This is a genomic window from Nonomuraea sp. NPDC004186, assembly GCF_053603495.1.
In genome coordinates, this window is the sequence record NZ_JBSGFQ010000001.1 from 283,484 (window position 1) to 365,450 (window position 81,967).

At 71.3% G+C, this 81,967-nt stretch carries 75 protein-coding genes and 1 pseudogene (1 of these 76 only partly in view); 32 read left to right on the forward strand and 44 right to left on the reverse strand.

Annotation, left to right across the window (positions count from 1 at the left end):
• A protein-coding gene (locus tag ACWEPL_RS01240) for a CaiB/BaiF CoA transferase family protein (protein WP_452434601.1) crosses the window boundary here: on the reverse strand, positions 1–707 show its 5' portion. It extends 451 nt beyond the left edge of the window; the window shows 707 of its 1,158 coding nt (coding positions 1–707); the start codon lies at positions 705–707; its stop codon lies beyond the left edge, outside the window.
• 77 nt (positions 708–784) lie between these two features.
• On the opposite strand from ACWEPL_RS01240, the gene ACWEPL_RS01245 reads away from it, so the two are divergent.
• On the forward strand, positions 785–1,357 hold the full coding sequence (locus tag ACWEPL_RS01245) for a uridine kinase family protein (protein ID WP_363965656.1): 573 nt from the start codon (positions 785–787) through the stop codon (positions 1,355–1,357).
• A gap of 40 nt (positions 1,358–1,397) precedes the next feature.
• On the opposite strand, the gene ACWEPL_RS01250 is transcribed toward ACWEPL_RS01245, so the two are convergent.
• Positions 1,398–2,057 carry a histidine phosphatase family protein gene (locus tag ACWEPL_RS01250; protein WP_452434604.1) on the reverse strand — a complete coding sequence of 220 codons (660 nt, stop codon included), beginning with the start codon at positions 2,055–2,057 and terminating at the stop codon, positions 1,398–1,400.
• Positions 2,058–2,236: 179 nt separating this feature from the next.
• Between ACWEPL_RS01250 and ACWEPL_RS01255 the strand changes: the two genes are divergently transcribed.
• Positions 2,237–4,087: a hypothetical protein gene (locus ACWEPL_RS01255; protein WP_452434606.1), complete on the forward strand. Its 1,851-nt coding sequence runs from the start codon at positions 2,237–2,239 to the stop codon at positions 4,085–4,087.
• Here the strand turns inward: ACWEPL_RS01255 and ACWEPL_RS01260 are convergent.
• Genes ACWEPL_RS01260 through ACWEPL_RS01280 form a run of 5 tightly spaced genes read right to left on the reverse strand, consistent with a single transcriptional unit; the run spans position 4,072 to position 10,774 of the window.
• Positions 4,072–6,090, reverse strand: a complete 2,019-nt coding sequence (locus ACWEPL_RS01260; RefSeq protein WP_452434608.1) for a hypothetical protein — start codon at positions 6,088–6,090, stop codon at positions 4,072–4,074. The genes ACWEPL_RS01255 and ACWEPL_RS01260 overlap by 16 nt on opposite strands.
• A 57-nt stretch (positions 6,091–6,147) precedes the next feature.
• Positions 6,148–7,323, reverse strand: a complete 1,176-nt coding sequence (locus tag ACWEPL_RS01265; RefSeq protein WP_452434609.1) for a DegT/DnrJ/EryC1/StrS family aminotransferase — start codon at positions 7,321–7,323, stop codon at positions 6,148–6,150.
• 52 nt (positions 7,324–7,375) lie between these two features.
• On the reverse strand, positions 7,376–8,089 hold the full coding sequence (locus ACWEPL_RS01270; protein ID WP_452434611.1) for an amidohydrolase family protein: 714 nt from the start codon (positions 8,087–8,089) through the stop codon (positions 7,376–7,378).
• On the reverse strand, positions 8,086–8,775 hold the full coding sequence (locus ACWEPL_RS01275) for an amidohydrolase family protein (protein WP_452434612.1): 690 nt from the start codon (positions 8,773–8,775) through the stop codon (positions 8,086–8,088). The genes ACWEPL_RS01270 and ACWEPL_RS01275 overlap by 4 nt, the downstream gene beginning before the upstream one ends.
• Before the next feature lie 19 nt (positions 8,776–8,794).
• The gene (locus ACWEPL_RS01280; RefSeq protein ID WP_452434613.1) at positions 8,795–10,774 is read right to left on the reverse strand and encodes a PQQ-binding-like beta-propeller repeat protein; all 1,980 of its coding nucleotides are present in this window, start codon (positions 10,772–10,774) and stop codon (positions 8,795–8,797) included.
• An 85-nt stretch (positions 10,775–10,859) separates the two neighbouring features.
• Between ACWEPL_RS01280 and ACWEPL_RS01285 the strand changes: the two genes are divergently transcribed.
• Genes ACWEPL_RS01285 through ACWEPL_RS01295 form a run of 3 tightly spaced genes read left to right on the forward strand, consistent with a single transcriptional unit; the run spans position 10,860 to position 14,382 of the window.
• Complete coding sequence (locus ACWEPL_RS01285) at positions 10,860–11,663, forward strand: amidohydrolase family protein (RefSeq protein WP_452434614.1); 804 nt, start codon at positions 10,860–10,862, stop codon at positions 11,661–11,663.
• The gene (locus tag ACWEPL_RS01290; protein WP_452434615.1) at positions 11,660–12,388 is read left to right on the forward strand and encodes an amidohydrolase family protein; all 729 of its coding nucleotides are present in this window, start codon (positions 11,660–11,662) and stop codon (positions 12,386–12,388) included. Before ACWEPL_RS01285 ends, ACWEPL_RS01290 begins: the two co-directional genes overlap by 4 nt.
• A gap of 44 nt (positions 12,389–12,432) precedes the next feature.
• Positions 12,433–14,382, forward strand: a complete 1,950-nt coding sequence (locus ACWEPL_RS01295) for a PQQ-binding-like beta-propeller repeat protein (RefSeq protein WP_452434617.1) — start codon at positions 12,433–12,435, stop codon at positions 14,380–14,382.
• On the opposite strand, the gene ACWEPL_RS01300 is transcribed toward ACWEPL_RS01295, so the two are convergent.
• The gene (locus ACWEPL_RS01300; protein WP_452434619.1) at positions 14,379–15,275 is read right to left on the reverse strand and encodes a dihydrodipicolinate synthase family protein; all 897 of its coding nucleotides are present in this window, start codon (positions 15,273–15,275) and stop codon (positions 14,379–14,381) included. The two genes, ACWEPL_RS01295 and ACWEPL_RS01300, sit on opposite strands and share 4 nt — an antisense overlap.
• 10 nt (positions 15,276–15,285) lie before the next feature.
• Entirely contained in the window at positions 15,286–16,152 is an 867-nt protein-coding gene (locus ACWEPL_RS01305; RefSeq protein WP_350722559.1) for a carbohydrate ABC transporter permease, read from the reverse strand.
• Between the two features lie 119 nt (positions 16,153–16,271).
• On the opposite strand from ACWEPL_RS01305, the pseudogene ACWEPL_RS01310 reads away from it, so the two are divergent.
• Positions 16,272–17,465, forward strand: a pseudogene (locus tag ACWEPL_RS01310) (RNA-guided endonuclease InsQ/TnpB family protein); the annotation flags it as partial.
• Positions 17,466–17,499: 34 nt separating this feature from the next.
• On the opposite strand, the gene ACWEPL_RS01315 reads toward ACWEPL_RS01310, so the two are convergent.
• The 3 genes from ACWEPL_RS01315 to ACWEPL_RS01325 all read right to left on the reverse strand — a co-directional run bounded on the left by ACWEPL_RS01315 (position 17,500) and on the right by ACWEPL_RS01325 (position 20,862).
• The gene (locus ACWEPL_RS01315) at positions 17,500–18,366 is read right to left on the reverse strand and encodes a carbohydrate ABC transporter permease (RefSeq protein ID WP_350722561.1); all 867 of its coding nucleotides are present in this window, start codon (positions 18,364–18,366) and stop codon (positions 17,500–17,502) included.
• A 31-nt stretch (positions 18,367–18,397) separates the two neighbouring features.
• On the reverse strand, positions 18,398–19,639 hold the full coding sequence (locus ACWEPL_RS01320) for an extracellular solute-binding protein (protein ID WP_350722563.1): 1,242 nt from the start codon (positions 19,637–19,639) through the stop codon (positions 18,398–18,400).
• A gap of 86 nt (positions 19,640–19,725) precedes the next feature.
• A complete protein-coding gene (locus tag ACWEPL_RS01325; RefSeq protein ID WP_363965681.1) occupies positions 19,726–20,862 on the reverse strand; it encodes a DegT/DnrJ/EryC1/StrS family aminotransferase in 1,137 nt (378 codons plus the stop codon).
• 74 nt (positions 20,863–20,936) lie between these two features.
• Between ACWEPL_RS01325 and ACWEPL_RS01330 the strand changes: the two genes are divergently transcribed.
• Positions 20,937–22,142: a helix-turn-helix domain-containing protein gene (locus ACWEPL_RS01330; RefSeq protein ID WP_350722567.1), complete on the forward strand. Its 1,206-nt coding sequence runs from the start codon at positions 20,937–20,939 to the stop codon at positions 22,140–22,142.
• A 61-nt stretch (positions 22,143–22,203) separates the two neighbouring features.
• On the opposite strand, the gene ACWEPL_RS01335 is transcribed toward ACWEPL_RS01330, so the two are convergent.
• The 5 genes from ACWEPL_RS01335 to ACWEPL_RS01355 all read right to left on the reverse strand — a co-directional run bounded on the left by ACWEPL_RS01335 (position 22,204) and on the right by ACWEPL_RS01355 (position 29,126).
• A complete protein-coding gene (locus ACWEPL_RS01335) occupies positions 22,204–23,259 on the reverse strand; it encodes a dihydrodipicolinate synthase family protein (protein ID WP_350722569.1) in 1,056 nt (351 codons plus the stop codon).
• A 77-nt stretch (positions 23,260–23,336) separates the two neighbouring features.
• Positions 23,337–24,344, reverse strand: a complete 1,008-nt coding sequence (locus tag ACWEPL_RS01340; RefSeq protein ID WP_452434622.1) for an NAD-dependent epimerase/dehydratase family protein — start codon at positions 24,342–24,344, stop codon at positions 23,337–23,339.
• Between the two features lie 83 nt (positions 24,345–24,427).
• Positions 24,428–25,312 (reverse strand): Gfo/Idh/MocA family protein, encoded by an 885-nt coding sequence (locus ACWEPL_RS01345; protein ID WP_452434625.1) that lies wholly within the window; start codon positions 25,310–25,312, stop codon positions 24,428–24,430.
• A 12-nt stretch (positions 25,313–25,324) separates the two neighbouring features.
• Entirely contained in the window at positions 25,325–27,133 is a 1,809-nt protein-coding gene (locus ACWEPL_RS01350; protein ID WP_363965687.1) for a hydantoinase B/oxoprolinase family protein, read from the reverse strand.
• The gene (locus tag ACWEPL_RS01355) at positions 27,126–29,126 is read right to left on the reverse strand and encodes a hydantoinase/oxoprolinase family protein (RefSeq protein WP_452434627.1); all 2,001 of its coding nucleotides are present in this window, start codon (positions 29,124–29,126) and stop codon (positions 27,126–27,128) included. Before ACWEPL_RS01355 ends, ACWEPL_RS01350 begins: the two co-directional genes overlap by 8 nt.
• A gap of 65 nt (positions 29,127–29,191) precedes the next feature.
• On the opposite strand from ACWEPL_RS01355, the gene ACWEPL_RS01360 reads away from it, so the two are divergent.
• Complete coding sequence (locus ACWEPL_RS01360) at positions 29,192–29,914, forward strand: thymidine kinase (RefSeq protein ID WP_363966592.1); 723 nt, start codon at positions 29,192–29,194, stop codon at positions 29,912–29,914.
• Here the strand turns inward: ACWEPL_RS01360 and ACWEPL_RS01365 are convergent.
• Genes ACWEPL_RS01365 through ACWEPL_RS01375 form a run of 3 tightly spaced genes read right to left on the reverse strand, consistent with a single transcriptional unit; the run spans position 29,886 to position 31,881 of the window.
• Positions 29,886–30,290 (reverse strand): MarR family winged helix-turn-helix transcriptional regulator, encoded by a 405-nt coding sequence (locus ACWEPL_RS01365; RefSeq protein ID WP_363965691.1) that lies wholly within the window; start codon positions 30,288–30,290, stop codon positions 29,886–29,888. The genes ACWEPL_RS01360 and ACWEPL_RS01365 overlap by 29 nt on opposite strands.
• A 34-nt stretch (positions 30,291–30,324) precedes the next feature.
• Positions 30,325–31,221: a hypothetical protein gene (locus tag ACWEPL_RS01370; protein WP_363965693.1), complete on the reverse strand. Its 897-nt coding sequence runs from the start codon at positions 31,219–31,221 to the stop codon at positions 30,325–30,327.
• A gap of 42 nt (positions 31,222–31,263) precedes the next feature.
• Positions 31,264–31,881 carry an SRPBCC family protein gene (locus ACWEPL_RS01375; RefSeq protein ID WP_355194632.1) on the reverse strand — a complete coding sequence of 206 codons (618 nt, stop codon included), beginning with the start codon at positions 31,879–31,881 and terminating at the stop codon, positions 31,264–31,266.
• Between the two features lie 116 nt (positions 31,882–31,997).
• On the opposite strand from ACWEPL_RS01375, the gene ACWEPL_RS01380 reads away from it, so the two are divergent.
• The 3 genes from ACWEPL_RS01380 to cydB all read left to right on the forward strand — a co-directional run bounded on the left by ACWEPL_RS01380 (position 31,998) and on the right by cydB (position 35,296).
• Positions 31,998–32,861, forward strand: a complete 864-nt coding sequence (locus ACWEPL_RS01380) for a polysaccharide deacetylase family protein (RefSeq protein ID WP_452434628.1) — start codon at positions 31,998–32,000, stop codon at positions 32,859–32,861.
• A gap of 180 nt (positions 32,862–33,041) precedes the next feature.
• Positions 33,042–34,388, forward strand: coding sequence for a cytochrome ubiquinol oxidase subunit I (locus tag ACWEPL_RS01385; RefSeq protein ID WP_452434630.1), 1,347 nt, complete (start codon positions 33,042–33,044; stop codon positions 34,386–34,388).
• Positions 34,389–34,399: 11 nt separating this feature from the next.
• Positions 34,400–35,296, forward strand: coding sequence for a cytochrome d ubiquinol oxidase subunit II (gene cydB, locus ACWEPL_RS01390; RefSeq protein WP_363965697.1), 897 nt, complete (start codon positions 34,400–34,402; stop codon positions 35,294–35,296).
• Here cydB and ACWEPL_RS01395 read toward each other — a convergent pair.
• From ACWEPL_RS01395 to ACWEPL_RS01415, 5 genes are read right to left on the reverse strand one after another with little or no spacing between them, the layout of a single operon-like run.
• The gene (locus ACWEPL_RS01395) at positions 35,293–36,024 is read right to left on the reverse strand and encodes an ABC transporter ATP-binding protein (protein ID WP_350722590.1); all 732 of its coding nucleotides are present in this window, start codon (positions 36,022–36,024) and stop codon (positions 35,293–35,295) included. The two genes, cydB and ACWEPL_RS01395, sit on opposite strands and share 4 nt — an antisense overlap.
• Positions 36,017–36,748 carry an ABC transporter ATP-binding protein gene (locus ACWEPL_RS01400; protein ID WP_363965698.1) on the reverse strand — a complete coding sequence of 244 codons (732 nt, stop codon included), beginning with the start codon at positions 36,746–36,748 and terminating at the stop codon, positions 36,017–36,019. The genes ACWEPL_RS01395 and ACWEPL_RS01400 overlap by 8 nt, the downstream gene beginning before the upstream one ends.
• Positions 36,745–37,734 carry a branched-chain amino acid ABC transporter permease gene (locus ACWEPL_RS01405; protein WP_355194625.1) on the reverse strand — a complete coding sequence of 330 codons (990 nt, stop codon included), beginning with the start codon at positions 37,732–37,734 and terminating at the stop codon, positions 36,745–36,747. The genes ACWEPL_RS01400 and ACWEPL_RS01405 overlap by 4 nt, the downstream gene beginning before the upstream one ends.
• A complete protein-coding gene (locus tag ACWEPL_RS01410) occupies positions 37,718–38,599 on the reverse strand; it encodes a branched-chain amino acid ABC transporter permease (RefSeq protein WP_350722596.1) in 882 nt (293 codons plus the stop codon). Before ACWEPL_RS01410 ends, ACWEPL_RS01405 begins: the two co-directional genes overlap by 17 nt.
• A complete protein-coding gene (locus ACWEPL_RS01415; RefSeq protein ID WP_452434631.1) occupies positions 38,593–39,786 on the reverse strand; it encodes an amino acid ABC transporter substrate-binding protein in 1,194 nt (397 codons plus the stop codon). The genes ACWEPL_RS01410 and ACWEPL_RS01415 overlap by 7 nt, the downstream gene beginning before the upstream one ends.
• Before the next feature lie 139 nt (positions 39,787–39,925).
• On the opposite strand from ACWEPL_RS01415, the gene ACWEPL_RS01420 reads away from it, so the two are divergent.
• The 3 genes from ACWEPL_RS01420 to ACWEPL_RS01430 all read left to right on the forward strand — a co-directional run bounded on the left by ACWEPL_RS01420 (position 39,926) and on the right by ACWEPL_RS01430 (position 44,122).
• On the forward strand, positions 39,926–40,957 hold the full coding sequence (locus tag ACWEPL_RS01420; protein ID WP_350722600.1) for a LacI family DNA-binding transcriptional regulator: 1,032 nt from the start codon (positions 39,926–39,928) through the stop codon (positions 40,955–40,957).
• Positions 40,958–41,073: 116 nt separating this feature from the next.
• Positions 41,074–41,784: a hypothetical protein gene (locus ACWEPL_RS01425; protein ID WP_452434632.1), complete on the forward strand. Its 711-nt coding sequence runs from the start codon at positions 41,074–41,076 to the stop codon at positions 41,782–41,784.
• A gap of 28 nt (positions 41,785–41,812) precedes the next feature.
• The gene (locus ACWEPL_RS01430; protein WP_452434634.1) at positions 41,813–44,122 is read left to right on the forward strand and encodes a PQQ-dependent sugar dehydrogenase; all 2,310 of its coding nucleotides are present in this window, start codon (positions 41,813–41,815) and stop codon (positions 44,120–44,122) included.
• On the opposite strand, the gene ACWEPL_RS01435 is transcribed toward ACWEPL_RS01430, so the two are convergent.
• The 10 genes from ACWEPL_RS01435 to ACWEPL_RS01480 all read right to left on the reverse strand — a co-directional run bounded on the left by ACWEPL_RS01435 (position 44,119) and on the right by ACWEPL_RS01480 (position 53,990).
• A complete protein-coding gene (locus tag ACWEPL_RS01435; protein ID WP_350722604.1) occupies positions 44,119–44,538 on the reverse strand; it encodes a hypothetical protein in 420 nt (139 codons plus the stop codon). The genes ACWEPL_RS01430 and ACWEPL_RS01435 overlap by 4 nt on opposite strands.
• 50 nt (positions 44,539–44,588) lie before the next feature.
• A complete protein-coding gene (locus ACWEPL_RS01440) occupies positions 44,589–45,011 on the reverse strand; it encodes a hypothetical protein (RefSeq protein WP_350722606.1) in 423 nt (140 codons plus the stop codon).
• 66 nt (positions 45,012–45,077) lie between these two features.
• Positions 45,078–46,085, reverse strand: coding sequence for a leucine-rich repeat domain-containing protein (locus tag ACWEPL_RS01445; protein WP_452434635.1), 1,008 nt, complete (start codon positions 46,083–46,085; stop codon positions 45,078–45,080).
• A gap of 88 nt (positions 46,086–46,173) precedes the next feature.
• Positions 46,174–48,531, reverse strand: a complete 2,358-nt coding sequence (gene cutA, locus ACWEPL_RS01450; RefSeq protein ID WP_452434636.1) for an aerobic carbon-monoxide dehydrogenase large subunit — start codon at positions 48,529–48,531, stop codon at positions 46,174–46,176.
• Complete coding sequence (locus ACWEPL_RS01455; protein WP_452434637.1) at positions 48,528–49,004, reverse strand: (2Fe-2S)-binding protein; 477 nt, start codon at positions 49,002–49,004, stop codon at positions 48,528–48,530. Before ACWEPL_RS01455 ends, cutA begins: the two co-directional genes overlap by 4 nt.
• A complete protein-coding gene (locus ACWEPL_RS01460; RefSeq protein ID WP_452434638.1) occupies positions 48,994–49,821 on the reverse strand; it encodes an FAD binding domain-containing protein in 828 nt (275 codons plus the stop codon). The genes ACWEPL_RS01455 and ACWEPL_RS01460 overlap by 11 nt, the downstream gene beginning before the upstream one ends.
• The gene (locus ACWEPL_RS01465; RefSeq protein ID WP_397365205.1) at positions 49,818–51,230 is read right to left on the reverse strand and encodes a uracil-xanthine permease family protein; all 1,413 of its coding nucleotides are present in this window, start codon (positions 51,228–51,230) and stop codon (positions 49,818–49,820) included. Before ACWEPL_RS01465 ends, ACWEPL_RS01460 begins: the two co-directional genes overlap by 4 nt.
• A 148-nt stretch (positions 51,231–51,378) precedes the next feature.
• Positions 51,379–52,023, reverse strand: coding sequence for an NYN domain-containing protein (locus tag ACWEPL_RS01470; protein WP_452434639.1), 645 nt, complete (start codon positions 52,021–52,023; stop codon positions 51,379–51,381).
• 150 nt (positions 52,024–52,173) lie between these two features.
• Positions 52,174–52,377: an RNA-binding S4 domain-containing protein gene (locus ACWEPL_RS01475; RefSeq protein WP_452434641.1), complete on the reverse strand. Its 204-nt coding sequence runs from the start codon at positions 52,375–52,377 to the stop codon at positions 52,174–52,176.
• Positions 52,378–52,388: 11 nt separating this feature from the next.
• Positions 52,389–53,990, reverse strand: a complete 1,602-nt coding sequence (locus tag ACWEPL_RS01480; RefSeq protein WP_350722621.1) for a PucR family transcriptional regulator ligand-binding domain-containing protein — start codon at positions 53,988–53,990, stop codon at positions 52,389–52,391.
• Positions 53,991–54,120: 130 nt separating this feature from the next.
• Between ACWEPL_RS01480 and ACWEPL_RS01485 the strand changes: the two genes are divergently transcribed.
• From ACWEPL_RS01485 to ACWEPL_RS01510, 6 genes are all read left to right on the forward strand, one after another.
• On the forward strand, positions 54,121–54,975 hold the full coding sequence (locus ACWEPL_RS01485) for a DUF2877 domain-containing protein (protein ID WP_452434642.1): 855 nt from the start codon (positions 54,121–54,123) through the stop codon (positions 54,973–54,975).
• A complete protein-coding gene (locus tag ACWEPL_RS01490) occupies positions 54,972–56,312 on the forward strand; it encodes an FdrA family protein (RefSeq protein ID WP_363965724.1) in 1,341 nt (446 codons plus the stop codon). Before ACWEPL_RS01485 ends, ACWEPL_RS01490 begins: the two co-directional genes overlap by 4 nt.
• Positions 56,309–57,685, forward strand: a complete 1,377-nt coding sequence (locus tag ACWEPL_RS01495) for a YlbE family protein (protein ID WP_350722627.1) — start codon at positions 56,309–56,311, stop codon at positions 57,683–57,685. Before ACWEPL_RS01490 ends, ACWEPL_RS01495 begins: the two co-directional genes overlap by 4 nt.
• Before the next feature lie 121 nt (positions 57,686–57,806).
• Complete coding sequence (locus ACWEPL_RS01500; RefSeq protein WP_452434644.1) at positions 57,807–59,843, forward strand: protein kinase domain-containing protein; 2,037 nt, start codon at positions 57,807–57,809, stop codon at positions 59,841–59,843.
• A gap of 41 nt (positions 59,844–59,884) precedes the next feature.
• Entirely contained in the window at positions 59,885–60,457 is a 573-nt protein-coding gene (locus tag ACWEPL_RS01505; RefSeq protein ID WP_363965729.1) for a TetR/AcrR family transcriptional regulator, read from the forward strand.
• Between the two features lie 51 nt (positions 60,458–60,508).
• The gene (locus ACWEPL_RS01510) at positions 60,509–61,708 is read left to right on the forward strand and encodes a Cmx/CmrA family chloramphenicol efflux MFS transporter (protein WP_452434646.1); all 1,200 of its coding nucleotides are present in this window, start codon (positions 60,509–60,511) and stop codon (positions 61,706–61,708) included.
• On the opposite strand, the gene ACWEPL_RS01515 is transcribed toward ACWEPL_RS01510, so the two are convergent.
• Positions 61,691–62,920: an RNA-guided endonuclease TnpB family protein gene (locus tag ACWEPL_RS01515; RefSeq protein WP_452434648.1), complete on the reverse strand. Its 1,230-nt coding sequence runs from the start codon at positions 62,918–62,920 to the stop codon at positions 61,691–61,693. The two genes, ACWEPL_RS01510 and ACWEPL_RS01515, sit on opposite strands and share 18 nt — an antisense overlap.
• Before the next feature lie 138 nt (positions 62,921–63,058).
• Here ACWEPL_RS01515 and ACWEPL_RS01520 point away from each other — a divergent pair, with 138 nt between their 5' ends.
• Together ACWEPL_RS01520 and ACWEPL_RS01525 are read left to right on the forward strand one after the other, a co-directional pair.
• Complete coding sequence (locus tag ACWEPL_RS01520; protein ID WP_452434650.1) at positions 63,059–63,874, forward strand: MOSC domain-containing protein; 816 nt, start codon at positions 63,059–63,061, stop codon at positions 63,872–63,874.
• A 116-nt stretch (positions 63,875–63,990) separates the two neighbouring features.
• Positions 63,991–65,190, forward strand: coding sequence for an MFS transporter (locus ACWEPL_RS01525; protein WP_363965736.1), 1,200 nt, complete (start codon positions 63,991–63,993; stop codon positions 65,188–65,190).
• 16 nt (positions 65,191–65,206) lie between these two features.
• On the opposite strand, the gene ACWEPL_RS01530 is transcribed toward ACWEPL_RS01525, so the two are convergent.
• Both ACWEPL_RS01530 and ACWEPL_RS01535 read right to left on the reverse strand, forming a co-directional pair.
• A complete protein-coding gene (locus tag ACWEPL_RS01530) occupies positions 65,207–66,775 on the reverse strand; it encodes a bifunctional 3'-5' exonuclease/DNA polymerase (protein ID WP_452434652.1) in 1,569 nt (522 codons plus the stop codon).
• Between the two features lie 21 nt (positions 66,776–66,796).
• Entirely contained in the window at positions 66,797–68,044 is a 1,248-nt protein-coding gene (locus ACWEPL_RS01535) for a metallophosphoesterase family protein (protein WP_363966594.1), read from the reverse strand.
• Between the two features lie 370 nt (positions 68,045–68,414).
• Between ACWEPL_RS01535 and ACWEPL_RS01540 the strand changes: the two genes are divergently transcribed.
• Positions 68,415–68,834: a hypothetical protein gene (locus tag ACWEPL_RS01540; RefSeq protein WP_350722641.1), complete on the forward strand. Its 420-nt coding sequence runs from the start codon at positions 68,415–68,417 to the stop codon at positions 68,832–68,834.
• 43 nt (positions 68,835–68,877) lie between these two features.
• Here ACWEPL_RS01540 and ACWEPL_RS01545 read toward each other — a convergent pair whose 3' ends face one another.
• The gene (locus ACWEPL_RS01545) at positions 68,878–70,470 is read right to left on the reverse strand and encodes an FAD-binding oxidoreductase (protein WP_452434672.1); all 1,593 of its coding nucleotides are present in this window, start codon (positions 70,468–70,470) and stop codon (positions 68,878–68,880) included.
• Positions 70,471–70,501: 31 nt separating this feature from the next.
• Here ACWEPL_RS01545 and ACWEPL_RS01550 point away from each other — a divergent pair, with 31 nt between their 5' ends.
• The 4 genes from ACWEPL_RS01550 (at position 70,502) to ACWEPL_RS01565 (ending at position 73,924) form a co-directional block, all read left to right on the forward strand.
• The gene (locus tag ACWEPL_RS01550) at positions 70,502–71,011 is read left to right on the forward strand and encodes a TetR/AcrR family transcriptional regulator (protein ID WP_192786458.1); all 510 of its coding nucleotides are present in this window, start codon (positions 70,502–70,504) and stop codon (positions 71,009–71,011) included.
• Between the two features lie 16 nt (positions 71,012–71,027).
• Complete coding sequence (locus ACWEPL_RS01555; protein WP_452434655.1) at positions 71,028–72,539, forward strand: glycerol-3-phosphate dehydrogenase/oxidase; 1,512 nt, start codon at positions 71,028–71,030, stop codon at positions 72,537–72,539.
• A gap of 112 nt (positions 72,540–72,651) precedes the next feature.
• On the forward strand, positions 72,652–73,512 hold the full coding sequence (locus ACWEPL_RS01560; protein ID WP_355194584.1) for a sucrase ferredoxin: 861 nt from the start codon (positions 72,652–72,654) through the stop codon (positions 73,510–73,512).
• Positions 73,513–73,612: 100 nt separating this feature from the next.
• Positions 73,613–73,924, forward strand: a complete 312-nt coding sequence (locus ACWEPL_RS01565) for a WhiB family transcriptional regulator (protein ID WP_080036407.1) — start codon at positions 73,613–73,615, stop codon at positions 73,922–73,924.
• A 110-nt stretch (positions 73,925–74,034) separates the two neighbouring features.
• Here ACWEPL_RS01565 and ACWEPL_RS01570 read toward each other — a convergent pair whose 3' ends face one another.
• Positions 74,035–74,442, reverse strand: a complete 408-nt coding sequence (locus ACWEPL_RS01570) for an NUDIX hydrolase (RefSeq protein WP_350722646.1) — start codon at positions 74,440–74,442, stop codon at positions 74,035–74,037.
• A 77-nt stretch (positions 74,443–74,519) separates the two neighbouring features.
• Here ACWEPL_RS01570 and ACWEPL_RS01575 point away from each other — a divergent pair, with 77 nt between their 5' ends.
• Positions 74,520–75,161: a DinB family protein gene (locus ACWEPL_RS01575; RefSeq protein WP_452434657.1), complete on the forward strand. Its 642-nt coding sequence runs from the start codon at positions 74,520–74,522 to the stop codon at positions 75,159–75,161.
• A 29-nt stretch (positions 75,162–75,190) separates the two neighbouring features.
• Here ACWEPL_RS01575 and ACWEPL_RS01580 read toward each other — a convergent pair whose 3' ends face one another.
• Together ACWEPL_RS01580 and ACWEPL_RS01585 are read right to left on the reverse strand one after the other, a co-directional pair.
• On the reverse strand, positions 75,191–75,424 hold the full coding sequence (locus tag ACWEPL_RS01580) for a DUF397 domain-containing protein (protein WP_138698722.1): 234 nt from the start codon (positions 75,422–75,424) through the stop codon (positions 75,191–75,193).
• Between the two features lie 135 nt (positions 75,425–75,559).
• Positions 75,560–76,441, reverse strand: coding sequence for a helix-turn-helix domain-containing protein (locus tag ACWEPL_RS01585; protein WP_363965747.1), 882 nt, complete (start codon positions 76,439–76,441; stop codon positions 75,560–75,562).
• A gap of 231 nt (positions 76,442–76,672) precedes the next feature.
• Between ACWEPL_RS01585 and ACWEPL_RS01590 the strand changes: the two genes are divergently transcribed.
• Entirely contained in the window at positions 76,673–77,044 is a 372-nt protein-coding gene (locus ACWEPL_RS01590) for an ATP-binding protein (RefSeq protein WP_452434659.1), read from the forward strand.
• Positions 77,045–77,058: 14 nt separating this feature from the next.
• Here the strand turns inward: ACWEPL_RS01590 and ACWEPL_RS01595 are convergent, their stop codons facing one another.
• Together ACWEPL_RS01595 and rsgA are read right to left on the reverse strand one after the other, a co-directional pair.
• Positions 77,059–77,691: a phosphoribosyltransferase gene (locus ACWEPL_RS01595; protein WP_355194576.1), complete on the reverse strand. Its 633-nt coding sequence runs from the start codon at positions 77,689–77,691 to the stop codon at positions 77,059–77,061.
• Positions 77,692–77,748: 57 nt separating this feature from the next.
• Positions 77,749–78,846, reverse strand: coding sequence for a ribosome small subunit-dependent GTPase A (rsgA, locus tag ACWEPL_RS01600; RefSeq protein WP_363965751.1), 1,098 nt, complete (start codon positions 78,844–78,846; stop codon positions 77,749–77,751).
• 282 nt (positions 78,847–79,128) lie between these two features.
• Here rsgA and ACWEPL_RS01605 point away from each other — a divergent pair, with 282 nt between their 5' ends.
• From ACWEPL_RS01605 to ACWEPL_RS01615, 3 genes are all read left to right on the forward strand, one after another.
• Positions 79,129–79,707 carry a sigma-70 family RNA polymerase sigma factor gene (locus ACWEPL_RS01605; RefSeq protein ID WP_350722658.1) on the forward strand — a complete coding sequence of 193 codons (579 nt, stop codon included), beginning with the start codon at positions 79,129–79,131 and terminating at the stop codon, positions 79,705–79,707.
• Positions 79,704–80,417 (forward strand): anti-sigma factor family protein, encoded by a 714-nt coding sequence (locus ACWEPL_RS01610; RefSeq protein ID WP_363965753.1) that lies wholly within the window; start codon positions 79,704–79,706, stop codon positions 80,415–80,417. The genes ACWEPL_RS01605 and ACWEPL_RS01610 overlap by 4 nt, the downstream gene beginning before the upstream one ends.
• Positions 80,418–80,579: 162 nt before the next feature.
• On the forward strand, positions 80,580–81,866 hold the full coding sequence (locus tag ACWEPL_RS01615; RefSeq protein WP_452434662.1) for a CHRD domain-containing protein: 1,287 nt from the start codon (positions 80,580–80,582) through the stop codon (positions 81,864–81,866).
• Positions 81,867–81,967 lie beyond the last annotated feature (101 nt).

Below are 81,967 nucleotides of genomic sequence, written 5' to 3' on the forward strand. Positions count from 1 at the left end.
GCGATGGAGGCGTGGTGGTTGCCGCCGGCCGCCGGCACCTTGCCGCCGACCGTCCAGGCGGTGCCGTGGTAGGCGTGGACGCCGGTGATGGCGGCCAGCAGCGAGGTGCGCACGACGCGGCCCCTGCCGGTGCGCTCGCGCTCGTAGAGGGCGCCGGTGACGCCGTACGCGCCGTGGATGCCGGCGAGCAGGTCGGCGATGGAGGCGCCGACGCGGTAGGGCTCGTCGGGCGACGGCCCGGTCAGCGACATCAGGCCGGCCTCGCCCTGGGCGATCTGGTCGTAGCCGGGCCGTCCGCCCTCCGGGCCGTCGTGGCCGAAGCCGGTGATCGACAGGATGACCAGGCGGGGGTTGAGCTCGTGGAGGCGCTCGACGGAGAAGCCCAGGCGGTCGAGCACGCCTGTGCGGAAGTTCTCGATCAGGACGTCGCTCTGGCGGACGAGGCGCTCGATGAGCCGCTTGCCGTCGGCGGACTTGAGGTCGACGGCGATGGACTGCTTGTTGCGGTTGGCCGCCAGGAAATAAGTCGAAATTTCGTTATCCGGTCCGACGAACGGCGGTCCCCACCCGCGCGACTCGTCACCCCCGTCCGGATGCTCCACCTTGATCACCCGAGCGCCCAGGTCACCCAGCATCTGCGCCGCGTGCGGCCCGGCCAGGGCCCTGGACAGATCGAGCACGACGATGTCACCGAGGGGTCCGAGCAAGATCAACCTCCTGCTTGCATTCGGGGCGAAAGAACATTCTCTCAGTAGCCCACACCACGTCTTCTACCCTGGGTCCGGTGAACCACCTGGCCGATCGCATCATGACCCTGCGCCCCTCGTGCGGCCCCGTCCGGCTGGTGGCCGTGGACGGGCCGGCGGGGGCGGGCAAGACGACGTTCGCGGGGCGGCTGGGGGCTGCGCTCGGCTGCCAGGTGATCCACAGCGACGACTTCCCCGTGCCGTGGGAGGAGGGGCCCGGCGGCTGGTTCCACGCGCTGGAGTCGCAGGTGCTGGTCAGGCTCCGGGACGGCGAGCCCGGGGGTTTCCGCAGGTACGACTGGGTGCGCGGCGAGTACGCCGAGCACGTGGCGGTCCCGGTCGCGCCGGTCCTGGTCATCGAGGGCGTCGGCACGGCCCGCGCCTCGATCGCCCGCCTGCTGGCCTTCACCGTCTGGATGGACGCGCCGCGGGCGCTGCGCTTCGCGCGGGTTATGGAGCGGGACGGGGCCGAGCTGGAGCCGCGGTGGCTGGAGTGGTTCGCGGCCGAGGAGAAGTGGTTCGCCGAGGACCGGACGCGCGACCGGGCCGACCTGATCGTCGAGACCGGGCCGGACCGGCCAGGGACGGGCGACGCCGCCGAGACCGGCTGATCGGAGACCGGCTAGAGGTGGCGGGAGCCGTCGAGACCGGCTAGAGGTGGCCGACGTCGTTGAACCGGACGAGCCCGGAGCCGTCCCACACGGAGACGGAGGCGTTCAGCACCGGCGCGAACTCCAGGACCGCGGCCAGGTCCTCGTCCGGGCCGCCCGCCAGGACGTGGCGCAGGCCCAGCACCACCGAGTCGTGGGCGACGATCAGCACCCGCCGCCCGGCCGCGTGCTCGCGCAGGTCGGCGAGGAGGTCACGGAGCCGCACCACGACGTCGGCCAGCGACTCGCCGCCGGGCGGCCGGAAGGCGTAGGCGCCCTCGGCCTCCCGCCGCGCCATCTCCTCGGGGAAGCGCTCTTTGATCGCGGCCAGGTTGTAGCGCGCGAACGCGCCCGCCTCCTGGTCCCTGAGCCGCCCGTCCACGGTGAGCGGGAGCGGGCCGGCGCCCCACGCCCGCAGGGCCACCCGCCACGTGTCGAGCGCCCGCAGGTACGGCGAGCACCACACCACCTCGGGGGCCTCGGCGGTGGGCAGGCCCGCCAGTGACCGCCCGAACGCGGCGGCCTGCGCCCGGCCCAGGTCCGTCAGCGTGACCTCGTCGTCCCCGCGCTCGTAGACCAGGGGCGCCGACCCGGCCTCCCGGTGCGCGAGGTTGGCCTCGCTCTCCCCGTGCCGCACCGCCATGATCCGCGTCGGTCCCATCCCGACATCTTGTCACGGCACCCTCCGGCCAATTACGGTCAAGCCCGTTATATCGCTCTGGGAGGTCGTACGTGCGCACCATCCTCGCAACGCTCCTCGTTGCCTTATCCCTCTCGGCTCCGGCCCAGGCCGAATCCACCGCAGCCCCACCCACCGGGTGCGGCTTCCAGAACCTCGGCATGCTCCCGCTGACCGGCGCCACCACCGCCGGCACCGCGCTGGACGCCCGCCACCCGCAGGGCCCGCGCGTCTACTCGGTCACCTCCAGCGCCTCCGGCCCGGCGCTGCTCGGGATCAGGGACGCCCGCGACGGCCGCCTGATCGCCGAACGCCCGCTCCCGCTCGCGCTCGGCTCCTGGGCCGTCACCGTCGCCCCCGACCACTCCGTCTACGTCGGCAGCTACAACGCCACCGCCGGGGCGATGGGCCGCCTCTTCCGCTACAACCCGTCCGCCGACCAGGTGAGCGAGCTCGGCATCCCCATCGCGACCGAGACGTTCGTCTGGACCGTCGCCGCCAGTCCCGACGGCTCGGCCGTCTACGGCGGCACCTCGCCCACGGGCAAGCTCTTCCGCTACGACACCGCGACCGGCGCCTTCGCCGACCTCGGCAGCCCGGTCCCCGGCGACCAGTACGTCCGGGACCTGGCCGTCGGCGAGGACGGCACCGTGTACGCCGGCGTCGGCGCGCGCAGCATGAAGGTCGCGGTGCTCACCCCCGCCGGTACGGTCGAGCGGGTGATCGACCCGCCCGTCGAGGGCAGCGGCTACGCCTACGACGTGGACGTGGCCGGCCGCTACCTGCTGGTCCGCTTCGTCACCTCCACCGGCGCCAACCCCATGGGCGTGTACGACCTGCGCAAGCGCGCGTGGAAGGACGTCGTGGAGGACGTCGACAACCTCACCGTCGGCGGCGGCAGGCGCGGCCACGACCTCTACCTGTTCCAGCACGACGAGCTCGTGAAGTACGACCTCAGGACCCGGAAGATCACCAGGCTGGGCTTCACCGGGTACGGCGAGGGCGCCGCCCGCCCGCTCGGCTGGCTCGGCCACACCCTCGTCGGCACCAGCTCCACCGGCCGCATCTGGCAGTTCGACCGCAGGACGGGGCAGGGCCGGCTGCTCGACGGCGCGCTGACCGGCCAGCCCGTCAGCATCCGCTCGCTCGGCACGGGCCCCGACGGCCGCGTCTACGCGGGCGGGTTCTTCACCGGCGGCCTGGCCGCCTACGACCCCGCCACGGGCCAGGCCCAGAACTGGCCGGACGTCGGCCAGAGCGAGGGCATCGTCACCCACAAGGGCAAGCTCTACCTCGGCGTCTACCCCGGCGCCCGGATCTACGAGTTCGACGGGACCGCGCCCACATTGCTGCTGGACCTCGGCGGCCAGGAGCAGGACCGGCCCTTCGCGATGATCTCGGCGGGCGACCGGCTGGCGTTCGGCACGGTGCCCAAGGCCGGCACCCACGGTGGCGCGCTCGGCCTGCTCGACCCCGCCACCGGCCGCACCGTGATCAGGCGGGACATCGTCCCGGGCCACAGCATCATCGGCCTGGCCTACCGCGACGGGGTCGTGTACGGCGCCACCTCGGCCTTCGGCGGCACCAGCACGCCGCAGGGCGACGCCGTGGCGTTCGCGTACGACATCGCCACGGACTCGCTCAAGTGGCAGTCCACCCCCGTGCCCGGCGACCTGGCGCTCGGCTCGATCGCCTTCGACGGCGACGGGCGGCTGTGGGGGCTGACCCCGGACACCCTGTTCGAGCTGGACCCGGCCACCGGGCGGACCGTCAGGAGCGTGAAGCACCAGACCTACGCCTGGTCCAGCGCCACGCAGGTCTGGCTGGACACCAACCTCGTCTTCCACAAGGGCTACCTGTGGGGCAAGGTGCAGGGCAAGGCGTACCGGATCGATCCGGGGACGATGGCGCTCGCGCTCATCGCCCGCCCGATCTCGAACCTGATCCTCGGCCCCGACGGCCACCTCTACCTCTCACGCTTCGAGAACTTCTCCACCTACCGCGTCTGCTGACGGGTCAGCCGGAACAGGCGCGGCCCCTCGGCGAAGTAGACGTCCCCGGACCCGTGCACCGCGAGCTGGTGCACGGGTCCCTGCCGCAGCACCGCGTGCCGTCCGGTCCGCGGGTCGAGGGAGAAGACGTCCTGGCCGGCGTGCGCGCCGTACAGGGTGCGGTCGCGCCGGTTGTACGCGAGCTGCCCGCTCGCGCTCTTGCTGTCCGACAGCGTGACGCGCGAGACCACCTTGCGGGCGGTCGTGTCGACCGCGAACACCTCGCCGCCCGCGATCCCCCACAGCCTTCCCCGGTCGTCGAACGTCAGCGCCGGGACGGCCGGCTTGCCCGCGGCGGGCACGATCTCCCACAGCAGCCGGTTCGCCTTCACCGACCACGCGAACAGCTTGGCCTCCGGCTGCGTCGGCGGCGTGGCCGACTGGCCGCTGTAGATGGACGTGCCGCCGTAGAGCACGCCGTCGCGGTAGGCGAGCGAGACGATGCTCTGGTCCTGGACGACGTTGCGCTGAGCGTGCTTGAGCGTCCCGGTCCGCGGGTCCCACACGGCGAGCACGCCGCCGAGCTGGCCGAGGTCGGGCATGGTGCCCGCGGCGAGGTAGCGGCCGGCCGACACCAGCGCCCGCGGCCTGATCTGCTTGTCGGCGGCGAAGTCGAACAGCCGGGCCGGGTTCGGCGCGGGGCCGGGCTCGGGGCTGGGCGAGTACTCGGTGCTGTTCCACGGCAGCGCCGGGTCGTAGGCGTAGACCCTGGCCTCGGGATAGGCGCCGACGTAGAGCTTGCCGTCGTGCGCGATCATGTCCTCGCTCTGCGAGAACGTGTGAAATTCCGTCCTTTCGCCGGTCTTCGGGTCCAGGGCGGCGAAGCCGCCGTTGAGGAAGCCGCCGGCGTACATGCGGTGGTCGGGGCCCTCCGCGAGCGCGGTCACGTCGATGGGCTCGCCCCTGACCGCCGTCTGTACGAACGACTTCGCGCCGGTCTGCGGGTTGTAGCGGAACATCAGCCCGCGCCAGAGCAGGCCGACGACGCTCTTCCCCGGATAGTCCGGCAGGCCCAGCTCGGCCCAGCCGATGCCGCGCGTGTTGGCCACCCGGCCGGTGAAGGGCAGGCCGGTCGGCGTCGTGGCCTGCGTACGGGGGTCGTAGCGGACCAGCTCGCCGCTCTTGACCAGGTAGACCGCGCCGTCGGCGGCCGGGGGCGAGACGTCGAGGCCGTGTACGGCGTCGAGCGCGCCGGTCCACTGGCCGGCGGCGATGTCCCAGACGTGCATCGGGCCCGGGCTCGCGCCGCCGTAGCGGACGTAGAGGAAGCCGCCCGCGACGTTGACGTCGTACGCCCACTTGCCCGCCGGGTCGAGGCCGTCGGGAGTCGGGAGCTGCCTGGTCGCGCCCGAGGCGGCGTCGATCTCGAAGACGGCGGCCGGGGCCTCGGTGCCCGCGTAGATCTTCCCGTCGGCGTAGGAGACGCTGCGCACGTAGGCGTGGGCGGGCGAGAGCTTGCCGTAGTCGCGCACGCCGGTCGCGGGGTCGTAGGCGAACAGGCGGCCGCCCGGGGAGGTGCCGCCGTAGACGGTGGCGCCCTCTCCCGCGGCCACGGACCAGATGAAGTTCTCCGAGGGCAGGGGGCGGCCGAGGTCCTGGACGCCGCCCTGGTCCGTCCAGCGGTAGAGGCGGCCGTCGCCGTACGTGCCCGCGTACACGCTGCCGTCCGGGGTCGCCTCCACGGCCCAGGAGCCGCCGGCGCCCGGCAGGTCGTACCTGGCCACTTCGGCGCCGGTGGCGGGATCGACGGCGTTGAGGTGGGCGGGGGTGCCCGACGAGGCGCCCCACAGCACGGTCCGGCCGCCGGGGCCCGGCGCCACCACGCCGCCGATCAGCAGCACGTCCTCCAGGGGGACGCCGAGATCCTCCACACGGGGCGCCGCCGCGACCGCGGGGGCGCCGGCGCCGAGCACGGCGAGGGTGGCCGCCATGCCGCATGCCAGCATGCGCTTAATTAAGGTCATGACCGAAACCTAAAATGAGGCTGGTTTCTCCGTCAATGACGAATTACGGCCAAGGAACTAATTGGCGAGCAGCTTCGCGAGGGCCTCGGCGACATCGCCGGCCGCCTCGGGGGCGTCCATGAGCATGGCCTGGCGTACCCACACCACGGTCCTGGCGGCCTCCTCGGCACCCGGGCACGGCTCGACGCGGGTGCCCTCGGCGGTGAGGGCCTCCATCGTGCCGAGCGGCGGGTAGCCGGCGTCGAGCGGCACCCCCTCCGCGGCCATGGCGGCCAGCACGAACTCCCGGTCCACCCCGGCGTCGAGGCGCAGCATGAGCAGGTGGCGCGAGTCGCGGGTCGTGCCCTCCGGCGGCGGCACCACGGTCACCTCGGGAACGTGGGCCAGCTCGCGCTCCAGGGCGGCGCAGAAGGCGTTCCTGCGGTCGATCTCCTCGTCGAGGCGGTCCAGCCAGGGCAGCAGGAGCGCCGCCTGGATCTCGGTGAGGCGCAGGTTCCAGCCGACGGACGGGTGGCCGTACCAGCGGCCGCCGGGCGCGCGGCCGACGTTGCAGGCCGACCAGACGCGGTCGTGCACGGCCTGGTCGCGGCAGACGATCAGGCCGCCCTCGCCGGCGGTCATCGCCTTGCTCGCCTGGAAGCTGTAGACCCCCGCGTCGCCCAGACCGCCCACGGGACGGTCCCGGTACGTGGCGCCGTGCGCCTGGGCGGCGTCCTCGACGACCGCGAGGCCGTGCCGGGCGGCCAGGTCGTTGAGCGGGTCCATGTCGGCGGGGCTGCCCGCCAGGTGCACGGGCATGATCGCCGCGGTCCTGCCGGTCACGGCGTCCTGCGCGGCTCGCGGGGACAGGTGCAGGTCCACCGGGTCCACGTCGGCGACGACGGGGACGGCGCCGGCCAGCAGCACGGCGGTGGCCGAGGCCACGAACGTGTACGCCGGGACGATCACCTCGTCCCCCCTGCCCACGCCGAGGCCGCGCAGCGCGGCGAACAGGCCCAGCGTGGCGTTGCCCACGGCGACGCCGTACGGGACGCCGGAGCGGCGGGCGAACGCGCCGGTCAGGTCCGCCACCACGGAACCGCCCTGCGTGGCTCCCCACAGGCCGCTCTCGAGCACCTTGGTGACGAGCTCGCGCTGCGCGGGGTCGAGGGGCGGCGGCCAGGCGGGCCAGGGGGCCGAGCGGACAGGAGTGCCGCCGTGGATGGCGAGCGTCACGGGGAGACGTCCCTTCACGAGTGGACCTTCACGAGTGGACCTCACGGGCGAGCCCTTCACGGGCGGGCCTTCACGAGTGGCCGAGCAGGCGGGCCAGGTTGGCGCCCTGGATGAGGGCGCGGTCGGTGTCGGTGAGCGGGGCCAGGGCGACGCGGCCGTAGCCGGTGCGCAGGTCGAGGAAGCAGGCGTCCGAGCCGAACAGCACCCATTCGGCCCCCGCCAGGGCGGCCAGCCGGGCGATCCACCGGCCGGTCATCTTCGATCCGCACGTCTCCAGGTAGACGTTCGGCAGGTCGGCCACGAGACGGGCCGCGCGGCCGAACCCGTACGCCCAGAGCCCGGTGTGCCCCATGATCAGCGGAACGTGCGGGTGCCGGGCCGCGACGGCGGCGAACTGGGCGGGGTCGCTCCAGGGCGAGTCCGTCTGGCCGTGCGCCAGGACCGGCAGGCCGAGCCGCCAGACCGGCTCGTACAGGGGGTCGTCCAGGCGGCACTGGTGCACGTCGGGGTGGAGCTTGACCCCCCACACGCCGTCGCGGGCGAGCGGGGTGCGGTGGTGCGGGTTGTAGACCTGCCACACCCCGAACCGGCCGGGGAAACGCCCGGCGATCTCCATGGCCAGCTCGTTGCCGCGCACGGCGTCGGGACCGACGGCGAGCAGGTGGCTGATGCCCATCGCGGTGACGCCGATCCGGTCCATCGCGGCCACGAGGTGTTCGGCGGTGGGATGGGGGATGAGGAAGTCGGGCCAGGTGCCGACGTGGCCGTGGGCGTCGAGGATCACAGCAGCTCCTCCAGCGTCCCGGCGGCGATCCGCTCGATGTCCTTCTGGGGCAGGTCGAGGTGGTCGAGCAGGAAGCGGGGACCGCAGTCGTCGGACACCGGCGCGCCCGTGCCGAACACCAGCCGCCCCGCCCCGAACAGCGCCGCCAGCCACTCGACGCCGCCCTGGGTGTTGACGGTGCCGATCTCGGCCCGCACGTTCGGCGCCTCGGACATCAGCTCCGCCAGCGCGCGCAACCGGCGGTAGCCGGGATTGAGGACGAGCACGGGCAGCTTGGGCAGGCGCTCGGCGAGGTGGCGGAGCTGGGCGGGCGAGGTCTCGTCGAGGTCGATCGCGACGGGCAGGCCGATCTCGGCCAGCCACCGCAGGGCCCACGGTCCCGTGAGGTCGAAGCGGTGGCGTTCGGGGCAGAGCCTGATCATCCGTACGCCCCATGCCGCCACCTCGTCCGGCCCGTCCGGCTCCCCGGCCCCCGGCACCACGACGGGGACGGGGATGAGCCGGGGGTCGTCGAGCGCGAGCAGCGCCTCGTTGCCCGCCTTCGGGTCGGAGTAGAGGCTGAGCGTGTGGGTGACGCAGGCCAGGCCGATGCCCAGCCGGTCCATCTCGTCCCGAGGGTCCGTCGGCAGGTCGTCGAACGGCACGGGACCGATGAGCCGGTGGGCATCGATCACATATTTCGGCACAGACCGAAACTAGCAGAGATTACGGAGTGACGGTCAAGGACGGGCAGCGCGGATCGAGCCGGATCCTGGCCAGGTCGCGGCCCACGAGCCCCCAGGCCCGCCAGGAGCCGGGCTCGAAGTGCAGCTGCGGGTTGGTGTACCACTCGTCGCCGAGCCCGGTGGCCAGCAGCTTGGCCTCGACGCCCAGCTCGTACGCGTTCCCGCCGCCGAAGAACGTGGACGCGAACACCCTGCCCCGGTGCACGGTCAGCTCGCCGTACCCGGAGAGCTTGCCCTGCCGCACCACTGCCTTGGTGGCCAGGTCCATGGCGATCCAGGTGCCCGAGTCGCGCTTGTAGACGCCGTACAGCAGCCCGTCGTGCACCTTGATGTCCTGGAACGTGCGGTGCCCCGGGATCGGGTCCACCTGCCAGAGCACCTTGCGGGCGCGCAGGTCGAAGGCGGCCACGGACGCGGACGTCTTCACCGGCGGGGTACCGCCCCCGCCGAGCACGTCGCCGCCCAGGTAGACGACGCCGCCCCGGGGATCGACCGACAGGCTCATGAGGCTCTGGTCGGGGATGACGCCCTCGTAGACGTCGATGCGGCCGGTGCGGGGGTCGATCACGGACAGGGCGCCGTTCAGCTTGGCGCCGAGCGGGGCGCTGGCGACCACGAGCTTGTCGGTGGCGGGGTCGTACTCGATGTCCCAGGGGCGCTGCTGGCCGTGTCCCAGGTAGCCGAGGCTGCGCACCCGGTCCGTACGCAGGTCGACGGAGACGATCTGCCCGCTCGGGTAGATGGCGGCGTAGATCTTGTTGCCCTTCCGCACGAGGTCCTTCGGCTCGCCGGGCATCCGGAACCTGCGCTTCTCGCCCGTGCGCAGGTCGCGTACCTCCATGGAGAAGTGGCCGCCGATGTAGACGGCGCGGTTGGGTACGACGAGCATGCTCTGCGGCCGCTCCGGGCCGCTGGGCAGGCCGGCGTCGATGAGGTCGACGAACTCGGACTTGCCGGTGCGCAGGTCCAGCCACCACATGCCGCCGCTGCCCGAGAAGCCGAGCAGGGTGTTGTCGTCGAGCTGCTGGATCCGCCTGGTCTCGTCGCCCGGCGACGGCGCTTCGGCGACCTTGGTGAAGGCGGTGTCGCCCGCGCGGTAGCGGTGGACGGCGCCGTCGGGCCGGGACGTGGCGTAGACGGTGTCGTCGCCGGACGTGGAGCCCGCCACGGTCAGCATGTCGATCGTGCCGCCGGGCAGGGTGGCCCGGCGCTCGTCCGTGCCGTCCGAGCGGATGTCGATCAGCGTGTCTCCGGCGGCGGCCAGCACCCGGTCGCCGTGCACGGCGACGGCGCCGATGCCGGTCGGGGCGGCGGCCAGCTCCTTCACCGTGCCGTCCGCCCGGGTGATCCGGACGAGCCGGCCCTTGTCGAGCAGCCCCGCGTACACGTAGGTGGCGTCGGCGGCGACCGCGCGCACGTACCGCTCTCCCTGGACCAGCACGCCGAAGTCGCGCACCGCGCCCGTGCCCGGCACGTACTCGCGGACCCGGCCGTCCGGGTAGGTGCCCACGTAGAGGGTGCCGTCGGGCGCGGCGGCGAGGCTCCAGACGAAGCCGCCGTTCTTCCCGAACGACGCCAGCCGCTCCACGGCGCCCGTGGCCGGGTCGAAGCTGTAGAGGTCGGGCACCGGGTAGGTGCCGACGTAGATCTTGCCACCGGACACGGCCGTGGCCCAGGCGCCCTCGGGCTCACCGACGGCCGGGCCGTCGGGCAGGGTGACGCTCCTGACGACCTTGCGGGTGGCGAGGTCGATGTCGGCCAGCACGGGGGGCTTCAGGCCGCGGGTCACCACGTAGGCGTGCCCGTCGAGCACGGAGGCGCCCACGATGGCGCCGGTGACCGACGCCGGGCCGAATCGCTCCACGGCCGGGGTGTCACAGGCCGTCGCCGCCCGCGCGACCGGGCCGGTGAGGAGCGCGGGTAAGAGCGCCGACAGAATTACCAGGAGTGATCGGAGCATGGGCGCACCTCGCGTTCATTGCTGAGCAATTATGGGCCAGACCGTAACTTTATAAGCACAGTTCGTCAATGGCATGATGTGCGGCATGGCGATTGAGGATGGGCCCGGTATTCCGTTCGACGCGTGGCGCCTGGTCGGCGGGCTGGAGGTGGCGCTGGACGTGGACGTGCTGTTCGGGGCCTACCCCGACCGCGACGGCCCGCCCGGCGCCCCGGACCAGGTGCTGCGGCTGCTGGGCGAGCACCGGATCAGGGCCGCGGCGGTGGCGAGCCTGCGGGCCGCGCTGTTCGACGTGCGCTCGGGCAACGACGAGCTGATCGGCGTGCGGTCCGGCAAGGACGAACTGATCGCGCGGGCGGTCCCGGAGGTCGTCCCCGTCGGAGCCGTGGACCTGCGCGACCCGATCGGCGCCGCGCGCGAGCTGGATCGGCTGGCCGCCGGAGGCGTCCGGGCCGTCCGGCTGTTCCCCGACGAGCAGAGCGTCGAGGCGGGCTTCCCGTCCGTCAGGCACGTCGCGCGCCGGGCCGCGCGGCTCGGTCTGGTGGTGCTCACCGGCGGCGACGTGCGCAGGTTCTGGCAGCCCTTCGCGGGGCTCGGGGCCACCGTGGTCTTCCTCGACACGCACTTCTACCACCTGGGCGACTTCCTGGTGGCCGCCGCGGACGAGCCCGGCTTCCACACCTCCACCCGCCTGCTCAACTCCCCCGACGCGCTGGAGCTCGCCGCCGCCGAACTCGGCGCCGACCGCCTCCTGTACGGCTCGCGCGCCCCCCACTACGAGCCGCTCGTGCCCCTCCTGCGCCTGGCCACCAGCGGGCTGAAGCCGGAGGAGATCGCCGCCGTGGCGGGCGGCAACGCGGAACGGCTCCTGAGGAGGCCACAGTCATGATCATCGACGTGCACGCCCACTGGGGCCCGTGGTTCTTCACCATGGACGTGGCCGAGGCCAACCTCGCCACCATGGACCGCTACGGCATCGACCGCGCGATCGTCTCCGCCACCGAGGCCGTCATCTACGACGCCGCCGCCGGCAACCGAGCCCTCGCCTCCTACCTGGAGACGCAGGACCGCCTGCTCGGCTACGTCACGGTCAACCCGCGCCGGCTGCGCGAGGCGGAGGCGGACCTGGCGGCGTACCTGCCGGGCGGCCGGTTCGTCGGCGTCAAGATCCACACCGACTACACGGGCTCCCCGGTCGGCTCCGCGCAGCTCCGCGAGGCGCTCACGCTGGTGGCCGCGACCGGGCGGCCCGCGCTCGTGCACACCTGGGGCACGTCCGTGCTGGCCCTGGCGGAGGTCTGCGCGGACATCCCGGACCTGCGGGTGATCGCCGGGCACATGGGAGCCGACGGGTTCCGGTACGCCGTCGAGGCCGCGAACGCCTGCGACCGCCTCTACCTGGAGCCCTGCTGGTCGCACTTCCCCGCCGGCCGCATCGCGGAGGTGGTGGCGGCCGTGGACCCGGCGCAGCTGCTGTTCGGCACCGACGCGACGCTGATCGACCCCTCGTCGGCGTTCGGAGCGGTCGCGGCGGCGGGGCTCGCCGGTGGGACCGCCGAGCGGATCGCCTGGCGCAACGCCGCGGAGCTCTTCGCTCTGGACATTACGGCCTAGCCCGTTATAGCGTGCGGCCCAAACTTCACCTAGGGAGCCCGCGCATGATCCCCCGCCGTCGTTTCCTCCAGGCGGCCGCCGCGACCACGGCGGCCGCCACGTTCACGACCACGCCGGCCCGCGCCGCGACCCACCAGAAAGCCCAGCCCGAGGGCACCCTCACCGACCTGGGGCCGGCGAGCGTCGCCAGCCCGCTGGGCAACGGCGAGTTCGTCGGCGGCGTGCTCTACGCCGGCTCGCGCGGCCTGTCGCCCAACGTGGTCGGCGCGTTCGACCTCGGCCAGGATTCGGTCACGACCCATTTCGACATCCCGACCGGCGTGGGCATCTGGGCGATGTGCAAGGTCGGCACCGACGTCTACGTCGGCACCCACGCGAGATCCGACCTGTACAAGATCGACACGATCGCCGGCCAGGTCACCAAGGTCGCCGAATACCCCGACCACTACATCTGGACCATGGCCTCCTCCCCCGACGGCAAGGTCTACCTGGGCACGTCGGAGCCCGGCCGCGTCTGGGAGTACGACCCGGCCACCCGCACCAGCCGCGACCTGGGCCAGCCCGCCCCCGGCGAGGCGTACGTCCGCAGCATCCAGGCCGACGACACGTACGTGTACGCCGGGATCGGCGCCAACGCCCACCTGATCGCGATCGACCGCAGGACCGGCGAGAAGCGCGAGCTCCTGCCGTCCGCTGTGGCCGACCGCGACTGGGTCTCCAGCATGGGCATGTCGGAGACCCACCTGGCCGGCGGCATGAACTCGCTGGGCGAGCTGCTCGTCCTGGAGAAGGCCGCGCCGCAGAACTACAAGGTCGTCAAGGCTACCGCGGCCGGCGAGAAGTACATCGTCGCGGTCCTGATCCACGACGGGTACGTCTACTTCGCCGGCCGCCCCTCCGGCACGTTCTACCGCTACCACCTGGCCACGGAGAAGCTGGAGGTGCTCGGCGTCCCCTACTTCGAGGCCCTGACCCACCGCATCCTGGCCCACGAGGGCCGGATCTACGGCATCCAGGACAGCGCGGTCTTCGTCTACGACCCGGCGACCGGCTCGCTCGACTACGTCAACCTCGTCCAGCGCGGCTTCAAGGCGGCACCCGAGGAGCCGATGTCCGTGCACTCCGACGGCCGGCGCGTCTACGTCGGCGGCAAGGGCGGCGCCGACGTCCACGACCTGGCGACCGGCAAGGTGACCCGGCTGGGCATCTCGGGCGAGCCGAAGACGCTGCTCACCGTCGGCGACACCACGTACCTGGGCATCTACACCCAGGCGGCCCTCTATGCGCACCGCCCCGGGAAGACCGAGGCCGACCTGATCGCCCGCACCGGCAACCAGCAGGACCGCCCGCGCGACCTCGCCTACGACGCCACGACGGGCCTGATCGTGATGCCCACCCAGCCGGAGCCCGGCCACATGAACGGCGCGCTCTCCCTCTACTCGCCCCGGAAGGGCACGTACGAGACCTACCGGCCGGTGGTCGAGCGCCAGACCGTCTACTCGGTCGTCGCCCGGCACGGCGTCGCCTACCTGGGCACCCTCATCCAGGAGGGCCTCGGCCTGCCGCCGGTCACGACGACCGCCCGCCTGGCCGCGTTCGACCTGCGCACGCGCAAGCTGCTCTGGCAGCTGGAGCCGATCCCCGGGGCCCGCATGATCTCCTCGCTCGCCCTCGGCAGGAACGGCACCCTGTACGGGATGGCGAGCACGGGCGAGGTGTTCGAGTTCGACCTGCGGAGCAGGAAGGTCACCAGGACGATCAAGGTCGGGACGAAGGGCGGCGAGCTGTTCGTCACCGGCCGGGTGGCGTACTGCACGGACGGCGGCTCGATCTACAAGATCGACCTGGTCGCGTTCACGTCGAAGGCCATCGTGGACGGGCTGGCCGGGCAGTGGTTCGGCGGCGAGCCCAAGCTGGCCCTCGACCCCTCCCGCCGGGCCCTGTACGCGGTGCGCGCCCGCAACCTCGTCCGGGTGGCCATCGCCGGCCGCTAATGAGCCGCCTGGCTCATCGCCACGATCACGGCCCGCTCCTCCGCCGGGAGGGGCGGGCCGTACGGGTCGTGGGAATGCGTCTCGGGCACCCGGCCCTCGGCGGCGGCCAGCCAGAGCATGCGCTGCACGTAGCCCTCCATGGGCTCGGTGAACGTGACCTGCGCCAGCCGGTCCAGCCGCCCGGACGCCTCCTCGAACGCGCGCAGGTCCTTGCCCGCGAACGCCTCCAGGACCGCGGCGGTCACCCCGACGCTCGCCGCGGCGATGCCGACCAGGGCCGCCTCGGCCCCCCACAGCAGGGACGGGCCGAACATGCGGTCCTCCCCCGTGATCGCCAGCCGGTCCGCCTCCCTGGCCAGCGCGATCGCGCGCTGGCAGCCCATCGCGTCCGACAGCAGCGCCGTCTTCAGCCCCGCCACGCCGGGATGCGTCAGCAGCTCGCGCAGCGTTCCGGCCGGGCACGGGCGCGTGTAGAGGTCGAACGCGATCATCGGCAGCCGGGCCGCCCGCCACACCTCCTCGTGCAGCGCCACCCGGTCACCGTCCGACGGGAAGACGAGCACGCCGTCCGCGCCCAGCTCGGCCGCCACCCGCGCCTGCGCCGCCGGGTCCTCCTCCCCGCCGCCCACGCCGGCCAGCACCGGGACGCCCCCTTTACCGGCGCAGGCGACCGCGCGCTCGATCACGGCGGCGCGGACGTCGGGGGCGAGGTACGGGCCGCGGCCCGTGTGGGCGAGCACGGCCAGGCCGGTGGCGCCGTCGGCCACCAGACCGGCGAGGTAGCGGGAGACCAGGTCGAGGTCCACCTCGCCGGATGGGGTCATGGGGGTGGCCGCGGCGGGGATCAGCGCGCCGCGGAGCCGGTCACGAAGGTTTCGTACAGCGATGTCCACCCGCCCGACCCTATTTCAGGCCGGTCATCGCGATGCTGTTGACCAGGTACCTCTGCAGCAGGAAGAACACCAGCAGGCACGGCACCACCGACACGGCCGCCGAGGACATGAGCACCGACAGCTGCAGCTCCTCGGTCCGCAGCGTGGTCAGCCCGACGGTCAGCGTACGGGTGGCGTCGCTCTGGCCGACGACCAGCGGCCACAGGAAGTCGTTCCAGTGCCACAGGAACACGAACACGCCGAGCGTCGCCAGGATCGGCCTGGTCAGCGGCACCACGATCGTCCAGTAGACCCGCCACTCGGAGGCCCCGTCGACCTTGGCCGCGTCGAACAGCTCGTCCGGCAGCCCCAGGATGAACTGCCGCATCAGGAAGACGGCCTGCGAGTTCGCCAGCGTAGGCACGATCAGGCCCCAGAACGTGTCCACCCCGTCCAGGCTGTTGACCAGCACGAACGTCGGGATGAGCGTGGCCTGGAACGGCACCATCATGGTGGCGAGGAACGTCCAGAACATGGCCTCGCGGCCGGGGAAGCGCTTCTTGGCGAACGCGTACCCGGCCATGGACGAGGTGAGCAGGATGATCACCACGGAGACCACGGCGTAGATCAGCGAGTTGATCGTCCACGTGACGAACCCCGACGACTCCAGCACCCGCGCGATGTTGTCGAGCGTGAGCGAGTCCGGCCACCGGGCCGGCACGGTCGGCCGGCCCGCCGGCGAGAGTGCCACGATGAACATCGCCACGAACGGGCTCACGGTCAGCACGGACAGCACCGCGAGCAGGGCGGCCAGCGGCCACTTGCCCCGCCACCACCGGCGGCGGGCCGCGCGGGCCGTCCGCACCTCGGTGACGGGCCGGGACGCGGTGATCGTCATCGAAGCTCCTTGAGCGTGGAATTCCCCGCCTTCGTACGGGGGAGGAAACGCGGTACGACGCCGCCCTGGATGGGAACAAGTAAGCGAATCATGGCCATGGTTACGCTAAGATGAACGTCGTGGCACACAGCGTGAAGCGGGCCTACAAGTACCGCTTCTACCCGACTCCCGAACAAGCCGCAGAGCTGTCCCGGACCTTCGGCTGTGTCCGCCTGGTCTACAACAAGGCCTTGGAGGAGCGCACTCGCGCTTATACCCGCGAGGGGCGGCGAGTCGGCTACACCGAGTCCTCGGCGATGCTCACAGCATGGAAACGCAGCGCCGAGTTCGGCTTCCTGAGGGAGGTGTCGTCGGTGCCGTTGCAGCAAGCGCTTCGGCATCTGCAGGCGGCGTTCGCAAACTTCTTCGCCAAGCGCGCGAAATACCCGGCGTTCAAGTCGCGAAAGAAGTCGCGGGCGTCCGCGGAGTACACCCGGTCGGCCTTCCGCTGGCGTGAGGGCCGCCTCACACTGGCGAAGATCGATAAGCCGCTGGACATCGTGTGGTCGCGTCCGCTGCCGCTGGGTGCACAGCCGTCGACGGTGACGGTGAGCAGGGACACGGCGGGTCGTTGGTTCGTGTCCCTGCTGGTCGAGGAGGAGATCGCGCCGCTGGAACCAGTGCAGGGCATGGTGGGGGTGGATGCGGGACTCAAAGCGCTGGTCACCCTGTCCACCGGGGAGAAGATCGCGAATCCGAGGTACGAGCGGGCCGATCGGCGCAGGCTGGCCCGGGCGCAACGGGCGCTGAGTCGCAAGGAGAAGGGCAGTGCCAACCGGGCCAAGGCGAGGCTCGAGGTCGCCAAGGTGTATGCCCGGATCGCCGATCGGCGGCGCGATCATCTGCACAAGGTCAGCACACGGCTTGTTCGCGAAAACCAAGTGATCGCCGTGGAAGATCTGACCGTCCGCACCATGGTGAAGAACCACCGCTTGGCGCGCGCTATCTCTGAGGCGGCCTGGCGTGAGCTCCGCCGCATGCTGGAATACAAGGCGGCTTGGTACGGGCGGCGCCTGCTGGTTGTCGACCGCTGGTTTCCTTCTTCCAAGCTGTGTTCGGGGTGCGGGATGATCCAACCGTCCATGCCACTGAACGTGCGGGCTTGGCAGTGCACGTGCGGCGCGTCCCATGATCGGGACGTGAATGCGGCGAAAAATATCTTGGCCGCCGGGCTGGTGGACAATTAAAACGCCTGCGGAGCTGGTGTAAGACCTCAACGGAAGTCCCTTCCAGACGGGCAACCGGCGGTGAAACAGGAACTCTCACGGGCGACCGTGGGACTCTCCCACGTGTACGAGGGAGAGGATGTCAAGTGTTCCCCCGATCCAGGAAGCGGCGCTGGACCAGCGACACGATCAGCACGATCGCGAACAGCACCATGCCCCACGTGGCGGCGTAGCCGAAGTCGAACGATCGGAAGCCGTGGTCGTAGATGCCGAAGATGAGCGTGTAGGTGGCCCGGGCCGGGCCGCCGCCCGTCATCACGTACACGGTGTCGAACGTCTGGAAGGCGCTGATCGTCTCGATCACCACGACGAAGAAGATCGTGGGCTTGAGCAGCGGCAGCGTGATCCTGCGGAACCGCTGCCACGCGCTCGCCCCGTCCACCGTGGCCGCCTCCAGGTAGGAGGACGGGATCGACTTCAACCCGGCCAGCAGGATCAGCATCGAGTAGCCGAACCCCTTCCACACCGACACGACGGCCAGCGCGGGCAGGATCACGGCCGACTGCTCCAGGAACGCCACCGGGCCGAGGTCCGCCTTGGCCAGCAGGCCGTTGATCAGCCCGTCGAACTCGTAGATCCAGCGCCAGATGATGCCCGCCAGTACGAAGCTGGTCACGTACGGCAGGAACAGCATGCCGCGGAACAGCCCGCGCATGAAGACCACCTGGTTGAGCAGCAGCGCCGTGCCGAGCGCCACGAGCAGCGTGAGCGGCACGTAGATCGCCACGTACACGAGCGTGACCCGCAGGCTCAACCAGAAGTTCACGTCGTCGAGCAGCCGGGCGTAGTTGTCCGTGCCGATGAATTCCCAGTCGCCGCCGATGTTCCAGTTCGTCAGGCTCATCCCCGCCGCGCCGAGCGACGGGAAGATCCGGAAGATCAGGAACAGCACGAGCACGGGCAGCACGAACAGCAGGCCGGTGACCGGGTCACGCAGGCGTTGACGCACCGGGTGTTTCCTTTCTGGCGGTGTGCGGGGGTCAGCCGGTGCCGAGCAGCTGGTTGGCCTCCTTGGCGGCCGCGTCGAGCGCGGTCTTGGCGTCCTCCTTGCCGAGCAGCGCCGCCTGGATGTGCGGCGCGAGCACGCCCATGACCTGGCGGGCCTTGGGGTGGGTGTCGCCGGGGAAGGCGTACTGCAGGGACTTGGCGAACTCCTTGGAGGCCGCCGACTGGTCGGGCACGGTCACGTCCGTGCGGGCGGGGAAGAAGCCCGACTCCTTGGCCAGCCCGCCGGACACCTCGGGCGAGGCCAGGTAGGTGGCGAACTTCTTGGCGGCGTCCTTGCTCTCGGAGTGCTTGGCCAGCACCAGGGCGCCGGGGATGCCGAACGCGACCCGCTTGGTCCCTTCGAGCGGCAGGCCGATGCCGACGTTGTCGGCGCCGATGGCGGCGCCGAGCTGGTCGGCCATGCCCGCGGTGGCCGCGTGGTACATGGCGGTCTTGCCGGCGGCCAGCGGGCCGCCCTCGATGTCGTTGGCCTTGCTCGCGGTGTTCTCCGGCAGCCCGCCCACGGCCTTCAGGTCGAGCAGGAACTGCAGGCTGGCCACGCCCTCCTGGCCGTTGAAGGCGACGCTCTTGCCGTCGGCGGAGAAGACCGTGCCGCCGTTGGCCCACAGGATCGGGTAGAAGCTCTGGTTGAGGCTGACGTCGGGCTTGCCCGGGTAGTCCAGTACGGCGACCTTCTTGGCGGCCAGCTTGGGCGCGGCCTCCTTCAGCTCCGCCAGCGTCTCCGGCACCTTCTCGACGCCCGCGTCGGCGAACAGCTTCTTGTTGTAGATGGGCGCGGTGATCGTCTGGTAGATCGGCACGCCGTACAGCTTGCCGTTGACGGTGAGGGCGGCCAGGGAGTTGGGCAGGTAGGAGGACTTGGCCGGGGCGACGATGTCGTCCACCGCCTCGACCGTGCCCTGCTGGGCGTACTGGGGGATCTGGTCGGGACCGAGCACCACCAGGTCGAAGCCCTTCTTCGAGACCAGTGCGGTGGTGACCTTCTCCTGGCGGCCCTCCCAGGGCTGCTGGTCGATCTTGATGTCGATCGTGGGGTTGGCGGTCTCGAAGTCCTTCTCCACCTTGCCCCAGAACGCCTGGGCCTTGGCCTGGTCTCCGATGACGGGATACATCCACAGGGTCACGGTGCTCTTGTCCGAGCCGCTGCTGGATCCGCACCCGGCGGCCGCGAGGCTCAGGGCGGCCGCGAGGCCGACTGCCGCTGCCTTCTTCATCGGCGGCTTCCTTTCAACTAATACCGGTCCTGACCGAAACCTAATGAGCGCGTCTGACCGGGTCAATCCCTGATACATGAACGTAACTACGGTCGAGCCCGAAATTTCGTGATTTCCTGGGCGATCAGCTCGACGTGCTCGGGGGTGTAGGCCTCGTTCCAGTCGATGACCAGCAGCGTACGGTCCACCATGAGCTCCGCCTGCGGGCAGGGGTTGGGCCGGTAGTCCTCGAGCGGATAGCGGGAGGAGCCGTAGATGGCAGCGTCCCACACGGGCGCCCTGTTCAGCGGCTCGGCGAGGTAGCCGGCCCGCGCCGGGATCCCGGCCGCGGCCAGGTGGGCGGCCAGCTCGGGCGCGTCGCCGTCCGGGCACACGATCGGGAACAACCACCAGGCGTGGCCGTCCGGACGCGGCAGGCGTACCCCCGGGAGGCCCTTCAGCGCGTCCAGGAGCTGTCCGGCCGTGCTGCGGCGGGCCGCGAGAACGCCGGGGAGTTTCGCGAGCTGAGCGCGCGCCACGGCGGCCTGGAGCTCGGTCATGCGGTAGTTGATCCCGAAGCCGGCGTGCGACCGGCCGGCCGCGCGGTCCCACCCCTTGTCCGAGAACAGCCGCATCCGCCTGGCCAGCTCGTCGTCGTCGGTGATCGCCACCCCGCCGTCGCCGCAGGTGATGTGCTTCCACTGCTGCAGGCTGAGGCAGCCGACCTGGCCCGCCGTGCCCGCGAGCCCGCCGCCGGGCAGCTCGGTCAGCCAGGCCTGCGCGCAGTCCTCGATCAGCGTCAGGCCGTGCTCGTCGGCGAGCGCGCGCAGCTCGCCGACCCTGGCCGGCGCACCGAACAGGTGGACCGCCATGATCGCCCTCGTACGGGGGCCGATGAGCGCGGCCACCGCGTCCGGATCGAGATTGCCGTCGGAGGGATCCACATCGGCGAAGACAGGGACGGCGTTCTGCGCCAAGATGGGGGCCACGGTCCCGAAATCCGTGATCGGGGTCGTGATGATCTCGTCTCCGGGGTCCGGCGCGGCCGCGACGACCGACAGGTGGAGGGCCGCGGTGCCGGAGCTGCAGGTGATCGCGTGACGGGAGCCGTAGACTCGGGCGATCTCACGCTCCAGCGCCCGCGCCTCGGTCCCCCAGACGGAGTTGAGCATGCCCGAGCGGATCACCCGCTCGGCGGCGGCCACCTCCTCGTCGCCGAGCGTACGGCCGTCCGCTTCTGCCATGGACGGGAACTTCACCGGGCACCTCACAAGATATGATTGCGGTCTTGACCGAAAATAGCGAGAGGGAGGCGTGGGTGGGAATCGTCATCGGGGTCGTCGGCCCGCACGACCTGGTCGACGACGTCGCGGCCGTCTGCGAGGAGCAGCCGGGCGTCAGCACGCTGCGCCTCGACTACGACCACGAGTCTCAGGCGCCCGCGATCGTCGAGGCGCACGCCTCCTCCGTGGAGGGGTGGCTGTTCACCGGCATAGTGCCCTACATGCTCTCGCGTGACGCCGACGCGCTCACCCGCCCGGCGGCGTTCGTCGACTATTCGGGCGCGACGCTGCTCAGCGCCCTCGTACGCCTCCAGCACGAGGGCCAGGACATCACCCGGCTGTCGATCGACACGCTGTCGGCCGCCGACGTCCAGACCACGTTCGCCGAGGCCGGGCTGCCCACCGGCGATCTGCGCACGCTGCCGTACCGGCCGGAGATGACCTCCAAGAAGGCCGTCACCTTCCACCGGAAGGGGCCCGCGCACGCGGTGATCACCTGCCTGAGCTCCGTGCACGAGGCCCTGCGCGACGAGCGCCACGTGCTGCGCCTGGTGCCCTCCGTCCATTCGGTACGGGTGGCGCTGCGCCAGCTCATGCTGACCGCCGAGGGCCAGGCCCAGGAGGACGCCCAGATCGCGATCGGGCTCGTCGAGGTGGCCAACGAGGAGGGCCTGCTGCGCGAGGCCACGGCGCTCGGCGGCACCCTGGCGGCCTTCCGCGGCGGCACGCACCTGCTGGTGACGACCCGCGGCCCGCTCCACGACGCCACGGGCGGCTTCACCGGGCTGCCCATGCTGGCGCGGCTGGCCGGCCAGAACGACGTCGTACGCGTCGGCTTCGGCCTGGGCCGCAGCGCGGCGGAGGCCGAGAGCCTGGCCCGCCGTGCCCTGGCCAGGGCACGCCGGATCGGCGAGGTGGCCGCGGTCCTGTCGCTGCGGGCGGACACGGACATCGTCCTGGAGTCGGTCACCCCGGCGCCCACGGGGGCGCAGAACCTGTCGGTCATCGCCCGCCGCGTCGGCCTGTCGGTGCCCACGCTGGAGAAGCTCCTGGAGGCGCGGGCGGCGGCGGGGGACGAGCCGCTGACGACCCGGGAGATCGCCGAACGGCTGGCCGTCCAGCAACGCACGGCCCGGCGCATGCTTCATCGGCTGGAGCTCGCGGGCCTGGCGGAGCGCACCGGCAACCTCACCAGCGGCACCAGCGGCCGTCCCCTGACCCTCTACCGCCTGACCCTCTGACCCCCGCACCCCGGGCACAGGGGTGGTGGGTGTGGGGGTGGTGGGGAGGAGGGGCATGGGGTCAGGAGAGCCAGCGGTCGAGCCCGGCCGAGACGAAGTCGTCGTCCCGGAGCCACGGGTACGCGCCCCAGATCCGGTCGATCTCCGCGAGCTGCCCCGGCGAAAGCTCCTCCGCCGGGTCCAGGCACCACCGCCCCGCCAAGAGCCCCTGCCGCCGCAGCACCTCGTGGATGCCCGGAATGCACCCATGGAACCCGTTGGCCGAGTCGAAGATGGCCGCGTTGGCATCCGTCAGGTGCCCGTCCAGCGTGAGCAGCCGCCGTACCACCGCGTCGTCCCCGCCCCGGGCGAGCTTGGCCTCCTCCAGCAGTTCGACGGCCCGCCGCACCCACACGGCCCACTGCCCGAGCAGCCCGCCGACGAACTCGACCTCCACCTCGCGCCCGTCCACGACCACCCGGTGCGAGGTGATGAGGTCGGCCAGGATGTGGTCGTCGTTGCCCGTGTAGAGCGCCACCTCCCCGGCCCGCCCCGCCCGTACGACGCCGTGCAGCACGTCCAGCGTGCGATAGCGGTCGAAGGGCGCGACCTTGATGCCGACGACGGACTCCACGGCGGCCAGCCGCGTCCAGAAGTCACGGGACAGGGTGCGCCCGCCCACCGCGGGCTGCAGGTAGAAGCCGATCACCGGCAGCACCTCGCCCACGGCCCTGGCCCGCTCGATGAGCGCGTTCTCGTCGAGCTCCCGGTAGGGGCTCAGCAGCACCATGTGGTAGCCGAGCGACCTGGCCAGCTCCGCCTCGGCCACCGCCTGGGCGGTGGGCCCGGTCGCCCCGGCCACCAGCACCACCTCGCGCTCGACCTCCTTGGCGGTGCGGGCCGCCAGTTCGAGCACGGGCGGCAGCAGGCCGGTGCCGTGGATGGCGAACTGCGTCGTGTGCACGCCCACCGCCAGCCCGCCCGCGCCCGCCTCGACGTAGTAGCGGGTCAGCGCCCGCTGGCGGCGCTCGTCCAGCTTCCTGTCCTCGGTGAGCGCGAGCGGGTGCGCCGGGATCACCAGGCCGCGCCTGAACAGGTCACGAACGGACGTCTGCGCCTGTGGAGCCGTGCTGAGCACGTGAGGTCCCCCTTGGTGTTGGTCGGTGTGGGCGGGCAGAGTGGCGGGCAGGGTGGCGGGCAGGGTGCCGGAGCCGGTCAGAAACGGCCGTCACGGCGTTCGAACTTGGTGGGTTTGCCGAGCAGCGGCCCGCCGTCGGCCACCCATCGCGCCGTGTGCTCGATGAGCTCGGCGGGCGTGAGCTCCGGGTAGCCGAACAGGCGGTGGCAGCGCCCCGCGTTCGACAGCAGCGCGGTCGGCGCCTCCTCCCCGGTGAACACGGGCTCCTTGCCCAGCGCCGCGCCGAGGTCCAGGGCGATCCGCCGCACGGAGAGCAGCTCGGGCCCGGTCACGTTGAGGAGGTACGGCGGCGCGGAGGCCAGGGCCAGCGACCGGAGCGTGACCTCGTTCGCGTAGCCCTGCCAGACCACGTTCACCTGGCCCGTCGACAGGTCGACGGGCTCCCCGGCGAGGATCTTCTGCGCCAGGTCGATGAGCACGCCGTAGCGCAGCTCGACCGCGTAGTTGAGGCGGACGAGCGACAGCGGCGTGCCGTACGTCTCGGAGAAGTGCGTCAGCACCCGCTCGCGCCCCAGGCAGCTCATGGCGTAGTCGCCCACGGGCCCCGTCGGGGAGTCCTCCGTGCTGCCGCCGCCGGTGACGGGGACGAGCGGGTAGACGTTCCCGGTGGACAGGGCGGCGATCCGGCTGTGCCGGAAGCGGTCGGCGACCCTCCCGGGCAGGTACGCGTTGGTGAACCAGGTGGCGTGCTCGTGCCCCTGCGTGCCGAACTTGGCGCCGACCAGGAAGACCACGTTCGGCGCGTCGGGCAGGTCGCGCAGCGCCTGCTCGTCGGCCACGTCGGCGGACACCACCGTCGCGCCGTCCTCGGCCAGCGACTCGGCGAGCCCCGGCTCGGAGAAGCGCGAGACCGCGATGATCCGCCGGTCCCCGTTCGTGGCGTTGAGGGCCAGCCGTACCAGGCTCGGCCCCAGCTTGCCGCCGGCGCCCAGGATCAGGATGTCGCCGTCGAGCCCGCTGAGATCGTCCACCAGCCCGGCGCTGGGCCGGGCCAGTCGCTCCTCGAGTTCCGCTGTCGTGCGCACGCGGGTATCTCCTCCGTCTGTTATTTACGGTCCAGACCGTAACTGTCGCAGACTTCGGCTGTCAACGGGTACGCACAACTGGGTCAGGCGACCTCACGGGCTGTGACCAGCACATCGAGGATCGCCCTGGTCTGCTCCCACGGCACCGGGCTGGGCGCGCCGCGCACCATGGAGAGGAACGCGTCGATCGTCCCCTCGTACCCGAGCCCCTTGACCGGGTCGTCGCCGCTCTCGATCACGATCGACTCGGAGCCGTCGCGCCTGTGCACGGTGACGGTGTAGGCCTCACCCTCGGAGACGCCGAGGATCTCCACCGTCCCCGTGACGCCGCTCCCCCACCGCAGCGCCATCACGCCGGTGTCCTCGGAACGCAGGCCCTGGTAGTGCCGCTTGGCCCCGGCGGCGCCCACCAGCCGCACGTCCGGCCCCAGCAGGGCGACCAGCAGCTCGACGCCGTGGATGCCCATGGTCACCATGGTCCCGCCGCCCTCGCCGGGCGTGTCCTGCCAGGCGTTGTAGCCGTCGGCCCACAACCCCACGTCGTGCCGTACGGTGGCCCGCACGGCCAGCACCTCGCCGGGATCGACCCGGACCCCGGCGAACGCGGGGGCGAACCTCAGCACCGAGCTCGACAGCACCCGGTCGCCGATCGCCAGCCGGTCGAGCGCGTCGAGCTGGACCCGGCTGGCGGCGGCCGGCTTGTTCACGAAACAGGGGGCGCCGGTCTCCAGGACCCGGGCCAGCGCCTCGGGCACCTGCGGGTTGGGGACGGTCAGCACCACGCCGTCGGGCCCGGTGGCCAGCGCCTCGCCGAGGCTGCCGGCCACCTTCGCCGTCGGGTGCTGGTCGGTGAAGCGCCGCAGCCGCTCGGGGTCCTGCTCCCACACCACCAGCTCCGCGTGGCGGGCCAGGGTGTGGGCGTCGGTGTACGGATGGCTGGTGGCCAGCCCGGCCAGGACAATGCGCACGGCGGTATCTCCCTAAAGCTCGTCCACCTCGGCGTACGCGCGTCCGCCCGAGAGCTTCGCGTACCCGGGCCCACGGTCGAAGAAGCGGTCGCCCGGAGGGCGCAGGCGGGCGCGCAGCTCGGCGGTGCCCTGCTCGTCGATGCGGTCGCCGTCGAGCACCACGCCGTAGTCGCCCAGCGCGCCCGCGATCGACACCTTCCCGTCCCGCACGTCGGCGGCCACCGCCCGGGGGTCGCGGTCGTACGGGGAGCCCCAGCCGCCGCCCCCGGTCGTACGGATGCGGATCAGCTCACCGGCCTGCACCGGATGGTCGTCGACCAGGCCCTCCATCTCCTTGCCCGCGATCTCCACCCGGAACGGCCGCCCCGCGAGGCCGCCGTTGACGCCCCAGCAGGACAGGATCGAGCGGTCGGCGATCGACATGTAGGAGGCGTCCCTGAGCATCCTGATGTGCTTGTCGTAGCCGAGCCCGCCCCTGAACATGCCGGGCCCGCCGGAGTCGCAGGCCAGCGCCAGCCGCTCCACCCGGAACGGCCAGCGCGCCTCGGCGAACTCCACCGGGATGTTGCGCGAGTCGGGCACCACGTGGATGGTGTCCTCGCCGTCGGCGTACCAGCGGCCGCCCGAGCCGCCGCCCAGGACCTCGCGCATCAGGTACGGCTGGTCGTCGGCGTCCGTGCCGTACACGCCGGTGTAGCGGATGGTCTCCTGGTCGGCGGGCATGCGGCCGTTCGTGGCCTTGGCCAGCACGCCGGCGAGCACGCCGAGCAGGCGCAGGATGACGAACGTGCGGGCGTTCGTGGGGGCCGGGAAGACCGGGGTGAGCAGGGTGCCCTTCTCCGGGAAGATCATCTTGATGAGGGGCACGACGCCCTCGTTGACGTCCAGCTCGGCCATCCGCTCGGGCGTGTCGGCCAGGTTGCGCAGCACCGGGGCCAGCCACTTCTTCAGGAAGACGCCGTCGGCGTAGTCGCCCGCGTGGTTGATCGGGCCCTTGGCCTGCGGCGACGTGCCGGTGAAGTCGATGGTCAGCGGCGCGTCGGCGGCGTGGTCGACGGTGAGCGTGATCCGCTGGGCGTGCAGGCGGGGCTCGTCCACGCCGTCGTGCTCGGCGTAGTCCTCCCACACGTACGTCCCCTCGGGGATCTTGGCCAGCAGCTCCCTGCGGAACGTCTCGGTGGTCTTGGAGATGATCGCGTCGAAGCACTCCTCGACGGCCTGCCTGCCGTACCGGTCGAACAGCTCGCCCAGCCGCCGCGCCCCCATCAGGCAGGCGGAGCACTCGGCGTCGAGGTCGCCGGCCAGCGAGTCGGGCATGCGGGAGTTGCGGGTCATGATGCGCAGCGCGGCCTCGTTCGGCACGCCCTGGTCCCACAACTTGATCGGCGGCACCATCAGGCCCTCTTCGAACACCGACCGGGCGTGCGAGGGCATGGAGCCGGGCACGGACCCGCCGATGTCGTCGTGGTGGCCGAACGCCTGCACGAACGCCACGACGGCGCCCTCGTGGAAGACGGGCACGGTCACGCACAGGTCGGGCAGGTGGCCGATGCCGCCCTCGGAGAGGTAGACGTCGTTGTGGAAGTACACGTCGCCGGGCTTCATCGTCTCGACCGGGAAGTCGCGCACCACCGGCTGGACGAGCGCGCTGTAGGAGCGGCCGGTGAGCTTGCGCAGCCGTACGTCGTGGATGCCCGCGCGGAAGTCGTGCGCGTCGCGGATCATCGGCGAGCGGGCCGTACGGGCGATGGCCGTCTCGACCTCCTTCTCGACGGACGCCAGCGTGCCCTCGACGATCTCCACCAAGATCGGATCAGTCACGGCGGACCTCCACATTTCCGTACTCGTCCACCTTCGCGGTGAAGCCTGGGTGGATCGGGATCGTCGAGCCGTACTCCTCGATCACGGCCGGCCCGGCGACCGTGGCGCCGGGGCCGAGGGCGGAGCGCTGGTGGATCGCGGTGTCGCGGGTCTCGTCGAAATGCACGGGACGCACCGAGGTGGCGCCCTCGCCGGCCTTGTCCAGGCGGCGGATGGCCGGGCGGGTGATGGGGCCGATGCCGGAGACGCGCAGGTTCACCCATTCGACGCCGTGGCGGGGGTCGTCGCGGTACGCGTACCCGTACAGCTTCTCGTGGGCCGCGTGGAAGCGGTCGACCACCTCGGCCTGCCAGTCCTCGTCGATCTCGCCCGCCGGGGCCGGCACCCGCACCTCGTACGCCTGGCCGTAGTAGCGCAGGTCGGCGCTGCGCAGGTAGACCGGGTCGTCGAAGCCCTCGCGGTCGAGCGCCTCGCCCGCCTGATGCTCCAGGTCGTGGAAGATCTCGACGGCCTTGCCGAGCGAGAGGTCGCGGGTGACGTACGTACGGACGTAGTCGTTCTTGACGTCCACCGTCAGCAACCCGAACGCTGAAACGTTCCCGGGGTCGCGCGGGACGATCACGGCCGGCAGGCCGAGGATGTCGATCAGCCGGCACGCCAGCAGCGGCCCGGACCCGCCGAACGTCACCAGCGGGAAGTCCCGCACGTCCAGCCCGCGCTTGACGGTGAGCTGCCTGATCGCGTTGCTCTGGTTGAACGCGCTGATCTCCAGGATGCCCGTCGCCGTCCGCTCGGGGGTGAGGCCGAGCTTGTCGGCCAGCGCCTCGATGCCGCCGCGCGCGGCGTCGGCGTCCAGCGGGATCTCGCCGCCGAGCAGGTGGGGCGGGATCCGGCCGAGGAACACGTGCGCGTCGGTGACCGTCACCTCCGTCCCGCCCCTGCCGTAGCAGATGGGGCCGGGGTCGGCGCCCGCGGACCTGGGGCCGACCTTGAGCGTGCCCTCGGGCGAGATCCACGCGATCGAGCCGCCGCCCGCGCCGACGGTGATGATGTCGATCATCGGGATCTTGCACGGGTAGCGGCCCACGGAGCCCTCGGTGGTGATCGAGGGCTCGCCGTCGATCACCACGGCCACGTCGGTCGAGGTGCCACCGCCGTCCAGCGTGATCACCGACGGGTGCCCCGCCGTGGAGGCGATGAGCGCCGCGCCGAGCGCGCCCGCCGCCGGGCCCGACAGGACGGTGGTGATCGGCTGGTTGACGACCTCGCGGGCCGACAGGATGCCGCCGTTGGACTTCATGACGGAGAACGGCTTGCCGAGGCGGTTGGACAGGCTCGCGATGTAGCCGCGCATGGCGGGCTTGACGGCGGCGTCCACCAGCGTGGTGACCGAGCGCTCGTACTCGCGGTACTCGCGCAGCACGTCGCTCGACAGCGAGATCACCGCCTCCGGGTGCTCGCGCCACAGCACCTCGCGCATGCGGCGCTCGTGCCCGGGGTTGGCGTAGGAGTGCAGGAAGCAGACGCCGATCGCGTTGATCCCCTTGGCCCGGAACCAGCGGGCCACCTCCACGGCCTGCTCCTCCGAGAACGGCCACACCTCCTGCCCCAGGTGGTCGAGCCGCCCCCCGACGGTCTTCACCAGGTGCACGGGAACGATCCTGGGCGGTTTGACCCAGAAGTAGGAGTTGCCGTAGCCGTCGGGCACGCTCTGCCTGGCGATCTCCAGGACGTACTCGAAGCCCTCGGTCGTGATGAACCCGAGGTTGGAGATCCGGTCCTCGAGCAGCTGGTTCGTGGCCACCGTGGTGCCGTGGACGATCGATCCGATGTCGAGCTCACCGAGCTTCTCGATGCCCGCGACGAACCCGTCCGCCGGGTTGGCGGGCGTCGAGGGGGTCTTGGTCGTGAGGATCTCACCGGTCGCCTCGTCCACCGCGACCACGTCGGTGAACGTTCCTCCGGTGTCCACTCCGATACGCACGCTACGCATGGCTCCTCAGCTCGGTGACCACTGTTCCTCCTGCGAACTCCAGAGGAGAAATGTCCCACGAGGTCATGGAACAAGCCAAGCCACTAAGCTGGCCCCCCGTGACTGAACTGTCTGCCTTGTCTGCCGTGCCGTCTGGCGCCCGGGATGCCGTGCTCAAGTTTTACTTCGGCCCCATGGACTGCGGGAAGTCCACCTTGGCACTCCAGATGAATTACAACCACGGACGCCAGGGTAGGCGTGGTCTGGTGCTGACCAAGCACGACCGCTCCGGCGGCCCCAAGATCACCAGCCGGATCGGCCTCGGCCTGGAGGCCATCGAGGTGGAGGACTCCCTCGACATCGTGGAATTGGTCACCTCCCACGACCGCATCGACTTCCTCATCTGCGACGAGGCCTGCTTCTACACCGTCCCGCAGATCGAGCAGCTCGCGGACCTGGTGGACGAGCACTGCGTGGACGTCTACGCGTTCGGGCTGGCCTCGGACTTCCGCTCGGTGATGTTCCCGGCGGCGCAGCGGCTGTTCGAGCTGGCGGACGAGGTGTGCCGGCTGCAGGTCGAGGTGCTGTGCTGGTGCGGCCGTCCCGGGCAGCTCAACGCCAGGGTGGTGGGCGGGGTCATGGCGCGTACGGGCGAGCAGGTCGTGATCGGCGACACCGACGCCTCGCCGGTGCGCTATCAGGTGCTCTGCCGCCGCCACCACCGCTCCGGCCGGCTCGGCGAGGGCGAGGGCCAGGGTCAGGGTCAGGGCCGGAGCGTCCTCACACCAGGCGGTCCAGCAGGTCTCTGAACAGCCGCCGATCCTCCTCCGGCAGACCGGCCAGGAACTCCTCCTCCGCCACGCCCACGGCGCGGGTGGCCGCCTCCAGGACCTCGCGCCCGTGGCCGGTCAGCTCCACCATGTTCTTGCGCCGGTCGGCGGGATGCGGCCGGCGCCCGACAAGCTTCTTGCGCTCCAGGCCGTCCAGCAGCGCGACCATCGTCGTCCGGTCGATGCCCAGCCGCTGGGCGGCCTCCAGCTGGGAGAGCGGCTCCGGCGTGCGGAGCACCGACATGACCCCGAACTCCCGCCCGTCGATCTCGTACGGCTCCAGCGCCGGCCCCGTCAGCTCCCCCAGGCGCAGGTTGGCGTGCTTGAGCAGGTAACCGAGGCGACGTCGCGACACGCCTCGATTGTCACACAACCCTTTCGCCGGACGGCTATCCGGCGGCCAGCTCCTCCAGGCGGTAGGGAAGGTACGCCGAGTCGTCCACGAGCGCCGAGGCGCCCCGCCACCACCCGAACCACTCCCCGCTCCGCCACATCCAGTCCACGCGTTCGATGGCGGCCACCACGTCGCCGACCGTCTCCCAGCGCTCGCCGAGCTGCTCCCGGGTGGCGCCGTGCCGCACCGCCCAGGCCCGCAGGACTCCCCCGGCGGCGGCCGGGACCTCGCGGGCGTACGGGTCGGGGTCCTCACCGGGCAGCCGGTGCGGCCCCAGCCCGGCCGCCACCCCCCAGCTCCACTGCGCCTCGGCGGGCCGGGAGTAACGCAGCGAGTGGAAGTCGAGGTTGGACCCGAGATCCTCGTCGGGCCTGCGGGTGACGACCGCGTCGAGCCGCCCGCCGGCGTCGAAGTGAACGACCAGCCGCTGCCCCGGCTTCACCCCGGGCGGCAGCCGGAAGCGGTCCTCGGCATGCCACGAGTTGAGATCGACCTCGGCGACGGGCCGGCCCCACAGCTGGTCGGCGGCGTCGTCGGAGATCCAGGCGGCCAGCATCTCCAGCGCGGTCAGATCGGTCCAGGGCTCGATCGCGACCGCCGTGCGCACCACCTCGTCGGGGGCGGGCAGCTTGCCGCCCCTGGGCCGGATCCACCACTCCTCGCCCAGCTCGCGGGTGCCCACGAGCAGCGCGGCGATGGCGGCCAGCTCGGCCGAGCGCCGGGTGAGCGAGGCTCCGAGCGCGAGCTCCAGCGTCCGCTCGGTCCGCTCGTCCCCGAGCACCGGGCGCACGTCGACGATCAAGGTCTCGGCTGTGGGACGCTCGTCGCCCAGCAGGTTGCGAACGACTCTCCTGGCTTCGGTTCGTGCGTCTTCCGCGTGTGCCTGCCGCATACCAGCCACGCTACGCCTGGAGATCCTTTTCCGCGAGAGCCCTCATGGGCGCCGGGAGGCTCGTCCGATGAGCCAGCCCACCGCGACGCCCGTGAGCGCGATGCCCGCCCCCATCCCGAACGACGCCAGCATCACCCACGGCCGCGTCTGCGTGTGCGGTCTGGGGACCCGCCCGTACACGGCGCCGCCCGCCGGGCTCACCGCTTCCGCCTCGGCGGGCGCCTGTACCCCGGCGGGGACGGCCGCCGCACACAGGTGATCCTCCACGGCCGCGAAGAACTCCCCCGCCGTCCGCTTGGCCACCGACCCCAGCATGCGCTGCCCGACCCCGCCGATCATCCCGCCGATCACCGCGTCGGCGTCGTAGTCGACCCGGGTCCCGTCGTCGACCTCGCTCAACCGCACCACGACGGTGGCGTCCACCGTCCCGGGCGCCCCCTGCCCGCGCGCCTTGAGCGTGAAGCTCTCGGGCGCCAGCGGGTCGGTGAGCGACACCTCCCCCTGGTAGACGCCCTTGATGGACGCGACGCCCGCGTTCACGGTCATCCGGTACGTGTCCGGCCCGGTCTCCTCAAGGCACTCGCATCCCGGAATGGTGCTCGCCAGCACCGCCGGATCCTGGAGCGCAGCCCACACCCGATCCCTCTGAACGCCGATCACGGCAGTACCCGCCACCTTCATGTCGCCACTCTAAGCAGCCGGGCCCAGGTGGATAAGGGCAACACCTGCCAGAGGACGGCAAGACTTGAGGATCATGCCTGGCAAGATGGGGCCCCATGCGCGCGTTGAAGATCATGCCCCGTCCGGCCGCCGTCGCCTGCGTGCTGGCCCTCCTCGCCGCGTGCACCCCCGCCGAGACCGCGAGCGTCCGCCGGCCCGACGCCACCACCTCCGCCCCGAGTTCGCCGAGCGCAAGGCCCAAGGCCACCCGGCACGGCCCGCCGGGCGAGCAGCCGCGCACGGGCGAGGTGCGCCCGGTCGAACGCGCCGGCGGCCTGCCGCCCGTGATCAGCTCGATCCCCACCAGGCGCAAGGTCGTCTTCCTGACCATCGACGACGGCTGGGAGCAGGATCCGGGCTTCGTCGAGCAGGTACGCGACCAGCACATCCCCATCACCGCCTTCGCCATGCGCGACGCCGTGGAGGCCAAGGGCACCCCGGACCCGGCCGGCGGCCCAGGGAAATACGTAGGTGCCGGTAAATGGGGATATTTCCGGCAGCTCCGCAACGCCGACGTCGCCATCGAGAACCACACCCTCACCCACCCCAACCTCCGCCTGCTCTCCCAGGACGCCCAGCGCCGCGAGATCTGCGGCTCCTCCCAGGTCATCAGGAAGGAGCTGGGCGCCAGGCCCACGCTGTTCAGGCCCCCGTTCGGCAACTACAACACCGACACGCTCAGGGCCGCCAAGAGCTGCGGCATCGAGGCGGTCCTCCTCTGGACGGCCACCGTCCAGCCGGGCGGCAAGATCGCCTACCAGGTGCCCGACAAGCGCCTGCGCCCGGGCGACATCCTGCTCCTCCATTTCCGCCCCAACCTGGCCGGGGACTTCCGCATCCTGGTCAACAAGATCAAGCGCCGCGGATTCGAGCTGGGCAACCTCCAGGCGTACCTGGCCGCCATGGCTGTCGACCGGTAGGCGTACCCCTGAATCACCCCGGCGGCGGACGCGCCGGGGCCCGCCCGCACGGGATCCTCGATGCGGCAACAACCAACGGGGAGCGATGTGACCAAGCTCGCATCGCGTTGCTCTACGAGCTGTAGTACTACTTCAAGTAGATAAACTACACGCTGTAGAGCTCAGGGAGTCGGCGGGGAGATGGACGCACTTGACCTGGCGCGGTGGCAGTTCGGGGTGACCACCGTGTACCACTTTCTGTTCGTGCCCTTGACCATCGGTCTGGGGATCTTCGTGGCGGGCCTGCAGACGGCCTGGCACCGGACAGGGAAAGAGCACTACCTGAAGCTCACGAAGTTCTTCGGGAAGCTGTTCCTGATCAACTTCGCCATGGGCGTGGTCACCGGCATCGTGCAGGAGTTCCAGTTCGGGATGAACTGGAGTGAATACTCCACGTTCGTCGGCGACGTCTTCGGGGCGCCGCTGGCCATGGAGGCGCTGCTGGCCTTCTTCATGGAGTCCACGTTCCTGGGGCTGTGGATCTTCGGATGGGACCGGCTGCCGAAGAAGGCGCACCTGGCGTGCATCTGGGCGGCCGCCATCGGGTCCAACTTGTCGGCGTATTTCATCCTCGCGGCCAACGCCTGGATGAAGCACCCCGTCGGCTACGAGGTCGTGGACGGCAGGGCCAGGATGACCGACCTGTGGGCCGTGCTGACCAACTCCACGGCGGTGGCGCAGGTGCCCCACGTGATCGGGGCGGCGTTCATCGTGGCGGGCGGATTCGTGCTGGCCGTGAGCGGCTACTGGCTGCTCAGGACGCGCGCCCCGATGTGGCGCAGCGCGGCCCGCGCCGCCCTCGTCATGACGGCCCTCGCGGGCGCCGTCGTCGCGGGCACCGGCGACATGTCGGCCAGGCTGATGTACGAGCAGCAGCCCATGAAGCTGGCCTCCGCCGAGGGCCTGGAGCGCGACACGGCCGGCGCGGCGTTCTCCCTCGTCCCGGGCATCGAGATCCCCAAGGTCCTCAGCTTCCTGTCCGCCCACGACCCGAACGCCACCGTCCAGGGCACCGAGGACCTGCAGCGCCGCTTCGAGCAGGAGTTCGGCCCGGGCGACTACCGGCCGAACGAGCCAGTCGTGTTCTGGTCGTTCCGGGTGATGATGGGGTTCGGGATGGCCACGGTGGGCCTGTCGGTGCTGGGCCTCTGGCTGACCCGGCGCAGGCGTGAGTTCCCGAGGTGGCTGTCGCGGGCGATGCTCCTGGCGGTGCCGCTGCCGCTGGTCTCGGTGATCGCCGGGTGGCTGCTGAGCGAGATCGGCCGCCAGCCGTGGACGGTCGCGGGCGAGCTGCTCACCGCCTCCAGCGTGTCGCCGGGGGTGAGCCTGGCCGAGGTGGCCACGTCCCTGACGATCTTCACGCTCCTGTACGGCGCGCTCGCCGTGGCCGAGGTCGTCCTGCTGACCAGGCATGTCCGCAAGGGCGTCGAGGAGCAGGCGCCCACCCCCGCCGCCGCCGAGCGGCGCGAGCCGTCGCTGATGTACTGAGGGAGCAGACAATGATCGAGTTGTGGTTCGTCATCATCGCCTTCCTCTGGACGGGCTACTTCGTGCTGGAGGGCTTCGACTTCGGCGTCGGCATGCTGGCCCCGCTCGTCAGCCGCAACCCCGGCGAGCAGCGGCAGAGCCTGCAGACCATCGGCCCGGTGTGGGACGGCAACGAGGTGTGGCTGATCACCGCCGTCGGCGCCATGTTCGCCGCGTTCCCCGCCTGGTACGCGGGCGTGTTCAGCTCGTTCTACCTGCCCGTGACGCTCGTCCTGGTCGGCCTGATCGTGCGCGGCGTCGGCCTGGAGTGGCGCGGCAAGGTGAACGACCCGCGCTGGTGCGACCTGGGCATCGTGGTGGGCAGCGCCCTCCCGGCGTTCCTGTGGGGGGCGGTCTTCGCCGACCTGGTGTTCGACAGCGTGCCGGCCGCCCTGCTGGGAGGCGCGTTCTCGCTGGCGGTGTGCGCCCTGCACGGCGCCGTCTTCCTGGCGCTCAAGACCACCGGCCCGGTACGCCGCCGCGCCCGCGTCGTGGCGATGGCCGCCAGCGGCGTGGCCGTTCCGGTGGCCGTGGCCGCGCTGTCGAGCCTGGGCACGTTCCCCGCGCTGGCCGCCATGGCGGCACTGGCTGCGGCCACGGCGCTGATCTGGCGCCGCCGCGAGGGCTGGGCCTTCGCGGCCACGGCGGGGGCGATCGTGCTGTCGACCCTGGCGGTCTTCATGGAGCTGCGCCTGCGCCCGTTCCCCGGCCTGACGCTGGCGGAGGCGGCCTCCGGGCCGTACACGCTGACGATGCTGAGCTGGATCGGCCTGATCACGCTCCCGTTCGTGCTGGTCTACCAGGGGTGGACGTACTGGGTGTTCAGGAAGCGCGTCCGGGTGGAGGGCACCCTCCTCACGCAGGGCTAGGTGACAGGGGCGCCACCGAGGTAGAGGCGGCCGAGCCGGGGGTCGGCGGCCAGCTCGCGGGCGGGACCGGAGATGTGGACACGGCCGAGGTCGAGCACGCAGCCGACGTCGGCCATCTCCAGCGCCCGGCGCGCGTTCTGCTCCACCAGCAGCACCGCGACGCCCGTGCGGCGCATCAGGTCGATCTGGTCGAAGACCACCTGCGTGTTACGCGGGTCGAGCCCCATCGACGGCTCGTCCAGCAGCACCACGGAGGGCTCCAGCATGAGCGCCCGCGCGAACTCCACCTGCTTCTGCTGCCCACCCGACAGTAGCCCGGCCATGCTCCCCCACCGCTCGCCCACCACGGGGAACAGCTCCTTGACCGCCTCCATCCGGGCCTGGAGCTTCGCGGAGTCGCGCACGGTGAAGCCGCCGAGCCGCACGTTCTCGGCCACGGTCATCTCGCGGAACACGCTGTGCCCCTGCAGCACGTGGGCGAGCCCGCGCCCGAGCAGGCGCTGCGGCGACAGGCCCGTCACGTCCTGGCCGGCCAGCAGGACCCGCCCCGACCGGGGCGCGAGCAGCCCGCTGGCGACCTTGAGCGCGGTGGACTTGCCCGCGCCGTTCGGCCCCACCAGGCAGACGACCTCGCCGGCGCGCACGGTGACGGTCAGGCCGCGCAGCACCGGCGCGGCCCTGCCGTAGCCTGCCTCGACGTCTTCCAGTGCCAGAAGGGTCTCAGACACCGAGGTACGCCTCCAGCACGCGCGGGTCGTCCCGCACCTCGGCGGGCGGGCCCGCCGCGATCGGCGCTCCCCGGTCGAAGACGATCACGTGGTCGCACATGCCCATCACCATGTCCATGTTGTGCTCGACGACGAGGAACGTACGGCCCTCCGCGTTGAGGTCGCGTACGAGCGAGACGATCCGGTCGATCAGCGCCGGGTTGACCCCGCCCGCCGGCTCGTCCAGCAGCACCAGCTCGGGCTCGGCCATGAGGACGGCGGCCAGCTCCAGCAGCTTCTGCTGGCCGTAGGACAGGTCGCGGGCCTCGGCGTCCTCCAGGTGCTCGATGCCCATGCGCCGCAGCCAGTGCCGGGCCCGCTCGACCTCACCCTGGTCCCGCAGCCCGGCCAGCAGCTCGCGCAGGCGGGTGCGGCGGACGGCGACCAGCATGTTCTCCAGCACGGTCAGGCGCGGGAAGACGCGGCAGAGCTGGAAGGTGCGGCCGATGCCGGCGTGCGCTATGCGGTGCGGCGAGTGCCGGGTGATGTCGCGGTCGCGGTAGAGCACCCGGCCGGAGTCCGGCTTGATCATGCCGGTGACGATGTTGAAGAACGTGGTCTTGCCGGAGCCGTTGGGGCCGATCAGGCCGTTGATCCTGCCCTCCTGGAGCTCGACGCTCGCGCCGTCCACGGCGAGCACCCCGCCGAACGACTTGGTCAGTCCCTCGGTGCGCAGCGAGCTCATCGGGCCACCCCCTGGAGCCGCTGTTCGGCCGTCTCGTCCGGGATGGAGGGCCCGGCGCGCCTCCTGGTGAGCCGGGCGAGGATGCCGTCCGGCATGAACAGCACGACCAGCACGAGCAGCAGGCCCGTCGCGGTCAGGTGGATCTGCGTCTCGCCCAGCGCGATCAGGAAGTACTCGCCCGCCGGGGCCACGATGAGCGCCCCGAGCAGCGGCCCGAACAGGTGCCTGACCCCGCCGAGCAGGCTCATCAGCACCATGTACGACCCGATGAGGATGGAGAAGACGAAGATCGGGTCGAGGCTGCCGAACCAGACCGCGTAGAGCCCTCCGGCGAGCGACACGAACAGGGCCGACAGGGCGAAGGCCGTCACCTTGTACGCCCCCGTCGGCACCCCCAGGGACTCGGCCTTGTCCTCGTCCTCCCTGATCGCCCGCAGGCCGGCGCCGAACCGGGAGCGCGAGACGTACCACCAGGACAGCAGCGCGAGCCCGAGCAGCGCCAGGAACAGGTAGAAGAACACGATGTGCGTCTGCCCCCGGTGCAGGTCGGGGAAGGGCGAGGGGACCTGCAGCCCGGTGGAGCCGCCGGTGAGCGAGCGCCAGCCCTGCACGACGAGGTTCATCATCGACACGAGCGCGATCGACACGATCACGAACGACGCGCCGCGCACCCGCACGGCCGCGACGCCGACGAACACGGCGAACGCCGTCACGGCGACGGCCGACACCAGCAGGGCCGCGACCCACGGCACGCCCAGGCGGACGATCAGCAGGCCGGTCCCGTACGCGCCGAGGCCGAAGAACGCCGAGTGGCCGAGGGAGACGTATCCGGTGAAACCGCCCAGCAGGTTCCAGGACGTGGACATGGCCGCGTACATGACGGTCAGGGCGCCCGCGTACACGAGGTAGTAGTTGGGGACCAGCCACGGATAGGCCAGCGCCAGGCAGGCGACCAGCAGCGGGATCCCTCTAGAAGCGATGCGCAAGCCGGCCTCCGAAGAACCCCTGGGGGCGCGCGAGCAGCGTCAGGAAGAGGAAGACGTAGAACATCATCGTGGCCCAGGTGGCGTCCACGGTCACCAGCACGAGGCCCTCGACCACGCCGAGCAGGACGGCCGCCAGCGCCGCGCCGATCACGCTCCCCAGCCCTCCCACCACGATGATGGCCATGAGCTTGCCGATCCACACCCAGTGCGAGGCGGGGAAGAACGGCGTGATGAGCGCGAGCACGGTGCCGCCGACGGCCGCGGTGGCGAGGCCGACGCCGAAGCCGTACCCGGCGACCCGCTCGGTCTGGACGCCGACCAGCCGGGCCGCCTCCCGATGCTGGATGGTGGCCCGCAGCGCCTGCCCGAACCGGCTCTTCACCAGCACCGCGAACAGCACCGCGAGGGTGAGCGCCGCGACGAAGAAGGCGATGATCTTGTCGTACGGGAGGTGCACGCCGCCGATCGTCAGCGACTTGGTCGCGTACTCCATGCTGACCGACTTGTAGGACCCGGTGTAGATCGTCCCGAGCAGCCCCTCGATCGCCAGCGCGATCCCGAACGTCAGCAGCACCGACATCATCGCCAGGTTGTCCGGCGCCAGCCGCGCGACGAGCAGCCGCTGCACCGCCACGCCCAGCGCGAAGAAGAGCGGCACGGTGACGGGCAGCGCCAGGAACGGGTCCACGCCGAAGGTCGTGTGGACGGTGTAGGTCAGATAGGCGGCCAGGAACAGGAACGCCGGGTGGGCCACCATGACCACCCGCATCACCCCGAAGTACAGCGACAGGCCGGAGGCCAGCAGCGCGTAGAGGCCTCCGGTCAGCACGCCCAGGGCCAGCCCCTGCAGGAGCAGGCTCACCATGGCTTCTTCGGGTAGACGAGGTCGGCCGTCTTGGCCTGCTCGGGGAGCACGATCTCGACCTTTCCGCCGACGTACTGCTGGATCATGTGCGCCTGCTCCGGCCTGCCCTGGTCGTCGAAGGAGAGCTTGCCCACGACCGTGTCGAACGTGCCCTGCCTGATGTGGTCGGCCAGCTTGTCCTGGCACTCCTTGGTGGCGTCGACGCACTTGGCGGCGTTCACGGCGGCCTCGACGACCTGGCCGACGGTGAAGCCGTTGGCGGTGTCCTCGTTCGCCTCGCCGTTGAACATCTCCTTGTGGCGTTTGATCATCTCCTGGTTGCCGGTGAAGGTGGCCGTGGCCGACCAGCCGACGGGCGAGATGATGCTCTCGGCCGCCCCCTTCACCGCGGCGGGGAACTCCGGCTCCGTCGGCCCCGTCGAGAACGCCGCCAGCTTGGGCTGCACCTTCAGCTCCTGCAGCGCGCGCACCAGGCCCACGGAGTCCTCGAACTGCGTGCCGCCCACCACGATGTCCGGCTTGGCCGCGGCGATCTTGGCGGCGATGGGCGAGAAGTCGGTGGTCTCGGGCGGGTATACCTCGTCCACGACCGTCTTGATCCCGGCCGCGGCCAGCTTGTCCCGCAGCCCGTACGCGGTGCCCTGCGCGAACGGGTCGTCCAGGCTCGCGTACGCCGCCGTCTTCGGCCGCTTGTCGGCAGGCAGCTTGATGATGTAGTCGGCCAGGTAGTTGTAGTGGTCGCTCGCGATCGCCGGCGCCGCGTAGAACAGCCGCTTGAAGCCCTGCTCGAAGACCTCCTTGGCGGCCCCGGCCGGCTCCACGAACAGCATGTTGTACGACTCCGCGACCTTCGCCGCGGGGATCACCAGCCGCGACGAGAACGGCCCGAAGACCAGGTTGACCTTGTCCTGGGTGATGAGCGACTCGTAGTCGGAGCTGACCCGGTTGGGGTCGGAGGCGTCGTCGCGGAAGATCAGCTCGACCTTCCTGCCCAGCAGGCCGCCCTTGGCGTTCACCCGGTCGGCCCAGACCTGGTAGCCGTCCTTGATGCCGTTGCCGGGCTCGGCGAAGTCGCCCGTGAGCGGAAGGGAGATGCCGATCTTGACCGGACCCTGCTGCTGCCCCGCCGGCTGAGCCGTCCCCGGCTCGTCGGTCTTGGCGCAGGCAGTCAGGACCAAAGCGCACATCGAAGTGATCGTCAGGCTCTTGAGAACTCTTGCCATCGAGGAAATCCCCCGTCAGAAGAGGCGCCACGAAAGCGCTTACGTAAGCGCTTTCGGTTACGATTACACGAGATCCGGCCCCGGACAAGGGGGTTCTCAGCGCATGACCGAGCGATCTCATCCACCCCGCCTCGTCGACGTGGCCAAGGCCGCGGGGGTCTCGCTGGCCACGGCCTCCCGGGCCCTGACGGGCAGCAGCGGCGTGAGCGCCGAGGTCGCCGCCCACGTCCAGGCGGTCGCGTCCCAGGTCGGCTACGTGCCCAACAGCCACGCGCGGGCCCTGGCCGGCGGGCAGGCGTCCATGGTCGGGCTGATCGTGCACGACGTCGGCGACCCCTACTTCGGCGAGATCGCCAGGGGCGTGCTGCGCGAGACCGAGAGCCGCGGCTACATGGCGCTCATCAGCCAGACCGAGCGCGACCCGCGTGCCGAGCTGTCCCGGGTCCGGGCGTTGCGCGCGCACCGCGTGACCTCGATCGTGCTGGCCGGGTCCGGCTACGTCGATGCGGCGACCGAGGCCGACATCGCCACCGAGGTGCGCTCGTTCACGGCGGCGGGCGGCCGGGTGGCCGTCATCGGCCGCCACCACCTGCCGGTGGACGCCGTGCTGCCCGACAACGCGGCCGGCGGCTCCACGCTCATGCACCACCTGCTCGACCTGGGCCACCGCCGCCTCGGCGTGCTCGGCGGCCCGGCCAACCTGACCACGGTGGAAGACCGGCTGGCCGGGCTGCGGGCGGCGCTGGCCGCGGCCGGGCTCGACTGGCGCTCGTTCCCCGTCGTGCACGGCGACTTCACCAGGGAGGGCGGCGCGGCCGCCACGGCCCGGCTGATGCGGGCGCACCCCGACCTGACGGCGGTGGTCGCGCTCAACGACCCGATGGCGGTGGGCGCGCTGTCGTGGCTGCTCAACAACGGGCGCAGGGTGCCCGGGGAGATCTCGGTGGCCGGGTTCGACGACGTGCCGGTGGCGCGCGACGTCTATCCGGCGCTCACCACGATCAGGCTGCCCATGGTCGAGATGGGCAAGCAAGCGCTTGAGCTAGTTCTCAAGCCGCCCGCCTCGCGCCCGCGCCGCCGCCGCACCGCGCACGAGCTGGTCGTACGCGCCTCCACGGCCCCACCGCCGCCTTGACACCGGTTCACCGGACCCCTTGACAGCCTGATCCCCCGGGTTAAGATCCGCTCGAAGTTCAAAAGAAAGCGCTTTCGGAAGCGCTTACGAGAGCGCACCCGGCGAGAGGATCCCGGATGTCAGCCTTTCGCACCCTCCTCCTGACGGCCATGCTCGCGCTGGCCGTACCGATCCCCGCGCAGGCCGCCACCGCCACGGTGGCACCGGACTGCGGCCCCGGCCAGGCCAAGGTGAAGCACGTCAACGACGGGCGCAACTGGGCGCCGGTGACGCCCGCCAAGTGGCAGTTCCCCGGCGACCAGGTGATCCTCGCCGAGGCCGGCGTCGCGCGCCCGGGCCCGCGGCGGCCCTTCGAGTACGCGGTGCTGAAGACGGGCCCCGAGTTCGGCTCGGTGCGGATCGACGCGCAGGTCCGCCTGGACACCCCGACCAGCGTCAGCAACCGCGACGTGATCATCGTGTTCGGCTACCGGTCGGACACGGAGTTCTACTACGTCCACCTCTCGCAGGACAACACCATCTACCCGCACAACGGGATCTTCGTCGTCAACAACGCGGACCGCCTGCGCATCGACGACCAGTGGAACGGCCAGGTGGGCGCGCCGCCCGCGGTCACCGACACGGCCTGGCACCGCGTCCGCGTCACCCACTGCGCCGAGACCGGCCGCATCGCGGTCTACATGGACGGCGCCACGACGCCGCTGATCACGGCCACCGACCGCACGTTCGCGTCGGGCCGGGTCGGCTTCGGCTCTTTCGACAACATCGGCAGGATGCGCGACATGACCGTCAAGGGCACCCCCGCCTGCGACGGCGCCGATCAATAGCCCCCGACTCCCCTGGTGGTGAACAGGTATGCCGAAAACCCTCCGGTGCCTGATCGCCGCGGTGCTGGTGACCGCGTTATGCGCGCCGCCGGCAGCCGCGCAGGCCGACCCGACCCCCGTCGACGACCCCATCCCCGAGAAGCCCACCGCCTCGGGGCTGACGCTGACACTGGAGGAGTTCGCCTCGTTCCCCAAGACGGAGACGACTCCCGCTCCGACCGACCCGCGCCTGGTCCGCACGGCCAGGATCAACTACCTGGGCGAGCTCCCCGACGGCTCGCGCCGCCTGTTCGTCAACGACCTCAACGGCAAGCTCTACTTCCTCGACAAGGGCCGGCCGCGCGAATACCTGGACGTCGGCGCCGCTTTCGCGCCCGACTTCGTCTCCGGGCGCGGCCTGGGCAGCGGGTTCGGCTTCGCCGCCTTCCACCCCGAATTCGCCAGGAACGGCAAGTTCTACACCGTGCACACCGAGTGGGGCAACGCGCTGACCACGAAGACCCCCGACCTGACGCCGCAGCCCGACACCAAGTTCCACGGCGTCATCACCGAGTGGACGGCCACCGACCCGAAGGCGAACGTCTTCTCCGGCACCCGCAGGGAGGTGCTGCGGCTCGGCTTCACCGGCCAGATCCACGGCATCCAGCAGATCGACTTCAACCCGACGGCCCGCAAGGGCGACAAGGACTACGGCCTGCTGTACGTCGCCGCCGGTGACGGCGCCCGCGGCGTGTCCAGCGACGACCCGCAGAACCTGGCCATCCCGCAGGGCAAGATCCTCAGGATCGACCCGGCCGGCACGAACGGCGCCAACGGCAGGTACGGCATCCCCGCCGCCAACCCGTTCGCCAGCCAGGCCGGCAAGCTCGGCGAGATCTACGCGTACGGCATGCGCGACCCGCACCGCTTCAGCTGGGACCCGCAGGCCGGCAACCGGCTGTTCCTCGGCCACATCGGCGAGCACGCCATCGAGGCCATCTACGACGTCGGCGCCGGCGACAACCTGGGCTGGAGCGAGCGCGAGGGCTCGTTCGTGTTCAGCAAGTCCGACCGCTGCCACCTCTACACGCTGCCGGACGACGACGCGCAGTACGGCTACACCTACCCGGTGGCCGCCTACGACCACGACCCGCCGCCCGGACACTCCTGCACCTCCGACAGCGGCCACGCCGTCACCGGCGGGTTCGTCTACCGCGGGCAGAAGCTGCCGCCGCTGTACGGCAAGTACCTGTTCGGCGACATCGTGGACGGCCAGGTCTTCTTCACCATCGCCTCCGAGATGGACGAGCGCACCGGCCGCCGGGCCACGATCCACAAGCCGCGGCTGGTGGACCCGTCCGGCAAGCAGCTGACCATGCAGGACCTGGCCGGGAGCACCCGCGTGGACCTGCGCTTCGGCCGGGACGGCGCGGGCGAGCTCTACGTGCTGTCCAAGGCGAACGGGAAGATCTGGAAGATCACCAAGGCCGGCTGGACCCCGCCGAACGTGCTGCCGACCCTGCGCGACCACGTGGTGGCCGCGTACGACTTCGAGCACCCGCTGCCCGCCGACCCGGCCCAGGAGCAGGACCAGGGCCTGTCCGGCACGAACATCACGCTGGTCAACGGCGGCGCCGCCATGCGCGTGGCCGACCAGGCCTACCGGGGCAGCACGTACGCGCTGCAGACCCGCCAGGTCGATCCGGCCACCACCGGCAACGACGACTGGAAGGCCGGCGTCTACGGCGCGGCCGGCGTGCCGACGCTGCGCGCGTTCAACGGCGTCAAGGGCGCGACCGTCATGGGCTGGTTCAAGATGCTGGGCGACGGCCCGGCGCCCAACTCCAACACCGAGGACCCGGCCGACTTCTTCAACGCGATCGGCCTGGCCGGTGTGCTCAGCGGCAACTCCCAGGGGCACGACGTCCGGGCCCTGCTCGAGCTCATCACGGTGAACGGCGAGATGAGGGTCGTGGCACTCGCCCGGCGCGTGGACGGCAGCGCCTCCCAGACGTTCGCCGCGAACAAGCCCTGGCGGGAGGTGCTGCCTCGGGACCAGTGGGTGTTCCTGGCCGCCACGTTCGACTTCGACAAGGGGACGATGAAGCTCTACAGGAACGGCCGCCCGCTCGACGGGTTCTACTCGGTCACCGGCGACCCGTGGGGCGTCGAAGGGGACCCCGAGCCGGACGTCACCTCGGCGACGGACCCGAGGGGCATCAAGATCGGCGGTAGCTATCCGCAGAACACCAGGGAGCAGAACCCCTGCGACTGCCGGATGGACGGCCTGATGTTCCTGGACCGCGTCGCGGCCCCGGCCGAGGTCTGGGCCCAGTACGAGTTGCTGAAGCTCCGCTAGCCGATGGTCTTCATCTGCTTCGTACGGTGATCAGTGAGGTGGAGGTCGCCGCCGAGCCGCTCCTTCAGCAGGTCGAGCACCTTGCGACTGGACAGCACGGTCCAGAGGTTGCCGACCAGGTGGGGGTTGTACTCGGGGGCGGCGTCCATCCAGGCGTCCTTGCCCGCCTGCGTCTTGAACGTCGTGACGAAGAACTCGCCATCGGGGGTCTTGCAGTAGCCGGTGCGGATCTCGGCGGCGTTGACCTGCATCTTCGGCTTGCAGCCGACCTTGGCCGAGAGCTGCTCGACGGTGAGGGGGGCGGCGTGGCCCTGCTTTCCGGCTGCTGCGACATAGCCGCCTCCGCTCCCTGAGGAGCATCCGGCGACCAGTCCGGCCAGCAGCGCGAAAGCGGCCAGACGTGGAAGTGTCGTCATGTGCGAAGGTACGCGGGCCCACCGGCCCCGGTTCACCTCATACCGATTGGTTACTTCGGTGGCGCCGGCGTCTGGGAGACCCTGTGGTCCATCAGATGCAGATCGCCGCTGAGCGGCTCCTTCAGCTGCTCCAGCACCGGGAGCGGGCCCAGGACGGTCCACTGCGGGCCGACCAGGTGCGGGTTGTACTCCGGCGCCCGGTCCATCCACTCGTCCTTGAGCTTCTCGCTGGCGAACGTGTTGACGAAGAACTGGCCCGCCTTGGTCTTGCAGTAGCCGGTGCGGAGGTCGGAGGCCTCGACCTGCATCTTCGGCTTGCAGCCGACCTTGGCGGAGAGTTGCTCGACGGTGAGGATTGCCGCTGGTTTCTGCGTTTCGCCCGCTGCGACGTAGTCGCCCCAGCCCCCTGAGGAGCATCCGGCGACCAGTCCGGCCAGCAGCGCGAAAGCGGCCAGACGTGGAAATGTCGTCATGTGCGGAGGTACGCACCCTCGATCACCCCGGTTCACCCCGAATCAGCCCAAACCTGAGCGATTCCATCAGCGCAGGATGACGCAGCCCTGATCGCGGAGCCGTCGCAGCACCTCAGGCTCGCCGTCGAGCTTGTTCCACCGCAGGTCGAGCTTCTCCAGCGAGGGCAGGCTCGCGGGCAGCTCACGCAGCCGGTTGTTGCGCAGGTCGAGGTGCCTGAGCCCGGGCGGCAGCCGGTCCGGCAGCTCGCGGAGCTGGTTGTTGCGCAGGTCGAGCACGCGCAGCTCGCCCAGCTCGGCGATGGAGGCGGGCAGCCGGGTCAGCCGGTTGCCCTGCGCGTGCAGCTCCCGCAGCCCGGCCAGGCCGCCGATGGCCTCGGGCAGCGACTCCAGCCGGTTGTTGTAGAGGCGCAGCTCCACCAGCGCGGCCATCCGCCCCAGCGACTCGGGCAGCCGGGTGAGCCGGTTGTCGGTGAGGTTGAGGTAGGCGAGCCGGTCCAGCCGCCCGATCGCCTCCGGCACCTCGGTGAACCGGTTGTCGCTCAGGTAGAGGTAGTCGGTCAGGTCCAGGTCGCCCAGCTCGGGCGGGACGGAGTCGAGCCGGTTGTGCCCGAGGTCCAGCATGCGCAGCCGGGTCAGCCCGCCGATCGCGGCCGGGACCTCGGTGAGTGCGTTCTCGGCGAGGTTGAGGGATTCGAGGCCGGTCAGCTTCCAGAGCGAGCCGGGCACGTCGGTCAGCCCGTTGCCGCCCGCCGCGAGGTGCCGCAGGGCGGGGCTCAGCCGGTCGGGGATCGCGCCGACGCGGTTGCCGTACAGGAAGAGCACCTCCAGGCGCGGCGGGCAGCCCGGGAAGGACGTCAGCTCGTTGCCGTCCAGGTGCAGCGCGCGCAGCGCGGTGAGCCCCGACAGGTCGGGCAGCGAGCGCAGCCGGTTGCCGTCGAGCCTGAGCTCCTCCAGCGCGGTGAGCCCGGCCACCCAGGCGGGCACCTCGGCGATGTCGTTCCAGGCCAGGTCGATCAGGCGGACGTCGGCGGGAACGGCGGGGAATTCGGTCAGACCGGAAGCGGGCGCACGCATGGCGCCGATCATCCCACGGCGCGGGTCATCGGTCGGCGCGGGTCATCGTGCAGCGGGTCATCGGTCGGCGGGTCAGTCGGTCGGCGGGTCATCGGTCGGTGGCGCGCAGGTCGAAGAGCTCGGACGGGGAGATGGGCATGCGGTCGATCTCGATGCCCTCGGCGTCCTCGACGGCCGAGGCGATCACCGCGGAGACGGGGATCACGCCCGCCTCGCCCGCGCCCTTCACGCCGAGCGGGTTGAGCGGCGACGGCGTCTCCAGGTGGGCGGTCTCGACGTGGGGGATCTCGGTGGCGTACGGCATGAGGAAGTCCATGAAGGAGGCGTTGACGAGCTGGCCGTGCGAGTCGTACACCATGCGCTCGTAGAGCGCCCCGCCGATGCCCTGCGCCACTCCCCCGTGGATCTGGCCCTCCACGATCATCGGGTTGATCAGCCGGCCGCAGTCGTGCACGACCGCGTAGCGCACCACCTTGATCTCGGCCGTGTCCGGGTCGGTCTCGACGATCGCCGCGTGCATGCCCGACGCGAACGTGGACCTGATCGGCGAGTAGTAGTCGCGCCCCTCCAGCCCCGGCTCCTCGCCCTCGGCGACCGGCGGGCGGTCGGGCGACGCGGTGCCGGAGAACTGGGTGGCCTTGGCGGTCTCGTCGTCGAAGGCGTAGCGCAGCGGGTTGGCCAGCACCGCCACCGTGGACAGCGGGATGGACGCGCTCGGCGTGCCGGCCACGTGCACCATCCCGTCGGTGATCTCCAGGTCGGCCGGGTCGGCCTCCAGCGCGTCGGCGGCGATCCGCAGCGCCTTGTCGCGTACTTTCCGGCAGGCCAGCGCGATGGCGTTGCCGCTGACGACGGCCGCCCGCGAGGCGAACGTGCCCACGGCGTAGCCGAACCTGCGGGTGTCGCCGGTGACCACGCTCACCCGCTCGATGGGCACGCCCAGCTCGGTGGCGACGATCTGCGCGAAGGCCGTCTCGTGCCCCTGCCCCTGCGAGGTGAGCCCGGTGGACACGTGTACCCGCCCGTCGGAGGTCACCTGCACGTGCCCGCCCTCGTACGGCCCCACGCCGGTGCCTTCGACGTAGCACCCGACGCCGATGCCCCTGCCGGGCCGCGCCTCGAAGGAGTCCCAGCCGATCAGCTCCTTGATCATGCGGAGCATCTCGGGATAGTCGCCGCTGTCGTAGATCAGCGGCCGGCCGTCCTGGAACGTCATCCCCTGGTCGTACGGGAACTCGTCGGGCCCGATGAAGTTGACCTCGCGTACCTCGGTGCGGTCCTTCCCCAGGTAGCGGGCGATCTTGTCCATCGTCCGCTCCATGCAGAACACGCCCTGCGGCCTGCCGGCCCCCCGGTAGGGCGTGACCTGCACGGTGTTGGTGTAGACGGCGGTGAACTCGACCCGGTACGCCCCGATCTTGTACGGCCCCAGGAGCTGCGTGGAGGTGACGATCGGCACGATGATCCCGTAGGGCGTGTAGGCGCCGTGGTCGTGCAGGATCGTCACGTCCAGGCCGAGCACGCGGCCGTCGTCGTCGAAGCCGACCCGTACGTACTGGACCTGGCCGCGCTCGTGGGCCGAGGAGATGAAGTGCTCCCTGCGGTCCTCCGTCCACTTGATCTCGCGCCCGAGCGTCATGGCGGCCCACGGCACCAGCACCTCCTCGGGCCACGGGTGCACGATCTTCACCCCGAAGCCGCCGCCCACGTCGGGCGCGATCACCTCGACCTGCGGCAGCGGCAGCTCCAGCGCGGCGGCGACGGCCATGCGGACGCTGGTGGAGGTCTGGGTGCTGGAGTAGACGCGCAGGTCCCGGCCGTCCCACCGGGCGTACACGCCGCGCCCCTCCAGCGGCATGCTGGCGCTGCGCTCGATGTCGAGCCGGAAGGCCAGCGTGTGCGGCGCGGTCTCGATCGCCTCGCGCGCGCCGCGCCCGTCCGTCCCCGCGACCTCCTGGACGAGGTGCGCGCCGACGTTGCCCGGCACGTCCTCGTGCACGAGCTGGGCGCCCTGCACGGCCTCCTCTAGGCCGACGACCGGCTTGAGGGGCTCGTAATCGATCTCGATGAGCGCGCAGGCGTCCTCGGCGGCGTACCTGTCCGCCGCCACCACCATGACCACCGGCTCGCCGACGTGCCTGACGACGTCCCTGGCCAGCGGGTACGCGGTGCGCCCGTGGGTAAGCGCCGGGTGCGGGATCAGCAGCGGCAGCGGCCGGCCGACCCGTCCGGGCAGGTCCTCCCAGGTGTAGATGGCGACGAGCCCTTCGACGTCGAGCGCGGGACCCACGTCGATGTCGCGGATGCGGGCGTGCGCGTGCGGCGAGCGCACGAACGCGGCGGCCAGCGCGTCGGGGCCGAGGTCGTCGAGGTAGCGGCCCCGGCCGGTGAGCAGCCTGGGGTCCTCCCGCCGCTGCACGGGCTCCCCGAACAGCCTCGTCGTCATGCTTCCTCCGCCAGCAGCTCGGCGGCCCGGTGGACGGCCTTGACGATGTTCTGGTAGCCGGTGCACCGGCACAGGTTGCCCGAGATGCCCTCCAGCACCTCGTCGTCCGTGGGGGTGGGGTTGTCCCGCAGCAGGGCGGTCACCGTACACAGGAACCCCGGCGTGCAGAACCCGCACTGCAACCCGTGACACTCGGCAAAAGCCCGCTGGACCGGCGACAACGCGTCGGGGGTGGCCAGCCCCTCGACCGTGGTGATCTCTGACCCGTCCACGCTGACCGCGAACGTCAGGCACGACCGGATCGGCTCCCCGTCGAGCAGCACGGTGCAGCAGCCGCACACGCCGTGCTCGCAGCCGACGTGGGTGCCGGTCAGGCCGAGGTCGTGGCGCAGGCAGTCGGACAGCAGGCGTCTGGCGGGCACGCCGACCCGCCTGGCCGTGCCGTTCACGACGAGCGTGATCTCATGCTCCACGATCCCCTGCCTCCCTGGTCGCGTTCCGTACGGCCCGCTCGGCCAGCACGCCCACGAGGTGGCGGCGGTAGGCGGCCGAGGCGTGGATGTCGCCCTCGGGTTCGACCCGGTCCCGTACGATCCGCGCCGCGTCCGCGGGGCTCTCCGTCACGTCCACGACGACCGGCACGGGGCCGACGCCGATGCAGGCGAGCCTGGCGGCCTCCACGCGGCCGTCCTCGTCGAGCGTGACGACGGCGCAGACGCCGGCCAGGGCGTAGTCGCCGTGCCGCCGGGCCACCTCCTCGAAGGCTGCCCCGGTACGCGGACCCAATGCCGGGAAATATGCCGACACGGCCAGCTCGCCCGGCTCGACCGCCGACTCCATGGGCCCGACGAAGAACTCCTCGGCGCCCACGTCGCGTACCTGCCCCTGCCGGGCCACCCGTACGGAGCCGCCCAGGACGGCCAGCACGGCCGGCAGCTCGGCGGCCGGGTCGGCGTGCACGAGGCTGCCCACCACGGTCCCCCGGTTCCGGATCACCGGGTGGGCGACCAGCCGCAGCGCCCGGCTCAGCAGCGGATGCGCCCCGGCCCGCTCCGCCTGCGAGTGCCGGACCGTCGCCCCCACCCGGACACCGCCCCGCTCCGTCTCCATGGCCGACAGCCCCTGGACGCGGTTGATGTCGACGAGATGCTCGGGAGCGGCCAGCCGCATGTTGAGCATGGGGATCAGGCTCTGCCCTCCGGCCAGCACCTTCCCGCCCACCTCCGCGAGGGTCCGGAGCGCCTCGTCGAGGTCGCGGGGGGCGTGGTACTCGAACGGGGGCGGTTTCACCCGGCCTCGCTCCCGGCCGGCCGGGCGGGCCGTCCGGCGATGGCCCGCAGCAGGTGGTATCCGCCCAGCACCACGATGGTGCCGAGCGCGATCCCCTCAAGGGTGAAGTCGCCGCCGATGAAGTGGCTCACAGGTCCGATGGCCAGGATGATGCCCGCGCCGATCGGAACCATGTTGACGGGGTCGGAGAAGTCGACGCGGTTCTCGATCCAGATCCTGGCGCCGAGGAGGCCGATCATCCCGTACAGGATGACGGTGACCCCGCCCAGCACGCCACCCGGGGTCGCGGCGACCAGCGCGCCGAACTTGGGGCAGAGCCCGAACAGGATCGCGATGATCGCGGCGATGTAGTAGGCGGCGGTCGAGTAGACCTTGGTGGCCGCCATGACGCCGATGTTCTCGGCGTACGTGGTGGTGGGCGAGCCGCCGACCGCGCTGGCGACCATGGTGCCCACCCCGTCGGCCATCACCGCCCGGCCCACGTACGGGTCGACGTCCGCCCCGGTCATCTCGCCGACGGCCTTGACGTGCCCGATGTTCTCGGCGATGAGCGCGATGACGGCGGGCAGCACCAGCAGCACGGCGGAGGTCTTGAAGTCGGGGGCGTGGAAGTTCGGCACCCCGAACCAGGGCGCCGACGCCACGGAGTCGAAGTTCACCCGGTCGTGCGGGAAGGCCGTGGCCACGCAGTACGTCCCCTCGGCCGGGCAGCTCGCGCCCGCCGCGTCCCGCAGGTTGGCGCCGGGCAGCACGGACGTGACGGCCCCCGCGGTCTTGTCCAGCACCCACGACAGCACGAACCCCGCGATCAGCCCGACCAGCACCCCGATCCGGCCGACGAACCCCTTGAAGAACACGATCACCAGGAAGGTGACCAGCATGGTGATGAGCGCGACCCAGTGGTCCTGGGGCCAGTAGACGTCCGCCACCACGTACGCCAGCCCGAACCCGATCAGCATGACGACCGCCCCCGTGACCACGGGCGGGAACACGCGATGGATGATCTGCACCCCGAGGAAGTGGACGGCCAGCCCCGCCAGCGCCAGCACGAACCCGGCGACCAGGATCGCACCTGTCACGATCGCGTCCGCGCCGGCCGTGTCACCGCCATAGGCGGCCCTGATGGCCAGCACCCCGCCGACGAAGGACGCGCTGGTGCCGAGATAGCTGGGCACCTTCCCCTTCACGATCAGCAGGAACAGGATCGTCGCGACGCCTGACATCATCACGGCGACGTTCGGGTCCAGCCCCATCACCAGGGGGAAGACGAACGTCGCGCCGAACATCGCGATCACGTGCTGCGCCCCGAAGCCCACCATCCTGGGCCAGCTCAGCCGCTCGTCGGGCCTGACCACCTCTCCGGGCGCCAGGTGCTTGCCGTCACCGTGTTTGGTCCATCCCAAAACCATGAGAGCCCCTCTTGTCCTGGGCCGGCGACACGTTCCGTTGCGGGCACATTAGGCCCGCCGCAACGCTCCTACACGGGCATGATCTGCCAAATCTACGCGCAGGGCCAGTGAAAACCTCGCGCACACGCGATCCGAATTCACTGTGAGGTCAGTTCCAGTGCTGCGGGCGGTGGTAGACGCACCCGTCGGATGCCTGGACGACGTTGGGAAGCTGAGACCGGCGGATCACGGCATGACCCAGCGGGAACCACGCGTCGCTGACGCGCTGCAGAACTTCGGAGCGCCTTCGGGGCGGAAGCACGGTGATCACCCGTGTCTTGGTCCCAAGCTCGTCATTCAGCCGCCTGATGGCATGAACCGCCGCGCATAGGTCAGAGTCGGCCGACACGAGCATGACCGCGTCCACCTGGCGTGTCGCGACATCCGCCACCATGGCCGCGCCGAGCGCCACATCGGACTGCTTCTCGGCGTAGGTCCGGCGCGTCGCTCCACAAGAGTGGCACTGCACCGACTGCTGCTGGTATCTCCCCATGACGACCTGCACGCCGAGGCTTGCCGTCGCGGCCAGATACGTCTCCTGCCGTGCCACGGCCGGGGGATCGTTGCGGATCGCCGCGGTGAAGTAGCTGATACCCACAAGGCGCTGATGCGGCCGCAGCAGGTGCGTCGCCATGGCGCGCAGATCGAGCCAGAGATGCCGCCGTCTCCCGAGCTCCCTCAGGCCGTAGTACAGGTTGAACCCGTCGACATAGACGCCGACGCGCTCGATTCCGGGATTCGACTTGTCGCTCACCGCTATCACGCCCTAACATGGAGTCACCCGCCCGGGGGTACGTTCCCGGGTATGACGGCCCCCGCCAGGGGGCCGTTTCTTTTTGCCAGCGCGCTCGATGTTAGTAAACAGTGAGTAATTGTGCGGTGACTTTTCGTCAACAGGTTCCCACTACTCCACGTGGATGGAGAACCCCTCCCCGCTGACCACCTGCCCCGAGCGGATCTTGGCGCGCTTGCGCAGCTCCACCTCGCCGTCCACCAGCACCAGCCCCTCGGCGATCAGCAGCTTGGCCGTGCCGCCCGTCTCCGTGATCCCGCAGTACTTCAGCAGGTCACACAGCGGGATGTACTCGGAGCGCAGTTCGAAATCCACAAGCCCCAACCCTAGATGCCGCGCATCCGCAGCACGTGCAGGGCCAGGGTCAGGTTGAGGCGCAGGTGCGGGTCGTCGGTGAAGTTGCCGAGCAGGCGCTCCAGCTTCCCGATCCGGTAGCGGAGGGTGTTGTAGTGGAAGTGGAGGCGCCGCGCCGTCTCGGCCACGTTCATGTTGGTCTCCAGGAGCACCTGCAGGGTGCGGCGCAGGTCGGCGTTCTCGGCGTCGGCGTCGGCCGCCAGCGGGCCGAGCGTCTCGCGTACGAAGGCGTGCAGCTCCTCCGTGTCGTTGACCAGGGACAGCAGCCGGTAGACGCCGAGCTGGTCGAAGTGGGCGACGGCGCCGGGCCCGTGCAGCTGGCGGCCCACCCGGGCCGCCTTCAGCGCCTGCGAGTACGCCTCCGGCAGCGTCTCCGCCCCCGGGCTGGGCCGGGAGGTGCCGGTCGAGAACGTCGCGGGCGGCACGTCGGCGAAGCCCGAGGCCGCGTCCTTGGCGACCCGGGTCGCGTCGATCGAGGCGTCCACCACGGCCACCACCTCGTGCGAGAACCCCGCCACCGCCCCGCGCGGGTCGTGCCGGCGCATCGCCGCCGTCCAGCACGCCACCAGCCGGTCCTGCGCGCTGCGCTCGTCGCCGTCCGGGTCCAGCTCGGCCACCAGTACGGTCACCGGCCGCGCCAGGTCCCACCCGAACGCCCGCGCCCGGGCCGTGACCCGCTCCGCCGTGCCCGCCCGGCCGGTGAGCACGTCGCGCAGGAAGTCGGCGCGGTACTTGCTCTCGACGGCGTTGACCGCCTCCTGCCGGGTGACGACCAGCGCGGCCACGGTCGCGGCGCGTTCGAGGATGCCGACGTCGCTGTCGCGGATCGCCCCGGACGGGCTGTAGGCGACGATCCTTCCGTGGTGGTGGCCCCCGGCCAGCACGGGCACCGAGGCGAACGACCGTACCCGCCCCGAGGCGGACGTACGGGGCGGGCCCTCCAGGGAGATCGACTCGCGCAGGACGGCCACCTGCTCGGCCGGACCCGCGGTGGCCAGCACGCGGCCCGAGCCGTCCACGGCCGCCACCGATACGTCGAGCAGCTGGGCCACCTCGGCGGCCACCTCGTTGAGCCCGCCGCCGGCCAGCACCACCTGCACCAGCGCCCGGTGCGCCTCCTCGGCGCGGGCGAGCACGGCGGCCTGGCGGTTGAGGATGTCGGTCAGCACCTGGTTGAGGATGTCGTCGAACCCGACGTCGTTCGGCAGCAGGATGAGCGGGAAGCCGAGCCGGTCGGCCTGCTCGACCATCTCGTCGGGCAGCTCGTCCACATACCGGCCGAGCTTGATCGCCAGCGCCGACAGCCCGCGCTCGTCCAGGTCGGCGACCAGCCGGCCGAGCGACTGCGGCGTGTTGCGCAGCGGGTAGCCGGTGGTCAGCAGCAGCTCGTGCGGCTTGACCCAGGCCAGGATGTCGGGGACCTCCATGACGTTCAGCCGTTGCACGATGCGGCCCAGCCCGCTCTCCCCCGCGATCAGCCTGGCCTCGGCGAGGGTGGAGACGCCGAGCACCTCTCCGACGGAAACGCCGTGAATGATCGTCCCGGTGCTGGCGAGACGGACGGGGGGCTCCATGTGGAGATTGTGACCCCAGAAACCGTCTGTCAGGAAGAGCCAACCTTCCCGCTGACTGTTGGCAAATTTACCCGTACGGAGGGTTCCCCGGCCGTTTTACGGTCAGGTCCAAGGTCGGATGGGAGGTTCGGTGACCGTAAGTACTCATGCGAGGCGTACCCGCATCCACGTCACGGGCGCGGCCAGCACGGCGGTACGCCCCGTCCTGGAGTCGCCGCGCCGCCCCGCGCGGGTGCTCGCCGCGTTCCCGGCGGGGGTCTATCTCGAGGTCAGGACCGACCTGGAGCCTTCGGTGATCGCCGTCATCACGGGGGCGGCCACCCGGTTGCCCAACTCCGTGCTGCTGGCCGGCGCGCTGCCGAGCGTCACGGTGGGTGACGAAGCCTCGGTGGGCGACCGCAACATCGAGCTGGGCCCGCTGAGCCTGGGCGTGCGCCGCTGGTGGGACCCCGCCCCGCCGCTGGGCCGGATCGATCGGGCCCGGCTCGAACAGGCCGCCGCCCGCTTCGGCGACCCGCCACAACCCGGGCTGGCCGGGAACGGCGCCGTCGAGCTGCTGGCCGACAGCTGCGCGAAGGGCTGGCTGCTGGGGGCCGTGACGGCGGCCGAGCAGCTCATGGGCCTGGGGCCCGGCCTGACGCCGAGCGGCGACGACGTCCTGGCGGGCCTGCTGGTGACGCTGCGGCACCTGGGCGCGGCGGCCGGGGCGGAGCGGGCGGTCTGGCTGGCCGACTGGCTGGCGGCGACCGTGACGTTCGACGCGAGGACGCGTACGACCCCCATATCGGCCACACTCCTGCACTGCGCGGCCAGGGGCGAGAGCAGCCCCGAGGTGACCGCGGTGCTGCGCGGCATCACGGGCGGGCAGGCCCTCGAACCGGCCCTGCGCCGCCTCCACGGCCTCGGCCACACCTCCGGCTCCGACCTGGCCCAGGGCGTCGCCATCGGCGTGACTGCCGTCCTCGCGCTGAGCAGGCCCCGATGAGCGCCGACACGGTGCTGGTACGGAAGGGCGCGTATGTCGACTCCATCTCCCTGATGCGCATAAGCCGGGCGCTGACCGAGATGTCGGGCGTGGAGGCCGCCATGGTCGCCATGGCCACCGACCTGAACCTCGCCGTCCTCCGCGACCTGGGCTTCACCGTCCCGCAGGCCGGCCCCGGCGACCTCCTCATAGCCGTACGCGCCCGCGACGCCGGCGCGGCCGTCGAGGAGGCCGACCGGCAGCTCGCGAGCTTCGACCGCCCGGAGACGACCACGGCCGACCAGCCCCCGCTCACCACCCGCTCGGCCACCGGCACCCCGGCCGACCTGGTGCTGGTCTCCACCCCGGGCGAGCACGCCTTCGCCGAGGCGCTGGACGCCGTCCAGGCCGGGCTCCCCGTCATGATCTTCAGCGACGGCGTCCCCGTGGCCCAGGAACGGCGCCTCAAGGAGCTCGCGGAGGCCGCGGACGTCCTCGTGATGGGACCCGACTGCGGCACCGCCGTGATCGGCGGCGTCGGCCTGGGCTTCGCGAACGTCCTCACCCCCGGCCCCGTCGGCGTGGTGGCCGCGTCCGGCACCGGGGCCCAGCAGGTGACGTCCCTGCTCGACTGGGCCGGCACCGGCGTCAGCCACGTGCTCGGCGTGGGCGGCAGGGACCTGTCCGCCGAGGTGGGCGGCCTGTCCACGCTGCGGGCCCTGCGCATGCTGGACGAGGACCCGGCCACCGAGCTGATCGTGCTGATCTCCAAGCCGCCGTCCCCCGAGGTGGCGGCGACCGTACGGGAGGCCGTGGGACGCCTGCGCACGCCGGTGGTGCCCGCGCTGCTCCCCGAGTCCGACCTGACGGAGGCGACCGAGCGGGTCCTGCGCGCGCTCGGCCGGCCGGTGCCCGAGTGGCCCTCCTGGCCCGCGTGGTCGGGCAAGCAGAGCCGGACCAAGGCCATCAAGGGCGTCTATTCCGGCGGGACGCTCAGCACCGAGGCCGCGCTGGTGGCCGGCAAGGGCGAGTTCGTCGACTACGGGGACGACGCCTACACCAGGGGCCGGGCGCATCCCATGATCGACCCGACCCTGCGCGTCGAGGCCTTGGCCCGCGCCCAGGAGACGGACCTGGTGCTCATGGACGTCGTGCTCGGCCACGGCGCCGACCCCGACCCGGCCGCCTCGCTCGCGCACGCCGTCGCCCGCACCCCCGCCACCGTCGTGATCGCGCTCATCGGCACCGAAGGCGACCCCCAGGACCTGCACCGGCAGGCCGCCGCCTTCCGGGAGGCGGGCGCGGCCGTCTTCACCTCCAACGCCCAGGCCGCCCGGCACGCCAGGAGCCTCGTATGAGCCCGCTGTCCGTCCCGTCCCGCGTCATCACGGTGGGCGCGGGCCTGCTCGACGAGGCGCTCAGGGCGCAGGCCGTCGAGACGACGCCGGTGTCCTGGCGCCCGCCGCTGCCCGGCACCGCCGAGGCCCTGGCCGCGGTGCTCGCCGACCCGCGCAGGCAGGCCGCGAACGAGCTGGCCGTGAGCAGGCTGACCTCCGCCCGCCCGCACCTGGTGGGGGTGCGCCGGGCCTCGGAGGTGCTGGCGGCGGGAACGTTCCTGCACGCGGGCCCGCCCATCACGTGGGAGCGCGCGTCGGGCCCGATGCGCGGCGCGCTGATCGGCGCGATGCTGCTGGAGGGCCTGGCGGGCGACGAGCACGAGGCCGGGCGCAGGCTGGCGGCGGGCGAGATCGCGCTGCGACCGTGCCACGAGCACGCCACCGTGGGCCCGATGGCGGGCGTGGTCAGCCCGTCCATGTGGCTGTTCGAGGTGCGCGACGACGAGCACGGCGGCACCGCGTACTGCTCGCTGAACGAGGGCCTGGGCAAGGTGCTCCGGTACGGCGCCTACGGGCCCGAGGTGCTGGAGCGGCTGCGCTGGATGGACGCGGTGCTCGGCCCGGCCCTGGCGGCGACACTGGAGCGCACGGGGCCGATCGACCTGCGCTCGCTGATGGCGCAGGCCCTGCAGATGGGCGACGAGCTGCACAACCGCAACCGCGCCGCCACCTCGCTCCTGCTGCGCGAGCTGGCCCCGGCGGTGGTCGAGGCCGCCCCGGGCGCGGCCGCGGAGGTGCTGCGCTTCATCAACGGCAACGACCACTTCTTCCTGAACGCCGGCATGGCCGCCGCCAAGGTCAGCACGGACGCGGCCCGCGACGTGCCCGGCTCGTCCATGGTCGTGGCCATGGCCAGGAACGGCACCGACTTCGGCGTCCAGGTCTCGGGGCTGGGCGGGCGGTGGTTCACGGGGCCGGCCGGCGTGCCCGACGGGCTCTATCTCGGCTCGTACGGGCCGGACGACGCGAACCCCGACATCGGCGACTCCACGATCACGGAGACCTCGGGGCTGGGCGGGTTCGCGATGGCGGCGGCGCCGGCCATCGTGCGGTTCGTGGGCGGCGAGGTGTCCGACGCGGTGCGGGCCACCCGTTCCATGTACGAGATCACGCTCGCCGAGCACCCGGGGTACCAGATTCCGGGGCTCGGCTTCCGCGGCACGCCGGTCGGCATCGATGTAACTCTCGTCGCGAGAACGGGCCTGCTGCCCGTGGTCAACACCGGCATCGCGGGCCGCGTCGCGGGAACCGGTCAAGTAGGAGCAGGCCTGGTCAAACCCCCTGTAGAGGCATTCACTACTGCATTGATCGCATTGGCGGAACAAGCCATCTGAATGGCGATATTTCCCCAGGTCAAAGCTTTTGTAAGGATGCTCCAGCTTCCCTTGCGCATGCCCCGCCGATATCGTAACGAACCACTTTAAATTGCTCGTAGCGCGGGATGGGGGCGGGATCATGGCAGCCGACCGCTTGCTCAGCGGCCCCGGCGCGGAAGGGGGCGCCCCGAGCGGCGCCCCGCAGAGCCAGGGCCGTCTGATCGGCCGGCGTTACCGGCTCATGTCACCTGTCGGCAGGGGCGGCATGGGCATGGTGTGGCACGCCCACGACGTCCTGCTCGACCGGGACGTGGCGGTCAAGGAGCTGATCCTCCCGTACGGGCTCGACCACTCGGGCATGCAGGGGGCCCACCGGCGCGTGCTGCGCGAGGCCAGGTCGGCCGCGCGGCTGACGCATCCCGGCATCGTCACCGTCCACGACGTGGTCGAGGAGGACGGCCGCCCGTGGATCGTGATGGAGCTGGTCCGCGCGTGGTCCCTGGAGCAGGCCGTACGCCAGAGCGGGCCGCTGCCGGTGCTGCAGGCGGCCGAGATCGGCATCCGGGTGCTCGACGCGCTCAGGCACGCGCACTCCGCGGGGATCCTGCACCGTGACATCAAGCCCGGCAACGTGCTGCTGACCCAGGACCGGGTGGTGCTGACCGACTTCGGCATCGCGGCCATCGAGGGCGACGTGGCGATCACGCAGACCGGTCTGCTCATGGGGTCGCCCGCGTACATCCCGCCGGAGCGCCTGTCCGGGCAGCCGATCACGCAGGCGGCCGACCTGTGGTCGTTCGGCGCGACGCTGTACGCCGCCCTCGAGGGGCGGCCGCCGTACGAGGGGCCCGACCCGGTGGCGGTGCTCGGCGCGGTGCTCACGCAGGAGCCGATCGCGCCCCAGCGGGCCGGCTCGCTGATGCCGGTGGTCGAGGGCCTGCTGCGCAAGGACCCGGCCCAGCGGCTGACCTCCGACCAGGTCATCGAGATGCTGGAGGCGGTGCTGCGCGCGCACGGCTCCGTCCGCCCGCGCCCGGCCGAGTCGCTGCCCACCGCCGGACCCGCCCCGGGGGACATGCCGGCCTCCGGGCTGCTGGACTCCCCGTCGGGCCCGATGCCGTCGCGGATCGTGGAGACGCCCTCGGGTCCGATACGCGTGCCGTACGACCCGATGAGCAGCCCGTCCGGCGGTCACTCGATGCCGTTCGACGGCCTGACGAGCCCCTCCGGCAGCCACCGGACCGACCAGCTGGTGCCGCCGCCGCCCGAGTTCGGCGGGCCCTCGGGGGCGCAGCCCGCTTTCGGCATGCCCTCGGGTCCGCACCGGGCCCCCAGGGGCCGCGGCGACGAGTCCGGCCCGCAGCCGGCGCCGATCCTGCCGCTGACCACGGACAGCCGTACGTCGTCCGCCGCCACGCCGTGGCCGCTGGCCTCCGCCGAGGACCTGCGCGAGCAGTCGCGCGACCTGTCCCGCGACCTCGGCCACAACCGCCTGGCCACGCTGCCCAGCACGGCGCCGCGCACCGGCAAGAGCCGGCGCAGGCCCGACGAGGACGACGGGATGTGGGTGCGCCGCGGGCGGCCGACACCGCTCACGATCATCAGCGTGATCGTGGCGGTGGCCGCCGTCGTGGGCGCCGTCATGTTCCTCATGCCGGGCGGGTCGCCGCCCCCGCAGACGGCCACGTCGCAGGCCGCGACGTCCTCACCCGCCAAACCCGGGAACGCCGAGCCCTCGGCGATACCGTCGGGCTACACCGAGCACGGCACGGCCGGGTTCGCCGCCGCCGTGCCCGGGAGCTGGAAGCCTTCGACGTCGGGCGGGGTGACCACGTTCAGCGGGCCGAAGGACTCCGGCATGCGGATCATGGTGCAGAAGGTGAGCCCGCAGACCGACGGAGGGCTGTCCGAGCTGGGCCGCCAGGAGGCCAAGGGCGGCGTGGAGGGCTACATCCAGGTGCAGCTCCAGGCCGTCGACTACCGCGGCTGGCAGGCCGCCGACTGGGAGTACACCTACACCACGGCCAGCGGCGTCCCCATGCACGCGCTCACCCGGTACGTCTCGATCGACGACATCACCGCGTACAAGATCACCTTCGACCTGCCCGAGCTCAAGTGGGACGACCAGGCGGAGACCCGCAAGGTGTTCCTGGACACGTTCCGGCGGGATGGCTGACGTATTGCACCGTTCAGTCCAAAACGGGTAATGTTCGACATATGGGGCGACCGAGGAAGTTCGAGGAGGAACGCGCCGTCGAGGCCGCGATGCGCGCGTTCTGGTCCGCGGGCTTCGAGGCCACCTCGACGGCGGACCTGTGCGCGGCCACCGGGCTCGGGCGCAGCAGCATCTACAACACCTTCGCCAGCAAGCACGACCTGTTCGTGAAGGCCCTGACCCGCTACATGGACCAGCGCAACGCCACGCTCGCCGAGACGCTGGACGCCGACCTGCCGCTCAAGGAGAAGATCAGGACCGTCCTGTGGTGGGCCGTCGACCCCGAGCCCGGCGAGCCGCCCGGCTGCCTGGTGGTCAACTCGATGACCGAGCTGGCCCCGCACGACCCCGAAATCGCCGAGCTGCTGCGGCGCGACAACGACAGGCGCCGGCAGATGGTCCGGGCCGCCATCGAGACCGGCCGCTCGCGGGGCGAGATCGCCCCGGACAGGGACCCGCTCGCGCTGGCGCACTTCGTCTTCGCCACCGTCAGCGGCCTGCGCGTGGCCGCGCGGGGCGGGACGGACCGGGACGGGCTCGAGTCGATCGCGAAAACCGCCCTGGGTGTTTTCTGATCTTTTTTACGCCCTCATTTTGAACCGACCAATCCAAAAAGGAGAAGCACCATGCCCTTGGCCATCTACATATTGGGCCTTTCGATCTTCGCTCAAGGCACTTCGGAGCTCATGCTGGCCGGGCTGATCCCGGAGATGGCCGCCGACCTGCGGGTGTCCGTGCCAGAGGCGGGGCTGCTGATCTCGGCGTTCGCCATGGGGATGCTGGTGGGGGCGCCGGTGCTGGCCGTCCTCACGCTGCGCTGGCCACGGCGTACGGCGCTGCTGACGTTCATGGCGGTCTTCGTCCTGTCGCACGTCGCGGGCGCGCTGACGTCGAGCTACACCGTGGTGTTCGCCACCCGCGTCGTGGGCGCGTTCGTGTACGCGGGCTTCTGGGCCGTGGCGGCGAGCACGGCGATCGGCCTGGTGCCCGCCAACGCCCGCGGCAAGGCGATGAGCGTGCTCGCCGGCGGCCTGACGGTCGCCACCATCGTCGGGCTGTCCCTGGGCACGGTCATCGGCCAGCACCTCGGCTGGCGGGCCGCGTTCTGGGCGGTCGCGGCGCTGTCGGCGCTGGCCGGGGCGGGCGTGCTCAGCACCATCCCGGGCGGCCGCCCGGAGGCCGGCGCGACCCCGCGCGTGTCCGACGAGCTGCGCTCCATGATCAACCCCAGGCTCTGGCTCGCGTACGGCACGACCGCGCTGACCACGGGAGCCCTGCTGGCCTCCTTCAGCTACCTGAGCGTGCTGCTGGTCGACACCACGGGCCTGGCACCCGCCTGGGTGCCCGCGGTCCTGGCGCTCTACGGCGTCGGCTCGCTGATCGGGATCACCATCGGCGGCCGGACCGCCGACGCGCGGCCGTTCCCGTCCCTCTACCTCGGCGTCGCCGGCCTGATCGTCTGCTCGGTGGCGCTGGCCCTGACCGCGTCCGTCCCCGTGGCGGCCATCGCGCTGATCTTCCTGCTCGGCGCGTTCGGCTTCGGCATGAACCCCGCCCTGAACACCCGCGTCTTCTCCCTGGCCAAGGACGCCCCCACCCTGGCCGCCGCGGTGAACGTCTCCTCCTTCAACGTCGGCATCACCGTCGGCCCCTGGCTCGGCGGGCTGGCCATCGGCGCGGGCCTCGGCTACCCGTCCGTCGCCTGGATCGGCGCCGCGATCGGCGTGCTAGCCCTGCCCACCGTGGCCGTGGCGGGTGCTCTGCACCGCTCGCCGGCGCCGGAGCGCAGTGGGGTACCTTCGGCCGTGTCAACGACCACCGGTTGAGGCCGGTGGCTTGCTCTCACGGTCCCGTCTGGCTGAAGGGAGGCCGGTAGCGTGTGGCTGGTTGACAGCAGCCCAGCCCGCAGCGCCGCGTGCGGCGATGTTGCGGGCCGCGATGTGATCGGCGTGCCCAGCGAGGCCACACCCAGTGCAGACGAACCGACCCCGCGTCGGCCTATTCGCCTTACTCATACACCCGCACTCTGGACAGCGCTGAGAGGTGTGTGCGGGGTCGACCAGTACGAAAGCGACCCCGGCCCGCGCGGCTTTGTAACGGGTGAATGCCATCTGCTGAGCAAACGCCCAGCTGTGCAGGGTGCGCCGCTGGAACCGATGAGCCCTTACCCGCCCGCGGATGCCCTGCAGATCCTCCAAGGCGATCCCGCGGCCGGTGCGTTCGGCTTCGCGCACCACGTGTTTCGAAAGCTGATAGTTGAGGTCGGTCATCATCCGATGCTCACGCCCGGCCAAGCGACGCAGGACCCGCCGCGCCGCACTCGTGCCCTTCCTCTGCAACCGTTGGCGTTGCCGATGCCGCCGCTCCCGCAGCGTACGGACGTGGCTGTTGCCGGTGATCGGCCCGGCCAGGGCGGAGCCGGGGAGCACGGCCCCGTCTGACGTGACCGCCAGGTTCGCCACCCCTTGATCCACCCCTAGAAAGCCGTGAACCGGCTCACGCGTCCGGGGCTTGGGCAAGGTGATGGCAACTTGCAGCAGCCATACGCCGCGCCGACAGATCAGGTCGGCCTCCCCGAGAGGCAGCGCGTTGACAGCCTGGAGGTCCTCTGGCCGACCCGTGTATGGCACGGCCACACGTCCCGTGGAGGTCCACAGCGACACGGTCCGGGCTTCACGGGACCAGCTCATCAGGCGCGCGTCGTACGGGATGGCGCCGTGCTGGCGGAAGGTGTGGGCCCGTTTCTTGGTGGCTCGCCGGTTGCCGTAGGCACCGGCCACCCGGGCTATCGCCCGCACCGCCGCCTGCGCGCCCAGCCCGGCGAACTGCGCACGCGCGGAATGGTAGGCCAGCCGATGCAACTGGAGGACGGTGAAGGTACGGTGCTGCCAAGCCAGACGGGAAACAAAGGTGGCCGCCTGATTACAGACCAGCACCGTCGCAGTCAGGGCGTCAGCCTGAGCAGGTGTAGGCATGAGCCGCAACTGCACCACCGACGGCAGGCCTGCCAGCTTGGCCGTGGAGCGGCGGATCGCCATTACACACTCCCTGTCGTGGAAGAGTCACTCACCGCGAACACTATCGAGCGTTACTAAGGCTTTCCATACTGTTTTCGAAAGGAGGAGTGGCGCTCCCTCCCCATCCTGAAAGACCAGGGTGTCCGCGCCACAGCTCAGATGAATTTGGCGAGCATCCACTTTTACCCCGTCAAGTCCACCGCGGGACACCAGGTCCACGAGGCCGAGGTGCAGCCGTGGGGGCTCGCCGACGACCGCCGCTACCTGATCACCGACGAGCACGGCGAGCTCCTGACCGCCCGTCAGGAGCCCCGCCTGCTGGCCTGCGTGGCCCGGGTCGACGGCGGCTCGCTCACGCTGACCGGCCCGCACGCCGCCCCGCTGCGGGTCACGCCGACCGCCGTCATGTCCACGGTCAGCGTGGGCCGCACCCCCGTGGAGCTCACCGACTGCGGCGACGACGCGGCGGACTGGCTGTCCGGGCTGGTGGGCCGGCCCGTGCGGCTCAAGTGGCTCGACGACCCGACCCGCCGGCCGGTCAATCCCGAGTACGGGCGGCCGGACGACCGGGTGAGCCTGGCCGACGGCTATCCGCTGCTGCTCACGTCCAGCGCCTCGCTCGCCCTGCTCAACGACTGGATCGTGGAGACCGCGCTGGAGCGCGGCGAGGAGGCGCCGGAGCCGCTGCCCATGCACCGGTTCCGGCCGAACGTGGTGATCGACGGCGTCGGCACGCCGTTCGCGGAGGACGAGTGGAAGCGGGTACGCATCGGCGAGGTCGACTTCCGGGTGAGCAAGCGGTGCGACCGGTGCGTGCTGACCACGATCGACACGTCCACGTACACGAAGGGCAAGGAGCCCATCAGGACGCTTTCGCGGCACCGCAGGTGGGACGGCAAGGTGTGGTTCGGCATCAACCTGATCCCGGACATGCCCGGACGCATCGCCCAGGGAGATTCAGTCACCATTCACTGAAATATCGCCCTTTGGGGTGATGTCAGGGGCTATGCGAGACTTCACGAGTGACCAGTGCCCCCACAACGCCCACTGTCTCGTCCTCTGACCGAATTCGCGGCGTCCAGCGCCGCACCTTGACCGTCCTGTCCGCGACGCAGATCGTGAGCGGGGTGGGGGTCGCCGTCGGGCTCGCGCTGAGCTCGGTGGTCGTGGACGAGCTCTCGGGCTCCACGGTGATCAGCGGCTTCGCGGGCACCGCGACCGTGCTCGGCGCGGCGCTGCTGGCCCTGCCCACGGCCAAGGCGTCGGGCAGCGGCGGCCGCCGGGCGGGCCTGTCGCTGGCGTACGCGGCGGCGCTGGCGGGCTGCCTGATCTCGGCGCTCGCGATCAGCCTGCGTACGTGGCCGCTGCTGCTGGCGGGCCTGGTGCTGGTGGGCGGCGGGAGCGCGGGCAGCCTGGCCGCGCGTTACTCGGCCACGGACCTGTCGCCCAAGGGCCGTTCGGCCAGGCACCTGTCACTGGTCGTCTGGGCCTCCACGATCGGCTCCGTGGCCGGCCCGAACCTGGCCAGGCCCACCGACCAGATCGGCATGCGGCTGGGGCTGGTGGAGAAGGCGGGGCCGTTCGTGTTCGCGGCGCTGGCGTTCGCGGTGGCGCTGGCCCTGATCTTCTGCCTGCTGCGCCCCGACCCGCTCACGCTGGCCCGCTCCCTGAACGAGGGCCCGGACACCGGCCGCGGCCCCAAGGGGACGATCCGCACCGCCTGGCAGACCCTCCGCACCACCCCGACGGCCCGCCGCGCCCTCGTCATGATCGCGGTGAGTCACACGGCGATGGTGTCCGTCATGTCCATGACCCCGGTCAAACTCCACCACGACGGCTCGAACCTGGACGTCATCGGCCTCGTGATCAGCCTGCACATCGCGGGCATGTACGTGCTGTCGCCGGTGGTGGGCTGGCTGGCCGACAAGGCGGGCAAGGTGCCGGTGCTCGTGCTCGGCATGGCCCTGCTGCTGAGCGCCGCCACCCTCGCCGGCACGGCCGGGCATGCGATCTGGCAGGTGACGGCCGCGCTGGTGCTGCTCGGCCTCGGCTGGTCGTGCGGGCTGGTGGCGGGCTCCGCCCTGGTCACGGAGTCCGTCCCGCTCGAACGCCGCCCCGCCGTCCAGGGTCTCTCGGACCTGCTGATGAACGTCTGCGGCGCCACGGGCACGATCGTCGCGGGCGCCATCGTGGGGATGCTCGGCTACGGCGTGCTCGGCCTGGTCGTGGGCATCATGGTGGCGCTCGCGGGCATCTGGCTGACCATCACCTGGCGCGCCGACCGCCCTTAGGCACTCGACGCGGCCGTCACTTCGCCTCGGCGTAGGACGACACCGCCACCGCCTCCATGGGAAAGCGCACCGGCGTCGCCCCGAACAGCAGCCGGGTGGCCTCGACCGCGGCCGACGACACCGCGGCGATCACCTCCTCCGCCTGCTCCGCCGGGCAGTGCACCATCACCTCGTCGTGCTGGAAGAACACCAGCCGCGCCGGCTCCGGCAACAGCCCGCGCAGCACCGCCATCAGCGCCAGCGCCCACTCGGCCGCCGTGGCCTGCACCACGAAGTTGCGCGTGAACCGCCCCCGGTCCCGGGCCGCCCGCGTCCCCTCGGGCCCCGACACCAGCTCCTTCCACCGCGGCGAGGGCGGCGGGCTGGTGCGCCCGAGCCAGGAGCGCACGAGCCGCCCCTCCTCCCCGTCCTTGGCCGCGTCCTCCACGAACTGGTAAGCCCTGGGGAAGCGCTGCCGCATCACCGCCAGCAGCTTGGGCGCGTCACCGCTGGTGCCGCCGTACATGGCGGACAGCATCGCGATCTTGGCATTGTCACGCTCGCCGCCGAACGACTGCGCCAGCGCCGAGTACAGGTCGATCTCCCCGGCGGCCCTGGCCAGCCCCACGTCGCCGGCCATCGCGGCCAGCACCCGCGGCTCCAGCTGGGCGGCGTCGGCGACGACCAGCACCCACCCCTCGTCGGCCACCACCACCCGCCGCATCACCTTGGGGATCTGCAGCGCCCCGCCGCCGCTGGTGGCCCAGCGCCCGGACACCACGCCGCCCACCACGTACTCGGGCCGGAAACGCCCGCCCCGCACCCACTGGTCGGCCCACACCCACCCGTGGAAGCTGTACAGCCGGGCCAGCTCCTTGTAGGCCAGCAGCGGCTTCACGGCGGGGTGGTCGATCTGCTTGAGCTCCCACGACCGGGTGGTCTTCAACGCCACCCCCGCCCCCTTGAACGCCTTGACGAGCTGCTGCACCGAGTCGGGGTTGACCGGCTGGCCGAGGGCCGCGGTCACCTCGTCGGCCAGCGCCTGCAGCTTGGCCGGGCGCATGCCGTGGACGGGCCGCGGCCCGAGCAGCTCGGTCAGCAGCTCGTCGTGCACGTCGCGCCGCCAGGGCATGCCGTCGTACGACATCTCGGCCGCGATGAGCGCCCCCGCCGACTCGGCCGCCACCAGCAGCCGGAACCTCCCCGGCTCGGGCAGCGCCTCGATCCGGCGCAGCTGGTCGGCCAGCACCTCCGCCACGGCCTCGGCCGCGAGCGGCTCGGGCGCGAACAGCGTGCCGGGCGCGTTCGGCTGCTCCTCCGGCACAGGCAGCCCGTGCAGCCGGGCGTGGGCGGCCCGGGCCGAGCGGCTCTCGCCGTAGCGGCCCTCGTACGCGAGCAGCAGCCCCTCGGTGAGCGCGACGTCGTGGCAGCGCGAGACCCGCGCGCCCGCGCTCAGCAGGTCAGGATAGACCTCCCGCGCGTCGGCCCACACCCACCGCGGGCGCTCGGCCTCCTCCAGCTCGCGTACGGCCCCCGCCAGGTCGGCGGGACGCCGAGCCGAGCCGCCCACGGGCAGCAGCGTCTCTCCTGCGACCACGACATGCACGTGGTCAAGAGTGCCAAACGGCTACGACAAAGCGATGCGCACCTCGTCCTCCAACGGCGGATCGACCTCCTGGGCCCGGCACCCCGTGGCGGCGAAGCACCGCACGGTCAGCTCCTCGGGCGTGACCGACAGGTGCAGGAACTGCTTGAAGAACGGCGGCGTGTCCCAGTCGGACAGCTCCGACAGGTAGCGGTGGAACACCTTGTCCACCGGCAGCCTGAGCGGCCACGGCCACGCCCCGAGCAGCCGCGCCGCCCACCGCATCCTGCGGGTGATCGTGACCGGGCCCTGGGGGGTTCGGACGGGCTCGTTCTTGATCTGGTCCGACATGACGCACAGGGCCTCGGAGGGCGTCAGGTAGATCCACTTCATCCGCAGGCGGTGCGCGTACAGCTGGCTGTAGAAGGACAGGGAGTCGCCGCGCAGCGGGTAGCACCTGAAGTCGTCCTCGTGCACGCCCTTGACGTCGACCCTCTGGATCGTGTGCGTGGCGTGCATGAAGGCGCCGCCGCCGCCGGACACGATGTACTGGATCACCCGGTCGCCCACTTTGACCGGGTAGCGCTGGTAGTTGTGCACGTCTCCGCCGATGGCCGCGACGTACCGGTTCGCCGGATCGCGCACGATGTCGTCGATCGTGCCGCCTTCCTCCAGCGGTGAGGGCTTGTAGACGTTCCCGGTGTAGATGGGTTTGCCCGTGACGAGGATCTTCGGCCGCGGATCGCGCGAGACGCGCCGCAGCCACGCGGTCTGCCCCTTGTCGATGATGTTCTTGATGCCGGTGTCCACGCCGACGATCAGCAGGCTGTCGCTCTCGATCACCCAGTACGGCCCCGGCTGCGTGACCTGCTGGGACGGCTTGCCCCTGAGCTCGCGCGCCTGCGCCAGCCCCTCTTCGTCGATGGCCTCCGGCTTGCGCCACAGCAGGCCGCGCAGCCACCGGTCCGGCTTCGGCTTGAGCGCCGGCGCGTCGCAGAAGACCCGCATGAAACCGCCGAGCCCGTCGTACCAGTCGTGGTTGCCGGGGACGGCGTAGATCGGGGCGTCATAGTCCTTGTACGGACGGAAGAACTTGTCCCCGTACTCGTTTCCCGATCCCGTCGGATAGATCACATCACTCGCAATGACGGCGAACGACGTGTCTTCCCCCACTTTCAACATCCCCGGAACAACGGCGTACTGGGACGCGTCTCCCTCGCCGGTATCACCGAGCAGGAGGAAACTGAAATTTCCCCCGACCGGGGGCTTAATGCGAAATTCCGGATCAATCCCCCGCGCTTCCTGAGCCTCCACCCATCGCGCCCGAACCTCTCCCGACGGATCCCCGAACAACCCCGCGAGGATGTCGTTACGCGATCTCCACAGCGTCACCAAATTCAGCCAGGTAAACCCGTGATCGTTAGGTCTGAGCTGCGCGAACGTCCCCGTCTGTGTGCAGGCCCATCCTGCTCCCTCCTCTGACACCCTTGAGGAAAGTTGCTTTCCCCGCTCGGCCGCGACTTCCACCATGACCACATACTTACCGCGATCACCCATTCGTGCACCCGGAACGCTCCGTACCGTAAGGAACACAGAAGGTTCGCAATGGTGTACCCTCAACCCCCCAAGCAAGCGGTAGGGACGTCGAGGGGAGTGCTCCATGAGCCGTAACGGCCCTGATGACACGACCCGGAGCGGCACTTCCGACGTTGAGGCCATCGAGGGTCTGCTGGCATACGCGCAAACCCGGTCATCCCGCTGGAGCGGGGCGGCACTCAAACGGGTCAGCGAAGCGGTCGCGCGCAGCCGGGCCCTCGACGCGCGTGCTCCCGGCACGCACACGACCCTGCTGGCCCGCAGTCTGCTCGCCAAGGCGAAACTCCTGCTCAAGCGGGACCGGGCAGCGGAGGCGCTCCCCCTGGCGCAGGAGGCGGTGGCGCTCACCCGGCTGACGGGCGGCGCCCCGCTGGTGGTGGCCCTGAACTGCCTGGCCACCACCCTCGAGTCCCTCCACCGCTACAGCGAAGCCGCCGCCGCGATCGCGGAAGCCGACCGGATCCTCCCCCCGGACGAACCCTGACCCATCCGAGCCAACGGCGGCGGGCGGGTGGGAGTGGGCCGGGCTACGCGGGTGGGGGTGGGACGAGGGCGCCGGGGTTGAGGATTCCGGCGGGGTCGAGCCGGTCCTTGACCGCCCGCAGGATGCCCATCCCCACCGGCCCCACCTCGGCCGCATAAGCGTCTCGGTGGTCGCGTCCGACCCCGTGATGGTGGGTGATCGTGCCGCCGGCCGCCACGATGGCCGCGTTCACCGCCTCCTTGGCGTGCTCCCACTGCGCCACCGGGTCCCCCTCCTGCGCGACGACGACCGTGAAGTACAGCGAGGCGCCGGTCTCGTACACGTGGGAGACGTGGCACATGACGAGCGGCGAGCCGAACGCGCCCGCCAGGGCAAGCCGCACCGCGTCGTAGAGCCGTGGCAGGTTGGCCCAGAAGCCGGCCGTCTCCAGCGTCTCGACGGTGGCCCCGGCCCCGAGCAGCGAGTCGCGGAGGTACGGCGCGGAGAAGCGCCCGTGCTCCCACGCCTCCCCCGGCCCGGCGCCCAGCGGCTCGCCTCCCATCCGGGTCAGCACGGCGGCGGCCCCGGCCTGCCGGGCGGCCGCCGAGCCCCATCCGGAGGCCGAGGCGGGGGTGCTCTCGTAGCCGGCGATCAGGAGGCAGCCCGAGCCGCCCGACCCGATGGCGTCCGGCTTGGCGAGGCCGATCATGGTCTCGGTCTCGTCCGAGAGCCGGAGCACCGTCGGGAGCGGCCCCTCCTGGGCGAGTGCGCGCACCGCCGCCGTCCCCTCCGCGAACGTCCCGAACCGCCACCCCTCGTACCGCCGCTCGTCAGGAGCCCGCCGCACCCTCAGCCGCAGGGACGTGATGACCCCGAAGGCGCCCTCGGAGCCCAGCACGAGCTGGCGCAGATCGGGCCCGGCCGCCGACTTGGGGGCGCGCCCGAGGTCCAGGGTGCCGGTGGGCGTGGCCACCGTGAGGCCCACGACCATGTCGTCGAAGCGCCCGTACCCGGCGGAGGCCTGGCCGCTGGAGCGGGCCGCCGCGAAGCCGCCGAGGGTGGCGTACTCGAAGGACTGGGGGAAGTGGCCCAGCGTGAGGCCGTGCGCGGCGAGCAGCCGCTCGGCCTCGGGGGCGCGTACGCCGGGCTCGAAGGAGGCCACGAGGGACTCCGGGTCCACGGAGAGCAGGCGGTCGAGCCGGCCCAGGTCGAGGGCGATCAGCCCCGTGAAGCCCGAGCCGGAGCCGGTGAGGCCGCCCACCACGGAGGTGCCGCCGCCGAAGGGGATCACGGCGACGCGTTCGGCGGAGCACAACCGCAGCAGCTCGGCCACCTCCTCGTGCGAGCCGGGCAGCACCACCGCGTCCGGCGCGGCCGAGCCGTCCCCCGCGCGCATCCGCAGCAGGTCGGGGGTGGACTTGCCGCGCGTGTGGCGGACGCGGGCCTCGTGCGAGGTCAGCACGTACGCGGAGCCGACCACCCCGGCCAGCGCGCCGAGCAGCGGCTCGGGCAGGGCGACCGGCGGCAGGCGCACCGATTCGAGGCCGACGGCGGGGACGTCCGGGGCGCGGACGCCGAGGAAGTCGCGCAGGAGCGCGCGGACCTGTTCGGGCAGTTCGCGGGCGAGAGCCGGGTCGCCCCAGCCGGACCACAGCATCGGTTCTCCAGTCACGCTTACACTGTGACACATGACGTCGATTCGTCACAATGATGGGGTGCTGGACGCGGCCCGCGACTGCGTGCTGGCCTATGGCGTGCGCAGGACGACGCTCACCGACGTGGCGCGCCGGGCGGGGGTGTCGCGGATGACGATCTACCGCCGCTGGCCCGACGTGCGCACGCTGGTCGCGGACCTGATGACCAGGGAATGGGTGCGGGTGGTCGAGGAGCTCGACCTGGCGGACCCCGTGCGCGCGGTCGTCGAGGGGGTCAGGGGGCTGCGCGCCCACCCGCTGTGGCGGAAGATCGTGGAAGCGGATCCGGAGCTGCTGCTGCCCTACCTGCTCGACCGGCGCGGCGCCAGCCACGAGGCGATACTCGAGGTCCTGGAGCGCGCCGTCGGGGATCCGGGCAGGGCGCGGGCGGTGCTGCTGGTGGCGCAGTCGTTCCTGCTGTCGGCGCCCACGATGCTCGGCCCGGTGACCATGGACGAGCTCGACGGCGAGCTCACCGCCCTGCTGGAGGCCTATCTTGGATAGCTCGCATGGAGGCACCTTGGACAACGGCTCGCTGAACGCCCGCAGAAGATCCCGTGAGCTGCGCCGCGTCGCGGAGGAACGGCTCGACGTGCTGGTGGTCGGGCTCGGCGCGACCGGCGCCGGCGCCGCGCTGGACGCGGCTTCCCGGGGGCTCAGCGTAGCGGCGATCGACGCGCACGACCTGGCTTTCGGGACCTCCAGGTGGAGTTCCAAGATGATCCACGGCGGCCTGCGCTATCTGGCCAAGGGGCAGGTGGACGTCGCCTACGAGAGCGCGGTCGAGCGCGGCATCCTGCTCCGCACGACGGCTCCGCACCTGGTCGCGGCCCACCCGTACCTGCTGCCGCTGACGAAGGCGGTCTCGCGGCGGCAGGCGGCGCTCGTGATGAGCGGCTACCGGCTCGGCGACGGCCTGCGGGCCGCCGCTCGCACGCCGCGCCGGCTGCTGCCCGGCCCGACGCGGCTGAGCGCGGCCCGCACGCGCACGCTGGCGCCCGTGCTCGACGGCGACGGCCTGCGCGGCGCGCTCCTGTCGTGGGACGGCCGGCTGCTGGACGACGCCCGCCTGGTCGTGGCGATCGCCAGGACCGCCGCCGCGCACGGCGCCCGCGTGCTGACCCGCTGCCGCGCGCTGCGGCTCACGGACGGGCCCTCGGACCGGGGCGCGCTGGTACGCGACGAGCTGACGGGCGAGGAGTTCGACGTCCGCGCCAGAGTGGTGATCAACGCGGCCGGGGTGTGGGCGGGCGGGCTGGATCCCGAGGTGAAGCTGCGTCCCTCGCGCGGCACCCACCTCGTGCTGACCCAGGGGACGCTGCCCGGGCTGATCGCCGGCATGCATGTGCCCATTCCCGGAGAGACCAACCGATTCGCGCTCGTACTCCCCCAGCGCGACGGCCGCGTGTACGTCGGCCTCACCGACGAACCGGTGGACGGGCCCGTCCCCGATGTTCCGGAAGTGCCCGAGGAAGACGTCAGAACGCTCCTGGAGGTGCTGAACGGGGTTCTTGAGACTCAGGTGACCCGGGAGGCGGTCGCGGGCGCGTACGCGGGCCTCAGGCCCCTTCTGGCGGCCGACGGCCACACGGCCGACATCTCGCGTAGACACGCCGTTCTCGCGCATGACGGGATCGTCACGGTCGTCGGCGGCAAGCTCACGACATATCGGCGGATGGCCGAGGACGCGGTGGATGAAGCGGTCTCGTCCGGGAAACTCCGGGCGCGCCGGAGTCGTACCAGAAAGATCCCGCTCGCCGGGGCGGGCCCGCGACCGTCCGGGGTGCCGCACCGGCTGGCCGAGCGGTACGGCAGCGAGGCCGGCGCCGTGCACGAGCTCGTCAAGGCGCACCCGGAGGAGGTCGGGCTCGGCATCACCGAGGGCGAGCTGGTCTGGTCGGTCCTACACGAGGGCGCGCTCGACGAGGGCGACCTGCTGGACAGGAGGACCAGGATCGGCCTGGTCAAGCAGGACAGGGACCGCGCACTGCCCGCGACACGGGACGTGTTGGACCGAACCGCCCGCGACTGACCCCACCAATCCGTTAGGTTAGTCTTACCTAATTCGGGTTGGAGAGGGAGAACAGGCGTTGGCAAGGGGCTGCGAGCATCCGAACGGGTGCCACACCGGAGGGGTTCCGACGTTGGCCAGCGCCACCGTGGGAGCCCGGCTGTGGCTGCTCGTCGAATACACCGGCGCCTGGCCGTCGCACCTGGAAAACTTCGAACTTCCTGAAAAAATCTCCGAACTGGTCCGCCGGGCGCTCGAGCGCGGTATCAGGCCCCAGTTGATCCGCCGGCCGGGAAAGCGAACCCGCCCACAGGAGCAGGGGATCCGTGTGCTACTCGCGTACGCGGTAGGAGACCGGCCCTGGTTGGCGAGCGGTGTCGTCGCAGGTCCCGACGATCTTGACCTCGACGCGCTCGTGGCGGGAGTGGTCCCGGAGTCCTGCATACTTGAAGACGAGCCGGTATTTCTGGTCTGCACGCACGCCAAGCGCAATGCGTGCTGCGCCCGCATTGGACTACCCCTCGCTCGCACGCTGGCCGATTCTTTGCCGGACAGAGTGTGGGAAACGTCACACGTTGGCGGCGATCGCTACGCCGCCAACCTGGTGTGCTTGCCACACGGAATTTTCTACGGCAGCATGTCTCAGGCTGCTGCACTGGCAGCGGCTAACGCGTACCGGTCGGGCGAGGTCATTCTCGACCGCTACCGGGGACGCGCAGGCATCCCTGAGCCATTGCAAGCCGTGGAGCACTTCGCCCGAGCCCATACGGGAGAGTGTTCTGTCGGCGCGGTGGCCGTGGAATCCTCCAGGTCGGACGGTGACGTCACCGAAGCGCTCGTACGCTGCGGGGACGTCCGGTTCCAGGTTGTGGTTGAGCCATCGGCGTTCACAGCGCCGTGTGGTACGGCTTGCGCCGAGACGATCACCACCTACCGGCTGGTTTCGCTGGACAGGCTCACGCCTGTGCGGTACGCCACGCCCGCTCTCGCCTGAACAGGGAACATCGCGGCCCAACGTTGCGTTGGAACAGTGACGCCATAAGCGTCCAATGCGGCCCAATTACCGAAATACCTCTCACGAAGGTGGTTTTCTCATGTCTCAGGTACGTCGGCAGCTCGCCCGCCCGCGCCCCAGCTGGGGTTGGCAGGATGATGCCGCGTGCCGGGGTGAGGACCTCGTGCTCTTCTTCGGCCCCGACGGGGAGCGGCAGCCCGAGCGTGACGTACGTGAGCGGAAGGCCAAGGCGATCTGCGCCCAGTGCCCCGTTCGCAACGAGTGCCTTGACTACGCGCTGTCCCGTCCGGAGAAGTACGGCACGTGGGGCGGTCTCAACGAAGACGAGCGCGCCTCCGAGCGTCGTCGTCGCATGCGCCGCGCGGCCAGCGCCGGCATCTCCGCCGCCTGACATACCCGGCAGCGTCACCATCATCGCGTGATCAAGCAGTTGTCCCGATGAACCGGAGCCTGGCCCTCCATGCACAGGCTCCGGCGAACCCGGTCGGGACAACTGCCTGATCAGGCAGCACCTCCGAGAACACCGGCCCGCACGAGCAGCGGCACCACCTGGTCGCGCACGGCAGGCGCGAGACGCGGCACATAAGCGTCACGCCCGTCCGTCCACCCCAGCGCCGCCAGCTCCGCGGCCGGTCTCGGATCCCCCGAAACCCTGGCGGTGAAGACCGTCATGCGCATGGGCACGCCCTCCAGCGCCGCCACGTCCTCCACGTGGTCGAGCAGGGCCAGGTCGTGCGGGGTCACCCCGAGCTCCTCGGCCAGCTCGCGCGCGAGCGTCTCCTCCGGCTCCTCCCCCGCCTCGGGCTTGCCCCCCGGCAGGTAGAAGACGTCCGGAGCGGCCTGCTTGCTCACGACGAGCAGCCGCCCCCGGTCCACGACCGCCGCGGCGACCACGCGCAACACATCCATGCCCGACAGCATCCCACGCGCCACCGACAAACCGGGCTCTCCGGAGATTGTCGCACCCGGCCGATAGGGTGCCCGGCATGACAGAATCCGAGCTCTCCCCCGTGACGGCCGACGACCTCGACGAGGCCGTCCGGCTGGCCGTCGCCGCCCTCCGCGGGGCGCCCGAGACCGCGTGGGACCGCAAGGCCGGCACGCTGGAGTGGACGTGCTGGGAGACGGTCGAGCACCTGGCCGACGACCTGTTCGCCTATGCCGCCCAGCTCGGGCTCAGGATGCCGCCGCTGGACACGTACGTCCCGTTCATCCTGGAAAGTCGCAGGCCGGAAGGCCCCGCCAACACCATCCACGCCGACCCCAAGGCCGGTCCCGTCGGGCTGCTGCAGGTGCTGGAGTCGTGCGGCGCGATGCTGTCCGCCATGGTGCGGACCACGCCGCCGGAGGTCCGCGCCCACCACGGCTTCGGCGCGGCCGACCCCGAGGGCTCGGCGGCGATGGGCATCGTGGAGACGCTCGTCCACACCCACGACCTGGCCGACGGGCTCGGGCTCGGGTGGGCGCCGCCGGCCGGGATGTGCGCCCGGGTGCTGGGACGGCTGTTCCCCGACGCCCCGCGCGACACGGATCCGTGGACGACCCTGCTGTGGGTCACCGGGCGCGCCGACCTACCCGGCCGCGAGCGCCCGGTGAAATGGCGCTGGTACAGCGCGCCGCGGTCCTGAGCGGCGCGTGCTCCCCTAAACGTCAGACCTCAGACGATCAGATCGTCGAATTCGCCGTCCTTGGCCCCCAGGACGAACGCGGTGATCTCCGCCTGGGTGTAGACCAGCGCGGGACCTTCGGGAAAACGTGAGTTACGCATGGCTATCTCCCCCGTGGGCAGGTTCGCGACTTCGACGCAGTTGCCGTTGGGGTTGCTCCGCTTGCTCTTGCGCCAGACGACAGGAAGGCGGCCGGCGGACGTTCCGTTCCGGAACTCATGCATGGGGGCAGCTCCTCGCGATCTTACGGATGCACGTGCATCCGCGTTTGCGAGGAGACAATACGGTAACGCGTCGGTCTCCATATAGCGGACGACCAAAAAGCCAGATATGGGGTGGGTCACAGGGATATCAGCAGCTCATCGGGAAAGCAGGCGTTCCAGGAAGCGCCTGGTCTCCTTGGGCTCCTCGGCCTGGATGCTGAGCCGGTCCATGACTTCCATGTAGTTGTCGGAGTCGGCGGGTTTGTCCAGGTAGAGGGCGCTGGTGAGCTGCTCCATGTAGACGACGTCGGGCAGCTCGGGCTCGGGGAAGCGCAGGATGCTGAACGGGCCCCCGGCCGCCGCGTGGCCGCCGCGGTCGAACGGCATGATCTGCACGGTGACGTTGCGCTCGGCGGTGAGGTCGAGGAGATGGGCGAGCTGCGCGCGCATGATCTCGGAGCCGCCGATCGTACGGCGCACGACGGCCTCGTCGATCACCGCCCAGACCGTCAGCCCGCTCTCCAGCCGCCCCTGCCGGGTGGTGCGCACCGCCACGCGGCGGTCGAGCTCCACCCTCGGGGCCTTCTCGTGGGCCAGTTCGATCACGGCCCTGGCGTAGTCGGGGGTCTGGAGGAGGCCGGGCACGAACTGGTTCTCGTACGTACGGATGCTGGAGGCCGCGCCTTCGAGGCCGATGTAGACCTCGAACCAGGGCGGCAGCACGTCGCCGTACTTGTGCCACCAGCCGGGGGCGTTGGCCTGCTTGGCCAGGGCGAGCAGCGGCTCGCGCTCGGCGGGGTCGGTGACGCCGTACAGGGTCAGCAGGTCGGCCACGTCGCGCTGCTTGAAGCTGACCTGGCCGAGCTCCAGCCGGCTGATCTTGGCGTGAGATGCGCGAATCGAGTACCCGGCGTCCTCGCGCGAGATACCCTTCTCCGTGCGGAGCCTGCGCAGCTGAGTGCCCAGCAGGATCCGCAGCACCGTCGGGCTTCCCGGCGAATGGTTGAGAAGCTTCCCTTCCGCGCTCTCTGCGCTCACTCTGCCGCTCCTAGGTCATCTGCACGTGCAGATGCGATTCGCATCCGTAAACGACGAAAAGTCTTGCATCGGTCAGCACTCCCCGTAAAGATGGGCATTGGATCACCAGACCGCGCTTCGGGGGCCAGAATGACGACTTTCGACGCTCGGCCGCAAGCCGCCATCGGTTCCCGGCCACCAGGATGGCTTTTTTCCATTCTGGTCGAGGGGCATGCCTGGGAGTGCGACGCGGTGTTCCCCTTCCATCAGCGGGTCGCGCTCGAGCCCGCCTGCGTGGGGACGGCACGGCGGTTCGTCGACCAGACGCTGACCACGTGGGGGGTTCCGGGGCCGGCCTTCGACGCTCAGCTGGTGGTGTCGGAGCTGGTGACCAACGCGATGCGGCACGGCGGCGGGGCGGCGCAGCTCCGGCTGCTGTCGCACGGGGCGGAGCTGGCGTGCGTGGTGACCGACCACAGCCGGACCGTGCCGGTGGCGACGGCTCCCGACGTGTTCTCCGAGTTCGGGCGGGGGCTGCGGCTGATCGACGCCCTCTGCACCGCCTGGGGCTGGTTGTCGCCCGGCGGCGCCCGCAAGCTCGTCTGGGCCGTGCTCGCCGCCTGACCCCCCGTACGTCCTCATCGCCGCGCCCGGTCGAGCAGTTCGAGCACGTCGGCGTCGGTGAGCTGGTCGAAGTGCTCGTACCACTGGCCGACCGCCCTGAAGTCGATCGGCGTCAGCAGGACCACCACCTCGTCGGCCTCCCGCCGCAGCGAGCCGACGGTCTCGCGGGCCCCGACCGGCACGGCCAGCGTCACCCTGGCGGGCTTGGCCGTGCGGACCGCCCTGAGCGCGGCGCGCGCGGTGCCGCCGGTGGCCAGGCCGTCGTCCACCACGATGACCTCGCGTCCCTCCAGCGAGGGCAGCGGGCGGTCGCCGCGGTAGGCGAGCACCCTGCGGGCCAGCTCGCGCCGCTCCTTCTCCACCACGTCCGCCACTGACTCGGGCGTCATGCCGAGGCGGCGCAGCAGCGTGTGGTCGAACACGGGTTCGCCGCCCTCGGCTATCGCGCCCACACCCAGCTCCGGGGTGGGCGGATAGCCGATCTTCCTCGTCACGAGGACGTCGAGGGGGGCGCCGAGCCTGCGCGCGATCGGCAGGGCCACCGCCACGCCGCCGCGGGGCAGGGCGAGCACGACGGGGTCGCGCACGTCCTCCAGGCGCTCGGCCAGCAGCTCCCCGGCCTGGGCACGGTCTGCGAAGAGCTCCATGACCAGTGCCCTACCCGCTCAAACGCGCTCCTCGCCTCACCCGCGGCGGCCGGGCCACTAGGGCCGGCTGCGGCCCGAGCGGCGCATCTCCTTGGTGATGAGCTTCCACTTGCTCAGCTGCTCCTTGCGCAGGCGGGCATCGGTCCTGGAGGCCATCCAGGCCGCCTCCCGCTGCAGCTTGCGCCAGCTGTCCAGCCGCCGCTCCGGCAGCTCACCGGTCTCCAGGGCGGCCAGCACCGCGCAGCCCGGCTCGCCGGAGTGCCCGCAGTCGCCGAAGCGGCAGAGCCCGGCCAGCGCCTCGATGTCGGAGAAGACCAGGTCGACGCCGTCGGCGATGTCGTACAGGCCGATCCGCCGGATCCCGGGCGTGTCGATGACCAGCCCGCCCCCGGACAGCGGGATGAGCTCCCGGTGCACGGTGGTGTGCCGGCCCCGCCCGTCGGCGGCGCGCACCTGCTGGGTCTCCATGACGCTCTCCCCGGCCAGCGCGTTGACCAGGGTGGACTTGCCGGCTCCCGACGGGCCGAGGATCACGGCCGTACGGGACCCCTCCAGGTAGCCGGCGACCAGCGGGACCCCGTCGCCGTGCAGGGACGAGACCGCGTGCACGTCCACGCCGGGCGCGGCCACCCGGACGTCGTCGAGCAACTGGTCGAGACCGTCCTCAAACAGGTCGGACTTGGTGATGAGCACCACGGGCGTGCCGCCGGACTCCCAGGCCAGCGCGACGAGGCGCTCGATGCGGCCGAGGTCGGCGAAGTCCGTGGAGTGCATGGACGGCTCGGCCACGAAGACGACGTCGACGTTCGCGGCGAGCACCTGGCCCTGGCCGTCGCCGGACAGGCCGCCCACCGAGTCGCGGCTCACGCCGCCCCTGATGAACGCGGTCGTCCGCGGCAGGACTTCATCGAGCTCGTAGCGGCCCTCAGGGAGCAGCCTGAGCGCGACCCAGTCGCCCACGCACGGCAGCGCGACCGGGTCGGCGGCCGCCGCCCTGCGGACGCGGGCGCCGTACTTGACCTGAAGCTGACCCTCGGCCGCGATCACCTCGGCGGCGCCGCGGTCGACGCGGGCCACGCGGGCGGGGACGGTGTCAGCGGGCAGCTCGGCGGCGCGGAGAGCGGTCCAGCCGAGCAGGGAAAGATCGTGATTCAACGCAGTGAAACCTTTGATCGAGAAGGGAAACCCGGCAGCTCAGCGGAGCCCGGGGAGGTGGACGAAGGGCACACGGAACGCGATGACCCGCATAGTCCTCACCTCCTCGATCAGTTGCCGCAGACTCTACGCACCTCTCCGCAGGGACGCAATCGGATTAAGTATGGCGATCTGTTGAACCCTGCCTGGGCGGCTGGCCGTACCACCTGCCGACGGACCCGAGAAAGGGGAATGATGCACACCAGCACTTATCCCCCGCCCTCGGCCGAGGGAGCCGCCCCCATGGGGAAGCCGCGTTTTCGACACTGGATCCGCCGCGTACGGCCGGATGACGGGGTGCCAAATGACGGGGTGTCAAATGACGAGGCGGCAGTGTCCGCGCTCTACCGGGAGTATCACAGGCCGCTGCTGGCCTTCGTGATCAGGTTGACGGCGGGCGATCGGCAGTGGGCGGAAGACGTGGTGCAGGAGACCATGATCCGGGCTTGGCGCAGTGCGGAGCAGCTCGATCCCGAGTCGGTCTCGCTGATGCCCTGGCTGGCGACGGTCGCCAGACGTATCGTGATCGATGACCGGCGGCGCCGGGACGCCCGCCCTCGGGAGTCGGGTGACGGGCCGCTGGAGACGATGCCCGTGCCTGACGAGATGGAGGGCCTGCTGCACCAGGTGGTCGTGTCAGAGGCACTGAAGACGTTGTCGCCGGCACACCGCGAGATCCTCAACGAGACGATCTTGCGAGACCGGTCGGTCAACGACGCCGCCGAGGCGCTTGGCATCCCGGTCGGCACTGTGAAGTCCCGGGTCTATTACGCCGTTCGCGCGCTGCGGATCGCACTTGAGGAGAGGGGGGTGACGGCGTGACTTCGAGAGTCGAGCACACAGACGTGGGCGCGTACGCGCTCGGTCTGCTGGAGGAGGACGACAGGCACGCCTTCGAGGCCCATCTCCTGGGCTGCGCCCCCTGTCGCGCCGAGCTGTCCGATCTGTCCGGCATGGCCAGCGTGCTGAGCGGGATCGGCCCGGTGGAGGACTACGGGGCGCCGTCCCCCGAACCGGTGATCGACCTGCTCCAGCGCAAGAAGAGGACGGACAGGAAGACCCGCAGGGGGACGTTCGTGATCGGGATGGCGGCGGCGGTCACGCTGGTGGCCGGCGGCCTGACGGTCGGCACGCAGCTCTCCGTCGGCGACGTCCCCCCGATGGCCGCCCAGGGGCACGGCAGCCACATGGGCCCCGCCGAGCAGTTCTTCGCCGACGGCACGCCCATCGAGGGGAAGGGCGTCGACGGGGTCACCGGAGGGCTGGTGGTCGAGTCGAAGGCCTGGGGCACGCACGCCGCGCTCAAGCTGGCCGGGGTGAAGGGGCCGCTCGAGTGCGAGCTGGTCTCGGTCGGCAAGTCGGGTGAGCGCCGGGTGATGACCGGGTGGTCCGTACCTCCAGCCGGGTACGGAGTGCCGGGTTCGCCCGATCCGCTCTACATGCACGGCGGCAGCGCGACGCCGCTGAAGGACATCGATCATTTCGAGGTGGTCACTTCGGCAGGCAAGAAGCTGCTCACCATCACCGCCTGACCCGACAGGCGCCACAAGCCCTCCCGCCGCTGGTGGGAGGGCTTTTCATGCCTTCGGGCCTGTGTGCAAAATTACGGATTCGCGGGTTGAACCTCCCCCGATACCCGGCGCGTACTGCCTGCCGTACCAACCGGAATATCAAACCGTTTAAGAGGTTTAGCCATGTTCATCCGAAAGTTCGCGATTCCTGGCACGCTGCTCGCCGCCGCCCTGCTCGCCTCCCCCGCTTCGCCGGCGAACGCCTCCGGTGACGACGTCTATCTCGCCGCCGGCCTGCGCGGCGACAACGAGGTGGGCGTCAAGGGCGACGCCGACGGCCGCTCGACGGTCGTGATCAGGATCAGCGGGAACGAGGTCACGTTCGCGGCCCGCTGGAACAAGATCGGGACGCCCACCGCCGGCCACGTCCACCTGGGCGCGAAGGGCGTCAACGGGGACGTCAGGCTCGAGTTCTTCACCAAGCCGCTGCCCGCCGGCGTGCTCGGCGTCACCGGCACCGTCAGGGCCGACAACGACCTGGTCAAGGCGCTCATCGACAACCCCGGCGGCTTCTACGCCAACCTGCACGACGCCGACCACCCCAAGGGCGCGGTCCGCGGCCAGTTCCACCGGCTGAACAAGCCGATCGACCTCAACGGCGTGCTGCAGGGCAGCAACCAGGCCACGCTCTCCACGCGCGCCGACGGGGCGCAGGAGGTGCCGGAGAACGACGGCAAGAAGCGCGGCGACCAGGACGGCCAGGCCAGCTGGTGGCTGCGTCCCGGCGGCTCGTCCATCGCGTACACGGCCTTCTGGTCGGGCCTCGGCGCGGTCACCAACGGCCACCTGCACAAGGGTTCCGCAGGCGGGAACGGTCCAGTGGTCGCCGACCTGTTCGCGGGCGCCCTGCCGGAGAACCTCACCGGCGTCGCGGGCGAGGCCCCGGTCGCCGCCGGCGTCGTCAAGCGCATCGCCGCCCACCCCAACCGCTACTACGCGAACCTGCACACCTCCGACTTCGACGGCGGCGCCGTGCGCGGCCAGTTGTCCGACCGGCCGTTCACCCACCCGCGCGCGCTCACCGCCGACGTGCTGCGCGGCGCGCAGATCTACTCCTGCACGGCGCAGCCGAGCGGCGGGTACGCCTTCACCCAGCTCGGCGTCTCGGCCAAGCTGCGGCGCGGGATCGACCACTCGTTCGTGACGCCCGCCGCCGGACCGCCGCAGTGGATAGCTCCAGACGGGAGCGCGGTGCGCGGTGCGGTCGTCACCAAGACGCCCAACGGCGACGGCAACATCCCCGAGCTCGTGCTGGACGCCACCCAGGCGGGCAAGGACAGCGGGCTCCTCGCGCACGCCACCCAGATCCTGCGCCTGAACACCACCGGCGGCGTCGCGCCGTCCGGCGCCTGCACGCCGGGCTCCGAGGCCCGGGTCCCGTACGGGGCCGACTACCTGTTCCTGGGCTGAGGCTTCCGGGGGACGATTCGGTCCCGTCCCCTGGAACGCCTTCCCCGGTCGATCTCCGATATTCCGCGAGGCCGCTTTCCACGAGCTTTGAGGCATGAAGG

Bases quoted from the DNA above. Each gene is read 5' to 3' on its own strand.
- ACWEPL_RS01545 (WP_452434672.1), bottom strand. From the start codon at position 70,470: ATGCTGTGGTCCGGCTGGGGCGACCCGGCTCTCGCCCGCGAACTGCCC.
- ACWEPL_RS01540 (WP_350722641.1), top strand. From the start codon at position 68,415: ATGAGCCGTAACGGCCCTGATGACACGACCCGGAGCGGCACTTCCGAC.
- ACWEPL_RS01400 (WP_363965698.1), bottom strand. From the start codon at position 36,748: ATGAGCTCGCTGCGCACCGAGGGACTGACCAAGTCGTTCGGCGGGGTG.
- cydB (WP_363965697.1), top strand. From the start codon at position 34,400: ATGATCGAGTTGTGGTTCGTCATCATCGCCTTCCTCTGGACGGGCTAC.
- ACWEPL_RS01565 (WP_080036407.1), top strand. From the start codon at position 73,613: ATGTCTCAGGTACGTCGGCAGCTCGCCCGCCCGCGCCCCAGCTGGGGT.
- ACWEPL_RS01325 (WP_363965681.1), bottom strand. From the start codon at position 20,862: ATGGCAGAAGCGGACGGCCGTACGCTCGGCGACGAGGAGGTGGCCGCC.
- ACWEPL_RS01305 (WP_350722559.1), bottom strand. From the start codon at position 16,152: ATGACGATCACCGCGTCCCGGCCCGTCACCGAGGTGCGGACGGCCCGC.
- ACWEPL_RS01415 (WP_452434631.1), bottom strand. From the start codon at position 39,786: ATGTGCGCTTTGGTCCTGACTGCCTGCGCCAAGACCGACGAGCCGGGG.
- ACWEPL_RS01490 (WP_363965724.1), top strand. From the start codon at position 54,972: ATGAGCGCCGACACGGTGCTGGTACGGAAGGGCGCGTATGTCGACTCC.
- ACWEPL_RS01445 (WP_452434635.1), bottom strand. From the start codon at position 46,085: ATGCGTGCGCCCGCTTCCGGTCTGACCGAATTCCCCGCCGTTCCCGCC.
- ACWEPL_RS01570 (WP_350722646.1), bottom strand. From the start codon at position 74,442: ATGGATGTGTTGCGCGTGGTCGCCGCGGCGGTCGTGGACCGGGGGCGG.
- ACWEPL_RS01465 (WP_397365205.1), bottom strand. From the start codon at position 51,230: ATGGTTTTGGGATGGACCAAACACGGTGACGGCAAGCACCTGGCGCCC.
- ACWEPL_RS01550 (WP_192786458.1), top strand. From the start codon at position 70,502: ATGACGTCGATTCGTCACAATGATGGGGTGCTGGACGCGGCCCGCGAC.
- ACWEPL_RS01420 (WP_350722600.1), top strand. From the start codon at position 39,926: ATGACCGAGCGATCTCATCCACCCCGCCTCGTCGACGTGGCCAAGGCC.
- cutA (WP_452434636.1), bottom strand. From the start codon at position 48,531: ATGACGACGAGGCTGTTCGGGGAGCCCGTGCAGCGGCGGGAGGACCCC.
- ACWEPL_RS01370 (WP_363965693.1), bottom strand. From the start codon at position 31,221: ATGCGGCAGGCACACGCGGAAGACGCACGAACCGAAGCCAGGAGAGTC.
- ACWEPL_RS01410 (WP_350722596.1), bottom strand. From the start codon at position 38,599: ATGGTGAGCCTGCTCCTGCAGGGGCTGGCCCTGGGCGTGCTGACCGGA.
- ACWEPL_RS01290 (WP_452434615.1), top strand. From the start codon at position 11,660: ATGATCATCGACGTGCACGCCCACTGGGGCCCGTGGTTCTTCACCATG.
- ACWEPL_RS01510 (WP_452434646.1), top strand. From the start codon at position 60,509: ATGCCCTTGGCCATCTACATATTGGGCCTTTCGATCTTCGCTCAAGGC.
- ACWEPL_RS01605 (WP_350722658.1), top strand. From the start codon at position 79,129: ATGGGGAAGCCGCGTTTTCGACACTGGATCCGCCGCGTACGGCCGGAT.
- ACWEPL_RS01385 (WP_452434630.1), top strand. From the start codon at position 33,042: ATGGACGCACTTGACCTGGCGCGGTGGCAGTTCGGGGTGACCACCGTG.
- ACWEPL_RS01435 (WP_350722604.1), bottom strand. From the start codon at position 44,538: ATGACGACACTTCCACGTCTGGCCGCTTTCGCGCTGCTGGCCGGACTG.
- ACWEPL_RS01280 (WP_452434613.1), bottom strand. From the start codon at position 10,774: ATGCTCCGATCACTCCTGGTAATTCTGTCGGCGCTCTTACCCGCGCTC.
- ACWEPL_RS01430 (WP_452434634.1), top strand. From the start codon at position 41,813: ATGCCGAAAACCCTCCGGTGCCTGATCGCCGCGGTGCTGGTGACCGCG.
- ACWEPL_RS01615 (WP_452434662.1), top strand. From the start codon at position 80,580: ATGTTCATCCGAAAGTTCGCGATTCCTGGCACGCTGCTCGCCGCCGCC.
- ACWEPL_RS01425 (WP_452434632.1), top strand. From the start codon at position 41,074: ATGTCAGCCTTTCGCACCCTCCTCCTGACGGCCATGCTCGCGCTGGCC.
- ACWEPL_RS01595 (WP_355194576.1), bottom strand. From the start codon at position 77,691: ATGGAGCTCTTCGCAGACCGTGCCCAGGCCGGGGAGCTGCTGGCCGAG.
- ACWEPL_RS01505 (WP_363965729.1), top strand. From the start codon at position 59,885: ATGGGGCGACCGAGGAAGTTCGAGGAGGAACGCGCCGTCGAGGCCGCG.
- ACWEPL_RS01250 (WP_452434604.1), bottom strand. From the start codon at position 2,057: ATGGGACCGACGCGGATCATGGCGGTGCGGCACGGGGAGAGCGAGGCC.
- ACWEPL_RS01295 (WP_452434617.1), top strand. From the start codon at position 12,433: ATGATCCCCCGCCGTCGTTTCCTCCAGGCGGCCGCCGCGACCACGGCG.
- ACWEPL_RS01440 (WP_350722606.1), bottom strand. From the start codon at position 45,011: ATGACGACATTTCCACGTCTGGCCGCTTTCGCGCTGCTGGCCGGACTG.
- ACWEPL_RS01255 (WP_452434606.1), top strand. From the start codon at position 2,237: ATGCTCCCGCTGACCGGCGCCACCACCGCCGGCACCGCGCTGGACGCC.
- ACWEPL_RS01355 (WP_452434627.1), bottom strand. From the start codon at position 29,126: ATGCGTAGCGTGCGTATCGGAGTGGACACCGGAGGAACGTTCACCGAC.
- ACWEPL_RS01380 (WP_452434628.1), top strand. From the start codon at position 31,998: ATGCGCGCGTTGAAGATCATGCCCCGTCCGGCCGCCGTCGCCTGCGTG.
- ACWEPL_RS01480 (WP_350722621.1), bottom strand. From the start codon at position 53,990: ATGGAGCCCCCCGTCCGTCTCGCCAGCACCGGGACGATCATTCACGGC.
- ACWEPL_RS01320 (WP_350722563.1), bottom strand. From the start codon at position 19,639: ATGAAGAAGGCAGCGGCAGTCGGCCTCGCGGCCGCCCTGAGCCTCGCG.
- ACWEPL_RS01520 (WP_452434650.1), top strand. From the start codon at position 63,059: ATGAATTTGGCGAGCATCCACTTTTACCCCGTCAAGTCCACCGCGGGA.
- ACWEPL_RS01495 (WP_350722627.1), top strand. From the start codon at position 56,309: ATGAGCCCGCTGTCCGTCCCGTCCCGCGTCATCACGGTGGGCGCGGGC.
- ACWEPL_RS01360 (WP_363966592.1), top strand. From the start codon at position 29,192: ATGGAACAAGCCAAGCCACTAAGCTGGCCCCCCGTGACTGAACTGTCT.
- ACWEPL_RS01515 (WP_452434648.1), bottom strand. From the start codon at position 62,920: ATGGCGATCCGCCGCTCCACGGCCAAGCTGGCAGGCCTGCCGTCGGTG.
- ACWEPL_RS01575 (WP_452434657.1), top strand. From the start codon at position 74,520: ATGACAGAATCCGAGCTCTCCCCCGTGACGGCCGACGACCTCGACGAG.
- ACWEPL_RS01285 (WP_452434614.1), top strand. From the start codon at position 10,860: ATGGCGATTGAGGATGGGCCCGGTATTCCGTTCGACGCGTGGCGCCTG.
- ACWEPL_RS01500 (WP_452434644.1), top strand. From the start codon at position 57,807: ATGGCAGCCGACCGCTTGCTCAGCGGCCCCGGCGCGGAAGGGGGCGCC.
- ACWEPL_RS01260 (WP_452434608.1), bottom strand. From the start codon at position 6,090: ATGACCTTAATTAAGCGCATGCTGGCATGCGGCATGGCGGCCACCCTC.
- ACWEPL_RS01580 (WP_138698722.1), bottom strand. From the start codon at position 75,424: ATGCATGAGTTCCGGAACGGAACGTCCGCCGGCCGCCTTCCTGTCGTC.